Genomic DNA, 103302 nt, shown 5'->3' on the forward strand with positions numbered 1-103302 from the left:
CCTCGGGCCGCCGTCGCCGTCGCGGTTGTCGGAGCCGGTGTCAGTCGCCGCCCAGCCCCCGCTGCGGTTCTCGGTGGCCGCGCTCACTCCTCGATCCCCGCCGCGGTTCTCGGAGCCCGCACCGGTCGCCCCGGGCCCCCCGCCGCGGTGGTCCGAGCCCGCGCTGTTCGCCCCCCAGCCCCCGCCGCCGTTCTCGATGCTCGGTGCCGTGGCCTGGCCAGGTACCGCAGGCGGCTCGCCGTGCCGGTGCTCCTGAGCGCCCGTGCCGCTGCCGGACGCGTCCCAGCCGGCGGAGTCGTAGGCGTGATGCGCGGAGCCGGAGGCACCCGCGGCGCCGACGGCCGGTCCGGGCTGCACGCGCGCGTGTCCGGCCGTCCCGGAACCGGCACCAGGCAGGGCAGGCCCCCCGGCCGCCGCACCCGCCGACGCGGGCCGCAGCCCCTCGGCGCCACCCGCACTCGCCGACGGCGCTTGCGCCCCACGAGGGCCACCCGACGAGGCGGTCGAAGGCCGGGCGCCCCCCGGCACATCCGCGCCCTCACCCGCACGTTCATCCCCGCCCTCGCCCCCGAGGGCGACCCGCACGCACCCCTCCCCGTCGGCCACCGTCCGGACCCGTGCCCCGGGCCCCCCGGACGGAGTCACCCGCAGCGCGGACTCCCCGATCCTCAGCAGCGCCCCCGCGGGGAACCGCACCGGCCGGTCGGTCACGCGCGTCCCGTCGAGGGCCGTTCCGTTCGTGGAGTCCAGGTCGGCCACCGAGACACGGCCGTCGGCGGCGACCGTGACCGCGCAGTGCAGACGGGAGACGTCGGGGTCGTCCAGCGGGACGTCGGCGTCGGCGGAGCGGCCGACGGTGATGCGGCCGCCGTGCAGCAGATGGACCCCGCCCGCGTCCGGACCGGCGACCACGTGCAGCTGGGTCGGCGCGTCGTCCAGCTCCGGGTGGGGTTCGGGCGCCGCCGGGCCGCCCAGGGACAGCACGGCACCGTCGACCAGCGGGGGCTCGCCGAGGATGCGGCGGCGGGGATCGAGGCGTTCGGTGCCGGCGTACAGGACCACCGAGGAGCCGGAGGCGTCACGGCCGGTGCCGCCGTCGCCGGTGACCGCCCCGGCCAGTGCCGACGCGACCGCGGCCAGGTCCGTGCCCGTGGGTGCCGTGACCAGCACGTCGCGGCTCGCGGCGCGGCCCCGCTGCGGGGAGGGGCCCAGCGGGTCTACGACGGTCAGCCGGATCTGCATCGGCGTCAGCGGTCCCTTCTGCGCGGGTCTGCGCGGGCGCGGACTTCCCCCCACCCCACACGAGCACGTCGGCCAGTACTGGGAGGCATCCTCGCACCTGCCACCGACACCGCGCCCGGTACCCGGTGACAAGTGATCTTGATTGGTCGGCTCTGCCCCCAAAAGTGCCTGACCAGTGGCACGCCGGTGATCAGTTGAGATCGGTCACGTCCAACCCCTGGCAACCGGGAGACCAGAGGGAGCGTCTTTCCTTCGAACATGCTCGGGAACGCATACGTAGTGCTCTGAAGCGCGGCACTACAGTGGGTCGGAACACCGGAATGCAGGCAAGCAAGCATCAGCAAGCAGCAGGGAGCGCGTGACGTGCGGCCAGTCGGCAGCAAGTACCTGCTCGAGGAGCCGCTGGGGCGCGGCGCCACGGGCACTGTCTGGCGTGCCCGCCAGCGCGAGACCGCGGGCGCCGAGGCGGCCGTGCCCGGCCAGCCCGGCGAGATGGTCGCGATCAAGGTCCTCAAGGAAGAGCTGGCGAGCGACCCGGACATCGTGATGCGCTTCCTGCGCGAGCGCTCCGTCCTGCTCCGCCTCACCCACCCGAACATCGTCCGGGTCCGTGACCTGGTCGTCGAGGGCGATCTGCTGGCGCTGGTGATGGACCTCGTCGACGGTCCCGACCTGCACCGCTACCTGCGCGAGAACGGCCCCTTCACCCCGGTCGCGGCCGCGCTGATGACGGCCCAGATCGCCGACGCGCTCGCCGTGAGCCACGCCGACGGCGTGGTCCACCGCGACCTGAAGCCCGCCAACGTGCTGCTCCGGCAGTACGACGGCCAGATGCACCCGATGCTGACCGACTTCGGCATCGCCCGCCTCGCCGACTCCCCGGGCCTGACCCGCACCCACGAGTTCGTCGGCACGCCCGCGTACGTCGCGCCCGAGTCCGCCGAGGGCCGCCCGCAGACCTCCGCGGTCGACATCTACGGCGCCGGCATCCTGCTGTACGAGCTGGTCACCGGCCGCCCGCCGTTCTCCGGCGGCAGCGCCCTGGAGGTCCTGCACCAGCACCTGAGCGCCGAGCCGCGCCGCCCCTCCACCGTCCCGGACCCGCTGTGGACGATCATAGAGCGCTGCCTGCGCAAGTCCCCGGAAGAGCGTCCGAGCGCCGAGAACCTCGCGCGCGGGCTGCGGGTCGTCGCCGACGGCATCGGGGTGCACGCGAACGCCGCCCAGATCGCCGCCGCCGAGGGTGTCGGCGCCCTGCTCGCTCCCGACCCGGCCCCGACCGCGGTCCCGGGCGTGGCCGGTGCCGCCGACCCCACCCAGGTGCTGCCGACCAACGCGCCGCCCGGCGCGTACGACCCGAACGCCGCGACCAGCTTCCTGCCGCACACCGGCGGTCCGGCCGGCGCCGCCGACCCCACCGCCGTCCTGCCCAACACCGGCGCGGCGGACCCGACTGCCGTCCTGCCGCCGGTGGCCCAGGGCGGCCCCGGGCAGCCCGGCCGCCAGGAGCAGCAGCCCGAGCAGCCGCACCCCTGGCAGACCCAGCTGCGCGCCGCCCGTGACCGCAACGAGCAGACGCAGATCCAGTACCTGGACCCGGACGAGGACCCGCTGCGCCGCCGGCCCCAGCGGCAGGTGGCCCGGCCCCAGCAGCAGCCGCGCCAGGCCCCGCAGGGCCGCCCGCAGCAGCCGCAGCCGCGCGGTCGGCAGCAGGCGCCCGGGTACGGCTACCCGCAGCAGCAGCCTCAGCAGTACGCCCCGCAGCAGCAGCCGCAGCGGTACGCGCCGCCCGCCCCGGAGCCGCAGCGGCCCGCGCGCGAGCCGCGCCCGCCCCGGCAGCGCAGTGCCAACCCGACGAAGATCCCTGGGCTCGGCTGCCTCAAGGGCTGCCTGTTCACGATCGTCATCCTGGTCGTGGCCGGCTGGCTGATCTGGGAGCTGACCCCGCTGCACACCTGGGTCGGACAGGGCAGGGGCTACTGGGACCAGCTGACCGACTGGGCCGGAAAAGCGGGCCACTGGATCAAAAAGCTGGGCGGTTCCTCCGGCAACGGGAACTGAGCGGGCGAAGCAGCGGAAACCGAGCGCTGGTTTAGGGATTTGTCGACATCTGGCGGGTGATTTCCGTCTCCGCGGTGAAGGTTGGCTCGTCCGACGCGTAGTTTTAACGACAACACGCGTCTGTAGGAGCAGCCTTGGTACGGAATATCGGCAGCCGGTACACCGCGAACCAGATCCTGGGGCGGGGCAGCGCCGGCACGGTGTGGCTGGGTGAGGGGCCGGAGGGCCCCGTCGCCGTTAAGCTGCTGCGTGAGGACCTCGCCTCCGACCAGGAGCTCGTCGGACGCTTCGTCCAGGAGCGCACCGCGCTGCTCGGCCTGGAGCACCCGCGCATCGTCTCCGTGCGCGACCTGGTGGTCGACGGCGACGACCTGGCCCTGGTCATGGACCTGGTCCGGGGCACCGACCTGCGCACCCGGCTGGAACGTGAGCGGCGGCTCGCCCCCGAGGCGGCCGTGGCGATCGTCGCCGACGTCGCCGACGCGCTGGCGGCGGCCCACGCGGCCGGTGTCGTCCACCGGGACGTCAAGCCCGAGAACGTCCTGCTGGACATGCAGGGTCCGCTCGGCCCCGGCGGAGCGCACCCCGCGCTGCTCACCGACTTCGGCGTCGCCAAGCTGATCGACTCGCCCAAGCGGACCCGGGCCACGAAGATCATCGGGACGCCCGACTACCTGGCGCCGGAGATCGTCGAGGGCTTGCCCCCGCGCGCGGCCGTGGACATCTACGCGCTGGCCACGGTCCTGTACGAGCTGCTGGCCGGCTTCACCCCCTTCGGCGGCGGACACCCCGGTGCGGTCCTGCGCCGGCACGTCACCGAGACCGTCGTACCGCTGCCCGGCATCCCCGAGGAGCTGTGGCAGCTGATCGTGCAGTGCCTGGCCAAGGCGCCCGCCTCCCGGCTGCGTGCCTCGGAGCTGGCGGCGCGGCTGCGCGAGCAGCTGCCGACGCTGGCCGGGATGCCACCGCTGGACGTGGACGAGCCGGACCTCCCCGAGGAGGCCGCGGACGAGCCGGTGCCGTCGGCTCCGCCCGGTGGGGAGCCGGAACGGCGGCGCGGAGCGGTGTCCCTGGTCCCCGGGGCCAAACCGGACTCCAACCGGGACACCCACACCTCGATGCGGGTGCCGGGGCCGGACGAGCTGGCGGGCGGCGCCCACGGGACGGCGCGCGCGCCGCGGGCACCCGGCGCGCCCCGGCCGGGCTCGGCCCGGCACCGGGTGGCTGTCCGGCGGCGCCGGATCACGCTGGGCGTGGCCGGGGTGGCCGTGGCGGCGGTCGTGGGCGTCGGCGCCTGGTGGATCTCCTCCGGCGGCGACGACCAGCCGGCCCAGGACACCCACAGCACATCGGCCCCCTGAGCCCCGGCCCGCCGGCCCCCTGAGCCCAAGGGGGTGTCCCCGGTCCGGCGTTCGAGGACGTGGCCCCTCTCAGGGCCGGAGCGGGGGTCCCGGGGCGGCGGCCCCCGGTGGGGCCCGCCCCGGCGCCGGGTGCTCGGTCGGCTGCGCGCACCCTGCTCTCGGCGCCCGGCGGAGCCGTTACGCTGGAGGCGTGGCAGTCGTCGATGTATCCGAAGAGCTGAAGTCCCTCTCCTCGACCATGGAGTCGATCGAGGCCGTCCTGGACCTCGACAAGATGAGGGCAGACGTCGCCGTGCTCGAGGAGCAGGCGGCCGCGCCGTCCCTGTGGGACAACCCGGACGAGGCGCAGAAGATCACCAGCAAGCTCTCCCACCTCCAGGCCGAGGTCAGGAAGGCGGAAGCGCTGCGCGGGCGGATCGACGATCTCTCGGTCCTCTTCGAGATGGCCGAGGAGGAGGACGACCCGGACACCCGCGCCGAGGCCGAGTCCGAGCTGACCCTTGTGCGCAAGGCGCTGGACGAGATGGAGGTCCGGACGCTGCTGAGCGGTGAGTACGACGCCCGTGAGGCGCTCGTCAACATCCGCGCCGAGGCCGGTGGCGTCGACGCCGCCGACTTCGCCGAGAAGCTGCAGCGCATGTACCTGCGCTGGGCCGAGCAGCGTGGCTACAAGACCGAGGTCTACGAGACGTCGTACGCGGAGGAGGCGGGCATCAAGTCCACCACCTTCGCCGTCCAGGCCCCCTACGCCTACGGCACCCTCTCCGTCGAGCAGGGCACGCACCGCCTGGTGCGCATCTCGCCCTACGACAACCAGGGGCGCCGCCAGACGTCCTTCGCCGGTGTCGAGGTGCTGCCCGTCGTCGAGCAGTCCGACCACGTCGAGATCGACGAGAGCGAGCTGCGGATCGACGTCTACCGGTCCTCCGGGCCCGGCGGCCAGGGCGTCAACACGACCGACTCCGCCGTCCGCATCACCCACCTGCCCACCGGCATCGTGGTCTCCTGCCAGAACGAGCGGTCGCAGATCCAGAACAAGGCCACCGCGATGAACGTCCTGCAGGCCAAGCTGCTGGAGCGGCGCCGGCAGGAGGAACAGGCCAAGATGGACGCCCTCAAGGGCGACGGCGGCAACTCCTGGGGCAACCAGATGCGTTCGTACGTGCTGCACCCGTACCAGATGGTCAAGGACCTGCGCACCGACCACGAGGTGGGCAACCCGGAGGCCGTTTTCAACGGCGAGATCGACGGGTTCCTGGAGGCCGGTATTCGCTGGCGCAAGCAGCAGGCGAAGTAACTTTGTCGACATGACAACTGCCGCCCGGGAGGCGGCAGTTGTCGTTTGTCTGGGTTTTACATCACACTCACAGGCTTCAACTCCCCGCAAATGTCCTTCCATCGGACAATGCGCCCGCAACGGCCTTGACGTTGCTTTGAAAAATCGCGAGGGTAAAGGGCGGCATGCGTACTCAAGGGGCGCATGTGAACCGGGGGATCGAGTTGACGCGCGGATTTCGTCACCCAGCTGCCTCCGTCGATCACGGCAAGCCCCACGCTCCGCCTCATTGACGAACAGCTACTGGGGGTAGCAACCATATGACGAAGAAGACGCGGATCCGGGTCGCGCGGATAGCCGCCGGCGCCGTGATCGCGGCCGGTGCGTCGCTGACCGCAGCCGGTGCGGCCTCTGCCCTGGACCTCGATGTCCAGGCGGGTCCGATCAGCATCGGCGTGACCACGGACGGTGGCGACACCGAGGGCACCACTGGCGGTACGGAGGGCACCGACGGCGGCGCCTCTGTCGGCGTGACCGAGGGCGGCATCGGCGGCAGTGTCATCGGTGGCACGAGCACCGACGGCGGTACCGGCAACGACGGTGGTACCGGCACCGCTGGCACCACTGGCACCGACGGCGGTACCGGCACCGCTGGCACCACTGGCACCACTGGCACCACCGGCACCGACGGCGGTACCGGCACCACTGGGACCACCGGCACCGACGGCGGTACCGGCACCACTGGCACCACTGGCACCGACGGCGGTACCGGCACCACTGGGACCACCGGCACCGACGGCGGTACCGGCACCGATGGTGGTACCGGCACCACCGGCACCGACGGCGGTACCGGCACCAACGGTGGCTCCGGCTCCAATGGCGGCTCCACCTCCACCGGTGGCTCCAGCACCTCGGGCGGCTCCAGCTCCACCGGCGGCTCGGGCAGCACCGGTGGCTCGGGCAGCACCGGTGGCTCCGGCGACGGCGGCTCCACCACCGGGGGCAACCACACCACCCCCGACGGTGGCAACAACAACACCTCCCAGGAGGAGGGCACCTCGGCCCTCACCGACACCGGCTCCGACACCACGCCCCAGGGCGGTGACAAGCAGCTCGCCGAGACCGGTGCCGGTCAGACCGCGTTCCTGCTCATCGGTGCCGCGACGATGATCGCCGGTGGTATCGGCTTCCGTGTCCTGCCGCGCCTGGCCGGCGGCCGGGGCGGCGCGGCCGCCTGACCGTAGCCGTACGGTCACGCGCTGCGCGCGCGCCACAGACGTAAGGGCCCGGAGCTTGGCGCTCCGGGCCCTTCGCCGCTTCCGGGCTCGCTGCCTGCCTACGCGGTCTGGTGCGCCAGCAGCGCCACCGCGGCGATCAGCACCGCCAGCAGCGCGATCAGCGCCATCGGGTTCAGGCCTCCGAAGAAGCCCTCCTGCTGCAACCGCTCGCGGTTGGCACGGCACACCGGGCACCGGCCCTCGCTCACGGGCGCCGCGCAGTTCGCGCACACCAACCGGTCGTACGTCATGCGCTCGCCCTCCTCGCACCCGCCATCACTCGTACAACGCTCACGGGAACGGGAACGTTCCCCCTCCACTGTGCCAGGTTCCCGCGGAGCGTGCGCGGGGCCCCGGAAGAGTGGGGCGAGAACAGAGGCCGGTACAAAAACGTACAAGTCTTGCCCAACTGCAACCTGCGACTGCACTTGCACACCGGGTTCGCGTATGGTCACGCTCATCTACCCCCGGCGACCCGTGGTGCACCCGTGATCCGATTCGACAACGTCTCCAAGGTCTACCCCAAGCAGACCCGCCCCGCCCTGAGGGATGTATCCCTGGAGGTGGAGAAGGGCGAGTTCGTCTTTCTCGTGGGGTCCTCCGGCTCCGGAAAGTCCACCTTCCTGCGGCTCGTCCTCCGCGAGGAGCGGTGCAGCCACGGTCAGGTGCATGTGCTGGGCAAGGACCTCGCGCGTCTCTCCAACTGGAAGGTGCCGCAGATGCGCCGCCAGCTGGGGACGGTCTTCCAGGACTTCCGGCTCCTGCCGAACAAGACGGTCGCGGAGAACGTGGCCTTCGCCCAGGAGGTCATCGGCAAGTCCCGCGGCGAGATCCGCAAGTCCGTGCCGCAGGTGCTCGACCTGGTCGGGCTCGGCGGCAAGGAGGACCGTATGCCGGGCGAGTTGTCCGGTGGCGAGCAGCAGCGCGTGGCCATCGCGCGGGCCTTCGTCAACCGGCCCAAGCTGCTGATCGCCGACGAGCCCACCGGCAACCTCGACCCGCAGACCTCCGTCGGCATCATGAAGCTGCTCGACCGCATCAACCGGACGGGCACCACCGTCATCATGGCGACGCACGACCAGAACATCGTGGACCAGATGCGCAAGCGCGTCATCGAGCTGGAGAAGGGCCGCCTCGTCCGCGACCAGGCCCGCGGCGTCTACGGCTACCAGCACTGAAGCAAGTTCACGACCGAAAGGCTTGACCAGACGCCATGCGCGCCCAGTTCGTCCTGTCGGAGATCGGTGTCGGTCTCCGCCGCAATCTGACGATGACCTTCGCCGTCATCGTCTCCGTAGCCCTGTCGCTGGCGCTCTTCGGCGGCTCACTGCTGATGAGTGATCAGGTCAGCACCATGAAGGGTTACTGGTACGACAAGGTCAACGTCTCGATCTTCCTGTGCAACAAGCACGACGCCGATTCGGACGTCAACTGCGCCAAGGGCGCGGTCACCGAGGACCAGAAGAAGCAGATCCTCGCCGACCTGAAGAAGATGCCGGTCGTCGAGAGGGTCACCTACGAGTCCCAGGACCAGGCTTACAAGCACTACAAGGAGCAGTTCGGCAACTCCCCGCTGGCCGGCTCGCTCACGCCGGACCAGATGCAGGAGTCGTACCGGATCAAGCTCGAGGACCCGCAGAAGTACCAGGTGATCGCGTCCGCGTTCAACGGTCGGGACGGCGTGCAGTCGGTGCAGGACCAGAAGGGCATCCTGGACAACCTCTTCCAGTTGCTCGGCCTGATGAACCGGGCGGCGCTCGGCGTGATGGCGCTGATGCTGCTCGTGGCGCTGCTGCTGATCGTCAACACCGTGCGCGTCTCGGCGTTCAGCCGACGGCGTGAGACCGGGATCATGCGCCTGGTCGGTGCCTCGGGCTTCTACATCCAGGCGCCGTTCATCGCCGAGGCGGCCGTGGCCGGTCTCATCGGCGGCAGCCTCGCCTGCGTGTTCCTCGTGATCGGCCGGTACTTCACGATCGACCACGGCATGGCCCTGTCCAACAAGCTCACGCTGATCAACTTCGTTGGCTGGGACGCGGTGTTGACCAAGCTGCCGCTGATCCTCGCCACGAGCGTGCTGATGCCCGCGTTGGCGGCGTTCTTCGCGTTGCGCAAGTACCTCAAGGTGTGACGCATGCCAAGGGGGCCGTACGAGCAACCGGCCGTACGGCCCTTCGCGTTGTCCTAGACTCACCGCCATGTCAGGCCGTGACCTGTTCCGCCAGCCCCGTCGCATCCGCCGCGGGGCTGCCCTGACATTGGTCTTCGCCGGCGTGCTGGTCGCCGGCGCCGCCACCGGATCCTTCCCGGAGTCCGGGCACCCCGCGCGGAAGGCCGTCGCCGGTCCGGTGGGCATGGGCACCCGGCACGAGGCCGTGCAGCGGGCCGCCGCCGAGGCGATGGCCGACGGCAAGTCCCCGATGGAGGCCGCCGAGCGTGCCGTCAGCCGCAGCGGGGACCGGTGGGGCGCCGTCTACTCCGAGGGCGAGTACGAGGAGTTCCAGGAGGCCCTCGACGGCCGGTACACCGGCGTCGGCCTGTCGGCACGGCGTGAGCGGGACGGCCGGATCGAGGTGACGCGGGTGCAGTCCGGTTCGCCCGCGGCCGCCGCCGGGATCCGCAAGGGCGACCGGCTGCGCAGCGTCGACGGCCGCAAGGTCGACGGCCGGCCGGTCACCGAGGTGGTCTCCTCGCTGCGCGGCGACGCCGAGGACGCCCCGGCCGGTACGACGGTCACCCTCGGCCTGCAGCGCGGCACACGCGCGTGGACCGAGCGGCTGCACCGCGCCCGGCTGTCCACCGACTCCGTGACCGTCCGCAGGATGCCCGGCGGGGTCACCGTCATCAAGATCGCCGCGTTCACCAAGGGCTCCGCCGACGCCGTCCGCTCGGCCCTGCGCGAGGCCCCGGACGATGCCGGGATCGTCCTCGACCTGCGGGGCAACTCCGGCGGCCTGGTCACCGAGGCCGTGGACACCGCCTCCGCCTTCCTCGACGGCGGCCTGGTCGCCACCTACGACGTCGACGGCGCCCAGCGCGCCCTGCACGCCGACTCCCGCGGTGACACCGCCCGGCCCCTGGTCGCCCTCGTCGACGGCGGCACGATGAGCGCGGCCGAGCTGCTCACCGGCGCCCTGCAGGACCGGGGGCGCGCGGTGGTGATCGGCTCCCGCACCTTCGGCAAGGGCTCCATCCAGATGCCGACGAAACTCCCCGACGGCTCGGTGGCCGAGCTGACCGTCGGCCACTACCGCACCCCTTCCGGGCACGCGGTCGACGGCCGGGGCATCACCCCCGACCTGGATGCGGGGGCCGGGGCCCTGCAGCGCGCCGAGACGGTCCTCACGGGGCTCGGCGACCCCTCGTAGGTCCCCGTTAATGCGCTTCCCCCGCACCCCCACCGTGGTGCGAAAATGGTCGGCACTATGAGCAAGGGAATGTACGTACCGAAGGAGTCCCAGCCCAAGCAGGGCGGAGGGGCCGCGAAGACGGCCAAGGACGGCAAGCGCAAGATCGTCGCGCAGAACAAGAAGGCTCGGCACGACTACGCGATCATCGACACCTACGAGGCCGGCCTGGTGCTCACCGGTACCGAGGTGAAGTCGCTGCGCCAGGGACGCGCCTCGCTGACCGACGGCTTCGTCCAGATCGACGGGAACGAGGCGTGGCTGCACAACGCCCACATCCCCGAGTACAGCCAGGGCACCTGGACCAACCACTCCGTGCGCCGCAAGCGCAAGCTGCTCCTGCACCGCGAGGAGATCGACAAGCTGGAGTCCAAGTCCCAGGAGACGGGTCACACGATCGTGCCCCTCGCCCTGTACTTCAAGGACGGCCGGGCGAAGGCCGAGATCGCCCTGGCCCGCGGCAAGAAGGAGTACGACAAGCGGCAGACCCTGCGGGAGAAGCAGGACCGGCGGGAGTCGGACCGCGCGATCGCGGCGGTCAAGCGCAAACAGCGGGGCGGCTGACCGGCCCGCCGGGAATAGGCTGGCACTGTCGCGTGTTGGTCACGTACGATGGCACTGCACTCCACAGCGGGTGCGCGCGCCCTCCACGGAGGGTGTTGAAAAATCAACATGGGGATGATCGGTTTCGACAGCGGCTGTCGAAGCAGGGGAAGCGTGTCGAGGAAGCGGCAATGATCTCGTAAACCATATGTCGCAAAAAATAATCGCCAACACCAAGCGCGATTCCTCCTCGTTCGCCCTCGCTGCCTAATTAGCAGCTAAGCGAACTCTCACAGGAGTGTCAGCCCGGGGCTGTTCCCGACCCGGATCCTGGCATCAGCTAGGGAACTAAACCTTGATCCCGGTCACGGGGTGAAGAGGGAAACCAAACAGTGACTGGGCCCGTCGGCGACTTGTTCGCGTGATCGCCGGGGCCGAGAAAATCACAGCGAACTGCACACGGAGAAGCCCTGATTCCGCACCGTTGGACGCGGGTTCGATTCCCGCCATCTCCACGATCGGGAGGCTCCCGAGCATCCCAACCCATGTGGGCGTAGGCCCCGTCGCTTCGAGCGGCGGGGCCTTCGTCATGCGAAACCCCGGCCGCTCTCGGCATGCTCATGGCATGATCCCGCGTGCAGGCGTCATCCGGGGGGACGCCGGCGGCCGGCACCGTCCGAGCGCACCCGCCCCGTCCGCCCGCGGAGGACACACCTGTGATGTTCCTGCTCCGGCTCCTGCCACCCCTGCCCCGCGAGATCAGCCTCGCCGTCGTCGGGCTGTGTGCGGGACTGTTCCTGGCCGTCATGGGCGGCTTGCACGGGTACGGCGAGCTCACCGGGGTCGCCGGGACCGTCCGGGTCGCGCACTGCGACCGCGCCTCCGGCGGTTGGGACGACCTGTGGCAGGACGGCTGGGCGTGCAGCGGCTCGTTCGAGGCCGAGGACCACACCGTCAGCATCGGCAGCATCGCGATCGACGGCATCTTCGACGACCTGCCCGACGCCACCCTGGCCGCCCGCGTCGACGGCCCAGCCGCTCACACCGCCCTCCAGGACACCTCCGGAGACTGGAAGTGGCCCACCCTCACGGGCGTCGTCATCCTCGCCTTCACCGCCTGGCGGATCCGCACCGTCCGCCACCTGCTGATCCTGCGCAGAACCGTCGCGCGGATCGCCGCGATGCCGGCCTGATCCTCCAGGAGGCCGGTGTCTCCCCGCACGGCGGGCGGTGACGGAGAGAGCGGGTGGCTCGGGTCAGGCGGCCGGCCGGGACCGGCGTACGCAGCTCGTGGCCGCGCTGATCAGCAGGGCGAGGCAGGCCGCCGCGGCCGGGACCGTGAAGGCGGCTCCGGGGGAGAGGTGCTCGGCCGCCCAGCCGCCCGTCGCCGACCCGCAGGCGATGCCGGTGAGCAGCCCGGTCACCACCAGACTCATGCCCTCGTTGAGCCGGTCGGCCGGGGTACGCCGCTGTACCAGGGTCATCGCCGTCACCATGGTCGGCGCGGTCGCCATGCCCGCCACCAGCAGCGTCCCCGCCAGCACCGGAAGGGAGCCGGTGAGCGTGGCGGACAGCCAGGGCAGCGTCATCAGCGCGGCCATCGCCGCCAGGCACCGGGTCAGGCCGAGGCCGGCCGGCTTCAGCGCCCCGTACATCAGCCCCGCCGCGCACGAGCCCGCCGCCTGGAGCGCGAGCACGACACCGGCCGCCGCCCGGTGCCCCTGCGCGTCGGCGTAGGCGATCGTGACGACCTCCATCGAGCCGAACACCGCGCCGGTGGCCGTGAAGCAGGCCAGCAGCGGTGGGACGCCCGGGCTGCGCAGCGGTGACGGCGCCTTCGAACGGGCCTGGACCGGCGGCTCGGTCGCCCGCTGCGCGGTGAACAGCAGCATGCCCGACAGCAGCAGCACCGCCCCGGCGAGGGTGCCCGCCTCCGGGAAGAACGTGCCGGTCAGGAAGGAGGCGAGGACCGGCCCGAGCATGAAGCACAGCTCGTCGGCGGCCTGCTCGAAGGAGTTCGCGGCGTGCAGCGCGCCCGGGTCGTCGCGCAGCAGATGCGCCCAGCGGGCGCGGGACAGACCGCCGATGTTGGGGGTCGCCGCGGTGGCCGCGTAGGCGGCGAACAGGGTCCAGTCGGGGGCGTCGTAGCGCACGCACAGCAGCAGGGCGAGACTGCCGAGCACGGAGGCGAGCGTGGCCGGTACGGCGACCCGGGCCTGCCCGTGCCGGTCGACGAGCCGGGCGATCCACGGCCCGGCCAGCGCGGTCGCGGCGAGACCGGCCGCGGTGACCGCGCCGGCCAGGGCGTACGAGCCCCGGGAACCGGCGATCATCACGACGGCGCTCACGCTGAACATCCCCATCGGCACACGGGCGAGGAGGTTGCCGGTGGTGAAGGCGCGGACGCCGGGGAGGCGGAACAGGCGGCGGTACCCGGTCCCGCGCGGTGCTGCGGCCGGTATGCGCCGGTCTTCGGTGGTCTGGTGCGGCATGACTCCACGATCGCCCGGAGTGGATCACGGGGTCCAACACCTTCTCGGGGCCGATTGACGCGCCTGTGTTGTAAGTTCGCCGCCATGCCCGCTCCCGCTCACATGGACCCCCGCCTGCTGCGCGCCTTCGTCGCCGTCGCCGAGGAACTCCACTTCACCCGGGCCGCCGCCCGCCTGTACGTCGCCCAGCAGGCGCTCAGCCGGGACGTACGGCGGCTGGAACGGGAGCTGGGCGTGGAGCTGTTCGTGCGGACCACCAGGCAGGTGACGCCGACCGCCGACGGTGAGCGCCTGCTGCCACACGCCCGGCGGGTCCTGGCCGCCCAGGACGATCTGCTCGCCGCGTTCGGGCAGGCCCGTCGGCTGCTCGTGGACCTCAACACGCCGGGTCTGGTCACCGGCCGCCGGGTGCTGCACCGGGCCCGGGAACTCGCTCCCGGCTGCGAGCTGATGGCCCGCTACGAGAGCGGCCTCACCGGAGCCGCCGCCGAGCTGCTGGCCGGCCGGCTGGACGCCTCCTTCGGCCGTTTCGCCGGCCTGGACCCGGCGCTGCGGTCCGGCCTGGATCACCAGCCGGTGCGCTGGGAGCCGATGGCCGTCATCCTGCCGGAGGACCACCACCTGGCCGCCCTGCCGGCGGTGCCGCTGGCCGCGCTGGCCGGGGAGGAGGTGTACGCCGGTGCCGGGAACCCGCGCACCCGGGAGTGGACCGACCTGGCACATCGCCTGTTCGAAGAGCATGGCATCCGGCTGGCCTCACCCGTTCCGATGGCCGTCGGGGACGAGGAGTTCGAGCGGGTCATGGCCAAGACCCGCAATCCGGTGCTGGCCGTCGTGGACTTTCCGGCCATGCCCCGCACGGTAAGGCGGCCCCTCGTCGAGCCCGTCCCGCTCTCACCCGTCTCCCTGGTCTGGCGGAAGGGACTGGTCCATCCGGGATTGGACGCGCTGCGCGGGGCGGCGACCGAGGTCGCACGGGCCCACATGTGGCTGCGACGGCCCGCCGATGGATGGATTTCAGCCATCGATGATCGTGTGATGAGTGTGCATAAGTGACACGTGGCGCGCACCACTCCTCCGCGTGCGCTACATTCATGGCCCGGGCACGGTGTGGTAATGGGGCGCTCGGGCCGGGTGGGGGCCTGGTTCGGTCGACGGGTGCCCGGAGTCGTCAGCGCACCCGGAACAATCCCGTGGGGGGATGTGCGCGCGTGAAAGAGTGGCGAGAAGACGCCCAACCGCAGGAGCCCGAAGTCGCATCCGCGATGCGGGACCTGCCGGTGGCCGGAGCCGGCACCCGGGCCTTCCCGGGGACCCTGCCCCCGGTGGCCGAAACCGAGCAGACCCTCGCGCTGTTCGCCCTCTCGGCCGGCCGGGACGCCGGCGGTGCGAACGGCTTCCCCAAGCCCGCCGGCGCCGTCCGCGATCCCGGGGGCGAGCCCACGCGGAGCGCGCCCCGCTCCGCGCAAGGCGGCCCCCGCACCACCGCCGGGACGGCCGCCGACCCCACCCACGACCCGCACGAGGTGACGGTGCAGCTCGACGCCGTCCAGCTCGGTGACGTCCGGCTGACCCCGGTCGCCGGCGCCGCGCGCGGCACCGACGTCGACGGACCGGTCTTCGTCGACGAGTCGGGCCGCCGCAGCCGCCGTTTCCGCCGCCTCGGCCTGTTCGTCGCCGTCGCCTGCGCCGCCTACGCCGTGGTCATCGTCGCCACCCTGATGTCCGGCAGCTCCGACGCGCCGTGGCTGCCGGTGCCGGGCCAGAACGAGGAGAAGCCCGCCAGCCAGCTCGACACCTCGCCGCTGCCCAGGGCCTCCCACGCCGAGACTTCCCCGGGAACCGGCGCGGCGACCGGTCCGGCCGCGCCCCCCACGAAGAGCGCCACCGCCGGACCGGGTGCCGAAACGTCCCGCCGGGCCGGCACCTCCGGGCCGGCGGCCGCTGCCTCCGCCGAGACCGGCACCGTGAGCGTCACGGAGAACTCCCCCTCCGCGTCGGCCCCTTCCGCCGGCGCCTCCCGGGCACCGTCCACGCCCGGGGGCCCCGCCTCCTCCGTTGCCTCGCCGCCGGCGTCGCGCGGCAAGGGCACCCCCGCCGGACGGCACCGGTTCCCGCACCCCAAGATCACTCTCTGACCAGGGGAAACACCCTCTGATGGCAAGACGTTCCCGTCGCCGTACCCCACCACCCGCCCGGCGCCCCCGGCTCCCGCTGCGCTATCTGCTCCCGACCCTGGTCCTGTGCGCGACCCTGGCGATGCTCATGCTGCGCGGATACGTGCACAGTGAGATCCTCGCCGACCACCGCGTGCGGCCCGCGGCGGCGAGCGACAAGGTGCCTCGGAAGATCCTCGAAGGCGGCCCGGTCATCGACACCCGGGGCGGGCGAACGGACAGCCTGTCGGTGCCCGGCCACCGCATTGTCCTCACCTTCGACGACGGCCCCGACCCGAACTGGACCCCGCAGGTCCTCGACATCCTGAGGAAGCACCACGCGCACGCGGTCTTCTTCGTCACCGGCACGATGACCTCGCGCTACCCGGACCTCGTCCGGCGCATCGTGGACGAGGGCCACGAGGTCGGCCTGCACACCTTCAACCACCCCGACCTCTCGTACCACTCCGAGAAGCGCATCGACTGGGAGCTCTCCCAGAACCAGCTGACGCTCGCCGGAGCGGCCGGCATCCGCAGTTCGCTGTTCCGGCCGCCGTACTCCTCCTCCGCCGATGCCATGGACAACGCGTCCTGGCCGGTCACCGAGTACATAGGCAGCCGCGGTTATCTCACGGTCGTCAACGACACCGACAGCGAGGACTGGCGCAAGCCGGGCGTCGACGCGATCATCCGCAACGCCACCCCCAAGGGCGGCAGGGGCGCGGTCGTCCTCATGCACGACTCGGGCGGCGACCGCCACCAGACGGTCCAGGCCCTGGACCGGTACCTGCCCCGACTGCAGCAGCGGGGTTATGAGTTCCAGACGCTCACCGAGGCACTGCACGCCCCGAGCGCGGACACCCCGGTCACCGGCCTCGGCCTGTGGAAGGGGAAGGCCTGGATCTTCCTGGTACGGGCGTCGGACCACATCACCGACGCCCTCGTCGTGGGCCTCGCGGTCATCGGGTTCCTGGTGTTCGGGCGGTTCGGCCTGATGCTCCTGCTGTCCGGCGTACATGCTCGCCGGATCCGGCACCGTGGTTTCCGCTGGGGCGATCACCCGGTGACCGAACCCGTGTCGGTGCTGGTCCCGGCGTACAACGAGGCCAAGTGCATCGAGAACACGGTCCGTTCGCTGACACGGAGCGAGCACCCCGTCGAGGTCCTCGTCATCGACGACGGCTCCACGGACGGCACGGCACGGATCGTGGAAGGCCTGGGGCTGCCCGGCGTCCGCGTGATCCGTCAGCTCAACGCGGGCAAACCGGCCGCCCTCAACCGTGGTCTGGCCAACGCCCGGCACGACCTGATCGTCATGATGGACGGCGACACGGTCTTCGAGCCGGCCACCGTCCGCGAACTCGTCCAGCCCTTCGCCGACCCGCGGGTCGGGGCCGTCGCCGGCAACGCCAAGGTCGGGAACAAGGACACGCTCATCGGCGCCTGGCAGCACATCGAATACGTGATGGGCTTCAACCTCGACCGCCGCATGTACGACGTCCTGCGCTGCATGCCGACGATCCCCGGTGCCGTCGGCGCCTTCCGCCGCTCGGCCCTGGAACGCGTCGGCGGCATGAGCGACGACACCCTCGCCGAGGACACCGACATCACGATGGCGCTGCACCGGGACGGCTGGCGCGTGGTGTACGCCGAGAACGCGCGCGCCTGGACCGAGGCGCCCGAGTCCGTCCAGCAGCTGTGGTCCCAGCGCTACCGCTGGTCGTACGGCACCATGCAGGCGATCTGGAAGCACCGCCGCGCCCTGTTCGAGCGCGGCCCCTCCGGGCGGTTCGGCCGGGTGGGGCTGCCCCTGGTGGCGCTCTTCATGGTCCTCGCCCCGCTCCTGGCCCCGCTGATCGACATCTTCCTCGTCTACGGGCTGGTGTTCGGCCCGACCCAGAAGACGATCGGGGCCTGGACCGCCGTCCTCGGGATCCAGGCGGTGTGCGCGGCCTACGCGTTCCGGCTGGACCGCGAGCCGCTGACCCCGCTGATCTCGCTGCCCCTGCAACAGATCCTCTACCGCCAGCTCATGTACGTCGTGCTGCTCCAGTCCTGGATCACGGCGCTCACCGGCGGCCGCCTGCGCTGGCAGAAGCTGCGCCGCAAGGGCGGCGTGGCCGCACCCCCGGCACCGCCCGTCCAGAGCCGGCCCGTCATGGGCGGGCGGCCGACCGGATGACCACCTCGCCCTTCGAGCCCCGCCCGGCGCGGGACGGGCAGCCGGCCGCGTCCTTCGCGCGCCGGCCGGCACCGACGACGACCACCCAGGAAGCCCAGCACGTGACCGTTCCCACCCTGCCGTCCGGCACCGGCGAGCCCACTTCTCCTCCGCGGCCGGAGCAGCAGCGACGCACGCCCGTGCGCGACCGGTACTTCGACTTCCTGCGCGCGGTGGCCCTCTTCCGCGTCGTCTTCTACCACCTGATGGGCTGGGCCTGGCTGCCCGTCGTGTTCCCCTCCATGGGCGTGATGTTCGCCCTCGCGGGCAACCTCATGGCTCGCTCGCTCAAGCGCCCGCCGCTGCAGGTCGTCCGCAGCCGGCTGCGCCGCCTGCTCCCCCCGCTGTGGCTGCTCGGCGCCCTCGGCGTGACGGGCATGGTGCTGCAGGGCTGGGGTCCGCACGACGACGGCCACCCCGGCTGGTGGTGGCTCCACCTCGGCTTCTGGATCCTGCCGCTGAGCGATCCGCCGTACGCCGAGGGCCTCAAGGGCATCCACGGCATCCTCGGCGAGGACTGGGGATCCGAACTGGCCGGTCCGCTCTGGTACATCCGCGCCTACCTCTGGTACGTCCTGCTCTCCCCGTTCCTGCTCAAGGCCCTGCGGGCGCTGCCGTGGGCGACCATCCTGTCGCCGATCGCCCTCGCCGCGGCCTTCGAGTTCGGCTACCTCACCCTGCCCGGGGAGCGCATCCCGTCCGCCCTGACGGACTTCAGCACCTTCGGCGCCTGCTGGATCCTGGGCATGGCACACCAGGAGGGCGTGCTGCGGCGCGTCCCCCGCTACGTCGTCCCCTCGGTGGCCCCGATCGTCGCCGCCTTCGGTCTGTGGTACGCCCTCAGCCACGGCTTCAAGGAGGGGCACGATCTGGACGACATCCCGTTCGCCCAGTCCCTGTGGTCCTTCGCCACCGTGCTGCTGCTCCTGCACATCAGCCCGTCCTGGACCGACTGGCCCCGCCGGCTGCGCCCCTTCGACCGGCTGATCACCCTGCTCAACTCCCGGGCGGTGACGATCTACCTCTGGCACAACCTGTGCATCCTCGTCGCCGCCACGCTGTGGGACCAGCTGTGGCAGTTCGACGTGATGTACCTGCACTTCTCCTGGCTGCTGGAGAGCCCCTGGCCGGTCCTGGCCATCACCTGGCTGTTCATCTGCGGCTGCGTCGTCTGGTTCGGCTGGGTCGAGGACCTGGCCGCGAAGCGGAAGCCGAGGCTGTGGCCCGACGGGGCGCGGGAGAAGCGGGCACGCGCCACGTCAGGAGCGCAGCGGGCCTGACGCCGCCGCTCGATCGACGCACCCCCCACCGCGGCGACCTCTCACCCCGCCCCCTCCCGAGGTGAGAGCGAAGTTCCTTCCCGGTCACCCAGTGCCACAGGCAGGAAACGCGCCCTCCCTACCTTCGGGTTCAGCCACTCACCGGAGTACGAGCCCCGAGGCACCGTGGAGGCGTCATGACAGCCCCGAGCACAGCCCCCGCCGCGAGCAGGGGAGGCCGCTGGATCGAGCAGTGGGATCCGGAGGACGAGGTCTTCTGGAACGAGAAGGGCGAGAAGATCGCCCGGCGGAACCTTTTCTTCTCCGTCCTCTCCGAGCACATCGGGTTCTCGATCTGGACCATGTGGTCCGTACTGGTGCTCTTCATGGGCCCGGAGTACGGCCTGACTCCCGCCGACAAGTTCCTGCTGACGTCGGTGGTCACCCTGGTCGGCGCCGTCGTCCGGGTCCCGTACACCTTCGCCGTGGCGATCTTCGGTGGCCGGAACTGGACCGTCATCTCGGCCGGCCTCCTCCTCATCCCCACCATCGCGGCGTTCACCGTGCTGAAGCCGGGGACCTCCTTCTCCACCTTCCTGCTCATCGGCCTGCTGGCCGGCATCGGCGGCGGCAACTTCGCCTCCTCCATGACCAACATCAACGCCTTCTTCCCGCTGCGGAAGAAGGGGTGGGCGCTCGGGCTCAACGCCGGTGGCGGCAACATCGGCGTGCCGGTCATCCAGCTGATCGCCCTCGCGATCATCGGGGCGAGCGGCGGGCCGCGCGTGCTGCTCGGCATCTACATCCCGCTGATCGTCGTCGCCGCCGCCCTCGCCGCGCTGTTCATGGACAACCTGGCCTGCGTCAAGAACGACACCGGGGCGGCGAAGGACGCCGCCAAGGACGTCCACACCTGGATCATGGCCTTCCTCTACATCGGCACGTTCGGCTCGTTCATCGGCTACAGCTTCGCCTTCGGGCAGGTCCTGACGAACCAGTTCGGGCGGACGCCGCTGCAGTCCGCGTACCTCACCTTCATCGGGCCGCTGCTCGGCTCCCTCATCCGGCCCGTGGGCGGATGGCTCGCCGACCGGTACGGCGGAGCCCGTATCACCCTGTGGAACTACGTCGGCATGGCCGCCGCCACCGCCGTCCTCGTCGTCGCCAGCATGCAGAAGTCGCTGCCGCTGTTCGTGTCCGTCTTCGTGGTGCTGTTCGTGCTGAGCGGGCTCGGCAACGGCTCGACGTACAAGATGATCCCCGGCATCTTCCAGGCGAAGGCCTTCGCCAAGGGGCTGGCGGGCGAAGAGGCCGTCCGCTACGGCCGACGGCTGTCCGGCGCCTCCATGGGGCTCATCGGGGCCGTCGGCGCGCTCGGCGGCGTAGGCATCAACCTCGCCTTCCGGCAGTCCTTCCTGTCCTACGGCTCCGGCACCGGCGCTTTTGTCGCCTTCCTCGCCTTCTACGGCGCCTGTTTCGCCGTCACCTGGGCCGTATACCTTCGCCGCCCCGCCCGGCAGGCCCAAGCCGAGGCCGCGGCCGACACAAACTCGCAGCTCAGCTACGCCGAAGTGTGACGTAACACTGGTGACATGAAGCCGAACCGAGCCTGTCATGCGCCGTTGACAGGCTCGATCGGTATGCGGGCCAGCTAGGAGAACCATGGACGACGAACTGCAGCACACCGAACACGGACCTCTCGCCGGTTTCACCGTGGGCGTCACCGCCGCGCGCCGCGCCGACGAGCTGGGCGCGCTGCTCCAGCGGCGCGGTGCGGTCGTGCTGCACGCGCCGGCCCTGCGGATCGTGCCGCTCGCCGACGACGGTGAACTGCTCGCCGCCACCAAGGAGCTGATCGATCAGCCACCGGATGTCGTCGTGGCCACCACCGCCATCGGGTTCCGGGGCTGGGTGGAGGCCGCGGACGGGTGGGGGCTCGGTGAGCAGCTGCTCGGGCGGCTCGGGGACGTCGAGCTGCTGGCGCGCGGCCCCAAGGTCAAGGGGGCCGTCCGGGCCGCCGGGCTGACCGAGGAGTGGTCGCCGTCCAGCGAGTCCATGGCAGAGGTGCTCGACCGGCTGCTGGAGGAGGGCGTCGACGGGCGCCGGGTCGCCGTACAACTGCACGGGGAGCCGCTGCCGGGGTTCGTGGAGGCGCTCCGGGCCGGGGGAGCGGAGGTGGTGCCGGTGCCCGTGTACCGGTGGATGCCGCCGGAGGACATCAGCCCCCTCGACCGGCTGCTGGACGCGGCCGTCTCCCGGGGCGTCGACGCCCTCACCTTCACCAGCGCTCCCGCCGCGGCCTCCCTGCTCAGCCGGGCGGAGGGGCGGGGGCTGCTCGGCGAGCTGCTGACGGCCCTCGGTCACGACGTGCTGCCCGCGTGCGTCGGACCCGCCACCGCGCTGCCCCTTCAGGTACGCGGGGTGGACACCGTGCAGCCGGAGCGGTACCGGCTCGGACCGCTCGTGCAGCTGCTCTGCCAGGAACTGCCCGGCCGGGCGCGCTCGTTGCCGGTCTCCGGCTACCGGGTCGAGATCCGGGGGCACGCGGTCCTGGTGGACGGCGAGCTGAAGCCGGTGCCACCGGCGGGGATGTCGCTGCTGCGGGCGCTGGCACGGCGCCCGGGCTGGGTGGTGGCCCGGGCCGAGCTGCTGCGGGCGCTGCCGGGGGCCGGCCGCGACGAACACGCGGTGGAGACGGCGATGGCCCGCCTGCGTACGGCTCTCGGGGTCCCGAAGCTGATCCAGACGGTGGTCAAGCGGGGGTACCGGCTGGCGCTGGACCCGGCGGCGGACGCGAAGTACTCGGACGTGTGAGCACGGCTCAGGTCCGCGCCCGGGTCAGCGCCCGCGTCAGGAAGCCCACGCCCACCGTCGCGGCCACGGCCCGTACGACGTTCCACGCCACCCACGGCCCCTCGAAGCGCTCCCGCAGGACGGACGGGTCGCCCTGCGCCGCGAGGGCGTTGTTCAGGGGGATGTTGAACGCCACCGTGACGAAGAGGACGACGACGTACGCCGCGAGGGCCGCCCACACCCACCGGCGGCACGGCGTGCGCCGCAACTGCCACGCCGCCAGCCCCGTCAGCACCGGCGCCCCCATGAAAGCCAGGAAGAACACCGGGTTCTGGATGACCGTGTTGATGTTCCGCATGACCTCGACGTACGTCCGGTCGTCGCTGCGCGCCAGGGCCGGCATCACGGCACACGCGAAGATGTAGAAGACCCCGGCGCTCAGGCCCATGGTGATCGTGGCCGCGCCCAGGACGAGACCCCTGCTCCGTGTTTCCGTCATGCTTCCAGCCAACCGGTACGGGCCCGCCCCGGACATGGCCGAGGCGCGCGCCCGCATGCGCCTGCGTCCAGGGCGCGGAACAGCACCCGGTACGGGGGGTTCCGGCCGTCGCCGCGGGCGGGCACTGTGAAGAGGAGCGACGCAACGGTTCCCCTCTTCCGCGGTCCCCCGCACGTCTCCTGCACGGTTCCTGCCTAGGCGGTGACAGGCACATGGCACTGGGTACGGCCACGCCCCCGTACGAGCCGCGGTTCGACGCCGGGCGGCTCTGTCTGGATCTCCTCGCCACCACGCATCCGGCCGAACGGCTCGCCGCCGTGGGACCGTTGTGCGCCTGGATCACCGGCGCCGGGCTCGTACCGCCCGGCACGCCGCTGGCCCACGCCGATGCCTCCTGGCTCGTGGGGTTCCGGGAACTGCGGGGACACATCGGGCAGTTGGTCCGTGCTCCGCACCCGGTGGACACGCGGGCGTACGGGCGCGCGCTCGCCCGCGTCAACGAGACCGCCCGTGCCGCGCCGCCCGCCCCGCGCGCCGTGCGCGGCGAGGACGGCACGCTGGCGCGGGAGTTGGCCGGGCCGCCGGAGTGCGCGGCGCTGCTCGCCGCCCTCGCCCGGGACGCCGTGGAACTGCTCACCGACCCGGTGGCGCGGGCGGCCGTGCGGGAGTGCGAGGGGGACAACTGCCCGCTCGTGTATCTGGACACGTCCCGCGGGCGGCGCCGGCGCTGGTGCTCCAGCGAGGTCTGCGGCAACCGTGAGCGGGTCGCCCGGCACCGGCGCCGGGCGGCGCTCGCGCGGGCCTGAGTGTCCGGTACGGGCGTTCTGCCGGATTGCGTCCGCGTAACGAAACGAGTGATTTCCATAACACCGGGTTTGCGGGCCGGCGCGCCCGGGCAATCCGGCCGATCCCGGCGGCGTGTCGGAAATGTGAAGATCACCTGGTGGGAATGTGCGCGCATGTCCCGCTCGTCACGTCACTTCCGAGAAAACTGTCACCTCCGTTTGAACATCACGCGGCTCCGTTCCGTACGGGTGGGCGAGCGACCGACTGGGGGAACCCCCGGACACCGGAGGTGGGCGTGCGCAAGGATGCGGCCGTGGCCAATGAACGTGGATCGAGGGCCCGACATCGCATGTCCTCACAGCCCTCGGAACCTGATGAGGAGCTGATGCGTGCCCTCTACCGCGAGCACGCCGGACCTCTCCTTGCGTATGTCCTCAGGCTGGTCGCCGGTGATCGGCAGCGCGCCGAGGACGTTGTACAGGAAACGCTCATCCGTGCCTGGAAGAACGCCGGTCAGCTCAATCGGGCGACCGGATCGGTACGCCCCTGGCTGGTGACGGTCGCGCGCCGCATCGTCATCGACGGCCACCGCAGCCGGCAGGCCCGGCCGCAGGAGGTTGATCCGTCGCCGCTGGAGGTCATCCCCGCGGAGGACGAGATCGACAAGGCGCTGTGGCTGATGACGCTGTCGGACGCGCTCGACGACCTGACCCCGGCCCACCGGGAGGTGCTCGTGGAGACGTACTTCAAGGGGCGTACGGTCAACGAGGCGGCCGAGACGCTGGGCATTCCGAGTGGCACGGTCCGCTCCCGGGTGTTCTACGCCCTGCGATCGATGAAGCTGGCGCTGGAGGAGCGGGGGGTGACGGCGTGATGAGCGGGTACGGGGGAATGCAAGGGTTCGGCACGGGTGGTCCGGGTATGTCTGGACCCATGAGCCCAGGTCAGGGATCTTCGGTGCCGAGCGAGCACGAGACCGTCGGCGCCTACGCCCTCGGGATTCTCGACGACGCCGAGGCAACCGCTTTCGAGGCCCACCTCGCCGGCTGCGAGTGGTGCGCCCAGCAACTGGACGAGCTGGCCGGGATGGAACCGATGCTGGCCGCGCTCGCGGATCTGCCCGGCTCCGGCAGCACCCCCGCGATCGGCGAGTCGCTGTCGGCCAGGCCCAGCCCGCGGCTGGTGGAGAAGCTGGTCGACGAGGTCGCCGAGCACCGCGCCCAGAAGCGCCGGCGCGGCTTCTACATGATCGCGGCGGCGGCCGCGCTGATCATCGCGGGCCCGCTGGCCGCGGTGGCGGTGAACAGCGGCTCGGACGACGGCAAGCAGGTCACCGCGTCCCCGGCCCAGTCCACCTTCCAGACCATGTCCGACAAGGCGACGGCCACGGACCCCTCCACGCACGTCAGTGCCACCGTCGGCATGGCGCGGAAGGACTGGGGCACCCAGGCGGTCCTGGAGCTGAAGAACGTCAAGGGCCCGCTCAAGTGCTCCCTGGTCCTGGTCGCCAAGAACGGCCAGCGGGTGACGATGTCGTCCTGGTCCGTTCCGAACTGGGGTTACGGCATTCCGGAGGGGAAGACACCGGAGTCGAAGACGCCGCTGTACATCGGCGGGGCCGCGGCCTTCCAGCCGAACGAGATCGACCACTTCGAGGTCGTGACCTTCGAGGGAAAGAAGCTGGTCCAGGTGGACGCGTAGCGTCGTAGCTTTGCCGGGTCCCCTTCGCGTACGGTTGACGGCTGCCCAGCACGTCAGAAGGGGGCCCGGTGGCCGCTCAGGTTCAGCAGTCCGCGGTCGGCTCGGTACAGGACGCACCCGACTCCGTCCGTGACCGAGAGATCAGCACCGAACAGGAACACCTGGACCGGGTGTACCAGCGGCTGGAGGAGAAGATCCACGAGGCCGAGTTCCTGATGCACGACGCGGCCAAGCGCGGTCAGGTGGGCACCCCCGGCGCGCTGGCCGAGCGGGACGCACAGGTCTTCCGGGCCGGCATCCACCTCAACCGGCTCAACAACGAGTTCGAGGACTTCCTCTTCGGCCGCATCGACCTGCTGCTCGGCAAGGACGGCAAGAAGGGCCCCGACGGCGCGTACACGGCGGTGGAGCCGGCCGAGGGCGCGGTACGGGAGGACGACACCGCCGACATCGCCGAGACCCTCCACATCGGCCGCATCGGCGTCCTCGACCAGGACTACTCCCCCCTGGTCATCGACTGGCGCGCGCCCGCCGCCGCGCCCTTCTACCGGGCCACGCCCGTCGACCCCGGGCGGGTCGTACGGCGCCGGGTCATCCGCTCCAAGGGCCGCCGGGTCCTCGGCGTCGAGGACGACCTGATGCGCCCCGAGCTGACCGCCCGGCTCGACGGCCGCGAGCTGGCCGTGATCGGCGACGGCGCCCTCATGGCCGCCCTCGGCCAGGCCCGCAGCCACACCATGCGGGACATCGTCTCCTCCATCCAGGCCGAGCAGGACCTGGTCATCCGTGCCCCCGCCGCCTCCGTCACCTATGTGGAGGGCGGTCCGGGGACGGGCAAGACCGCCGTCGCCCTGCACCGCGCGGCCTACCTGCTCTACCAGGACCGCAGACGCTACGCGGGCGGCATCCTGATCGTCTCCCCGACCCCGCTGCTGGTCGCCTACACCGAGGGCGTGCTGCCTTCGCTCGGCGAGGAGGGCCAGGTCGCGATCCGCGCGATCGGCTCCCTGGTCGACGGCGCGGAGGCCACCGTGTACGACTCCCCGTCCGTGGCCCGCGCCAAGGGCTCGTACCGGATGCTGAAGGTGCTGCGCAAGGCCGCCCGGGGTGCCCTGGAACTGGGCCCGGGTGGCGGTGCCCCGGTCGGCCGGCCCGGGCCGGACGACGACTTCGGCGACGACACCGTGCCGCGGACCGGGACCGGAGCGCCGACCCGGCTCCGCGTGGTCGCCTTCGGGCGCCGCCTCGAACTGGAGGCCGACGAGCTGGAACGTGTCCGCCATACGGCCCTCGGCGGCACCGCGCCGGTCAACCTGCTCCGCCCGCGCGCCCGCAAGCTGCTCCTGGACGCCCTGTGGGCCAAGTCCGGCGCCGGCGCCCGGCACACCGACCCGGAGCTGGCCGCCGAGCTGCGCTCCTCCTTCGACGAGGACATCACGAGCGAGGACGCCTTCATCACGTTCCTCGACACCTGGTGGCCCGAGCTGACCCCGAAGGCGGTGCTCGCCGCCATGGCCGACGACAAGCGGCTCGGCCGCTGGGCCCGCCGGATCCTCAACCCCGGCGAGGTCCGCAAAGTCGCCCGCTCCCTCAAGCGGGACGGTTGTTCCGTACACGACATCGCCATGCTCGACGAGCTGCAGTCGATCCTCGGCGCCCCGGCCCGCCCGAAGAAGCGGCGCGAGCTCGACCCGCTGGACCACCTCACCGGTCTGGAGGAACTGATGCCGGTGCGCGAGGAGACCCAGCGGGAGCGGGCCGAGCGCCTCGCGCAGGAGCGCACCGAGTACGCGCACGTCATCGTGGACGAGGCGCAGGACCTCACCCCGATGCAGTGGCGCATGGTCGGCCGCCGCGGCCGGCACGCCACCTGGACGGTCGTCGGCGACCCGGCCCAGTCCTCGTGGTCCGACCCGGACGAGGCGGCCGAGGCCCGCGACGAGGCCCTCGGCACCCGCCCCCGGCGCCGCTTCCAGCTCACCGTGAACTACCGCAACCCGGCCGAGATCGCCGAGCTGGCCGCCAAGGTCCTCGCGCTCGCCATGCCCGGCTCCGAGGCGCCCGCGGCCGTCCGGTCCACCGGGGTCGAGCCGCGCTTCACGGTCGTGGGCCCGTCGTTGGCGGACACCGTGCGCGCCGAGGCCGAACGGCTGCTGGACCTGGTCGACGGCACGGTCGGCGTGGTCGTCGCGATGAACCGGCGCCCGGAGGCCCGCCGCTGGCTGGCCGGGCTCGGCGACCGGGTCGTCGCGCTCGGCAGCCTGGAGGCCAAGGGCCTGGAGTACGACGCCACGGTCGTCGTCTCACCCGCGGAGATCGCGGACGAGTCCCCGGCCGGCCTGCGCGTGCTGTACGTGGCGCTGACCCGGGCGACCCAGCAGCTCACGGTGGTCTCCGGGGAGCGGGACGAGCCGGACCCGGCCGGGGTCCCGGACCTGCTCAGGGACTGACTTCCGGCGAACATCCCGGACGGGAATGGCTGTACGGCATCCGTTTGTTAGCCTTGGTGTGGCACCGGCCCGATCCAAGCCCCCGGGCCCAACCTTCGTCCCTCAGAGGGACCACTTGCCGCGAGGCGAGCATGGCGGGTCGGTGTCATCAACGTATGAGAGGCCCACGTCACCCAGTGGCGTGGGCCTCTTTCTTTGTCTGATCGTTTCTCGTATGGTGGAAGTCAATTTCCGAAATCGCGGGCCTCTGCGCGGTCGCTGTGAACAAAACGTCCGCAACCCAGGGCGACTACCACGTACTGAGCGGTAGGTGCGACGATCGGACGGCACAACTCGCGACACGGTGAAAGCAGAGGAAGTCGGCCATGGCAACGGCGCCCAGCGTCTCCTACTCGATGACCATCCGGCTGGAGGTGCCCGCGAGCGGAACCGCCGTCTCGCAGCTCACCACCGCCGTGGAGTCCTCCGGAGGCTCGGTGACCGGCCTCGACGTCACCGCGTCCGGCCACGAGAAGCTCCGTATCGACGTCACCATCGCGGCCACCTCCACGGCCCACGCCGAGGAGATCGTCGAGAAGCTGCGCGGCATCGAGGGCGTCACGCTGGGCAAGGTCTCCGACCGTACGTTCCTCATGCACCTCGGCGGCAAGATCGAGATGGCGTCGAAGCACCCCATCCGCAACCGTGACGACCTCTCCATGGTCTACACGCCGGGTGTGGCCCGCGTCTGCATGGCCATCGCCGAGAACCCCGAGGACGCCCGCCGCCTCACCATCAAGCGCAACTCCGTTGCGGTCGTGACGGACGGCTCCGCGGTGCTCGGCCTCGGCAACATCGGCCCCAAGGCCGCGCTGCCCGTCATGGAGGGCAAGGCGGCCCTCTTCAAGCGCTTCGCGGGCATCGACGCCTGGCCCCTGTGCCTGGACACCCAGGACACCGACGCGATCGTCGAGATCGTCAAGGCCATCGCCCCCGGCTTCGCCGGCATCAACCTCGAGGACATCTCCGCGCCCCGCTGCTTCGAGATCGAGGCCCGGCTGCGCGAGGCCCTCGACATCCCCGTCTTCCACGACGACCAGCACGGCACCGCGATCGTCGTCCTCGCCGCCCTGACCAACGCCCTGCGCGTCACGGACAAGGCCATCGAGAACATCCGGGTCGTCATGTCCGGCGCCGGCGCCGCCGGTACGGCCATCCTGAAGCTGCTGCTCGCCGCCGGCGTGAAGAACGCCGTGGTCGCCGACATCCACGGTGTGGTCCACGCGGGCCGTGCGGACCTGGTGGACGCCACGGCCGACTCGCCGCTGCGCTGGATCGCCGACAACACCAACCCCGAGGGCCTGACCGGCACCCTGAAGGAGGCCGTGCGCGGCGCCGACGTCTTCATCGGCGTCTCCGCGCCCAACGTCCTCGACGGCGACGACGTGGCCGCGATGGCCGACGGCGCCATCGTGTTCGCGCTCGCGAATCCCGACCCCGAGGTGGACCCCGCGATCGCCCGTCAGACGGCGGCGGTCGTGGCCACCGGCCGCTCGGACTTCCCGAACCAGATCAACAACGTGCTGGTCTTCCCGGGTGTCTTCCGCGGCCTGCTGGACGCCCAGTCCCGTACCGTCAACACCGAGATGATGCTCGCCGCCGCGAAGGCCCTCGCCGCCGTGGTGACCGAGGACGAGCTGAACCCGAACTACATCGTCCCGAGCGTCTTCAACGACAAGGTCGCGGGCGCCGTGGCCGGCGCGGTCCGCGAGGCCGCGAAGGCGGCCGGGGCGACCGCCTGACGACGTCGTGTCGTATCGTGCCGGGGCTGTGAGGATCACCACGGCGGCCCCAGCACCGGCGCGTCGTGGAACGACCTGATGCCGGGCGCGCTCTAGGGTGACGGCCGAGCAGGCGCTTTTCGTGTGACTCCCCAGGGTGTTCTCACGACTCCCAGGGGTGCTGGATTGGCTTTCCCGCCGCAGGTAGGGGCAGGATGCTCCCCCAGGGACTTCGTCCAGGGGGCACCCCAGGGGCGCGAGCGCATCGGCATCGCAGTGCCTCGGGCGGCTTCGCCGCGTGGCACACCCCAACGGCAAGAAAAACACGGGAGTAACAACATGAACCGCAGTGAGCTGGTGGCCGCGCTGGCCGACCGCGCCGAGGTGACCCGCAAGGACGCCGACGCCGTGCTGGCCGCGTTCGCCGAGACCGTCGGCGAGATCGTTGCCAAGGGCGACGAGAAGGTCACCATCCCCGGCTTCCTGACCTTCGAGCGCACCCACCGTGCCGCTCGTACCGCGCGCAACCCGCAGACCGGCGAGCCCATCAACATCCCCGCCGGCTACAGCGTGAAGGTCACCGCTGGCAGCAAGCTCAAGGAAGCCGCCAAGGGCAAGTGATCTTGCCGTTCGTACGCCACAAGACGGCGTACGAGGCGTTGTGACGCACGATGACGCCAAAGGGGCGGCCCTCCATCACCGGAGGGCCGCCCCTTCGTCGTACGGCCGCAGTACGGCCTGCGGGGACCGCTGGGGCAGGCCCCTAGCCGAGCGCCTTGCCCGGCAGCTCGACCTTGGCGCCCAGCTCGACCAGCTTCTCCATGAAGTTCTCGTAGCCGCGGTTGATGAGTTCGATGCCGTGGACACGTGAGGTGCCCTCGGCGGCGAGGGCCGCGATCAGGTACGAGAAGCCGCCGCGCAGGTCGGGGATGACCAGGTCGGAGCCCTGGAGCCGGGTCGGGCCCGAGACGACCGCGGAGTGCAGGAAGTTGCGCTGGCCGAAGCGGCAGTCGGAGCCGCCCAGGCACTCGCGGTAGAGCTGGATGTGCGCGCCCATCTGGTTCAGGGCCGAGGTGAAGCCCAGGCGGGACTCGTACACCGTCTCGTGGATGATGGACAGGCCCGTGGCCTGGGTCAGGGCCACCACCAGCGGCTGCTGCCAGTCGGTCTGGAAGCCGGGGTGCACGTCCGTCTCCAGCGCGATCGACTTCAGGCGGCCGCCCGGGTGCCAGAAGCGGATGCCCTCGTCGTCGATCTCGAAGGCACCGCCCACCTTCCGGTAGGTGTTCAGGAACGTCATCATCGAGCGCTGCTGGGCACCGCGGACGTAGATGTTGCCGCTGGTCGCCAGCGCGGCGGAGGCCCAGGACGCGGCCTCCAGGCGGTCCGGGAGGGCCGCGTGGGTGTAGCCGCCGAGGCTGTCCACACCGGTGATGCGGATCGTGCGGTCGGTGTCCATCGCGATGATCGCGCCCATCTTCTGCAGCACGCAGATGAGGTCCTCGATCTCCGGCTCGACGGCCGCGTTGGACAGCTCCGTGACGCCCTCGGCGAGCACGGCCGTCAGCAGCACCTGCTCGGTCGCCCCGACGGACGGGTAGGGCAGCCGGATCTTCGTACCGCGCAGCCGCTGCGGAGCCTCCAGGTACTGCCCGTCCGCGCGCTTCTCGATGGTCGCGCCGAACTGGCGCAGCACGTCGAAGTGGAAGTCGATGGGCCGGCCGCCGATGTCACAGCCGCCGAGGCCCGGGATGAACGCGTGGCCGAGACGGTGCAGCAGCGGACCGCAGAAGAGGATCGGGATACGGCTGGAGCCCGCGTGGGCATCGATGTCAGCCACGTTGGCGCTCTCGACGTGCGTCGGGTCGAGCACCAGCTCGCCGGGCTCCTCGCCCGGACGGACCGTCACCCCGTGCAGCTGCAGCAGGCCGCGCACGACCCGCACGTCACGGATGTCGGGAACGTTGCGCAGCCGGCTCGGCGCGCTGCCCAGCAGGGCGGCGACCATGGCCTTCGGTACGAGGTTCTTCGCACCGCGGACACGGATCTCGCCCTCCAGCGGGGTTCCGCCGTGGACAAGCAGGACATCGTCGTTGACGGTCATGTATCTCGCGTTCCGATGAGTTGGGCTGGGGCCGGCCGATCACTGTGCGCAGGGGCCGGGATGACAGGGTAATCGCCCATCACCCCCCGCCCATAAGCCCGAGGACCGCCCAGCCGCGTCATAGCTGTGTCACAACACGAACCGTCCTCTGCCGGGCACATGCGGTCACCGATCGGGGCGTGCGCCGGGCTCGCTCACCCGCCCCCCTGAGCTGGGTCCCCCCGATTGGCTCCCCACACCGGGGGAAGATGCGGGATCATGTCTGGCATGACCGAGGTGTCCTCGCTCACAGGGCGGCTGCTCGTGGCCACGCCCGCCCTGGCGGACCCGAACTTCGACCGTGCGGTGGTGCTCCTTCTCGACCACGACGAGGAGGGCTCTCTCGGCGTCGTCCTCAACCGGCCCACCCCCGTGGACGTGGGCGACATCCTGGAGGGCTGGGCCGATCTCGCCGGCGAGCCCGGTGTGGTCTTCCAGGGCGGGCCGGTCTCCCTGGATTCCGCGCTCGGCGTGGCGGTCATCCCGGGCGGGGCGAACGGCGACCACGCCCCCCTCGGCTGGCGGCGGGTGCACGGCGCGATCGGCCTGGTGGACCTGGAGACCCCGCCGGAACTGCTCGCCTCGGCCCTGGGCAGCCTGCGGATCTTCGCCGGTTACGCCGGCTGGGGCCCGGGCCAGCTGGAGGACGAGCTGGCCGAAGGTGCCTGGTACGTGGTCGAGTCCGAACCGGGCGACGTCTCCTCACCGGCCCCGGAGAGACTCTGGCGCGAGGTGCTGCGGCGCCAGCGCAACGACCTGGCGATGGTGGCCACGTACCCGGACGACCCTTCGCTCAACTGATGCCTGTGAGCTTCAGTACCCTGGGCGGTATGAGCACTCTTGAGCCCGAGCGCGGGACTGGTACGGGGACCCTCGTAGAGCCGACGCCACAGGTGTCCCACGGCGACGGCGACCACGAGCGCTTCGCCCACTACGTCCAGAAGGACAAGATCATGGCGAGCGCCCTCGACGGCACCCCCGTCGTGGCGCTGTGCGGCAAGGTCTGGGTGCCGGGCCGCGACCCGAAGAAGTACCCCGTGTGCCCCATGTGCAAGGAGATCTACGAGTCCATGGGCAGCGGCGGCGGCGACGACAAGGGCGGCGACAAGTAGCGGTCTCCCCGCCGGCCTGAGTTTTCCCCGAGGGCCCCCGGGACGCGCGTGCGGTACGCGCGTCCCGGGGGCTTTCGCGTTTTCCGGTCACAGAGTGGTGGAGACCTCTTGTCGGCATGTTCATGTAGTCCCTAGCCTCCTTCTGTTGTGCAGAGCGAAACAGTCATTGCACATGCTGCAACGAACTGCCTCACGCTCCAACTCCCTGGAGGAACGCTCCATGAAGCTGTCCGCCCCGCTCGCTGCGCTGCTCACCCTCGTCGTGGCCACCGCCTGCGCCCCTCGGTCCGCCTCCAACTCCGCCTCCGACCAGGACGACAAGAGCGGCACCCTGCGGGTGTGGCTCTTCCAGGAGGTCGGCAACGAGCCGAAGAAGAAGGTCGTCGACACGGTCGTCACCGCCTTCGAGAAGGCCCACAAGGACACCGAGGTCGACGTCGAGTACATCCCCGTCGAGACCCGCGCCCAGCGCGTCAAGGCCGCCTTCAACGACCCGGGGTCCGCGCCGGACGTCATCGAGTACGGCAACACCGACACCGCCGGCTACGTCCACGACGGGGGACTCCTCGACATCACCCAGGAGTTCGGCACCTGGGGCGAGGCCGAGGACACCGACCCGACCGCCCGTCAGTCCGTCACCGTCGACGGCAAGGTCTACGGCGCCCCCCTCTACGTCGGCGTCCGCGCCCTGTACTACCGCACCGACATCTTCGGGGACCTCGGCCTCGAACCGCCGAGGTCCCTGGCCGAGCTGGCCGGCACGGCCCGTACCGTCCGCGCCGCGAGACCCGATCTGTACGGCCTGGTCGTCGGCGGCGCCTACACGTACGGCGCGATGCCCTTCATCTGGGCGAACGGCGGCGACCTGGCGACCGGCAAAGGCGGCTCGTACGCCTCCGCGATCGACAGCGCGGCCGCCCGCAAGGGCATCAAGGCCTACACGTCACTCTTCACCGACGCCAACTGCCCCGCCGCCAAATGCGCCGGCATGGGCGGCAACGACACGGTGACCGCGTTCGCGGCGGGCAAGGCGGGCATGGCCATCGGCGGTGACTTCAGCCACGCGGCCGTGGAGGCCGGGAAGGTCAAGGGCAAGTACGCGGTCGTACCGCTGCCGGGAGCGGCCCCCGGTTCGATCGCCCCGGCCTTCGCGGGCGGTAACAACATCGGCGTGCTGAAGAGCACCACGCACCGCACGCTCGCCGTGGACCTGATGGAGCGGCTCGCCTCGAAGAAGACGCAGTCCGCCCTGTTCGACGCGATGGGTTTCCTGCCGACGTTCCCCGACGTGCGCGAGCGGGCGGCGGCCCGGCAGCCGTTCGTGAAGCCCTTCGTGCGGACGCTGGCGGCCGGTACGAGATTCGTGCCCGCCTCGCCCGCGTGGTCGCGGATCGACTCCTCGCTCGTGCTGCCGACGATGTTCCAGGAGGTCATCAGCGGCAAGAAGAACGTGGAGGCGGCCGCGAAGGACGCGGCGGCGAAGATGAACGACGCGTTCGGCTCCGCCGGATGAGGGCGGTGGCCGCGCCCACCGACCCGGGCGGTGCGGATCGCCGGCGGGTGCGGGCCCGCCGGGACTCGCCGCGCCCGCGCGGTGGAGCCGCGCATGTCACGACCCCGCGCCCCTCGCGGCATCGTGGTGTGCCTTGGCTGTATCTCGCTCCGGCTCTCGTGGTCATCGGCGGCCTGCTTCTCTACCCCGTCTGCCAGCTCGGCCTGATCTCCCTGTTCCGGTACACCCAGGCGCAGGTCAGCGGTGGGGAGCCGGCCACCTTCCGGGGGTTCGGCAACTACGCGGACCTGTTCTCCGACGGGCGGTTCCGGCAGGTGCTGCCGGCCACCGTGCTGTTCGCGGCGGCCTGTGTCCTGTCCACGCTCGCCGTCGGCTGCGCGCTCGCCGTGCTGCTCACGCGCGTGCGTGCCGTACCGCGGCTGGCCCTGATGCTGGCCGCGCTCGGCGCCTGGGCGACCCCGGCGGTCACCGGATCCACGGTGTGGCTGTTCCTGTTCGACCCGGATTTCGGGCCGGTCAACCGGCTGCTCGGGCTGGGGGACCACTCGTGGACGTACGGCCGGTACAGCGCGTTCCTGCTCGTCCTGCTCGAAGTGGTCTGGTGCTCCTTCCCGTTCGTGATGGTGACGGTCTACGCCGGCATCCGCGCCGTACCGGCCGAGGTGCTGGAGGCCGCCGCGCTGGACGGCGCCTCGCAGTGGCGGATCTGGCGCTCGGTGCTCTCGCCGATGCTCCGGCCGATCCTCGCCGTCGTCACCATCCAGTCGGTCATCTGGGACTTCAAGGTGTTCACTCAGATCTACGTCATGACGAACGGCGGCGGAATCGCCGGCCAGAACCTGGTGCTGAACGTGTACGCCTACCAGGAGGCGTTCGCGTCCTCCCAGTACGGCCTCGGCTCGGCGATCGGCGTGGTGACGCTGCTGATCCTGCTGGCCGTGACCCTGGTGTACCTGCGGCTGCTGCGGCGGCGGGGGGAGGAACTGTGAGGCGGCCGTGGCGGCTGTGCGCGGAAGGGGCGGCGCTGCTGATCGCCGTCGTCGTGGCCTTCCCGCTGTACTGGATGGTGCTGAGCGCCTTCAAACCGGCCGGCGAGATCGAGTCCGACCGGCCCCGGCCGTGGACGCTGTCACCGTCCCTGGACGCCTTCCGGCGGGTCTTCGGGCAACAGGAATTCGGCCGGTACTTCGCCAACAGCCTTGTGGTGGCGGGCAGTGTGGTGATCGCCTCGGGACTGATCGCGTTTCTCGCGGCGACCGCCGTCACCCGATTCCGTTTCCGGTTCCGTACCACCCTGCTGATCATGTTCCTGGTGGCCCAGATGGTGCCCGTGGAAGCCCTCACGATCCCGCTGTTCTTCCTCATGCGGGACTTCGGCCGGCTGAACACGCTCGGCTCGCTGATCCTGCCCCACATCGCCTTCTCCCTGCCCTTCGCGATCTGGATGCTGCGGGGGTTCGTGAAAGCGGTCCCGGAGACCCTGGAGGAGGCCGCGTACCTCGACGGGGCGAGCCGTGGGCGATTCCTCTGGCAGATCCTTTTCCCGCTCGTCCTGCCCGGCCTGGTGGCCACGAGCGTGTTTTCCTTCATCTCGGCCTGGAACGACTTCCTGTTCGCCAAGTCCTTCATCATCAGCGACACCTCGCGGTCGACCCTGCCGATGGCCCTGCTGGTGTTCTACAAGCCGGACGAGCCCGACTGGGGCGGGGTCATGGCCGCGTCCACGGTGATGACGGTTCCGGTGCTGGTCTTCTTCGTACTCGTACAGCGACGCCTGGTCTCGGGACTGGGCGGAGCGGTCAAGGATTGAGCATGATGGATGAGATTCCGTACGAGCTGTTCGACGGGTTCGACGTGGGGCTGGTCCCGGCGCCCAGCCGCTTCTCGGCCGCGCTGCCCGGCGGCGGCCAGGGGTACTTCATCGACGCCGAGACGCAGATCGAGGCGACCGCCGGCACCGAGCGGGTCGCGCGGTGGCTGCGGACGACCGTGGGCGCGGCGACCGGATACCCGCTGCCGCCGCACACCGACGACGGGAACCGCATTCTGCTGCGGATCACCCCGAACCTGGCCGGCGAACTCGGCGGTCCGGAGGCGTACCGCCTGTCCGCCGACGGTCATGTGCTCGCCATCGACGGGGCGAGCGAGGCGGGGCTGTTCTGGGGCGCCCAGACCTTCCGGCAGCTGCTGGGCCCCGACGCCTTCCGCCGGGCGCCCGTCACCGACCGGGAGGAGTGGAGGTTTCCGGCGGTCACCATCCACGACGCCCCGCGTTTCGGCTGGCGCGGCCTCCTTCTCGACGTCGCCCGGCACTTCATGCCCAAGGAAGGTGTGCTGCGCTACCTGGACCTGATGGCGGCGCACAAACTCAACGTCTTCCACTTCCATCTGACGGACGACCAGGGCTGGCGGATCGAGATCAAGCGCTATCCGAAGCTGACCGAGACCGCCTCCTGGCGGGCGCGGACGAAATTCGGTCACCGGGCCTCGCCGCTGTGGGAGGAGAAGCCGCACGGGGGTTACTACACCCAGGACGACATCCGGGAGATCGTCGCCTACGCCGCCGAGCGGCATATCACCGTCGTCCCCGAAATCGACGTACCGGGCCACTCGCAGGCGGCCATCGCCGCATACCCGGAACTCGGCAACACCGACGTCATCGACACCACCGCCCTCTCCGTCTGGGACACCTGGGGGATCTCCTCCAACGTACTGGCCCCCACCGACACCACCCTGCGCTTCTACGAGGGAGTGTTCGAGGAGGTTCTGGAGCTGTTCCCCGCACAGTTCGTCCATGTCGGCGGCGATGAATGCCGCAAGGAGCAGTGGACGGAGTCGGTGGCCGCCAAGACCCGCATCACGGAACTCGGGCTGGCCGGCGAGGACGAGCTTCAGTCCTGGTTCATCGGGCACTTCGACGCGTGGCTCGCCGCGCGCGGGCGCCGCCTCATCGGCTGGGACGAGATCCTGGAGGGCGGCCTCGCGAAGAACGCGGCGGTGTCCTCCTGGCGTGGCTACGGAGGCGGTGTCGCGGCCGCCCGGGCCGGTCACGACGTGGTCATGTGCCCCGAGCAGTACGTGTACCTGGACCACCGTCAGGCTCCGGGCGAGGACGAGCCGGTGCCGATCGGGTTCGTGCGCACCCTGGAGGACGTCTACCGGTTCGAACCCGTACCGCCGGGCCTCACCGAGGAGGAGGCCGGGCACGTCCTGGGCACCCAGGCGAACGTCTGGACCGAGGTGATGGAGGACAGCGCGCGCGTCGACTACCAGACCTTTCCCCGGCTCGCGGCCTTCGCCGAGGTGGCCTGGAGCCGGTTGCCCGCCCCGGCGGAACGGGACTTCGCGGACTTCGAGCGCCGCATGGCCGCCCACTACGGGCGACTTGACGCCCTCGGCGTCGCCTACCGGCCGCCCACCGGACCCCGGCCGTGGCAGAAGCGTCCCGGCGTGCTCGGCCGTCCGATCGAGGGGCCACCCCCGAACAAGTAATGGAAAATGACCTCAAGGGTCACCGAAGAGTGGCAATCGCCATGCACCGGTGATGCCGTGCGAAAACGGACCATCCCCCTGGTGAGGTGGGCGAATGCCTCCTAGCGGACCCCCGCGTTCGGGCCTCACGAGAATGTGCCAGAGTTGCCACGTCCGCCCTGTGAGCACGTACCGTACGGCCACACAGGTGGGACCAGGTGGGGCAGCGGGAAGGGGCAGCCGGTTTGACCACGCACGCACCGCAGGCGGCGCAGGCCGTCACGCTGCCCACGACGCTGGACGAGGCCGTGGCGGCCCTCACCGCCATGCCGGCCGCGGTCCCGGTCGCGGGCGGCACCGACCTGATGGCCGCCGTCAACTCCGGCCAGCTCAGGCCCGCCGCACTGGTGGGCCTGGGACGGATCAGCGAGATCCGTGGCTGGCAGTACCAGGACGGCCACGCGCTGCTCGGCGCGGGCCTCACCCACGCGCGCATGGGCCGCCCCGACTTCGCGGCCCTCATCCCGGCGCTCGCCGCCGCCTCGCGCGCGGCGGGCCCGCCGCACATCCGCAACGCCGGCACCCTGGGCGGCAACATCGCCTCGGCGGCCCCCACCGGGGACGCGCTGCCGGTGCTGGCCGCCCTGGAGGCGACACTGATCATCGCGGGCCCGGGCGGAGCCCGCCGGGAGATCCCGGTGTCGCACCTCCTGGCCGGTGTGGAGATGCTGCACGGCGGTGAACTCATCGGCTACGTGCGCGTGCCGCTGCTGCACGCCCCACAGGTCTTCCTGAAGGCGACCGGACGCACCGGCCCGGGCCGCGCGCTGGCCTCCGTGGCCCTCGTGCTCGACCCCGCCCGGCGCGGGGTGCGCTGCGCCGTCGGCGCCATAGCGCCGATGCCGCTGCGGCCGCTGGAGGCCGAGGAGTGGGTCGCGCGGCTCATCGACTGGGACAACGAGCGCGCGCTCGTCCCGGAGGCCCTGAACGCCTTCGGCGAGTACGTCGCCGCGGCCTGCATCCCCGATCCGGCACCCGAGCCCGACGGCTCGGTGGCCCCGCTTCCGCCCGCCGTACTGCACCTGCGGCGCACCGTCGCCGCGCTGGCCCGACGAGCACTGGGGAGGGCGCTGTCGTGACCGACGACCAGCACGGAGAGGGCACGCCCCAGGGTGGCGGGCGCTGGAACCCGCTGCCCGAGGGTGACTACGACGACGGCGCCACCGCCTTCGTCAAGCTCCCCGAGGGCGGCATCGACGCCCTGCTGTCCGGCGACAGCCCGCTCGCCGCACCCGGTCACGGCTATGTGCCGCCGCGGATAACGGCCGCCCCCGGGACCGGCGACCCCACCGCCACCGGCACCTGGACGACGCCCGCCGCCGGCGCCCAGTGGCCCGACCCGAACGCCACGGGCCCCGCGCAGGCCACGGGCGCCGACGACCGGTTCACCTATCAGTCGGGCGCCACCCAGCACTGGACCTTCGAGGAGCCCGCGGCCCCGGCCGCCCCCGGGTACGACGTCACCGGGCAGTGGTCGATCCCCGTCGCCGGCGGTGACCTTCCGGACGAATCGGGCGAGTTCACCACGTCCTCGCTGGTCGAGCAGTGGGGTGGCACCCCGCCGGCCACCCTGCCCGGCGGCGCGCCCGCGCCCTGGGCGACGGACGGCTCGGGCACCTCCTGGGGACAGCCCGCCGACCCGCAGACCCCGGCCCGGCCGGACGCGCCCCTGCCCGGCCACACCGGCGCCCACCCGGCGGACCCCGCGCCGACGCCCACGCCGGACGGGTACGTCCCGCAAGAGCCGTACGGACACGGCCCGGCCGGTCACACGGAGAACGGCCACGCGCGGCACGGTCATGTCGAGCGCGTTCCTTTCGAACACGGTGACGTCGAGCACGGTGACGTCGAGCGCGGTCACGTGGACGCCGGGCATCCGGGGATCGGCGGCACCGGGATGGGCCCTGGGGACACCGGGGACCCCGGCCACCAGGGCACGGGACGCACGGAACCCGGCCATCCTGACCCCGGCGACCAGGGCACCGGTCACACGGACACCCGTGGGCAGGACCCCGGCTACTCGGCCACCGGTCACATCGAGGCCGACGCGGGCGACGCACCCGACGCGGCAGCCGCGCAGGCGGCGCCCGCCGGGCACAGCGCGCCCGCGCCCCAGCGGATCGACTCCGGCACGTCCCCCGAGGCGGACGCCGACGGCCCCGCCGAGGCCCCTGAGCGCCCCGCTGACGGCCCGTCGGGCCACGAGGAGCCGACGGATCCGGCGGACACGCGACGGGCCGCCACAACGGCGGACACGGCCGCCATGGGAACACCGCCCGGCCCGGAGGCCACGCCCGCATCCGGCACCCCGGCACCCGGCACCGCTCCGGTGACCACCGCCGACCCGGCCGCTCCGGCGCACGCCCCCGAGGCCGCCGTACCGGAACACGCCGCCGACGCTGCCGTGCCGACCGCGGCGGGCGACGCACCGGAAGATGCCACCGAGGGCGCCGCCGAGGACCCGGCCGCCGCGCCGCTTCCACCGCACGACGACCACCCCCTCGCCTCCTACGTCCTGCGGGTCAACGGCGCCGACCGTCCCGTCACCGACGCCTGGGTCGGCGAGTCCCTGCTGTACGTCCTGCGCGAACGGCTCGGCCTCGCGGGCGCCAAGGACGGCTGCTCGCAAGGCGAGTGCGGAGCCTGCAACGTGCAGGTCGACGGGCGTCTGGTGGCCTCCTGCCTGGTCCCGGCGGTCACCGCGGCCGGCAGCGAGGTACGCACGGTCGAGGGCCTGGCCGCCGACGGACAGCCGTCCGACGTACAGCGCGCGCTCGCCCGGTGCGGTGCCGTGCAGTGCGGTTTCTGCGTGCCCGGCATGGCGATGACCCTGCACGACCTGCTGGAGGGCAACCCGGCGCCGACCGAGCTGGAGACCCGGCAGGCCCTGTGCGGCAACCTGTGCCGCTGCTCCGGCTACCGGGGCGTCCTGGAGGCCGTCAAGGAGGTCGTCGCCGAACGCGAGGCCGCGCACGCCGGCCCCGGGACGGACGCGGACGAGGCCCGTATCCCGCACCAGGCGGGCCCCGGCTCCGGCGGCGTCAACCCGTCGGCGTTCGAGGCACCGGGCGCGTTCGCCGTCCCCCGGACCGCCGCCCCCGGGGGCCCCGGGAACCCGCGGGGCCCCTACGGTGAGCCGCAGGACCCGTACGGCGACGCCCCGGATGCCTACGGTGACGCCCCGGAGGCCTACGGCGACGCGCCGGACCCGTACGGCATCCCGGGACCGCACGACCAGCACTACGGCCAGGACGGAGGCCAGGCGTGAGCAACGAAGCCGGCACCGCGACCACCGCCGCGGAACCCGCCCCCGAGGCCGAGCCGTTGCCGCACGGCCTCGGCGCCTCCCTGCCGCACGCCGACGCCCGCGCCAAGACCGAGGGAACCTTCCCGTACGCGGCCGACCTGTGGGCCGAGGGCCTGCTGTGGGCGGCCGTGCTGCGCTCCCCGCACGCGCACGCGCGCATCGTCTCCATCGACACCACCCACGCGCGCGAGATGCCCGGCGTACGGGCCGTCGTCACCCACGAGGACGTCCCCGGCACCCCCCGCCACGGCCGGGGCGTCCCCGACCGCCCGGTGTTCGCCTCCGAGGTCGTGCGCCACCACGGCGAGCCCATCGCGGCCGTCGCCGCCGACCATCCGGACACCGCGCGGATGGCCGCCGCGGCCGTCATCGTCGAGTACGAGGTACTGGACCCGGTCACCGATCCCGAGCAGGCCTTCGAGGCCGAGGCGTTGCACCCCGACGGCAACCTGATCCGGCACATCCCGCTGCGCCACGGCGACCCGGACGCGGCCGGCGAGATCGTCGTCGAGGGCCTGTACCGCATCGGCCGCCAGGACCCGGCCCCCATCGGCGCCGAGGCCGGTCTCGCCGTGCCCCGCCCCGACGGCGGCGTGGAGCTGTACCTGGCCTCCACCGACCCGCACACCGACCGCAACACGGCCGCCGCCTGCTACGGTCTGTCCCCCGATCAGGTGAAGATCGTGGTCACCGGGGTGCCCGGCGCCACCGCCGACCGCGAGGACCAGGGCTTCCAGCTGCCGCTCGGCCTGCTCGCGCTCAGGACCGGGTGCCCGGTGAAGCTCACGGCCACCCGCGAGGAGTCCTTCCTCGGTCACGCCCACCGCCACCCCACGCTGCTCAGGTACCGGCACCACGCCGACGCCGAGGGCAGACTGGTCAAGGTCGAGGCGCAGATCCTGCTCGACGCTGGCGCGTACGCCGACACCTCCGGAGAGGCCCTGGCCGCCGCCGTCTCCTTCGCGTGTGGCCCCTACGTCGTCCCGAACGCCTTCATCGAGGGCTGGGCCGTCCGCACCAACAACCCGCCCTCCGGCCACGTGCGCGGCGAGGGCGCCATGCAGGTGTGCGCCGCCTACGAGGCCCAGATGGACAAGCTGGCGAAGAAGCTCGGCCTGGACCCCGCCGAACTGCGCCTGCGCAACGTCCTCGCGACCGGTGACGTCCTGCCGATCGGCCAGACCGTGACCTGCCCGGCGCCGGTCGCCGAACTCCTCCAGGCCGTACGGGACTTCCCGCTTCCCACGCTGCCCAAGGACACGCCCGAGGAGGAGTGGCTGCTGCCCGGCGGCCCCGAGGGCGCCGGTGAACCGGGCGCGGTGCGCCGGGGGGTCGGCTACGGCCTGGGCATGGTGCACATGCTCGGCGCGGAGGGCGCCGACGAGGTGTCCACGGCGACCGTCAAGGTCCACGACGGCGTCGCGACCGTGCTGTGCGCGGCCGTGGAGACCGGCCAGGGTTTCACCACCCTCGCCCGGCAGATCGTTCAGGAGACCCTCGGCGTCGACGAAGTCCACGTGGCCCCGGTCGACACCGACCAGCCCCCGGCGGGCGGGGGCTGCCGCGGCCGCCACACCTGGGTGTCGGGCGGCGCGGTGGAGCGCGCGGCGAAGATGGTCCGCGCGCAACTCCTGCAGCCACTGGCCCACAAGTTCGGCATGTCCACCGAACTCCTTCAGATCACCGACGGCAAGATCACCTCCTACGACGGTGTGCTGTCGACGACCGTCACCGAGGCGCTGGACGGCAAGGAGCTGTGGGCCACCGCCCAGTGCCGCCCGCACCCCACCGAGCCCCTGGACGCCGCGGGCCAGGGCGACGCCTTCGTCGGTCTCGCCTTCTGCGCGATCCGCGCGGTGGTGGACGTCGACATCGAACTGGGCGCGGTCCGGGTGGTGGAGTTGGCGGTCGCCCAGGACGTGGGACGGATCCTCAACCCGGCACAGCTGACGGCCCGGATCGAGGCGGGTGTGACGCAAGGCGTCGGCATCGCCCTCACGGAGAACCTGCGCGCCCCGCGCGGCCTGATCCGCCACCCCGACCTGACCGGATACGCCCTCCCGACCGCCCTCGACGCGCCGGACATCCGGATCGTCAGACTGGTGGAGGAACGGGACGTGGTGGCGCCCTTCGGTGCCAAGTCGGTCAGCGCGGTCCCGGTGGTCACGGCACCCGCGGCGATCGCCTCCGCCGTCCGCGCGGCCACCGGCCGCCCGGTCAACCGTCTCCCGATCCGCCCGCAGGCGGCGGTGGTGACGGCCCAGTGAGCACACCGCCCGGCCACCCGCGCTACGAACCCCCGCCCGGTGTCGGCAAGTTGTTCCTCTGGATCCTGCTGTTCCTGGTGGCGGCCCTGGCCGTCGTGCTGGGCGGCGTCTACTTCACCTGAGGCACGGAGCCGATGCAGGCGATCCTCGCGGGCGCGGAACGGGCCCGTGTCGCCTGACGTCCTTCCTGGTGAGGGCCGTTGTCAGTGGGGCGGCGTAGTGTGCTGAGCAGTGGGGGGACCCACCCGAGGGCGGCGCACGACGGCGTCCTCACCCAGGGCACGCACGGGGGAAGGTTCGCGGGGGAGCGATGAGCACGACCGACGCCGGGATCACGGCGATCACGTTGACCGAGGCGGAGCTGGACCGCTACGTCACGCACGCCCCGACACGCGGCCTGCTCACGGGCCCGGGACTGCCCGCCCGCACCGACGTGCTGACCTTCTCGCCGCTGCGCACGCACGGGTTGCGCACGCTCGCCGACACCGCGGGCGGCCCCTTCCACATGGCGGAGGAACTGCGCGGCCGCCTGGTGATAGGCGAACTCCTCAACCCGGCGGGCATGGACCGCGAGTCGATCCTGCTCGACGGCGCCACGGGCGAGATCACCACGGCCTACCTGTTCGAGCCGTCCGACCCGCGCCCCTTCGCGCCCTCCCTGGACACGCTCCTGCGGTTCGCCGCGGTCACCGAGGAACTGGCGGGCCTGCGCGGCCGTTTCGCGTCCCTGGCCGGCCAGTACGGCCCCACGACGGTGGCCGAGGCCTCCCGCCGCCTCCTCGCACTCTTCGAGGAGGGCACGGACGGCCAGCTCCCGCCGTACTGGAAGGCGGCCGCGCTGATCCGCCCGCTCGCCCTCGTCGCGGGCCCCGGCACGGCGTCCGGCCTCACCCTGGACGTCCCCGCCCGCGTCCTGGACCAGGAGTTCGGGCACGGCCGGGTGACCCGCTTCGAGGAGGTCGACTTCCCGGCCACGCTCACCCACGAGCCGACCCGCCGCTTCCTGCGCGAGACGGGGTTGCCGGAAGAGGCGGTCCTCTTCCACGCCGACACGGACGTGCCCCTGCCGACGCTGCGCGAGTACGTCACCGAGGAACGCTCCGCCGACTACCCTCTGTCCGGCCTCCCGGCCCACTGCGACCACCTGATCCGCCTCGGCGCTCTGGTCGAGGACAGCAGCCTGGTGATCGACGGCAGAACGGGCGCGGTCCTGACCTTCAGCGAACCCGAGGCGACGCTCTACCCCCTCAACACCGACGTCTCCACCCTCGCCTTCACGCTCTGGCTGCTGCACCACGAGCGCACCATCGACGAGCACCTGGGCCACGAACTCACGACGGCCGCCTACGACCAGCTGGCCGCGGCCATGCTCCACACCCTGACCACCCTCGACCCCACGGCCACCCTGCCCGACACGACCTGGCACTACTGGACGGAACTCTTCCAGGACGAGGCGGGCGGGGTGCTCTAGCCGGGACGCTCAGCACCTCCGCCACCGTGACCTCGCCAGGTCAAGGACCACCTCGGAGCGGGATGAGATCACTGGAGGCCGTGGCGGGAATCGAACCCGCGTAACTCGCTTTGCAGGCGAGTCCCTGAACCACTCGGGCACACGGCCGTGTACCACTTCGCGTCCACAGTCGCCGCCCGGGGGAGTCGTTGTGGCCGTGGAACGACCGTAGGGGCGGGTGCCAGGGGGGTTCAAGAGCGCCTTCGGGGCTGCAACGCGACTGCCATACGGCGTTCACGAAAAGGGGTGTACGACCAAGGTCGGAGGGACGGTGGGGCTCCGGACAGGGGTCAACGTCGGTTGCGGACCTTACGCTGGCGACCATGAGTGCCCTCGAATCCCGTGACGCCGCTGTCGTGGACCAAGCCGCCGAACAGGCCGGCGGTGTGCTGAGCCGTCCGTACCGGGCGCTCAGCGTCGGGATCGTGTCCGTCGTGCTGCTGATCGCCTTCGAGGCGACCGCCGTCGGGACCGCCATGCCGGTCGCCGCCCGGGAACTGGACGGCGTGGCGTTGTACGCCTTCGCCTTCTCCGGGTATTTCACCACCAGCCTCTTCGGGATGGTCCTCGCCGGGCAGTGGTCCGACCGGCGCGGCCCCCTCGGTGCGCTGACCACGGGGATCGGCGCCTTCGCCGCGGGGCTGGTTGTCGCCGGCACCGCGCAGACGATGTGGGTGTTCATCCTCGGGCGGGCCGTGCAGGGCCTCGGCGGCGGGCTGGTCATCGTCGCCCTGTACGTCGTCGTCGGCCGCGCCTACCCGGAACGGCTGCGGCCCGCGATCATGGCGGCCTTCGCGGCCGGCTGGGTCGTGCCCTCCATCGTCGGCCCCCTCGCCGCCGGCGCCGTCACCGAGCACGTCGGCTGGCGCTGGGTCTTCCTCGGCATCCCGGCCCTCGTCGTGTTCCCGCTCGCGCTCGCCCTGCCGCAGATACGGCGGCGGGCGTCCGGGCCGGTCGACGCGGAGACGGGCACCGCGTCCTTCGACCGCCGGCGCATCCGGCTCGCCCTCGGCATCTCCCTCGGCGCCGGACTCCTCCAGTACGCCGCCCAGGACCTGCGGCCCCTCGCCCTGCTCCCCGGTCTGGCCGGTGCCGCCCTGCTGGTGCCCGCCGTCCTCGGGCTCCTCCCGCGCGGCACCTACCGCGCGGCCCGTGGACTGCCCTCCGTCGTGCTGCTGCGCGGGCTGTCCGCCGGTTCCTTCATCTCCGCCGAGTCCTTCGTACCGCTGATGCTGGTCACCCAGCGCGGTCTGTCGCCGACGCTCGCCGGGTTCTCGCTGGCGGCGGGCGGCGCCACCTGGGCGCTGGGCTCCTGGGTGCAGTCCCGGCCGCGCGTGACGCCGTACCGGGAGCGGCTGATGACCGTCGGAATGGTGCTGGTCGCCGCCGCGATCGTGACCGCGCCGAGCGTGCTGCTGCACTCCGTGCCCGTCTGGATCGTCGCCGTCGCCTGGGGCTTCGGCTGCTTCGGCATGGGCCTGGTGATCTCCTCCACCAGCGTGCTCCTGCTCCGGCTGTCCGCCCCGGGGGAGGCCGGCACCAACTCCGCCGCGCTCCAGATCTCCGACGCCCTCTCCAACGTCGTCCTGCTGGCGGCGACCGGGGCGGCCTTCGCGGCCCTGGGCGGCGGCAGCATGACGGACACCACGGTCACGACAGCCGACGGCACCCATCCCGCCGCCTTCGCGGCCGTCTTCCTGCCGATGGCCGGGGTGGCCCTGGTCGGCGCGTGGGTGACGCGGCGGCTGCGGGAGCCGGAGGCGTAGCGAGGGTCGTCAGGGGCGGGGACCGCGGTGATTGTGACGTGGGTCCCACCCGCGGGTGGCCCGGCCTCGTCCGGGCGTTGACGGGAGGGCGGCGCCGGTAGGGTGGCCCGGTTGTCATACGTAGCCGCCCGACCCTGATCCACGGAGACCGTGACTACCGCTCGCCCGTCACCCGCCGCCACCCTCAACGGAGGGCCCTCCGGGCCGACTCCCATGTCTGCTTCCTCCGCTCACTCCCACCATCTCTCGCCCGCCTTCCCGGGCCGCGCCCCCTGGGGTACCGCCAGCAAGCTGCGCGCCTGGCAGCAGGGGGCGATGGAGAGGTACATCCAGGAGCAGCCGCGTGACTTCCTCGCCGTCGCCACGCCCGGCGCCGGCAAGACGACCTTCGCGCTGACGCTCGCCTCCTGGCTGCTGCACCACCATGTCGTGCAGCAGGTGACCGTGGTCGCGCCGACCGAGCACCTGAAGAAGCAGTGGGCGGAGGCGGCCGCGCGGATAGGGATCAAGCTCGACCCCGAATACAGCGCGGGGCCGCTCGGCAAGGACTACGACGGGGTCGCGGTCACGTACGCCGGTGTGGGTGTACGCCCGATGCTGCACCGGAACCGGGTGGAGCAGCGCAAGACCCTCGTGATCCTGGACGAGATCCACCACGCCGGTGACTCCAAGTCCTGGGGTGAGGCGTGCCTGGAGGCGTTCGAGCCCGCCACGCGACGGCTCGCGCTGACCGGTACGCCGTTCCGGTCCGACACCAACCCCATCCCCTTCGTGACGTACGAGGAGGGGACGGACGGGATCCGGCGGTCCGCGGCCGACTACACGTACGGGTACGGGTCCGCCTTGTCGGACGGCGTCGTGCGGCCCGTCATCTTCCTCTCCTACAGCGGCAACATGCGCTGGCGTACGAAGGCCGGCGACGAGGTCGCCGCCCGGCTCGGCGAGCCGATGACCAAGGACGCGATCAGCCAGGCCTGGCGCACCGCGCTCGACCCGCGCGGCGACTGGATGCCGAGCGTGCTGCGCGCCGCCGACCAGCGGCTGACCGAGGTCAGGAAGGCCATCCCGGACGCGGGCGCCCTCGTCATCGCCTCCGACCAGGAGTCCGCGCGCGCCTACGCCAAGCTGATCCGTGAGATCACGGGCACCAGGGCGACCCTGGTGCTGTCCGACGACGCCGGTGCCTCGAAGCGGATCGACGAGTTCAGCGACAGCGACGATCGGTGGATGGTCGCCGTGCGGATGGTGTCCGAGGGTGTCGACGTGCCGCGGCTCGCGGTGGGGGTCTACGCGACGACCATCTCGACTCCGCTGTTCTTCGCTCAGGCCGTCGGACGTTTCGTACGGTCCCGGCGGCGCGGGGAGACCGCGTCCGTGTTCCTGCCGACCGTGCCCGACCTGCTGACCTTCGCCAATGAGATGGAGAAGGAGCGGGACCACGCCCTGGACAAGCCGAAGAAGGAGGGCGAGGAGGACCCGTACGCCGAATCCGAGAAGGAGATGGAGGAGGCGAACCAGCAGCAGGACGAGGACACCGGCGAACAGGACATGCTGCCCTTCGAGGCGCTGGAGTCCGACGCCGTCTTCGACCGGGTGCTGTACGACGGGGCCGAGTTCGGCATGCAGGCCCACCCGGGGAGCGAGGAGGAGCAGGACTACCTGGGGATTCCGGGGCTGCTGGAGCCGGAGCAGGTGCAGTTGCTGCTGCAGAAGCGGCAGGCTCGGCAGATCGCGCACAGCCGGAAGAAGCCGGACAGTGAGGCCGACCTGCTGGAGCTGCCGGCCGAACGGCGGCCCGTCGTCTCGCACAAGGAGATGATGGAGCTGCGCAAGCAGCTCAACACCATGGTCAGCGCGTATGTGCACCAGAGTGGCAAGCCGCACGGCGTCATCCACACCGAGCTGCGGCGGGTGTGCGGGGGGCCGCCGAGTGCGGAGGCCACGGCGGGGCAGCTGCGGCAGCGAATCGCCAAGGTGCAGGAGTGGGCTACGCGGATGCGATGACGCTCCGCTGGTTCGGGGGTTCTTTTCCCGACCGACGACCGACCGCCCGCCCACCCGTCTCGGTCAGCTGACAGCGCACCGTCACGAGGCTCCGCCCCGGCCCCCGGGCCGGCCCCGGCGGCGGGGAAAGTTCGGAGATGCGGGAGGCGCGTATCCGGACGAATGCAGTCAGGCCGGATCCGGCCTTGCCCGGATTGTGGACGAAGACTTCCGCTCAGCGAACCGGCTTCGCTACTGTCCCGCTACGCACACGCCCCGTGGCAGCGCCGCCGCGGAGCGCAGCCGTGAAAGCGACTCGGCCCGCAGCCGCCGGGCCGTCCTGCCGATCGGCGGCCTCTGAAGCGCGTCGCCGACGGGACTCGGTGACGCATTCGCCGCTCAGGGGTCGCCGGCCTCACCACCAAAGGAGTGGGCGTCGTGACCGCGGAGACCTCTCAGACGCTCGACCGGGGACTGCGCGTCCTCAAGCTGCTGGCCGACACGGACCACGGGCTGACCGTCACGGAGTTGTCCACCAAACTGGGTGTGAACCGTACCGTGGTGTACCGGTTGCTCGCCACGCTCGAGCAGCATGCGCTCGTACGGCGTGATCTGGGCGGCCGTGCCCGGGTCGGACTCGGGGTGCTGCGGCTCGGCCGCCAGGTGCATCCGCTGGTACGGGAGGCCGCGCTGCCCGCGCTGCGGTCGCTGGCCGAGGACATAGGGGCGACGGCGCATCTGACGCTGGTGGACGGGACCGAGGCGCTGGCCGTCGCGGTGGTCGAGCCGACGTGGACGGACTATCACGTGGCGTACCGGGCCGGATTCCGGCATCCCCTGGACCGGGGGGCGGCCGGCCGGGCGATCCTCTCCGCGCGGCAGTCACCGACCGTCGATCCCGGGTACACCCTCACGCATGGGGAGCTGGAGGCTGGGGCCAGTGGGGCCGCGGCGCCGTTGATCGGTGTGACCGGGGTGGAGGGCAGCGTGGGTGTGGTGATGCTGGCGGACGCCGTGCCGGAGCGGGTGGGCCCGCGGGTGATGGAGGCGGCGCGAGAGGTCGCGGAAGCGTTGCGCTGACGCGGGTCGGCGGGGCGGGGGCGTTTCCGGTGGCGGTGGCTGCGAGCGGGTGCCTGCTTCGTGCGAGGACGGCGAGGGGCGCGCCGGTCAGCCGGTGTTGTCGTGCGGGGGTGGAACCCGCCGGGGTGTTTCCGTCGGCGGCGTTCATACGCGGGCGTGTGTTTCGCTCCGGGTCGGGGACGGCGGCGGGCGCGTCGGTGAGCTGTTGCTCGTCGTGCGGGGGTGGGCCCCCGCCGGGGGGTTTCCGTCGGCGGCAACCACGAGCGCTACGTGCTCCGCTCGGGGCCGGGGACCGTGAGGGGCGCCCCGGGCGAGCCTTGCCCGGCGTGGGTGGCGTGGAGCGCGCCGCTCGTGGGGTGAGGGTCCGGAAGGTGGCGGGTTAGATTGACCCCGTGCTCTCACGTCTCACACGTCCCCAGGCCGTAGTGGTCTGCGCCCTGCCCGTCGGGGCCCTCATCGCCACGGCGGCCTTCGCGCCGCTGCCGTTCTCGGTGGCGCAGCCCGGGATGACGGCGAACGTGCTCGGGGACAACAAGGGCACCCCGGTGATCACCGTCTCCGGCGCGGCGACCCGGAGGACCAGCGGGCAGCTGCGGATGACCACGATCGAGGCGACCGGGCCGGACACCCGGGTGTCCCTCGGTGACGTGCTCGGCAACTGGTTCCGCACCGACCGGGCCGTCATGCCGCGCGACTCGGTCTACCCGAGCGGTGACAGCGTCAAGGAGATCGAGAAGCACAACGCGGCGCAGATGCGGCAGTCCCAGGACGCGGCGACCCAGGCGGCGCTGAAGTACCTGAACCTGAGCGCCGACAAGGTCAAGGTCACGCTGAAGCTCGCCGACGTGGGCGGGCCCAGTGCGGGGCTGCTGTTCACCCTGGGGGTCATCGACAAGCTGAACGGCGACGGCAGCGGCGGCGACCTCACGGGGGGCCGCACCGTCGCCGGTACGGGCACCATCGACGCCGACGGCAAGGTCGGCGCGGTCGGCGGGGTGGCGCTGAAGACGCAGGCCGCCCGGCGGGACGGGGCCAGTGTCTTCCTGGTGCCGAAGGCGGAGTGCGCCGATGCCAGGTCGGAGCTGCCGAAGGGGCTGCGACTGGTCCCGGTCACCACGCTCAAGAGCGCGGTCGACTCCCTGGTCGCGCTGGAGAAGGGCAAGGGCCCGGTCCCGAGCTGCTAGGGCCTCTATCCCTTCGGCTCACTCGTCGTCGGCCGCCTGTTCCACCAGCGGGATGATCCGCAGCGGAACGGGGTTCTCCATGACGATCGCCGTGGAGGCGCGGACGATGCCGTCAAATCCGACAACCCGGTCGATCACCCGCTGGAGATCGGCGTTCGAACGGGCCACCAGGCGGCACAGCATGTCCCCACTGCCGGTCGTGGTCAGCAGCTCCAGCACTTCGGGCACGGTCGTCAAGTAGGCCCGGACATCGGCCCCTTGGCCCTGCCGGATCTGGAGCGTGGCGAACGCCGTGACCGGGTAGCCGAGGGCGGCCGGATCCACCTGCGGGCCGAATCCGCGGATGACCCCGTTCGACTGAAGCCGGTCCAGGCGCGCCTGGACGGTCCCGCGCGCCACCCCCAGCCGCCGGGACATCTCCAGCACGCCGATGCGCGGCTCCCGGGCCAGCAGCACGATGATCCGCCCATCCAGCCGGTCGATCGCCATCCGGGCCCTCCCAAGGTGGTCATCCTGTACAGAAAGTCAGCCGACGCGGCCATACCGCTGAACAGATTGCCCAGCGGATACGCCAACTATTGCGCACCTTGCAGAGCGGGGTCACCCTTCCGCTATGACGCAGACCACACACCACACTCCCGACACCGCACGGCAGGCCGATCCCTTCCCGGTCAAGGGAATGGACGCGGTCGTCTTCGCCGTGGGCAACGCCAAGCAGGCGGCGCACTACTACTCCACCGCCTTCGGCATGAAGCTGGTCGCGTACTGCGGACCGGAGAACGGCAGCCGCGAGACCGCCAGCTACGTGCTGGAGAACGGCTCCGCCCGTTTCGTGTTCACCTCGGTGATCAAGCCGGCCGGCACCTGGGGCCACTTCCTCGCCCAGCACGTGGCCGAGCACGGCGACGGCGTCGTCGACCTGGCCATCGAGGTCCCGGACGCCCGTGCCGCGTACGCGTACGCCATCGAGCACGGCGCCCGCTCGGTCGCCGAGCCGTACGAGGTGAAGGACGAGCACGGCACCGTCGTCCTCGCCGCGATCGCCACCTACGGCGAGACCCGCCACACCCTGGTCGACCGCAGCGGTTACGACGGCCCCTACCTGCCCGGTTACGTGGCGGCGAAGCCGATGGTCGAACCGCCAGCCCACCGCACCTTCCAGGCCGTCGACCACTGCGTCGGCAACGTCGAACTCGGCCGCATGAACGAGTGGGTCACGTTCTACAACAAGGTCATGGGCTTCACGAACATGAAGGAGTTCGTGGGCGACGACATCGCCACCGAGTACAGCGCGCTGATGTCGAAGGTCGTCGCGGACGGCACCCTGAAGGTGAAGTTCCCGATCAACGAGCCGGCGATCGCCAAGAAGAAGTCCCAGATCGACGAGTACCTGGAGTTCTACGGCGGCGCGGGCGTCCAGCACATCGCGCTGAACACCAACGACATCGTGCGGACCGTCCGCACCATGCGCGCGGCCGGCGTCGAGTTCCTCGACACCCCCGACTCGTACTACGACACCCTCGGCGAGTGGGTGGGCGACACCCGCGTCCCCGTGGAGACCCTGCGCGAGCTGAAGATCCTCGCGGACCGCGACGAGGACGGCTACCTGCTGCAGATCTTCACCAAGCCCGTCCAGGACCGGCCGACCGTCTTCTTCGAACTCATCGAACGGCACGGTTCCATGGGCTTCGGCAAGGGCAACTTCAAGGCGCTGTTCGAGGCGATCGAACGCGAGCAGGCCAAGCGGGGCAACCTGTAGCCGACGTGTCCCCCGCCGGGCCCCGCTAAGGGGCCTCGGCGGGGAGCGGTTCGTCCGGTACGTCGCCCAGGGCGGCCAGGGCCTGACGCGCTTCGGGGACCCGGAGCGGCGAGAAGTACGGATTGATCCGCAGCGCCTCCTGCAGATGCCGCCGTGCGGGCGCCTGCAGCTCCAGCTCCGCCTCGATCATGCCCCGGTGGAACGCGTAGAGCGCACTGCGCACCCCGCCCCCCTTCGCCTTGTCCGTGGCGATGGAGGCGTAGGTCAGCGCCTCCTTGTCGTCACCCGCCCGGTGCAGCGCCCAGCCGAGCGCGTCGGCCACCTCGGTCCCCGGCTGGCGCTGCCACTCGGCCTCCAGCCGTTCCACGGCGTCCCACGCGTCCCCGTGGTCCGCCTCGAACTGCCCGATGAGCAGCTCCTCGTCGACGCCGCCCGCCACCGCCTGCCGCACCCGCGTCTTCAACCGGTCGTACTGCGCGGCGGCGGACCCGCTCTGCCCCAGCGACTCGTACAACTCGCCCAACTCCAGGATGTCCTGCGCGCTCGGCTGCCGGGCGAGTGCCGCCCGGTACGCGGCCACCGCCTCCGCCGAGCGGCCCAGCGCGGCCAGTGTCCGCCCCCGCCCGGCCAGTGCCGCCCGCTGGCCGGGTTCGAGGCGGGCGGCCGCCTCGAAGTGGTGCAGCGCGTCGTCGAGGTCGCCGCGCTCCCAGGCCAGCTGCCCGAGCCCGGTCAGATAGGCGGCCTGCTCGGCGGGCGTGCGGGCGGCGGCCGCCGCGTCGGTCAGCTGGGCCACCGCGTCCTCCCGCCAGCCCCGGTCCCGGTACACGGCCGAGGCCCGCGCCATCACGGCGGGACGCTCGGCCGCGCCGGTGCGCAGCCCCAGCAGCTTGTCCAGGGTCTCCCCGGCCGCCTTGTAGTCGCCGAGCCCGTTGTAGGCGTCGATCAGCGGCGGATACGCCGTCCACCGTTTGGGCGCCGGCTTCAGCGCCTGCTCGGCGTACCGTTTCGCCGCCGGGAAGTCGCGCCGCGCGAGCGCCAGCGCCGCCAGGCCGTCCAGAGCCTCGGTGTTGCGCGTGCCGCGCACCCGCAGCGAGGTCCGCAGCGCCTGTTCCGCCTTCGGGTAGCTCGCCGGATCGGCAGTCCTGCGCCCCCGCTCGACGTACGCGGACCCCAGCACCGCCCACGCCCGGGCGTCCTGCGGCTGCGCCCGTACCCGCTGCTCCTGCTGCCCGATGAGCGCCGTCAGCCGGGGCAGCGCGGCCGGCACTCCGAAGGTCACCGCCGTCAGCGCCTGGGACCGGGGTCCGGGGGCGGGCGGCCCGGCCACCCTGTGCTGCCGCTCCTGCGGCAGCAGCATCAGCACCCCGCCCGCGACGACACCGCCCGCCAGCGCGGTGACCAGCAGCCGGCGCAGCCACCTGAGGCGGCGGCGCGGCCTCGGCGGCTCGGCGATCAGGGACGTACCCGGCACGCTCAGTCGGTTGTCCATGGCGCTCACTGTGCGTCAATATGACGAGCGCGCCCGGATGGCCCCAGGACGGCGCGTGCGGGGTTCACACCGATGGCCGTGAGTGCCACCCTGTGATCATGAGCCGCATCGAAGCGCCCCGTGACGAAGACATCGCGGCGACCGGCAGCCTCACCGGCCGGCTCCTGGCCGGACTGCCGCCCGAGGCCGTCCTGACCGACCCCGACGTCACCGCCTCGTACGCCAACGACATGGCGAGTTTCTGCCCCGCCGGCGCCCCGGCCGTGGTCGTGCTGCCGCGCACGGTGGAAGAGGTGCAGCACGTCATGCGCACCGCCACCGAGCTGCGGGTGCCGGTCGTCCCGCAGGGCGCGCGCACCGGCCTGTCCGGCGGTGCCAACGCCACCGAGGGCTGCGTCGTGCTGTCCCTCACCAAGATGGACCGCATCCTGGAGATCAGCCCCGTCGACCGGATCGCCGTGGTCGAACCCGGCGTGGTCAACGCGGTTCTCTCGCGCGCGGTCGAGGAACACGGCCTGTACTACCCGCCGGACCCCTCCAGCTGGGAGATGTGCACGATCGGCGGCAACATCGGTACCGCCTCGGGCGGTCTGTGCTGCGTCAAGTACGGCGTGACCGCCGAGTACGTTCTCGGCCTCGACGTCGTCCTCGCCGACGGCCGCCTGATGTCCACCGGCCGCCGTACGGCGAAGGGCGTGGCGGGCTACGACCTCACCCGCCTGTTCGTCGGCTCCGAGGGCTCGCTCGGCATCGTCGTCCGGGCGGTCCTGGCCCTCAAGCCCAAGCCGCCCCGGCAGCTGGTGCTGGCCGCCGAGTTCGGCTCCGCCACCGCCGCCTGCGACGCCGTGTGCCGGATCATGGAGGGCGGTCACGTCCCGTCCCTCCTCGAACTGATGGACCGCACGACCGTCAAGGCCGTCAACGACCTCGCCCACATGGGGCTGCCGGAGACCACCGAGGCGCTGCTGCTCGCCGCCTTCGACACCCCGGACCCGGCCGCCGACCTCGCCGCCGTCGGCGCCCTGTGCGAGGCGGCCGGCGCCACCCAGGTCGTCCCCGCCGAGAACGCCGCCGAGTCCGAGATGCTGCTGCAGGCCAGGCGGCTCTCGCTGACGGCGCTGGAGGCCGCCAAGGGCACGACGATGATCGACGACGTGTGCGTGCCCCGGTCCCGGCTCGGCGCGATGCTCGACGGGATCGAGCGGATCGCCGGGAAGTACGACCTGACCATCGGCGTGTGCGCCCACGCCGGGGACGGCAACACGCACCCCACCGTCTGCTTCGACGCACAGGACCCCGACGAGTCCCGGCGGGCCCGGGAGTCCTTCGACGAGATCATGGCCCTCGGCCTGGAGCTGGGCGGCACCATCACCGGCGAACACGGGGTCGGGGTCCTGAAGAAGGAGTGGCTGGCCCGTGAGATCGGCCCGGTCGGGGTGGAGATGCAGCGAGCCGTGAAACAGGTCTTCGACCCGCTGGGCATCCTCAACCCCGGCAAGCTGTTCTGACCCGGTCGACGGTCCAGTCGACGGGGTGCTCGGAGTTGATGTGGAAAGGTGATGTGGCGCTCCACCACGGTGAGCTGCATGACCTGCGTTTCCTCTCCTCGTCCGGTGCTGCCGGAGCCGCCAGGCGGGGGCCCGCGGCAGGGGAGAGGCGGCGGGGGCCGGGCCATTACGCGGGTCCGGGGAGGCTTTTTCCCGGACCTGGGAGAGCCGGGTGCGGCGTTGCCCGGAAAGGGGTGGGTCCGGCGGGACTGGCGGTGGGGGATGCCCGCGTCTGATAGATGTGGAGGCTCCCATCCCACCCCCGAGCAGATACGGGACGACGGACATGAGCGCCCCAACCCCGGCCCCAGGTGACGACAGGCCCCGCGAGGGCTACTACCCGGACCCGTCCATCCCCGGCTACGTCCGGTACTGGAACGGCGCCTCCTGGGTGCCCGGCACCAGCCGGCCGGCGCCGAAGGACGGCGAGCCGCTCACTCCGCCCCCCGGCGTCCGCCCGGCGGCCACGGCCGTGGAGGAGACGGGCCCCCACTTCTTCGACGAGGACCCGCAGCCGCCCTCGGCTGCCGCGGGCCGGCCCGGTGCGGGACCCTCCGGCCCCGGCGGCGCCGCGTGGGGTGCCGCCGGGCCCGCCCGGGCGGGCCAGGCCGCCCACGGCGACGGGCACGCGGGGCCTTCCGGCCCCGGCGGCACCGCCTGGCGTGCCGATCCGAGGATCCCGGCGGAGGCCCCGGCCCAGCCGGCCGGCCACGCCGCCCGCACCGACGGCGCAGCCCCGGTCCCGCCGGCGGAGGACGACGCCCCCGACCCCAGTGGCACCTTCATCTTCCGCCGCCCGGTCCCGGGGCCCGCGGCCGTCCAGGACGACGGCACGATGACGTTCCGCCCGGTACAGGGGCAGGGCCGCCCGGGCGGCCGGCAGGGCACGCCCGCCCAGGGCGCCGGGGCCACCGGCCCGGGCACGGGGGCCGCGGCAGCGGGCTTCGGCGGTCAGACGTCCGGCTCCGGGCCCGGCGGCGGCTTCGGGCCCCCCGGCTCCGGCCAGGGCGCGCAGGGCGCGGGTGCCGGCGGGCAGGCCCCCGGCTCGGAAGCGGCGGCCGGCGGGTCCGGCGCGGCCGGCGGTTCCGGTGCGGTCGGTATGTCCGGCTTCGGTACGCAGGGGCCGGTCGGCGCTCCCACACCGTCGTCGCCCGCTTCCGTTTCCGCCGGCTCTTCCGCAGGCGCCCCTTCGGCCCCGGCCGCCGGCCCCGGCTTCGGCGCCGGAAAGGCTGCGGCGGCCAACGCCGCGGCACAGGCACCGCAGGCGGCTCAGCCCGCATCGGCACCGCAGTCGGTACAGGTGGCACACCTCGCACAGGCACCGCGGCCGGCTCAGCACGCACAGGCCCCCCATGGCTTCCCGGGGCCCGGCGGTGCCCAGCAGTCGCCGGCCGCCCCCGCCGCCGCGGCGCCCTCGGTCCCGCAGCAGGGCGGGCCCCAGCAGGCCGGCGCCGGCACACCGCTGACCGCCGGTTCCGGTGGCGGGCAGGCCTCCTGGGCGCAGCAGGTGCACCAGCTGGCCGGCGGCGGCGACGAGCAGCCCGTGGCACCGTGGAAGCCGCCGGTGGAGGACGTGTTCCAGGCGGCCGCGCGCCGCCAGGCCGCGGCCCGGCCCGCCGGACTCGGCAAGCGGCTCGCCGCCCGGCTGATCGACAGCCTGGTCATGGGCTCCGTGACGGCCGCCGCGGCCGTCCCCCTCGGCATGCGGGCCGCCGACCACATCCAGCAGAAGATCGACGAGGCCCGGCTGTCCGGCCGTACCGTCACCGTCTGGCTGCTCGACGGCACGACCGGCACCAGCCTCGGCATCGTCCTCGCCGTGCTGCTCCTCTTCGGTGTGCTCTACGACGTGCTGCCCACCGCCAAGTGGGGCCGCACCCTCGGCAAGAAGCTGTGCGGGATCGAGGTGCGGGACATCGAGGCGCACGAGCCCCCGGCCTTCGGAGCCGCCCTGCGCCGCTGGCTGGTCTACAGCGTGCCCGGGCTGCTCGGCATCGGGATCGTGGGTGTGCTGTGGGGCCTGTTCGACCGGCCCTGGCGCCAGTGCTGGCACGACAAGGCGGCCCACACGTTCGTCGCGGACTGACCGCGGCGGCCGCGTACTCCGTACGGCCGCCCGCCGGATGCGGAGCCGGGGGGTTCGGGTTCCACTCGGGCCATGAGCAGCGAACCGCCCCCCGGCTCCGGAGAGCAGCCCCCCGAGGACGACCCGTTCAGGAAGCGGCCCCCGTCGGACCAGGGGTCGGGCTCGCCGTACGACGCCCCGTACGGCGGTCGGCAGCCCCCGCCACCCGGCGGCGGCGGGCAACCGCCTCCCCAAGGCGGCGGCCCCCACGGCGGCAGCCCGTACGACGACGGACCCTACGGAGCCGGTGCCGGGGGCTACCCCGCCGACCCCCTGGCCGGCATGCCCCCGCTCGCCGACAGCGGTAAGCGGACGCTCGCGCGGATCATCGACATGATCCTCGTCGGTATCGTCGTCTGGCTGCTCACCTGGGCGTTCGGCGTGCGCGAGTACGACGTCGACGGCGACCACATCGAGGTCGGCAGGTCGGTCGCCCAGTCCCTCATCGCGGCCGTGCTCTATGTCGCCTACGACACCTTCATGATCAGCAGGTCCGGGCAGACCCTCGGCAAGAAGTGGCTCGGCATGCGGGTGGCCCAACTGGACGACGGCGCCACACCCTCCGGGCAGACCTCGCTGATCCGCGCCCTGGTGCTGTGGGTGCCGTTCGCCTTCTGCTGCGCCTGTGTCTGGACGGCGATCTGCGGCGGCTGGAGCTTCTTCGACAAGCCGTACAAACAGGGCCTGCACGACAAAGCGGCCAAGACCGTGGTGGTCAGCACCCGCTGAGCCGAAGAGTTATGGGCACGCATACAACAGCGGTGGGTCCGTGACCGTACGGGCCCGCCGCTTTGGGCGTACCCGTCACAGGCTCGTGGGGACGCGTTCCTCGTCCACCGCGGCCTCGGCGGGCGCCTCGACGGTGCGGGGTGCGGGAACCGTCATGGCCACCAGGAGCCCCAGCCCGAGTGCCGCCAGGGCGATGACGGTGATCCCGACGCCCGAACTCGCCTGCGACAGCAGCAGCATGGCGAGCGTCGAGAGAATCACGGTGCAGGAACCGTAGGCGAGCTGTGCGGCAGTCGGACGAGGCATGGCAATCGTGTCCTCGGAAGTCTTCGGGGTGCGGGGGGTGCCATTCGACTCTCTTCGCGTGCATGCCCGAGTCGAACGCCCGGTAAGCCTGACCTAACCCACGGTACCGGTGCATGGGGGGCGCACGGAGTCATGGGTCCGGCAAGCGGGCCGGCTCCTGCGCCCGTCGAGCGGACGTACACCGCTCCCGGACCGGCCCCCGGATGTTCGCAAAGCGAACCGCCGCTCCGCATAGTGCACTTGTCCTGCTCAAGTCAAGGTCTGTCTTTTCTTCTAAACCTCTAGTCAAATGTCGTCACTTGATTACACGCGTTGAACGTGCGCGCACGGATTCCTCCATGACTCGGGACCCCCTGTCCGTGTGCGCGGCGCGGGGGAGGAACTCAAGTGACCAGCAGATCCTGGACGTTCAGAGCGGCCGCCGTCGGAGTGACGCTCGCGGCGGCCTCCGCCACCTTCGCCACCTACGCGGTGGCGGAGGCGAGCAGCACCCCCCGGTCCGCTGCCGCCAACCGGCACGACCCGGCCCCGGTGAAGCAGCAGAAGCACGACCTCGACGGTCCGCTGAGCAAGACTCAGGACGCTCAGCGCCAGGAGGCCCTGAAGCAGCTCATAGCGGGCAAGGCCACCGCGCAGGAGCGCAACGGCTCGAAGGTCGTCAAGCTCAAGAGCCGCAAGGGCCGGAGCAAGTACGTCGAGCTGAGCCGCGAGAAGACCGACAAGATCTTCACCATCCTGGTGGAGTTCGGGAACCAGACGGATCCCAAGTACGGGGGCACCGCCGGCCCGCTGCACAACAAGATCGCCGCGCCGGACCGCAAGAAGGACAACTCGACGGCCTGGCAGAAGGACTACAACAAGAAGCACTACCAGGACCTCTACTTCGGCACCGGCAAGAAGACCGAGTCGCTGAAGAAGTACTACGAGAAGCAGTCCTCGGGCCGCTACTCGGTCGCCGGTGAGGTCACCGACTGGGTCAAGGTCCCCTACAACGAGGCCCGTTACGGCAACAACGCCTGCGGCCAGACCAACTGCCCGAGCGTGTGGAACGTCGTCAGCGACGGCCTGAGCGCCTGGGTCGCCCAGCAGAAGGCGGCCGGCCGCACCGACGCCGACATCAAGAAGGACCTCGCCAAGTACGACCAGTGGGACCGTTACGACTACGACGGCGACGGCAACTTCAACGAGCCCGACGGCTACGTCGACCACTTCCAGATCGTGCACGCCGGTGAGGACGAGTCCGCGGGCGGCGGCGCCGAGGGCAAGGACGCGATCTGGGCCCACCGCTGGTACGCCTTCGGCACCGACGCCGGTGCCACCGGCCCCGACAGCAACAAGCTCGGCGGCGCGCAGGTCGGCAACACCGGCATCTGGGTCGGCGACTACACCATCCAGCCGGAGAACGGCGGCCTCGGCGTCTTCGCCCACGAGTACGGCCACGACCTCGGTCTGCCGGACGAGTACGACACCGCCGGCGGCGACAACTCCACCGGTTTCTGGACCCTGATGTCCTCCGGTTCCTGGCTGGGCACCGGCAAGGAGTCCATCGGTGACCTGCCGGGCGACATGAACGCCTGGGACAAGCTCCAGCTGGGCTGGCTGAACTACGACACCGCCAAGGCCGGCAAGCAGTCCACGCACAGGCTGGGCGTGGCTGAGTACAACACCTGGGACAAGCAGGCCCTCGTGGTCAACCTGCCGGACAAGGCGGTCACCACCACGATCACCCAGCCGGCCGAGGGGTCGACCCAGTGGTGGAGCGGCAGCGGCAACGACCTCAAGAACACGCTGACCCGTTCCGTGGACCTGACCGGCAAGTCCTCGGCGAGCCTCGGCCTGGACGGCTGGTGGGCCACCGAGGAGGGCTTCGACTACGTCTACACCGAGGTGTCGACCGACGGCGGCGCCAACTGGACCGCCCTGGACGGCACGGCGGACGGCCAGGCCCTCCCGCGTGACGCCAGCGGCAAGCCGGCGCTGAGCGGCTTCTCGCAGACGCACAAGAAGCTGTCGTTCCCCCTCGACGCCTACGCGGGCAAGAAGATTGACCTGCGCTTCCGCTACGCCACCGACGGCGGTGTCGCGGAGAACGGCTTCACGGCCGACCAGATCACCGTGACCGCCGACGGCACCCCGCTCTTCTCGGACAACGCCGAGACCGCGGACGCCGGTTGGACCGCGGCCGGCTTCTCCCGCATCGGCGCGTCCTTCACCAAGGACTACAAGCAGTACTACATCGCCGAGAACCGGCAGTACGTGTCCTACGACAAGACCCTCAAGGTCGGCCCGTACAACTTCGGCTTCGCGTCGCGCCCGGACTGGGTGGAGCACTACCCGTACCAGAACGGCCTGCTGATCTGGAAGTGGGACACCTCCCAGGCGGACGACAACACGAACGCCACCAACGGCCACCCGGGCACCGGTCTGATCCTGCCGATCGACTCGCACCCGAAGGCGATGAAGTGGGCGGACGGCACGCTGCTGCGCAACCGCATCCAGGCCTACGACTCCCCGTTCAGCCTCTACGGCACGGACGGCATCACCCTGCACAAGGCCGACGTCGCGCTGAAGATCAAGGCGTCCAAGGGCGTCTCGACGTTCAACGACCACGCCGGCACCTACTACGACCCGTCGAACCCCACCGGGGGCGTCAAGGTCACTGACACCAACACCAAGATCACGATCGTCAAGGAGGCCAAGGACGGCTCGACGATCTCGCTCAAGGTCGGTCCCGCGGTGAAGTAGTTCGCATCACCGCAGGTCACAGACGTATCGGCGGCAACCCCTTGGCGGGTTGCCGCCGATCGTGTTTAGGTGCGTCCTGTGAACCGCTTATTGACACCGACCGGAACGGGGATGTGACCGCATGGCCGCAGGAGGCTTCTGCAAGCTACCGAACGGCACGGTGGTGGTGGCGCTGAACCTGCCGAGCCCCAGCCCCGCCGGGGGCCCCGGCGCGGTGCGGGTCCTGGTGCACGCCCACAACCGCGCCCGAGCCCTGACCAGGCTGCGCAACCTGGGCCTGCGCGCGATCTACCTGCGGGGCAACGCCGCGCCTCCGACACCCGACGAGGTCACGGCGGTGCTGCACCACCCTGATGGCCTGATATGGCGCACCGCCCCCGACAACGGTGTCATCGTCAACGAGCTGTGGCGTCCGATCCGGGCGCTTCTGCGCACGCCGGCGGTGGCGCGGTGAACCGGCCGGACCAGTGCCGCGACGGGCAACATCCGCCCCGTCGCGCAACCGTTGCCTGCCGCGGCACTAGCCGCTGACCACCGGCTTGCCCGTCAGCTCCACGCCCGCCCTGCGCAGCTCCTCCAGCGCCCGCTCCGTCGTCTCCGGGGCGACACCCGCGGTCAGGTCCAGGAGCACCTGGGTGCGGAAACCCGCACGGACCGCGTCCAGGGCCGTGGCCCGTACGCAGTGGTCCGTGGCGATGCCGACCACGTCGACCTCGTCGATGTGGCGGGCGCGGAGCCAGTCGGCCAGGGGGACGTCGTTCTCGTCGCTGCCCTCGAAGCCGCTGTAGGCCGCCGCGTAGGCCCCCTTGTCGAACACCGCGTCGACGGCGCCGGAGGCGACGGCCGGGGCGAAGTTCGGGTGGAAGCCCACGCCCTCCGTGCCCGCGACACAGTGCGCGGGCCAGGAGCGGACGTAGTCGGGGTTGTCCGCGAAGTGGCCGCCCGGCGCGATGTGGTGGTCGCGGGTGGCCACCACATGCCGGTATCCGGTGCCCGCCGCCTGGCCGATCAGCTCGGTGACGGCGGCGGCCACATCGGCACCACCGGCCACGGCGAGGCTGCCCCCCTCGCAGAAGTCGTTCTGCACGTCTACGACGATCAAGGCGCGGCGCATGGTGGGTGTCCTTCGACTGAGAGTGAAGTAACTGAGCCTAGAGACTTCCGGCCCCGGGCGGGAGGGGGCGTTCGAGGGGGCGGACGGCGTTCCCGCTCTAGCTACCCGAGCGCCCGTGGACGTACTCCGTCGGAATGACGGGTTCCCCTCGGGACAGCTGGGTCGCGGACATGGGCAGGCTTTCGCGGGCGGCGATGTGGCGGTCCCGCGGCACGTCCAGCGGCTCCCGGGCGACCACCCCGCCCTCCTTGACCAGCTGCACCAGCAGCTGCCGGTCGGCCAGCTCGGCCGGGACCGGACCGGTGCCGACGACCTCGGCCGCCACGATCCCCTCCTCGTCCAGCCGGCGAGCCGCCCACTTGCGGCCCCCGATGGAGGTCTTGCCGCCGGTGGACTTCTTCGCGACCGGCACCAGCGGCGCCTTGGGGTCGGTGGTCTCGGCGCGGGCGACCAGCTTGTAGACCATGGAGGCGGTGGGATGCCCGGAGCCGGTCACCAGCTGGGTGCCGACGCCGTACGCGTCCACGGGCGCGGCGGCCAGCGAGGCGATGGCGTACTCGTCCAGGTCCGAGGTCACGACGATCTTGGTGTTCGTCGCGCCCAGCTCGTCCAGCTGATGGCGGACGCGGTGGGCCACCAGCAGCAGGTCGCCGGAGTCGATGCGGACCGCACCCAGCTCGGGTCCGGCCACCTCCACCGCCGTACGGACGGCTTCGGTGACGTCGTAGGTGTCGACGAGGAGAGTCGTGCCCCGGCCGAGGGTGTCCACCTGGGCCTGGAAGGCGTCCCGCTCGCGGTCGTGGAGCAGGGTGAAGGCGTGGGCGGAGGTGCCGACGGTCGGAATGCCGTAGCGGAAGCCGGCCGCCAGGTCGGAGGTGGTGGCGAAGCCGCCGATGTACGCGGCCCGGGAGGCGGCCACGGCGGCCAGCTCGTGGGTGCGGCGCGCGCCCATCTCGATCAGCGGGCGGCCACTGGCGGCGGAGGCCATGCGGGAGGCGGCGGACGCGATCGCGGAGTCGTGGTTGAGGATGGACAGGATCACGGTCTCCAGCAGCACGCACTCGGCGAAGGTGCCCTCGACCCGCATGATCGGCGAGCCCGGGAAGTACACCTCGCCCTCGGGGTAACCCCACACGTCGCCGCTGAAGCGGTAGTCGGCGAGCCATTCCAGGGTCCGCTCGTCGACGATCTTCCGCTCGCGCAGGAAGGCGAGGACGCCCGCGTCGAAGCGGAAGTTCTCCACCGCGTCCAGGACGCGTCCGGTGCCGGCCACCACGCCGTAGCGGCGCCCGTCCGGCAGCCGCCGGGTGAAGACCTCGAACACACTCCGCCGTTCGGCCGTACCGGCCTTCAGGGCGGCCTGCAACATGGTCAGCTCGTACTGGTCCGTGAAGAGCGCCGTCGAGGGAACGTCCACCGGCAGCCCAAGGTCCGCTGTGTTCATGGCGATAGATGCTACCCCCATTTCGTCAGTGTGACGATTTTTCCTCGCCGTGGCAGCATGGGCTGTGTGACGTCACCCGCGCCCGTAGAGATCGAACGCACCGAGTCGGCGGAGGAGGTCTTCGCCGTACCCGAGCCCGACGTCCCCTGGGTCACCATCGTCCACAACGACCCGGTCAACCTCATGAGTTATGTGACGTACGTCTTCCAGACGTACTTCGGCTACCCCAAGGACAAGGCCACCAAGCTCATGCTCGACGTCCACCACAAGGGCCGGGCGGTCGTCTCCAGCGGCACACGCGAGGAGATGGAACGCGATGTGCAGGCGATGCACGGCTACGGTCTGTGGGCCACCCTGCAGCAGGACCGGAAGTAGCGAACCCACTTAGATGCCCGGACTTTTCGAACCGCTCCCCGGCGGCGGCGCGGCCGTCGCGCTCGACGACGTCGAGATCTCCATCATCCGGTCGCTGGCCGTGCAGCTCCTGGAGCTCGTCGGTCCCGGCCCCGGTGCCGACGCCTCCGGCGATCCGCTCGCGGAGCTGTTCGCCGAGGGCCCGAGCGAGCCGCCCGCCGATCCTGTCCTGCGCCGGCTCTTCCCGGACGCCTACAGCGACCCGGAGAAGGCGCCGGACTCGCCGGCCGAGGCCGAGGAGCGGCGGGCGCACTCCTCGGAGTTCCGCCGCTACACCGAGAACGACCTCAGGGCCGGAAAGCGGGAGAGCGCGCTCGCGGTGATCCGCACCCTGGACGCGCTCGCCCCGGTGGACGAGGGCGGGGCGGTGCTCAAGCTGTCCCCCGAGGAGTCGCGCAAGTGGCTCGGTGCCCTCAACGACCTGCGGCTCGCGATCGGGGCCCGGCTGGAGATCACCGACGAGGACGACACGGATCTGCTCTACCGGCTCCCGGACGAGGACCCGCGCAAGCCGATGGTGATGGCCTATCTGTGGCTGGGCGGCCTCCAGGAGACCCTCGTCACCACACTTATGCCCTGAAGGTGACGATTTTGTGTTCGCTCAGCGGACGCTCAAATCCGGATAACGATCCCGTCACCGTTGCGGCCTGTTTTGACGCATTCGAGCGCTCTTTGTCCACTTTTACCTGTGCGATGCGTCACAGCGCGCCTCTGTGATCAGTATTGCGGCCGTGATAAATCTTCACGACCGCCCGGCCAACACCACCCATGTTCGGCCGGGTGCGCCACCGAGCCGGCGACCGTCGGCCAGGCACGGGCGGGCTTGCGAAAGCCGCCCAGCTCCATCAATCCGGGGGGATCGAAACCCGATCCGAGGCCGACGAAAGGCCCGGTTCGGCATGGAGAAAGGCGCACCACACATGACCTCAGCGCAGGTCGACCAGCATCGCGACGGCAACGAGGCCGTGCGGGCCGAGGACAGCGAGGGCGGCGAGGGGTATCAGCGCGGGCTCGGAGCCCGGCAGATCCAGATGATCGCCATCGGCGGTGCCATCGGCACCGGCCTGTTCCTCGGTGCGGGCAAGGGCATTTCCAAGGCCGGTCCCAGCCTGATCCTGGCGTACGCCATCGCGGGCCTCGTGATCTTCTTCATCATGCGGGCGCTCGGCGAACTGCTGATGTACCGCCCGGTGTCGGGTTCGTTCTCGGAGTACGCGCGCGAGTTCATCGGCCCGTTCGCGGGATTCGTGACCGGATGGACGTACTGGCTGTTCTGGGTGGTCACGGGCATCACCGAGGTCACCGCCGCGGCCGCCTACATGACGTACTGGTTCGACATCCCGCAATGGGTCTCGGCGCTGATCTTCACGGTCGTGCTCTACGGCGCCAACCTGATCTCCGTGAAGCTCTTCGGTGAGCTGGAGTTCTGGTTCTCCATGGTCAAGGTCACCGCGATCATCGGCATGATCCTGATCTGCGCCGGCATCCTGACGATCGGTTTCTCCGACGCCGGCGACACCGCCTCCGTGAGCCACCTGTGGAGCGACGGCGGCTTCTTCCCGCACGGCGTCGGCAGCACGCTGATGACCCTGCAGATGGTGATGTTCGCCTTCCTCGCCGTCGAGCTGGTCGGTGTGACCGCGGGCGAGTCCAAGGACCCCAAGACCGTGCTGCCCAAGGCGATCAACACCGTGCCGTGGCGCATCGCCGTCTTCTACGTCGGCGCGCTGATCATGATCCTGTCGGTCGTGCCGTGGACCCAGTTCCACCCGGGCGTGAGCCCCTTCGTGGCCGCGTTCCAGAAGATGGGCCTGGCCGCGGGCGCCGGCATCGTCAACTTCGTCGTCCTCACGGCCGCGCTGTCCTCCTGCAACTCCGGCATGTACTCCACCGGCCGCATGCTGCGCGACCTCGCGCTCAACAGCCAGGGCCCGAAGTTCTTCACCCAGCTGACCCGCAGCGGTACCCCGCTCGCCGGCACGACGTTCTCCGCCGCGCTGATGCTGGTCGGCGTCTGGATCAACTACCAGTGGCCGGGCAAGGCGTTCGACTACGTGGTGTCCTTCGCGACCATCTCCGGCATGTGGGCCTGGATCGTCATCCTGGTCTGCCAGATCCGCTACCGGGCGAAGGCCGACCGGGGCGAGCTGCCGCGCAGCGAGTTCCGGGCGCCGGGTGCGCCGTACACCAGCGTGTTCGCGCTCTTGTTCATCCTCATGGTGATCGTGATGATGGGCATCGACAAGGACGCCCGCGTCTCGCTGTACTGCGCCCCGCTGTGGGGCGCGATCCTCGCCGTCGCCTACTGGGTGCTCAAGCGCCGCAACCCCGAGGCCGCGGCCTTCCGCAAGCGCTGACCCCCGGAAAAGGACGTCCGGCCGCCGGAAGCACTCGTGGTTCTCCCGTCGGCCGCCGCTCAGGACGTCCGCCATGTGGGCCGTCCCGTACCACAGCTCGGTACGGGACGGCCCCTTTGCTTATCCTGACCCCCATGCTGACCATCACCCAGGCCCTGTACGACCAGATCGTCGCCCACGCGCGCGAGGACCACCCCGACGAGGCGTGCGGCGTGGTCGCCGGCCCGGAGGGGGCCGGCCGCCCCGAGCGCTTCATCCCGATGCTCAACGCGGCCCGGTCGCCCACCTTCTACGAGTTCGACTCGCAGGACCTGCTCAAGCTCTACCGGGAGATGGACGACCGCGACGAGGAGCCGGTGGTCATCTACCACTCCCACACCGCGACCGAGGCCTATCCCTCCCGGACCGACATCGGCTACGCCAACGAGCCCGGCGCCCACTACGTCCTGGTCTCCACCGCGGACACCGACGGCCTCGGTGACTTCCAGTTCCGCTCCTACCGAATCCTGGACGGGGAGGTCACGGAGGAGGAGGTCAAGGTCGTGGAGGCGTACTGATCTCAAGGCTTGGTCGAAATCCGTCCGTCATGTGGGATCACACTCCGGGACCCGGTCCGGGAATCGATACGATGAGCCCATGGTTCTCAACGACGTGAGCGAGAAGGCGCCGGGCATCCTGCTCGTGGCGCGGCTGCACGTCGATCTGTGCAGGCTGAACAGCGCCATCTGTTGACGTTCCCCGCCGCCGTACGGCCGCTGCCCGCGGCGCTCCCCCAGTGCCCGAAGCCCGGGGGGACCCAGGCACGCACACCGAATCGACGAACCCTTCCGACAGGAGCCCGCAACCATGGCCATCGAGGTCCGCATCCCCACCATCCTTCGCACCTACACCGACGGCCAGAAGGCGGTCGATGGCGCCGGGGACACCCTCGCCGAGCTGTTCGCCGACCTCGAGACCCGGCACGCGGGCATCCAGGCCCGCATCGTGGACGGCGACCAGCTGCGCCGCTTCGTCAACGTCTACCTGAACGACGAGGACGTCCGCTTCCTGGACGGCATCAACACCAAGCTGTCCGACGGCGACAGCGTGACCATCCTGCCGGCCGTCGCCGGCGGCATGGCCTGATCGGCCGCTGAGCAGCGATGCGCTACGACTCCCCGCTGGCCGCGGTGGGCAACACCCCTCTGGTGCGCCTGCCGCGGCTGTCGCCGTCCGCCGACGTCCGGATCTGGGCGAAGCTGGAGGACCGCAACCCCACCGGCTCGGTCAAGGACCGTCCCGCCCTGCACATGATCGAGCAGGCGGAGAAGGACGGCCGGCTCACCCCGGGCTGCACGATCCTGGAGCCCACCTCCGGCAACACCGGCATCTCCCTCGCCATGGCGGCCAAGCTCAAGGGCTACCGCATCGTGTGCGTGATGCCGGAGAACACCTCGCAGGAGCGCCGGGACCTGCTCGGCATGTGGGGCGCCGAGATCATCTCCTCCCCGGCCGCGGGCGGCTCCAACACCGCCGTGCGGGTGGCCAAGGAGCTGTCCGCCGAGCATCCCGACTGGGTGATGCTGTACCAGTACGGCAACCCGGACAACGCGGGCGCCCACTACGCCACGACCGGCCCGGAGATCCTCGCCGACCTGCCCTCCATCACCCACTTCGTCGCGGGCCTCGGCACGACCGGCACGCTCATGGGCGTCGGCCGCTACCTGCGCGAGCACCGGCCGGACATCCGGATCGTCGCCGCCGAACCGCGCTACGACGACCTGGTCTACGGCCTGCGCAACCTCGACGAGGGCTTCGTCCCCGAGCTGTACGACGCCTCCGTCCTCACCACCCGTTTCTCCGTCGGCTCGGCCGACGCGGTCACCCGCACCCGTGAACTCCTCCAGCAGGAGGGCATCTTCGCGGGCGTCTCCACCGGCGCCGCCCTGCACGCGGCGATCGGCGTCGGCAGGAAGGCGGTCAAGGCGGGGGAGAGCGCCGACATCGTCTTCATCGTGGCCGACGGCGGCTGGAAGTACCTGTCCACCGGCGTCTACACGGCGGCCACCACCGAGGAGGCCATCGAGACGCTGCAGGGACAGCTCTGGGCATAGCCCGGACCGAGCACGTACCGGCCCCCTCCTCTGAGGGGGCCGATCCCATGAGGCGAGCGTCTGCTTCTCCTTCCACCTGCGAAGGTGTGGATCCGTTCACACCGGTGGTACGTCACATCTGCACCAGGCGGCCGGTCGGCCGGCCACGTCAGACGGACGGCAGAAAGGCGGACCCCATGCGCCGTACGACCCTCACCGCACTCGCGGCCACGACGCTGCTCCTCGCGGGCTGCGGCTCCCAAGGCGGCGGGGACACCGGCAGCAACGGCAAGGTGTCACCGGCCCCCGCCACCCGCTCGCCGAACCCGACCGCCGGTGCGTGCGAGACCCGGCTGGAGCTGACGGCCGCCGACAACGGCCGTACCCTCTGCGTGACCGAGGGCGGCGAGGTCCGGCTCACCCTGGACGGCACCAGGGCCCGCCCGTGGAAGCCGGTCACCGCGAGCGGCGCCGGGCTGAAGGCCACCAACGCGGGCTTCGTCATCCTGCCGGGCGACGCCACGGCCGCCTACCAGGCGGTGGCCGCCGGAACCGTGAAGCTGGTCTCCTCCCGCCCCCTGTGCGCCGAGCCCACCGCTCCCGGGCAGGTCTCCTGCAAGGGCGTCCAGGAGTGGACGGTCACCGTACGGGTCCGTTGACCACGGGTCTGATACGGGTCCGTCAACCGGCGAGGTGCCGTACCTGGTCCCACAGGACCGGGTCGACCACGCCCACCCGGCGCCGGAAGGCGCCCACCGGGACCTGGCGCAGCTCGTCGGTCTGCAGGAAGCTGGGGCGGCCGCCGGCGTCGCCGACCGCGCCGGGCGGCAGCGGGATGACCCCGGCGCGTTCGTCGTGGTACTTGCTGGTGATCTTCGCGACCGTGGCCCGGTCGCCGCGCACGGCGAGCACCAGACAGGGCCGGTCCTTCACCTCGGGCCGGTCCTCGTAGGGGACGTTCGCCCACCAGATGTCCCCCGGGGCCGGCCGCGCGGCGTGCGCGGCCCGCGTGCCCGCGCGGCCCGGCGGCCGCAGCCGCCGCCCGCCGGGCCGGCGGCCGCGCCCCCAGCCGTCGACGAGCGTGGCGACCAGCGCGAGCAGTACCACCGCCGCGAGCGCCAGCCACCAGGACGTGTCCATACGACGACGTTACCGGCGCGCGCTCCACCTCGCGCGCCCTCGGTCCCGTGATTTCCCGGCTTCGCTCGAACAGGCGGCGCCGTCACCCCTGGTACGTCCCGGTTCCAGCCGAACCGGTGACAGCACAGGTGAGTTCGCCCACAACGGCCCCTGGCGGAGGAGCGACCCGCGCTTTCGCGCCTTACGCTCGACGCACCGCACGACCCCTGTCAGCCCGCATCCTTCAGGCTCCTGTTCCCGCCCACCGGTTTCCCGCCAACGGAGGTTTCTGCTTCATGAAGCTCACCGTCGTCGGCTGCTCGGGGTCGTTCCCGTCCGCGGAATCGGCCTGCTCGAGCTACCTCGTCGAGGCCGACGGCTTCCGGCTGCTTCTCGACATGGGCAACGGCGCCCTCGGCGAGCTGCAGCGCCACTGCGGTCTCTACGACCTCGACGCGATCTTCCTCAGCCATCTGCACGCCGATCACTGCATCGACATGTGCGCGTACTTCGTCGCGCGTTATTACCGGCACGACGGCGGCCGCTGCGATCCGATCCCCGTCTACGGACCCGAGGGCACGGAGCACCGGCTGACCACCGCGTACGCGGACACCCCCTCGGCCTCTTCCATGAGCGAGGTCTTCGACTTCCACACGGTGAAGCCGTCGACGTTCGAGCTCGGCCCGTTCACGGTGCACACCGAGCGGGTCCGCCACCCCGTGGAGGCGTACGGCATCCGGATCGAGCACGGCGGGAAGTCCCTCACCTACTCCGGCGACACGGGCGTCACCGAGACGCTGGACGAGCTGGCCCGGGACACCGACCTGTTCCTGTGCGAGGCCGCCTTCACGCACGGCAAGGAGAGCATCCCCGACCTGCACCTCAACGGCCGTGAGGCGGGCGAGACGGCGGCCCGCGCGGGTGTCCGCCGCCTGGTCCTCACCCACATCCCGCCGTGGACCGACCCGCAGGTCAACGCCCGTGACGCCCGCGAGGTGTTCACCGGACCGGTGGAACTGGCGGCGCCGCGACAGACCTACGAGCTCTGAGGCCTTCGGCCCGGCCCGAGGTGCCGCGCACGCGAAGGGCCCCGGAACCTCCTCGGTTCCGGGGCCCTTCGAAGCGTCCGGGGCCGGACTACTTCGCCTCGGCCTTCCGCAGTTCCGCGAGTTCCTCGTCGGACTCGCGGCCCGGCGTGGGCAGATCGAACCTGGTGATCGCGAAGCGGAAGATCACGTAGTAGACGGCCGCGAAGCACAGGCCGACCAGGACCAGGCCCCACGGGTTCGACGCGATGCCCAGGTTCAGCCCGAAGTCGACCGCGCCCGCCGAGAACCCGAAGCCGTCCTTCATGCCCAGCGCCCAGGTCAGCGCCAGCGAGACACCGGTGAGGACCGCGTGGATGGCGTACAGGACCGGCGCGATGAACATGAAGGTGAACTCGATGGGCTCGGTGACGCCGGTGACGAAGGACGTCAGGGCCAGCGAGAACATCATGCCGCCGACGACCTTGCGGCGCTCGGGCCGGGCGCAGTGCACGATGGCCAGACAGGCGGCCGGCAGGGCGAACATCATGATCGGGAAGAAGCCGGTCATGAACTGGCCCGCGTGCGGGTCACCGGCCAGGAAGCGCCCGATGTCACCGCTCTTGCCGTGGTATTCGCCCGCCTGGAACCACGGGAACGAGTTCAGCAGGTGGTGCATGCCGATCGGGATCAGCGCACGGTTGGCGACACCGAAGATGCCCGCGCCCACCGCGCCCGACTTGACCAGCCACTCGCCGAAGTTGTGCAGGCCGGTGCCGAGGACCGGCCAGATGTAGCCGAAGACGATGCCTATGAGGAGGCCGGCGAAGGCCGACAGGATCGGGACGAGACGACGGCCGCCGAAGAAGCCCGCCCAGTCGGGCAGCTTGGTGCGGTAGAAGCGCTGGTAGAGCAGGGCCACCACGAGGCCCATCACCACACCGCCGAGGACCTTGGCGTCCACCGGGGCGTTCTGCATGACGACCTTGCCGTCGACGGCGGTCGCCACCTTCGGCAGGTTCTTGTCGGTGAACGTGGCGAGGACGTTCTTGAAGACCAGGTAGCCGGTGACCGCCGCGAGGGCCGTCGAGCCGTCCGACTTCTTCGCGAAACCGATCGCGATGCCCACGGCGAACAGCAGCGCCATGTTGTCGAGGATCGCGTTGCCGCCGGCCGCCATGAAGGACGCGATCTTCGTCAGGAACGCCGGGAAGGAGGGACGTCCCAGCATGTCGGTGTTGCCGAGGCGCACCAGGAGGGCGGCGGCGGGCAGCACGGCCACCGGCAGCATCAGGCTGCGGCCGATACGCTGCAGCACAGCCATCGCGCCGGCGCCCTTCTTCTTCTGGTCGGCCGCGGGAGCGGCGCTGGCCGTGGTCACAACTTCCTCCATTGGGCAAGGCGCCGCCCGGGGAACCATGGAAGGGGACGGCAGCGTCTCTGGTCTACACCACTCAGTGGTGTAGACCTGTTGTAGCACGATGAAGGCCGTATGAGGAACTGCCAGATCCGCTACCGCGGCACTACGCGCCGTGCCTGCCGAAGGGCCGCTGCGCAGGCACGGCGAAGGCCCCCGGACCGGCGGTCCGAGGGCCCGACTCCCTTGCCGTGTCAGGTCTTTGTGACGTCCTCGACGTCCTCCGCCGGCTCCCGCCCCGGTGTCCTCAGGTCGAACCTGGTGATCGCGAACCGGAAGACCGCGTAGTACACGGCCGCGAAGCACAGGCCGATCGGGATCATCGCCCACGGTTTCGTCGCCAGGTTCCAGTTGATGACGTAGTCGATCAGGCCGGCCGAGAAGCTGAAGCCGTCATGCACCCCGAGCGCCCAGGTCACCGCCATCGACACACCGGTGAACACCGCGTGGAAGGCGTACAGCCCGGGTGCGATGAACAGGAACGAGTACTCCAGCGGCTCGGTGATGCCGGTCACGAACGAGGTCAGTGCCACCGAGAGCATCAGGCCGCCGATCTCCTTGCGGCGCTCCGGCCGCGCGCAGTGCGTGATCGCCAGTGCGGCGGCCGGAAGCGCGAACATCATGATCGGGAAGAAACCCGAGGTGAACTGACCGGCGTTCGGGTCGCCCGCGAGGAACATGTTGATGTCGCCGTGCACGGGCTTGCCGCCCGGTGGTGTGTAGGTGCCGAACTGGAACCAGATGGGCACGTTCAGGAACTGGTGCAGGCCGATGACGAGCAGCGCCCGGTTGGCGACGCCGAAGATGCCGGCACCCCAGGAGCCCGCGTCCCGCAGCCAGTGGCTGAAGCTCTCCAGGGCGGCGCCGATCGGCGGCCAGATCCACAGACAGACGGCGGCGAAGACGATGGCGACGAACGCCATGATGATGGGGACGAGCCGGCGCCCGTTGAAGAAGCCCAGCCAGTCCACCAGTCTCGTGCGGTGGAAGCGGACCCAGAGGAAGGCCGCCAGCAGGCCCATGACGATGCCGCCGAACACCCCGGGATTCTGGAAGGTGAACGGTGTCACCGCGCCGACACCCGCGCCGACGCTGATCTGGCAGCCGATGTCCGGGACCGTCTTCGAGCCGCCCGGGCACTGCTGGGGGAACTGGTGCAGGACGCCGTAGTAGACGAGGAACCCGGCCACCGCCGCGAGCGCCGTGGAGCCGTCCGCCTTCTTCGCCATGCCGATCGCGACGCCCACGCAGAACAGCAGGGGCAGACCGAGGGACCCGTCGAGCAGCGCGCCCCCCGCGCCCTTCATCACCTTCGAGACGTCGGTCCAGCCCAGGCCCTCGTCCCCGAAGACGTCCGGCTGTCCCAGCCGGTTCAGAATGCCCGCGGCCGGGAGCACCGCGATGGGCAGCTGGAGGCTGCGGCCCATCTTCTGCAGGCCCTGGAACCACCGGTTCCAGCGCTCCCGGGCCGGACTGGCCGGGTGCTCGGTGCTCCCTGCGCTCTCGGCGCTCATGGGCGTCCTCCGGCGACTCGACTCGGACGCGGTTTGGCGACCGTCCGCACGGTGGTGTAGACCAGTTGGCGGACGGTTCCGCTGTCGTGATCGTCATCATCCGGCACGTCCGGCATGACCGCTCGCGAACGTGGGCCAACTGTGGGTTACTGCGACAAAGCGGTTTCGGATCAGGGAGAAGCAACATGGCCAGCAAGGCTGAGAAGATCGTCGCCGGGCTCGGCGGCATCGACAACATCGAGGAGATCGAGGGCTGCATCACCCGGCTGCGCACCGAGGTCTCCGACCCCTCGCTGGTCGACGACGCCGCCCTGAAGGCCGCCGGCGCCCACGGCGTCGTCAAGATGGGAACCGCCATCCAGGTCGTCATCGGCACCGACGCGGACCCGATCGCCGCGGAGATCGAAGACATGATGTGAACCGGTCCGGCCACCTTGCCGTGGCCGTCGTGGTTCACCTGTAAGGGGCTCTTCCCCCCACGGGAGGAGCCCCTTCCATCACTCCGGATAGGCTCGTCGCCATGTCTCGCATCGACGGCCGTACCCCCGAACAGCTCCGCCCGGTCACCATCGAACGCGGATGGAGCAAGCACGCCGAGGGCTCCGTCCTCGTCTCCTTCGGCGACACCAAGGTCTTCTGCACCGCCTCCGTCACCGAAGGCGTCCCGCGCTGGCGCAAGGGCAGCGGAGAGGGCTGGGTCACCGCGGAGTACGCCATGCTGCCCCGCGCCACCAACACCCGCGGCGACCGCGAGTCCGTCAGGGGCAAGATCGGCGGCCGCACCCACGAGATCTCCCGGCTCATCGGCCGCTCCCTGCGCGCCGTCATCGACTACAAGGCGCTCGGCGAGAACACCATCGTCCTCGACTGCGACGTCCTCCAGGCCGACGGCGGCACCCGCACCGCGGCGATCACCGGCGCCTATGTGGCGCTGGCCGACGCCGTCGCCTGGGCCCAGGGCAGGAAGCTGATCAAAGCCGGCCGGCAGCCGCTGACCGGAACCGTCAGCGCCGTCTCGGTCGGCATCGTCGGCAAAGTGCCCCTGCTCGACCTGTGCTACGAGGAGGACGTGCGCGCCGAGACCGACATGAACGTCGTCTGCACCGGCGACGGCCGCTTCGTCGAGGTCCAGGGCACCGCCGAGGCCGAGCCCTTCGCCCGCGAGGAGCTGAACGCCCTGCTCGACCTCGCCGTCACCGGCTGCACCGAGCTGGCCGCCTTCCAGCGCGCGGCCCTGGAAGCCACGCTCGGGAAGTAAAGGGACCTCCAAGACACCCGGTCCACGCGGGCAACCCGCACCCCCCTCCCCGGCGTCCTAGGGATACGGGCGCGCGGCCCATCGCCGTGCGCCCTGCCAGCCGTACCAGGGGAGGGACCCACCATCATGGCCGCCAGCCGACGCCGCGGCGTCACCACCATCGCCGCCGCCGTGGCCGCCGTCGCACTCACCGCCGGCCTCACCACCGGCTGCGACGCCGTGAACAAGGCCCTGGACTGCGTCCAGACCGCCGACTCCATCGCCGACAGCGTCACCGACCTCCAGCAGGCCGTGGAGAACGCCGCGAACGACCCGGCCCAGGCCGACGCATCCCTGGACGCCATCGAGAAGAACCTCGGGAAGATCGGCGACAAGACCGACGACACCGACGTCAACAAGGCGGTCGACGACCTGCGCAAGGCCGTCGACAACGTCCGGACGGCGATCAGGAACGGCGACGAGACCCCGGATGTCGGCCCGGTCACGGACGCGGCCGGCGAACTGACCAAGGTCTGCACGTCGTAGAGGACGCTTGCGCGGCGGCCGGGAACAGTCAGTACTCCGCGTCCCGCCGCCGCCCGCGCCCCTCGCGGCGCGCCCGGTGCAGCTCGTGCCGGGACTCCCTGCGCTCCAGCCGCTCCTGGCCGCGCTGCTCCCTCAACCGCTGCCGCTCGGCCCGGGTGACCTTGCGCTCCACGCCGACCCCGGCCCAGAACGCGAACCCGCCGATGACCACCCGGGGGGCGCCCGGCTCGGGCGGGCCGTCGTCCCGCGGATGCTCGAAGGCGCCCATCACACCGATGCCGCGCACGACGACCTCGACTCCCGGCGGTACGACGACCTGGACCCCGCCCATGATCGCCACACAGTTGATCTCGACCTCACGGTCCGCGAAGTCCGCCTCCCGCAGGTCGATCTCGCCGCCGCCCATGAAGGCGAAGCAGTTGAACCGCTTCGGCACCGTCCAGCGGCCCTTGCGTTCGAACCCCGACAGGATCGCGACCCCACCGGTCGAGGAGCCTTCACCCCCGACGATCCGGCCCGCCCAACCGCCGCTCCCCGCCGGTGCCTTGGCGAAGGAGACGGAAGTGGCCGCCGCCGCGGCACCGGCCGCCGGCAGATCGCGGGTGAGCGGCGTCAGCTCGCCGTACGTACGCGCCTTGTACGCCGCCTCCAGCCGCTCCTCGAACTCCTCCATGTCGAGCCGGCCCTCGGCCAGAGCGTCCCGCAGGACCTCGGCCACCCGTTCACGGTCGGCGTCGGACGCCCGGAGATCCGGGACTGCGTCGTCGGTCATGACAGCAGCCTACGAGACGGCCTTCTCCGCGTACATCTTGGCGATGACGGCCTCGATGTCCGGCTCCCGCACCGACAGGTCCACCAGGGGATAGTGGGCCGCCAGATGCGCGACCAGCGGCGCCGCGGACTGCCCGGCGGGGAACGCCAGCCACTGCCGCGGCCCCTCCACCCGCACCACCCGCGCCGACGGCACCTCCACCGGAGCCAACTCCCGCTCCAGATCCACCACCAGCGTCCGTTCGCTCTCCCCGGCCTCGTGCAGCCCCGCGAGCGGACCGTCGTACATCAGCCGCCCGTGGTCGATCACCATCACCCGCGAACACAACTGCTCGATGTCCTGCAGATCGTGCGTGGTCAACAGCACGGTCGTACCGCGCTCGTCGTTCAACTCCCGCAGGAAGCCCCGCACCTTGGCCTTCGACACGACGTCCAGACCGATCGTCGGCTCGTCCAGGTACAGCACCTCCGGATCGTGCAGCAGCGCCGCCGCGATGTCCCCGCGCATCCGCTGTCCCAACGACAGCTGCCGCACCGGAACGTCCAACAGGTCGCCCAGCCCCAGCAGTTCCACCAGACGGTCCAGGTTCTCCCGGTAACGTACGTCCGGGATGCGGTACATGCGGTGCGCCAGCCGGTACGAGTCGATCAGCGGCAGGTCCCACCACAGAGTCGTCCGCTGCCCGAACACCACCCCGATCCGGTGCGCCAGCCGCCTCCGCTCCCGGGACGGGTCGATGCCCGCGACCCGCAGCAGCCCCGCGCTCGGCGTCAGGATCCCGGTCAGCATCTTGATCGTCGTCGACTTCCCGGCACCGTTCGGCCCGATGTAGCCGACCATCTCACCGCGCGCCACGGTGAAGGAGAGCGAGTCCACCGCCCGCACCTCACGCCGCTCCCGCTTGAGGAACCCCGCCTTCCTGCGCACCTCGAAGACCTTCTCGACGTTCTCCAGCGCGATGAAGCCGTCGCCGGTCCCGATGAACTCACCGTCCGTCACTGCTAGCTCCCTGTGCTCCGATACGAACGAAGTCCCGCCCGCCAGGCCAGCCCCGCCAGCGCACAGCACCCCACCGCCACCAACGGGGACGCGAACGCCGTCCACTGCGGCAGCTCCAGCGGATACGGCCGCCCCAGCACATAGGTGGCGGGCAGCCAGTTGACGAAGGCCAGCGGCAGCACGAAGGTCACCCCGCGCACCAGCTCCTTCGCGAACACCGACGGTGGATACTGCAACAGCGTCGTACCGCCGTAGGTGAAGGCGTTCTGCACCTCCGAGGCGTCCTGCGCCAGGAACTGGAAGGCCGCCCCGGCCACGAAGACCGCGCAGAAGATCCCGCCTCCGCTCACCACCATCACCGGCATCAGCAGCAGCTTCAGCGGCGTCCAGTCGACGTCGAGCCGGGTCACCGCCCAGCCCAGCACGAGCGCGCCCTGCGTCACCCGGCCCAGCCGCCGGAGCGCGAACCGGTCGGCCGCCACCTGCGCCAGCACCGGCGCCGGACGCACCAGCAGGGTGTCCAGCGTCCCGTCGCGCACCCGGCGCCCCAGCCGCTCCATCGACCCGATCACCAGGTCGGCCAGCCCGAACGAGGTGCCGGACAGGCCGTACAGGAAGGCCACCTCCGGCAGCGACCAGCCGCCGAGGGCGTCCACCCGGGAGAACATCAGCATGATCGCGACGAAGTCGAAGAACGTCGCCGCGAAGTTCCCGAACGTGGTCATCACGAACGAGGCGCGATAGGCCATCGTGGACCGGATCCACATCCCGGCGATCATCCGGTACGCGCGCACGCCCTCCGCCAGCCGCCCGGGCTCACCCACCCTGGACCACCACCCGCCGCGTCGCCGCCGACTGCAACAGCCGCCCGGCGCCCAGCAGCACCACCGCCCACGCCCCCTGGAACAGATACGTGCCGAGCGGATCCGCGTGTCCCAGCAGGATCTCCGCCGGCGCCTGCAGCAGCGAGGACCACGGCAGGGCCCGTACGACCTCTCCGAGCACCCCCGGGAAGACGTTCAGCGGAAGCAGCATGCCCGAGCAGAAATACCCGGCGAGCCATGAGATCTGCGACACACCCGTGCCGTCCAGCAACCAGAACGCGCTGAGCGCCAGCAGGAACCGGATCCCGAACCCGACGAGCATCGCCAGCAGCACGGAGACGAAGAAGGCGACCCAGGTGCCGGCGTCGGTCGGCAGATACACCGGAAAGCACAGGGCGCCGAAGACGAAGGGCACCAGCCCCCGCCCCAGCAGCTGGAAGAACGCCCGCCCCATGTCCGCCGCCAGCCACCACAGCTGCAGGTCGGCGGGCCGGTACAGGTCGATCGCCACGTCCCCCGTACGGATGCGTTCCATCAGCTCGCCCTCGACGCCCCCACCACCGATCGCGAGCGTCGACAGGAACGCCTGCCCCAGCCACACGTAGGTCACGACCTGCGGCTGATCCCAGCCGCCCAGGTGGGGCTTCTCGTCCCACAGCGCGCGATAGGTGTACACGAGAATCAGCCCGAACACCGTGTTGGTGAACACCCCTGCCGCAGTGGCGGCCCGATACGTCGCGTACCGTCTGAATCCCCCTATCGCGACGGCCGCGTACAACCGTCCCGCGCCCACGCCAGTCGACCTCCTCGGACCGCTCGACACCGAAGCGCAGGAGCCTAGTCCGGAGGCCCGGCGGCCGGCCACGCATTATCCGTGCCGGAAGCGTGCCGGAATCCGGGAACGGAATGCCAGGTGCGAGAGTCTTCAATCAGGGGGCGCAGAAGGCGTACGAGGCGTACGGGAACGTACGACGCGAAACAGGAGTCCGTGCACGACATGAGCGACGAGCCGCAGCCGCAGCAGCCGAACGAAGGCGTGGCACCGGAAAAGCCGCTGCCGGCTCAAGGGCCCGGGACCCCGGGGGGCCGCGCGGAGACGGCCGCCGAGGGGGGCGAGGGAACGGGGAAGGCCGAGGGGGGCGAGCCGCAGGCACGGCCCCGGGGCGCCGGCGACGCGAACACCCGCGCGGGTGACACCGGGGCCACCCGGCCGGACGACCGCCCGCAGTCCTGGAACCGCCCGGCCCAGGACCGGACGACGTCCATCGCCCGAGCACGCCAGGCTGCCCAGGAGGCCCGCACGGACCACACCGCCACGACGGTTTCCGGCGCGGGCCGGGGTGCGGACGGGGCTTCGGCCGGTCCCGCACCTTCGGGCAAGGCGTCGGGCGGGGACGCACCGTCGGGCAAGACTTCGGGCAGGCCCGCGTCCTCGGGCAAGGCCTCGGGTGGAGACGCGGCTTCGGGCAGGCCGGCGGCTCCGGGCAAGGCCTCGGACGGGGGCGGGGTTTCGGGCAAGGCCTCGGGCACGGGGGCCGTTGCCCGTGGCGCTTCGGGTGGGGGCGCAGCTTCCGGCGGGGCTTCGGCCACCGGTAGGGCTGCCACGGGCGGCGGGCGCCCGGCGTCCGGCGCAGACGCGGCCTCCGGTGGTGCTTCGGCTTCCGGCGGGGCCAAGGGCGCCCAGGGTCGTGGCGGTGCCGCCGAGCGCCCCGGCGTGGACGAGTCGCGGGTCACGGGCGCCTCGGCCGCCTCCGGGAAGCCCCAGTCGGCCGAGAGCACCCAGGTGCTTCGGCGCATCACGCCGCCGCGGGGGACTTCGGAGGCCCAGGCGTCCTCGTCGGCCTCCGCGCAGTCGGCGCAGTCCGGTGCGCCCGGTCGGCCCCAGCCCGGCAAGGCGGGCGGCCCGGACCAGGGTGCCGGTGAGAAGGGCGCGCCCGAGACCACGCAGGTTCTCCGGCGCGTCAGCGCGCCCCGCGCAGGTGAGCCGGGCGGTCCCGGCAAGGGGGCCACGTCCTCCCCGGCGGCGGGGCCGAACCCCACCGGCCGTACGCCCCGGACGACCGTTCCCCGTCCGGGTGGCCCGAACCGCGCTGCCCAGGCGGCCGGAGCCGCGGGAGCCGCCGCCGGAGCGAGCGGGGCCGCCCGTGCCGCCGGTGCTGTCGGTGCCGGGTCCGTCGCTGCCCAGGCCGCCTCCGCGGGGGCCGTGGGCGCGGTCGGTGCGGGAGGCCGTACCGGGGCCGGGCGCAAGGGAGACCGTGGGGACCAGCAGGTCTCCGGGGCGAACACCCGGCAGGACACCACCGCACTCGCCTCCGCCTCGGACGGTTCGGCCCCCGCGGGCGGCGGGAAGGGCAGGAAGCCCAAGCGGCCCAAGCGCACCGGCTGGCGGCGGCTCCTCCCCACCTGGCGCATGCTGCTCGGCACCTTCGTGATCGGGATACTCCTGATCATCGGCCTGTTCTTCCTCGGCTACTCGATGGTCAAGATCCCGTCGGCCAACGCCCTCGCGATGAAGCAGAGCAACGTCTACCTCTACGCCGACGGCTCCCAGCTGGCCCGCGACGGCATCATCAACCGCGAGAGCGTGGGCCTCGCCCAGATCTCCAAGGACGCCCAGCACGCCGTTCTGGCCGCCGAGGACCGCGACTTCTACACCGAGTCGGCCGTCGACCCCAAGGCCATGCTCCGCGCCGGCTGGAACACCGCGACCGGCAAGGGCAAGCAGTCCGGCTCCACGATCACCCAGCAGTACGTGAAGAACTACTACCTGGCCCAGGAGCAGACGGTCACCCGCAAGGCCAAGGAGTTCTTCATCTCGATCAAGCTGGACCGGCAGAAGTCCAAGGACGAGATCCTCGAGGGCTACCTCAACACCAGCTTCTTCGGCCGCAACGCCTACGGCATCCAGGCCGCCGCCCAGGCCTACTACGGCAAGGACGCCACCGACCTCGACCCGGCCCGCGCCGCCTACCTCGCCGCGCTCGTCAACGCGCCCAGCGAGTACGACGTCGTCGCCCACCCGGAGAACAAGAAGGCGGCCGTCGCCCGCTGGAACTACGTCCTGGACGGCATGGTCACCAAGGGCTGGCTCAGCGAGTCCAAGCGCGCCGGCCTGAAGTTCCCCATGCCGAAGGAGCAGACGGTCTCCACCGGCCTGTCCGGCCAGCGCGGCTACCTCGTAGAGGCGGTCAAGCACTACCTGACCACCAACAACATCATCGACGCCGACCAGCTCGCGGCGGGCGGCTACCGCATCACGACCACCATCCAGAAGAACAGGCAGGACGCCTTCGTCAAGGCGGTCGACGACCAGCTGATCTCCAAGCTGGACAAGAAGAACCGCAAGGCCGACAACTACGTCCGGGCCGGCGGCGCCTCCATCGACCCCAGGACGGGCAAGGTCGTCGCGATGTACGGCGGCATCGACTACGTGAAGCAGTACACCAACGGCGCGACCCGTGGTGACTTCCAGGTCGGCTCCACGTTCAAGCCGTTCGTGTTCACGTCGGCGGTGGAGAACGGCTCGACCACCCAGGACGGCCGGACGATCACCCCGAACACCGTCTACGACGGCACCAACCAGCGGCCCGTCCAGGGCTGGAGCGGCACGCCCTACGCCCCGGAGAACGAGGACCAGAAGTCGTACGGCGAGATCACCGTGCGCAAGGCCACCGACCTGTCGGTGAACGCGGTGTACGCCCAGATGGCCGCCGACGTCGGGCCCGACAAGGTCAAGCAGACCGCGGTCGACCTCGGCATCCCCTCCGACACCCCGGACCTCTACCCGTCCCCGTCCATGGCCCTCGGCACCGCGAACGCCAGCGTCCTCGACATGACGGAGGCGTACGCGACGCTCGCCAACCACGGCAAGCACGGCACGTACACGATGATCGAGAAGGTCATCAAGGACGGCGTCGACGTCAGGCTGCCCCACGAGCCGGTCAAGCAGGCCGTCAGCCGGGAGGCCGCCGACACCACCACGTCCGTGCTGCGGAGCGTCGTCGACCAGGGCACCGCCACGGCCGCGCAGGCCGCGGGCCGGCCGGCGGCCGGCAAGACCGGTACCGCCGAGAGCGACACCGCCGCCTGGTTCGCCGGCTACACCCCCGACCTGGCCACGGTGATCTCCGTCATGGGCCAGGACCCGGTGACGGCCAAGCACAAGCCGCTGTACTGGACCCTCGGCCAGCCCCGTATGAACGGCGGTGGTCCGCCCACCCAGATCTGGGCCCAGTACACGCGCGCGGCGCTGGACGGCAAGCCGGTCGCCGACTTCGACCTGCAGCTCCAGCAGGGCGCCGACCAGATCCAGGAGCCCCCGGCCACCGGCACGGCCAAGCCCGGCACGGGCGGCCAGGACAACGGCGGCACCACCGACGGCGGGCAGAACGGCGGCGGGGCGACCGCCACTCCGACGAACGGCGGCACCCCGACCGACGGCGGGACCACGACGGACGGCGGGACCACCACGGGCGGCGGGACCACCACCGACGGCGGCCCGACGACCGGCGGCGGGACCACCACGGGCGACGGCACCACGACCGGTGGGGACACCGCCACCGGAGGCGGGGGCCCGGACGGCGGTACGACCGGCGGGGGCACCGCCACCGGAGGCGGGGGCCCGGACGGCGGAGGCGCCGACGGCGGCGGCACCGACACCGGCACCACCCAGGGCGCCGGCGGTCCCCAGTAGCCGGCCGGCGGCGGTGAGACGTCAGTGACCGCTGGTCGCCTTCAGCCCCACCACGGCGACCAGCAGCAGACACACGAAGAACACCCGGGCGGCGGTGACCGGCTCACCCAGCACCACCATGCCGAGCACCGCCGCACCGGCCGCCCCGATGCCCACCCAGACGCCGTAGGCGGTACCGATGGGCAGGGACCTCGCGGCGTACGAGAGCAGCACCATGCTCGCGACGATGCCGGCACCGGTGAACAGACTCGGGACCAGCCGGGTGAAACCCTCGCTGTACTTCATCCCGATCGACCAGCCGACTTCCAGCAGACCGGCGACGACGAGCAGAACCCAGGCCATGACAGACACCTCCGGGACTTCCTGGCGGACGGGGGTGCGTCGTCTTTGCCTTCGGCCCGGTACGGCGCGTCTCGTCGGGCTCCTTCCGAACATAGCAAAGCAACGCGGAAGAGGGCCGGTGACGATGGTCACCGGCCCTCTTCGGCATCGATACAGAGGTTGGATCAGAGATACAGCCCCGTGGAGTCCTCCGACCCCTCGAAGCGGTCGGCCGCGACGGCGTGCAGATCACGCTCCCGCATGAGCACGTACGCCACGCCCCGCACCTCGACCTCGGCCCGGTCCTCCGGGTCGAACAGGACGCGGTCGCCCGGCTCCACGGTCCGTACGTTCTGGCCGACCGCGACGACCCCGGCCCACGCCAACCGCCGCCCGACCGCCGCGGTGGCGGGAATCAGGATGCCCCCACCCGACCGCCGCTCACCCTCACCGGTCTCCTGCTTGACCAGAACGCGGTCGTGCAGCATCCGGATGGGGAGCTTGTCGTGCTGGGGGGTGCTGTGCTCGTTTCTCTTGGCGCTCACACCCTTGAACCTACCTGTCTTCACCGCGTCTGTACGTGCCCGGGTGGCCGCCCGGCTCAGTCCTTGCGCCGCCGGGACCCGAACGCGACCAGACCCACGACCCCGACGACGACGAGCGCGACCGGCACCACCCGCTCCAGCCGGGGTGCCCCCTCGTCGTCCACGAACCGCGCCCGCAGCTCGGTCACCGCCCGATTGACCTGCACATACGCCCGCCCGACGGTGTGATCGATGTTCGCGACCACCTTGGCCTTCGCGTCCCCGACGATGGTCTTGGGATGCACGCGCACCCCGATCTCGTCGAGCGTCTCGGCCAGCACTTCGCGGCGGCGCCTGATGTCCGCCTCGATCTGCGCCGGGGTTCTGGTGTCCGACGTGTCCGCCACCGTACGGCCTCCGAAGTCTCCTGATGCTGTTCCGAACAGTCTGTCAGCTCATCGCCGCGCCGCACCGCAAGGCCCCCCGGTTACGCTGGCCCGATGAGCGAGCGACTCCAGCCGGGTGACGTGGCCCCCGCCTTCACCCTCCCCGACGCCGACGGCAACGAGGTCTCCCTGTCGGACCACAAGGGCCGCAGGACCATCGTCTACTTCTACCCCGCCGCCCTCACTCCGGGCTGCACCAAGCAGGCCTGCGACTTCACGGACAACCTGGAGGTCCTCGCCGGTGCCGGCTACGACGTCATCGGCATCTCCCCGGACAAGCCGGAGAAGCTCGCCAAGTTCCGCGAGAAGGAGTCCCTGAAGGTCAGGCTGCTCGCCGACCCGGACAAGAAGGTCCTCGAGTCCTACGGCGCCTTCGGCGAGAAGAAGCTCTACGGCAAGACGGTCGTCGGCGTCATCCGCTCCACGGTCGTCGTGGACGAGGAGGGCAAGGTCGAACGCGCCCTGTACAACGTGAAGGCCACCGGCCATGTAGCCAAGATCATCAAGGATCTGGGCATCTGAGTCCGCTGCCCGGCCGCTAGCATGGCCGGGCAGCACCAGGCGGCCGTGGTGGAATTGGCAGTCACGCTGGGTTTAGGTCCCAGTGGGGTAACTCCCGTGAGGGTTCGAGTCCCTCCGGCCGCACCGCAGTTCAGCTGCCGGCGTTCAGCCGAGCAGCTCCCGGACCACCGGCACCAGCGCCCGGAACGCCTTCCCCCGGTGGCTGATCGCGTTCTTCTCCCCGGGGCTCAGCTCGGCGCAGGTCCGGCTCTCGCCCTCCGGCTGGAGGATCGGGTCGTAGCCGAAGCCGTTCGTGCCGACGGGCGCATGCCGCAGGACGCCCCGCAGCTGTCCCTCCACCACCCGTTCCGTGCCGTCCGGCAGGGCCAGCGCCGCCGCGCAGGCGAAGTGGGCGCCCCGGTGTTCCTCCGCGATGTCGGAGAGCTGGGCGAGGAGCAGGTCCAGGTTGGCCTTGTCGTCGCCGTGGCGGCCGGCCCAGCGGGCGGAGAAGATGCCCGGGGCGCCGTTCAGGACGTCGACGCAGAGACCGGAGTCGTCGGCGACGGCGGGCAGGCCCGTCGCCTGGGCGAGGGCGTGTGCCTTGAGCAGCGCGTTCTCGGCGAACGTGACGCCGGTTTCCTTGACGTCGGGGACGTCGGGGTAGGCGTCGGCACCGATCAGCTCGTGCGGCAGGCCTGCTGCGGCGAGGATCGCCCTGAGTTCGGTGATCTTTCCGGCGTTGCGGGTGGCGAGGATCAAGCGGGTCATGCCCGCCAGTATTCCTCGCCCCCGCGCTACAGCTCCGCCTGGCCCGCGCCCGCGAGGGTGGTCAGGTCGAAGACACCGGCCATCCTGGCGTAGCCCAGGTCGCTGGGGTGCAGGTGGTCGCCGGAGTCGTACGCGGGGCGCAGGCGGCGGGGGTCGTACGGGTCGCGCAGGGCCTTGTCGAAGTCGACGACCGCGTCGTACACACGACCGGCCCGGATCTGCGCGTTGACCCGCTGCCGCACCGCCTCGCGGGCCGGGGTGCAGCCGCGGTGGCCCTCGAAGGGCATCAGGGTGGCGCCGACGACCTTCAGGCCGCGCGCGTGGGCCTGGCGGACGAGGGTGCGCAGACCGTCGGAGATGCGGCCCGGGTCGGCGAGCCCGGGGTTGCGCAGGATGTCGTTGATGCCGAGGTCGATGACGACGACCTTGACGTTGGTGCGGGAGAGCGCGTCGCGGCCGAAGCGGCCGAGGCCGCTCTGGTTCTCGGCGGGCCGTCCGAGGCCGTCGGCGAGGACCTGGTTGCCGCTGATGCCCTCGTTCACGACGCTGTAGCGGGGCAGCCGCTGCCCGCCGACGAGGGCGGTGCGCAGCCGCCCGGCGAGGATGTCCGGCCAGCGGTGGTTGGCGCCGACGCTGGAGGTGACGCCGTCGGTGAGGGAGTCGCCGAAGGCGACGACGGTGCCGTAGGCCTCGTTGCTGAGGACGTCCAGGGCCGTCAGATAGCGCCAGTACAGGGTCTGTTGGGCGTACGGCGTGCCGGTGGAGTCCTCGGTGCGGTCGCCGGTGGCGACGTAGGAGACCTGCCGGGCGCGCGGGTGGTAGGTGACCGGGCCGGACGGGGTGGGGGAGTAGGTGGTGACCAGCACGTCACTGTCGCGCGGGACGACCACGCGTACGGCGTCGCTGACGACCTGTCCGCCGGCGGGGATGACGACACCGGTGCCGCCGTCGAAGGTGAGACGCCGCATCGTGGTCGCGTCGGCGGCGGCCGTGCCGTCGCCCGCCGAGAGGGCGAGGGAGGCGTGCGTGATGGTCAGCGGTGACTGGCCGTAGAGATTGGACAGCGTGATCCGGGCACTCGTACCGCCGGTGCCCGCGTGGACGACGTTGCGGACGGAGCGGCCCGCCATGCCGGCGGCCTCGGTGCCCGGCTCGCCGCCGACGGGCGCGGTGGACCAGGAACCGACCCAGGTGCCGGTGGAGGCGGGAGCGGCGGCGGAGTCGTGGTGGGGACGGTTGTCGGCGAGGGTGCCGGGGGTGCCGTCGTCGGCCGCCACGGTGACGTATATGACGGCGGACAGTGCGATGACGAGTGCGACGAGCGCGCCCAGTACTGCATAACCATGACGCTTGGTCACGCTGTTGTTGTTCTCCTCGGGAGATGGGAGCCCGAGGCTCCGATCCGATGAGTCCATGATGCGTCATGGACTGGAGAGGTCTGACAGGGCCCTGCCCAAAACCCCCTTCCAGTCAGACGCCGGGAACTCCTGTTTCGTTCCGGGAGTCGGTCAGGAAGGGACAATTGTGTGCGGGATCACCGAACGGGTGGAGCTGATGGAACCTACCGAGACGGGAACACCGGGAACGGGAGCACGGGGGAGGGGAGTACCGGGTACGACTGGCCCGGGTACTGCTGCCGCGGCGCGCGTGGCGTCGTACCGGACCATGACGGCCTTCACCCCGGCCGACGAGGAGCGCCGGCGCGGGGTGCGGCGCATGAAGCTCACGGCGACCGGGATGCTGCTGTTCGTGGCGGTGGTCTACGTCCTGGCCGAGCTGGCCTCGCACGAGGGCGCCGGGGCGTGGGCGCGCTATGTGGCCGCGGCCGCCGAGGCAGGCATGGTGGGCGCGCTGGCGGACTGGTTCGCGGTCACTGCCCTGTTCCGGCACCCGCTGGGGCTGCCCATCCCGCACACCGCGATCATCCCCACCAAGAAGGACCAGCTGGGCGTCTCGCTGGGCGAGTTCGTCGGCGAGAACTTCCTGTCCCAGGACGTCGTACGGCAGCGGCTGCGCGCGGTCGGCATCGGCAGCCGGCTGGGTGCCTGGCTGGCGGAGCCGGAGCACGCGGACCGGGTGACGGCCGAGCTGGCGACCGCGCTGCGGGGCGCGCTGACGGTGCTGCGGGACTCGGATGTGCAGGCGGTCGTCGGCGAGGCGATCACGCGGCGCGCGGACGCGCAGGAGATCGCTCCGGGCATCGGCAAGATGCTGGAGAAGGTCGTCGCGGACGGCGGGCACAAACGGGTGGTGGATCTGGTGGTGGCCCGCGCGCACGACTGGCTGGTGCTGCACCGGGACGACGTGATGGTCGCCGTGGAGGGGGGCGCGCCCGGCTGGACCCCGCGGTTCGTCGACAAGAAGGTCGGCGAGCGGGTCTACAAGGAGCTGCTGCGGTTCGTCACCGAGATGCGGGACATGCCCTCCCATCCGGCGCGCGGGGCGCTGGACCGGTTCCTCACGGACTTCGCCTCCGACCTGCAGTCCGACACGGACACGCGGGCGCGGGTGGAGCGGCTCAAGGGCGAGGTGCTGGGCCGGGGCGAGGTGCAGGACCTGATCGCCTCCGCGTGGACGGCCGTACGGTCCATGATCGTGGCGGCCGCGGACGACGAGCACAGCGAGCTGCGGCAACGGGTGCGGGCCGCGCTGCTGTCCCTGGGCGCGCGGATGGCGACCGAGCCGAAGGTGCAGGACAAGGTCGACAGCTGGGTGGAGGGCGCGGCGGTGCACGTCGTGACGACCTACCGCAAGGAGATCACCTCGCTGATCACCGACACGGTGGCGGGCTGGGACGCCGAGCACACGACGCGCAAGATCGAGGCCCACATCGGCCGCGACCTGCAGTTCATCCGGATCAACGGCACGGTGGTCGGGTCACTGGCGGGGCTGGTGATCTATGCGGTCTCGCGGGTGGTGAGTGGGTGAGGGGGTGGCGCGTGAGCCACGCGAGCGGCGTGAGTCACGTGAGCCGTGGAGTCCTGTCACCCCTGACCCGGCTGCACGGTGGGCCTGAAACCGCAGGACACGGGCACCCGTCTTGCCGTCCCCTCGCCCATGAGGGGACGTCCTTCGACGAGGAGGGAGCCCATGACCACAGCCGAGGCACCGTCTCCGGAGACCGGCCGGACCATCACCACGCGTATCCCCGCCCGGCTCGACCGCCTGCCCTGGTCCCGCTGGCACTGGACGATCGTCATCGGCCTGGGGACCGTGTGGATCCTCGACGGCCTGGAAGTCACGGTCGTCGGCAACATCGCGAGCCGGCTGGCCGAGCCCGGCAGCGGTCTGTCGATCACCTCCGGGCAGGTCACCGGTGTCGCGGCCGCGCTGTATGTGGCCGGCGCCTGCTTCGGCGCCCTGTTCTGGGGCCGCCTGACGGACCGCTTCGGCCGCAAGAAGCTCTTCATGATCACCCTGGCGGTGTACCTGGCGGCGACCGCGCTGACGGCCGTGTCCTGGGAAGCCTGGTGGTTCTTCCTGTTCCGCTTCCTGACCGGCTTCGGCATCGGCGGCGAGTACGCGGCGATCAACTCCGCGATCGACGAGCTGATCCCGGCGAACTACCGCGGCCGGGTGGACCTGATCATCAACGGCAGTTTCTGGCTGGGCGCGGTCGGCGGTTCGCTGCTGTCGATCGTCGCGCTCGACACCGACCTGCTCGCGAAGAACGTCGGCTGGCGGCTGACCTTCGCTCTGGGCACCGTCCTCGCCCTGGTCATCCTGCTCGTACGACGGCACGTCCCCGAAAGCCCACGCTGGTTGCTGATCCACGGCCGGGACCGGGAGGCGGAGGAGATCGTCTCCGGCATCGAGCGGCAGATCGAGGCGGAGAAGGGCGAACCGCTCCCCGAGCCGCAGGGCGAGCTGGAGATCCACCAGCGCAAGAGCGTGAGTTTCCTGGAGATCGCCCGAACGGTCTTCGGCCAGTACCGCAAGCGCGCCGTGCTCGGCTTCTCCCTCTTCATCGGCCAGGCGTTCCTGTACAACGCGATCACCTTCGGCTTCGGCGCGATCCTGACCAAGTTCTTCGACGTGCCGTCCGGCCACACCGGCTATTACTTCGCGGTGATCGCGGTCGGCAACTTCTGCGGTCCGCTGCTGCTCGGCAAGCTGTTCGACACGGTCGGCCGCCGGGTCATGATCTCGTCGACGTACCTGCTCTCCGGCCTGTTGCTGTTCGGCACGGCCTGGCTGTTCGACCGGGGTTCGCTCAGCGCGGGCACGCTCACCGCCTGCTGGTGCGCGGTGCTGTTCTTCGCCTCCGCGGGTGCTTCCAGCGCCTATCTGACGGTGTCGGAGATCTTCCCGATGGAGACGCGGGCGATGTCCATCGCCTTCTTCTACGCCCTCGGTACCGCGGCCGGCGGCATCAGCGGCCCGCTGCTGTTCGCCCACCTCACGGACACCGGGAAGGTCGGTGACACGGTCCTCGCCTTCTCGATCGGCGCGGCTCTGATGTGCGTCGCCGGCCTGGTCGCGGCGGTCCTCGCGGTACCGGCGGAGCGCCGTTCCCTGGAGGACATCGCCCGCCCGCTGACGGCGGCGGCGAGCCGGGCCAAGGCGGCCACGAAGAGCGCCCGTCCGTCCCGCCGGACGCCGGGCGGGGGCGCGAGCGTGGGCACGGGCACGAGCGCGGGCACAGGCGCCCAGGGGAACACCCAGGGGCCGCCGCCGGCATCGAGCAGGCCGTAACCGCCGGGCGCCTGCGGAAGTAGGCGGTAACCGTCAGGCGCCTGTCGGACCACCTCGTGGTCGCCGGGCGCCTGACGGAGCGGCCGTGACCGTCAGGCGCCTGTCGGAGCAGGTCGAAAGCGCCGGGCGCCGGTCGGAGCGGCCGTGCTTGTGTGGTGCCTGCCGGAGCGGCCGTGCTTGTGTGGTGCCTGCCGGAGCGGCCGGCGACCCCGTCAGGCGCCTGTCGTGGAGCCCGGCCGGACGATCATCAGGATCGTCACGGTGGCCCACAGCAGGTTGAACAACCCGGTGAACATCGCGAGCCGCGCGGTCTGCCGGACCGTACCGCCGCCCTCCACGAACGCGGTCTGGACCGGCAGCACCAGCGCCCCGAGGACGAGGGCGGCGAGGGCCGTCAGCGCGATGGACACGATCAGCCAGGCGCTGCCTAGCACGCCCATCCGGCTCGCGGTGGCGAAGCCGAAGACCGGGACGACGACGCCGACGACGGCGTACACCCGGCAGATCCGGTAGAGCAGCCGGAGGGTGCCGGTGGCACCGGCATCGTCGGGGGCGGTGAGGGCGCGGCGCGCGGTGGGCGGGAACATGCTCGCGGCGACGGTGACGGGTCCGACGGTGACGATCGCGGCGAGGACGTGGACGGCGAGGAGGAACTTGGTCACGGCGGTGACGGTAGGCGGGCGGGGGTTCTCGCAGAAGTGGCGGGAGTGCCAGGGGCCGACGGATTCTCGCCAGGCGTTCTTCAGTGGCTGTGAGCTGCTGCTCCCCTGAGGGGTGCCGTCGGCGGTGATCCGTCGCAGGCCTACGATCCCGCCATGCACACCGTGGCCGTACTGGCGCTGGACGGGGTCATCCCGTTCGATCTGTCCGCCCCCATCGACACCTTCGGCTGGGCGCGGTTGCCCGACGGCCGGGTGCCGTACCGGGTGCGGGTGTGCTCGGTGCGCGAGGAGGTGAGCGCGGGCGCCTTCACGGTGCGGGCGCCCTACGGCCTCGACACGCTCGCCGAGGCCGACACGATCATCCTGCCGGGGGTCGCGGAACCGTCACGGGCGCTGCCGCCCGGCGTCGCGGAAGCCCTCTGCGCGGCGGCGGCGAACGGTACGCGCATCGCCTCCATCTGCGTCGGCGCGTTCCTCTTCGCGGCGACGGGCCTGCTGGACGGCCTGCGCGCGGCGACCCACTGGATCGCGGCCCCGGACCTGGCCGAGCGCCACCCGGAGGTGACCGTCGACCCGAACGTCCTGTACGTCGACAACAGCCAGTTCCTCACCTCGGCGGGCGCGGCCGCGGCACTGGACATGTGCCTGCACATGATCCGCAGGGACTTCGGCTCGGCGGTCGCCACGCACGCGGCCCGGATGTCGGTGATGCCGCTCGAACGGGAGGGCGGACAGGCGCAGTTCATCGTCCACGACCTGCCCCCGGCCTCCGCCGGAGCGACCCTGGAGCCCGTGCTGGCCTGGCTGGAGGACCACTGCAACCGTGATCTGACGCTGGACGAGATCGCGGCGCGGGCCGGCATGAGCACCCGCACCCTCAACCGCCGCTTCCGCGAGCAGACCGGCACGACACCGCTGCAGTGGCTGCACCGGGCGCGGGTACGGCGGGCCCAGTACCTGCTGGAGACGACGCCGTACCCGGTGGAGCGGATCGCCGCACAGGCCGGTTTCGGCTCCCCGACGGCTTTCCGGGAACGCTTCCGCCGGGTGGCCGGAACGAGTCCGCAGGCCTATCGGAGGGCGTTCCGGGCGGGGGAGACGGTGGGGTCGTAGAGTCCGGGACCCGGGAGTCCGGAGCCTGGAGTCCGAGATCCGGGAGTCCGGACCTTGGAGTCCGAGACCAGGGGCCCGAGATCCAGGGGCCCGAGATCCAGGCGCCCGAGATCGAGGCGCCCGGGATCCGGGTCACTGGGCTCCCGGGCAACCGGGCTCCCGGCGCCTGGATCCGGGCGTCCGGGGTCCCGCGGTCGTCCGGTTGTGCCGGCTGCTGTGCCGGCTGCTGTGCCGGCTGCTCAGGCCTTGCGGTCGGCGACGGCCCAGGAGGCGAGGGCGACGGCGCCGGCGACGCCGAGGACGGACGGCCAGGCGCCGACCTTCTTCGCCAGCGGGTGCGACCCGGCGAACGCGGCGACGTACGCGGCGGTCAGCGCGCCCGCGGCCTTCCCGCCCGCCTGCTTGCGCCACTGCTGCGCCGCGGCGGTGCCCGCGACGGCCAGAACGGCCCCGCCGAGCTGCCGCTTCCTCGTCCAGCGGGCGACGCCGTAACCGCCGACGAGCCCACCGGCGGCGACGACCGCGCTGGGAACCTTGGCCATGAGTGCCTCCTCGTAATCCCCGTGTCTGCTGTCTGCCCCGAGGTCCGAATCGAGGCTAACTCGCAGGTCGGGCCGTCACCCGAACCTGAGTCGAGGCTTGTCAAGTTTCTACCGGCGAGCTATATAAGAAGTCGTAGGGCATCGCACCCAGTCCCAGAAGAGAGGAGTGACCCGTGATGCTCATGCGCACGGACCCGTTCCGCGACTTCGACCGCCTCGCGCAGCAGGTCTTCGGCAACACCGCCCGCACGTCCGCCATGCCGATGGACGCCTACCGCGCCGGCGACGACTTCCTGGTCCACTTCGACCTGCCCGGCATCGACCCCGAGACGATCGAGCTGGACGTCGAGCGCAACGTCCTCAACGTCCGAGCCGAGCGCCGCAACCCCGCCCCCGAAGGTGCGGAGATGCTGCTCGCCGAACGGCCCACGGGCACCTTCACCCGCCAGCTGTTCCTCGGCGAGACCCTCGACACGGACCGCATCGACGCCTCGTACGAGGCCGGCGTCCTGACCCTGCGCATCCCGGTGGCCGAACAGGCGAAGCCACGCCGTATCCAGATCAGCGGCGGCCAGGGCGAGCGCAAGCAGCTCAGCGGCTGACCGGCCGCCCCGCGACCGCTGATCCCAGCCACGCGTCCCGGGCCCGAGCGGGACCGGGACGCGCCGCTGCGCACGCACCGGGAGTCCCGCCGCCCCGCGACGAGCATCGTGACCCACGACGAGACCTACGCGTCACGACGCTCGCGTCACGGCGGGGTTCAGTCCCACCGCGACCAGAACCCACCCCACAGGCCGCAGCACACCACATGCCGCACATTGGCCGAACTCCCGCTCATACCCGCTGCATTACGGGGTACCGGGCTTCCGGTGTCCCGACGTGTCCGGAGGAGGAGCCAGCACGATGACCGTGACGACCCCGCAGCCGAGAACGACCATCCCCGCCCCGTCCCCGTCCCTGCGCCCCGCCGCCCCTGACATGGCCGAGGACGTCGGCTGGCTGGAGCTGACGGACGCGGTACGCGAGGCGGGGCAGTACGCGACGAGGGCGGAGGCGGAGCGCGTCACCCGCATCGTTCTCTCGGCTCTGGGCGGCCATGTGACCGGCGAGGAACGGGTATCCCTCGCCCAGGCCCTCCCCCGGGAGGCGGGCCGCGTGATCGCGTCCCAGATTCCGGCAACCCACCGCGTGACCGCTCGCGAGTTCGTCGAGTCGGTGGCGACCCGCATCGAGGGCTCGACCCCCGCGACGGCCCGCTGGGACGTCAGCTCGGTGCTCGGCGTCCTGGCGGACAGGATCGGCGACCCCCTGACCAACCGCCTCCTCGCCCAACTCCCCCCGGGCTACGCCCTCCTGTTCGGCCGAGCGGACCTGGCGGCGACGGCCTGACCCCGAACCCATGGCACCGGGCGCCGCACACCCCCTGGCGGCGCCCGCCCGCGCTGTCGGACCGGGGCTGCGCGTCAACCAGCCGGGCACCACCCCACCTGCCCCCGGCGATGCCGCATCTCGGCACACGGTCAGCTCGCGCTCATTCCCCGCTCGGGCCAGCTGCCCCTCTCCTCATACAGTGAGTTGATCTTCCGCGAGGCCTGGAGGAACAGGTGGTCGACGGCACCGTCGAGCGGCTTCGAGGAGCGGGTCACCGTGTCCATGCACAGCCGGCGGTCCATCTCGGCCGGATCCGGACCGAAGGAGTAGCAAACACCTCCCGGCCGTTCGGGGTCCCTCTCGAAGTAGACAAGCGCGGCCACAACCACACACCCCCGAGATCAAACTCGCTCAAGCGCCCGATGAGGCCCCGCGGGAAGCTCGACCCGGATCGCATCACCGGGCCGCACAACACCTCCCACCAGGACCACACTCATGATCCCGCTCTTGTAGGTGACCTGGCCGTCCTCCGCGCGCCCCACGACCTGCTTCAGCAGCCCCTGCTGGAAGTCGTCGATCTGCGCGCAGGGATTCCGCCGTCCGGTCACCTCGACGACGGCCTCGTCCCCGATCCGCAGCAGCGCTCCCGTGGGCAGCCCGTGCAGATCGATCCCGCGGGTGGTGATGTTCTCGCCAAGCTCCCCGGGCCCCACCCGGAACCCGGCACCCACGACCTCGTCGAACAACTCCTCATGAATGAGGTGCACCTGCCGGAGATTCGGCTGAGTCGGATCCTGCTTGACCCGAGACCGATGCTTGACGGTCACCCCGGCATGCACGTCCCCCTCCACCCCGAGCCCGGCGAGCAAGGTGATGCTCTCCCGGTTGGGCTTGGTGAAGGAGTACTCCCCATTACTACTGACCGCCGTGACCGTCCCACCCATGCCTGCCCCCAACTCCCGTCGTCCCGCCCAAGATCTCCCCGACCCTAACGCCCACCCCACACCGGACGTAAGGCCCGCCGATCTGGCCGGTGAGGAGGACACGTGCGTAGCCGTACGCCCAGCCGGAAGGTGCGAGAAGGACCTTGCCATCTGGCGGAGCCGCAGTGAGCGTTTTCCAATCTCACGCCGATACGTGGTGCAGCACGAGGACGGCCTTCGCTGCATATCGGTGTGGCGTATCGACCGCGGCCCCCCGACGCCGGCCAGCTTCAGTAGTACCGCCCGGACCGCGCCCGTGGTCACCGGCACGTATGTTGACGCAGACGGCTCGGTTAGCGGCCTGGAAGTCGACCGGGACACCGCTGGTGAGATCGGTAAGGGTATCGCTACCGGCGTTGGCATAGGCGTGGTGGTACTCGGCGTCGCCGGCTCAGCCGTTGCCACTCCGTAAGACCGTCGGCACCACACCGTAATATCAACACTCCATGGCACCCCAGGGGCCGCTCGCCGACGCCTCCTGAGCCCTCGAAAAGGGAGTAGTACACATGGGGTACTGATCTCATTCATCTCCGGAACGGCCAGCCCTACGCCCAGCCCCGGTCGGATTCGGTATCGGAACCACGACCGTCTACCGGTACGTCACCGAGACCGTCGAACTCCTGGCCGCACTCGCGCCCACGCTCGCCGAGGCAGTCCGAGCAGCATCCATGACGACGACGTACGGATCACGTCTGATCCGATGCCCAAAGTCCGCCAGACGTGAGACAGTTCAGGCCAACGACGGCGAGGGGGCTGCGAAGGATGTCGACCTGGAACGGATTCGGCACCACGTATCGGGGCTTCAGCTACCCGAATCGTGACGGCAGTCACCACGCCACCCAGTGGGCCGTGCTGCTCTTTCTGCCGGTGATCCCCTTGCGTCGGCATCGCCTGACCGTCGGCGACTCGTCCTACACGCAGTTCGGAAACGGCAGTACCTCGGTCACCCACTACGCGGTGCACGAGGAGACGCCGCTCGTCGGTGGAGAGATACTGCGCACCTATCTGACCTGGTGGGTCATTGGCCCGCTGATCGTTTTCGGGCCCCCCGCACTGGTGCTGTGGCTCGTCGGCGACGGCATCGGATTTATGACCTATTTCCTCCTCCTGGCCGGCTGCGTCACCTGGTGCATCTGGGTGGGCGCGGCTATGGAGAAGCGCAACCGCAGGGAGCGCGCGCTGCCTCCGGGGTAGCCGCCCCAGGGAGTCGTGGGAGGTACCCCCCACTGGATGCCGGTGTGCAGGACGTACAAGATCGCGCACAGCACATCCCGGTCCGGCAACGGCTTGCATCCGGGATGGCGAATGCGCCGCTCACGCTGTGGCAGCAACGGTTCCAGACGTCCCACAACTCATTCGACACGATCCACGGCGATCCCCACGCCTGACCGAACGTTCACCTCCCTCCCCAGGCACGGCCATCACGGTCGATCCATCTCTTTGTGTTAGCCGTTGTAAGGGCAGGGGGCAGGGGGCAGGGGGCAGGGGGCAGGACCTCAGTGTTGGACTGGTGTCGGGGCTGAGTTACTTACTCGCCCCCGTGGCAGTCTCCATATCCCCGCCCAGCACCACACCAGCACCCCGCACCCCTCTGCGGCGGCCAAGCCACAGCCCGCCCCCGCGCCGCCAGGATCGTCGCGTATTGGGGGAGGAGAGTCGCGTCCTCCGGGGAGGAGCTTTCCGATGCCGCGAACGCCTCGTACGACGGGACCGTGCCCGTGACGATGCCCAGGTTCGGGGTGCCGGACGTGGAGAGCTCGCGGAGAGAGGACTCTATGGTCGCGAGGTGTTCCTCGTGGGAGGGGTACTCCGCGGCGAGGGTGGGGTACGTCGACAGCAGTTCCCGCAGTTCGGGTGCCGGCCAGTGCAGGATCGCCACGGGGAAGGGGCGGGACAGGGCCTCGCGGTAGGCGCCGAGTTCCGCGCGGAGGCGGGTGATCTCCGCCTCGAGTTCCGCCGGGTTCTCCGAGCCCAGGGACCACACGCGTTTCGGGTCGTGGAGTTCGTCCAGGGAGACCGGCGCCGCGGAACCGTGGAGGGTGTCCGCCAGGGTGTCCCAGTCGTCGTGCGGAAGGCCCTGCATGCGGCGGACGCGGTGGCGGCCGTAGAGGAGGGGGCGGGTGCCGGCGGGGGGTTCCGTCTCGCTCGTCAGCAGGAGACGCGCGCCCTCCGTGAACGTCTCCGCCGCCGCCTCCAGCTCGTCGTGGGACTCCAGGGCCTCGGCCACGATCACCCAGGGCGCCGGGTCCCGCGGGGCGGCCGCGCGGATGCCCTCGATGATCGCCCTCGCCTCGGCCTCGTGGCCGTACTCCCACAGGTTCGACGCCTTCAGGGCGCGGATCAGGGGAGGGTTGTCCAGTCTCTCGGCGGACGACAGCAGGCGGTCGTAGAGCGCGGTGGCCGCGGGGCGGTCGCCGGACAGTTCCAGGTGGGCCGCTGCGCGCAGGAGCAGGGCCTCGGCGTCCTCGGGATACAGTCCGGCGGTCCGCTCCAGGCGTGCCGCTTCGGCGGTGTGGTCGACGTTCTCGGCAGGCGTGTCGGGGCGCATGGGGGACACCGTACTGCCGAGCACCGACAGGAGGGAGTAAGGGCCGGCCATCGGCTCTCCGTCGAGATCGCCTACGGTGTCACGCCCTCCACCTGCAGCGTCTGGACCGACTTCGCCGCGAAGGGGACAGACAGGGATTTTCCGGAGAGGTACGTGTCCGTGTGGGGGGTGTAGCGGTCCGAGCCGCCTGTCGTGACCGTGTTCCAGCGGGGGACCAGGCCGCCCGGGCCGCCGGTCGCGGAGGAGAAGCGGGAGAGGTCGAAGGTCAGGGTCTGGGGAGAGGCGGACGTGTTCGCGGCCACCAGCACCAGGCGTTTCGCCGTTCGGTCCAGTGCTGCCGCCGCATAGCTCACCCCCGTGTCCAGGATCGTCATGCCGGGACGGATGTGCCGGGTGAATTGTGCCAGTACGTAGTACTTGGTCTGGACTGCTCCCGGCTGGAGGGTGGCGGGGTCGTACGCGATCGCCGCCCAGCCCGCGCTCGGGTCCATCACCTGCCAGTAGACCCATGCCGTGGGGTGCAACCAGCGGAAGTCGTAGAGCAGGTTGCCTGCCAACGTCAGGCCTGTGGCGTCGCCGTCGCCGGTCTCCGAGTTCCACAGGGCCTTGCCGGACGTCGTCACCACGTCCGTGTAGAGGAGGTCGCGACGCCCGCCGGCGCCCTGGTAGCCGTGGACGTTGACCCGGTCGACGCAGCCCTTCGTCGTCGAGGAGAAGGAGTTCCACGTCGTGCGGGCCAGGTCGTAACCCGTTTCGTCCGAGGCCGAGATCCTGGTGCCGGTCAGGTCGCGCTTGTCCAACTCGCCGCGCAGGTAGGGGAGTACGGCTGACTGGACGCTCGCGTCGACGTGGCAGCCCTCCTGGGTGCCCGTCGCCGTCCACCAGGCCGAGGAAGGTTCGTTGAAGGCCTCCACCGTCGCGAAGTTCACGCCCCAGTTCTGTTTCGCGTACAGGGCGACCGAGGCGAGGTGGGAGGCGTGCTGACGGTAGTTCCAGGACTGGAGGTTGTTGCCGCCGTCGGCCGCGCCGGACGGGTTGTGGTTCGCACACATCCACCACATGGGGGAGTTGGCGAACAGTTCCGTGGTCGCGCCGCGTCGGGTCGCCTTCACGAGCATCGCGCGCTGGGTAGCGTCCGCCGTCCATTTCCAGGACGCGGAGGCCGGGTCCTCGTTCGCCCAGTCCTGCCAGTAGCCCTCGATCTGCTTGTACGCGGGGACGTTGGGGGACGCGGCCATCGACTCGCCGTTCACGCTGTTCCAGCTGCACGCGCCCAGGTTGTAGCGGGCGATGTTCAGGCCCAGGCCGGGCAGCTGTGTCCCGGTGTATGCCGTCGTCCTCGTGGGGAAGAAGATGTCGGCGAAGTCGTCCCGCCCGCCGAAGACGTTCGCCCACCAGGCCAGGGATGTGCCCCAGCCCTCCCAGGTTCCGTAAGCGGTCGACGGATTGACCGTTATCGTCGCGTCGGCCCGGGCCGTGCCCGTGGCCAGGGCGCTGCCGAGAAGGCCACCGCCCGCGGCGGCGAGCAGGGTTCTGCGTCGGATCATGGCTTCTCTGCCTCTCCGTGCGGCTTCGGCACCGCGTCCCCGGAGCGGTGCCGGCTCGTCCCCCCGGCATGTCGACAGCAGGAAGCATCGAGGGTGGCGGGTGGGATTGTCGAGAGTTGCGACAGCCCTTTCTAAAACCGGTTGAGGAAGCGGGGCGCGGACTCGGATCCCTTGCGGCTCTGGCCAGTTGGGGGCGATGCGCCTATCTTGCGTGCGGCTCCGGTGGAGGTGGGTGCGGATGCGGGCGTCGGCGGGCGTGCGGGTCGTCGGGCACAGCGATCGCCGTAGGCGTGCGCGGCGACGGCGCGCGTTGTGGAGCGGGGGCGAGCTGCTCGTCACCGTGGGTGTGCTGCTCATGCTGCTGGTCGTGCACCAGCTGTGGTGGACCAACCGGGAGGCGCGGCGCGGGGCCGAGCGGAAGGTGGAGGCGCTGGAGCGGGAGTGGGGGAACGGCCGCGCCGACGGCGGCACCGGCGCGGATACTGTCACCGGCGCGGATACCGGCGCCGGCTCGCGTACGACCCACGCTCCCGCGGGCACCCCGAAGGTGCCGGCGCCGCAGCGGTCGTACACCCCTGTCGTGCAGCCCCGGCGATCCCAGGCGTATGCCGTGCTCACCATCCCCCGACTGCGCCTCCGCGTTCCCGTCGCCGAGGGCGTGAGCAAGGCCGGCGTCCTCAACAAGGGGTACGTGGGGCATTACCGCGGCACCCAACAGCCGGGGCAGGCCGGGAACTTCGCCCTCGCCGGGCACCGGAACACGCACGGCGAGCCCTTCCGGTACCTGCCCCGGCTGCGGCCCGGGGACGACATCGAGGTGGAGACGCGGTCGTCGACGTACACGTACGACGTCGACAAGGTGCTGCCGCGGACCTCGGCGACGGACTCGGGGGTCCTCCGGCGCGTCCCGCGCTCCCTCGTCCGGGCCGGCCACGGGTACGACGAGCCGGGCTACTACATCACCCTGACCACCTGCACCCCCGAATTCACCTCGCGCTACCGGATGGTGGTGTGGGGGAAGCTCGTTTCCATGCGGCCTAGGTGACGTGCGTGCGGTTACTTGCCCAAGGTCGCGCCCTGTACCCCGGGCGCGTGCCCACCGTGCGCCATTACCGGGTGTCTCATCCTCTTGTGCAGTCATGAGGATGGTTGTGGGCACCCGCAGGGCCTGTGCCAGTCGGCGCGCAGTCTCCAGGCGTGTGTCAGCCCGCTCCCCTTGCTCCAGTTTCCGGATCAAGGAGAGCGACACGCCGGACTCGCTCGCCAGCTGACGCTGCGTCATGGCGCGCCGCTTACGCACTTCCTGGAGCCGCTTGCCAATGTCGGCACTCATGACCGATGCCCAGCGGGCCGTGCTGGAGGGCTGGGTGCGTCGCCGCACGACGGCTCAGGCGCTGGCCCAGCGGTCGCGGATCGTGCTGAAGTGCGCCGACGGGCACTCGATCATGGAGGTGTCACGTCGGCTGCGGGTCACTCCGGACACGGTCCGCACCTGGCGGCGGCGCTTTCTCGAACGTGGGCTGGACGGCCTGTCCGACGAGCCGCGGCCCGGTGTCCCGCGGAAGATCACAGACGCGGACGTCGAGCGGGTCATCGTCAAGACGCTCGAGGAGAAACCGAAGAACGCCACCCACTGGTCGACGAGGTCGATGGCGGCGGCCACGGGCATGTCCCAGTCCGCCATCTCCCGGATCTGGCGGGCATTCGCGCTGGCGCCGCACCGCTCGCAGACGTTCAAGCTCTCCACGGACCCGCTGTTCATCGACAAGGTCCGGGACGTGGTGGGCCTCTATCTCGACCCGCCGGAGAAGGCGCTGGTCCTCTGCGTGGACGAGAAGTCACAGATCCAGGCCCTGGACCGGTCCCAGCCCGTGTTGCCGATGGTGCCCGGCGTGCCCGAGCGCCGCAGCCACGACTACGTCCGGGCCGGCACCACCACCCTGTTCGCGGCGCTGGAGGTCGCCACGGGGAAGGTGATCGGTTCTCTCCACCGGCGCCACCGGGCGGTGGAGTTCAAGAAGTTCCTCGCCAAGCTCGACAAGGAAGTCCCCGCCGACCTCGACGTGCATCTGATCCTGGACAACTACGTCACCCACAAGACGCCCACGATCAAGCAGTGGCTGCTGGCACACCCGCGCTTCCACCTGCACTTCACACCGACGAGTTCGTCCTGGCTGAACCTGGTGGAACGTTGGTTCGCCGAACTCACGCAGAAGAAACTCAAGCGTGGCGTCCACCGCTCCGTCCAGGCCCTGGAACGCGACATCCGCAGCTGGCTCACCGACTGGAACGAACACCCCCGCCCCTACGTCTGGACGAAGACCGCCGACGAGATCCTCGACAAAGTCGCCGCCTCATCACGATCTACAGCTGGAGTACTAACGAACTCGGCGCCCCTACTTACTGTGACCGTTTCTGGACCTGCGAAAGAATGCTTTCGCGCGTTTCCCGCGAGCCAATGATTACAATAAGATTTCCAGCATGCCTGCGAGGCTCATTGGTGGAGACACTGCCCCGCCGCTCAGTAGTAGATCCGCGATCTGGAGAGGAATAGTCAATCACCATTGCCGACCTGCTGCAGGCCAGTGAGGCCCATAGTCCCGATCCGCTCGCACCAGCCGCCGAGGCGAAACTGTAGGGGCCGGCAGGATAGCTTGCACTCCCTTCCGATGCATTTTTCAACCGGGCCGAAGTAATATGGATCGGCGATCGGTTAGGGTTTTGCGCGTCAACCACTCGAAGCCCGCATGAATCGCCCTGAATGTACGCAACCAGACGGTAGGAACCCTGCCGAATTTCACCTACCACTTTAGGAGGGTGAGACTCAGGAGGGAATTCATTCGCCGCAATAATGCTCTCTTCACTCGAGTCGATCGACTTGAGCTGAGTCAAAGGTGTGAATTGGTCGACGGAGGGCCCATCCGCAATACCCTTTCCTCCTCCCGTACAACCGATACACGAGATCGAAAGGGTGACCCCTAGGAGTAGGCTCCGCAGTATCCGCACTAATCAGCCACCCTTTCACATCTCATGATCCTCAGCGCCCTCGGCGCCGGGGGCGCTGCCCTAAACGGTTAGCTAGCCCAGCCACTGGTTAAAGCATACGCCGACTGGCTTATACACGTCCACCGCATAGATCCCAGGGGACGGCATACCGCGTTCGACGACGACCCGGTAATGATGCAAGAGAGTGTATGCCTCGACGGTGCCAAACTTGTTTTTGGGAACCTCGTAACGGGTCTCGTTTGTGACCCTGTAGGTTTTCGTCACACTAAATCCGACAGAGGTAGAAATAACCCCATAACTGACCCCGGCCTCGCCACTGAGAACTACCGATCTTTCCTTATTAATGGAAAGCACTAGAGTGGTTTTTCCGTGGCCGCTCGTCTTCCCAATCACTTCGGTGCTACATGACTCACCTAGATCAGTCCTCTTCACACCCTGCGACTGATCTGGAGCCGAAGGGAGTGATTGTTCATCATCGGCGTTTCGCTTGATCGTCAACTGGGCGCCGGGCTTGAGAAGGTTTTCAGGTATCTTCGTCCCCGGCTCGAAGAATCGATTCACGGGACTATCATCACTCGCCCCACTCTGAGCCAGAGCTGGCGTCGCCGAATCAATCGCGAGTACTGCCCCCATGGCGACTGCACCGACGAGCGCGCCAACCCTTGTTATACGTTTCATTACTCCCCCAGAGGGTCGTGATCCTGATCTGTCGACACACCTTGGTCATGGATGCGACTTTTGCCTGCAACTAACCGACATCACATGAGACCGTAAATGCGGAGTTCCTTAACATAAATCTCCGACATTCGGCAAGCTACCTCGCCATTAAGCCAGAGTTTTAAGTACCGGTGCACAGAGGGGAATTTAGCAAGCGCCCAAAGTGCGCGTCAATGAAATTGAGATGAAGTTGAGAATGGAATGATTTATTCCGTAAGTAATTCCCGGTTCACGGATTTGAGTTTACGGATTCGGCCAAAAGGGGCTGTGCCGTTCTGGCCAAGCCATGCACCGACACCCCCTCCGTGACGGCCAGCCCAGAGCCCGGCAACGCTCCCGGCCTCGGTGATCCGACCCGTGCGGACTGTCGCCACCACTTCTCCCACAGGCCATCACACCGCCGCCATCCCGGCCTCGGCTGCATCCCGGCGGGCAGTGCATGCACTCGGAGGACGGCCGGTCGCCACAACTAGGTGTAGGCGGCCGGCGATCAATCGGACTTCACCGGGCGGGTCCGGGCGCTTCAAGCCGCCTAATACTCCAGCTGTAGATCGTGATCTTTATGTCTGGGATGCGGCTTGTCGCTGGTAATGGCTGGTGCGGGATCGCTGCTGATGTCGGCGTCGCCAGT

92 protein-coding genes, 2 tRNA genes, 1 other RNA gene, 4 pseudogenes and 1 riboswitch are annotated in these 103302 nt (G+C 70.9%); of the genes and pseudogenes, 67 read left to right on the forward strand and 32 right to left on the reverse strand.

The features are described 5' to 3' along the window. Positions 1-1242, reverse strand: a 1242-nt coding sequence (locus AC07C1_RS28545; protein ID WP_478943558.1) for an FHA domain-containing protein, incomplete at its 3' end; no start/stop codon positions are given. A 363-nt stretch (positions 1243-1605) separates the two neighbouring features. Between AC07C1_RS28545 and AC07C1_RS28550 the strand changes: the two genes are divergently transcribed. From AC07C1_RS28550 to AC07C1_RS28565, 4 genes are all read left to right on the forward strand, one after another. After that, the gene (locus AC07C1_RS28550; protein ID WP_478943560.1) at positions 1606-3303 is read left to right on the forward strand and encodes a serine/threonine-protein kinase; all 1698 of its coding nucleotides are present in this window, start codon (positions 1606-1608) and stop codon (positions 3301-3303) included. A gap of 134 nt (positions 3304-3437) precedes the next feature. After that, positions 3438-4664 carry a serine/threonine-protein kinase gene (locus tag AC07C1_RS28555; protein WP_478943562.1) on the forward strand — a complete coding sequence of 409 codons (1227 nt, stop codon included), beginning with the start codon at positions 3438-3440 and terminating at the stop codon, positions 4662-4664. Positions 4665-4854: 190 nt separating this feature from the next. Then, entirely contained in the window at positions 4855-5961 is a 1107-nt protein-coding gene (gene prfB / locus AC07C1_RS28560; RefSeq protein WP_478943564.1) for a peptide chain release factor 2, read from the forward strand. Between the two features lie 299 nt (positions 5962-6260). Beyond that, the gene (locus tag AC07C1_RS28565; protein ID WP_478943566.1) at positions 6261-7178 is read left to right on the forward strand and encodes a hypothetical protein; all 918 of its coding nucleotides are present in this window, start codon (positions 6261-6263) and stop codon (positions 7176-7178) included. A gap of 98 nt (positions 7179-7276) precedes the next feature. Here AC07C1_RS28565 and AC07C1_RS28570 read toward each other — a convergent pair whose 3' ends face one another. Then, a complete protein-coding gene (locus AC07C1_RS28570) occupies positions 7277-7468 on the reverse strand; it encodes a hypothetical protein (RefSeq protein WP_356941222.1) in 192 nt (63 codons plus the stop codon). 237 nt (positions 7469-7705) lie between these two features. On the opposite strand from AC07C1_RS28570, the gene ftsE reads away from it, so the two are divergent. The 6 genes from ftsE to AC07C1_RS28600 all read left to right on the forward strand — a co-directional run bounded on the left by ftsE (position 7706) and on the right by AC07C1_RS28600 (position 12360). Further along, positions 7706-8395 carry a cell division ATP-binding protein FtsE gene (gene ftsE, locus AC07C1_RS28575; protein ID WP_031159396.1) on the forward strand — a complete coding sequence of 230 codons (690 nt, stop codon included), beginning with the start codon at positions 7706-7708 and terminating at the stop codon, positions 8393-8395. A 35-nt stretch (positions 8396-8430) separates the two neighbouring features. Next, positions 8431-9348, forward strand: coding sequence for a permease-like cell division protein FtsX (gene ftsX / locus AC07C1_RS28580; protein ID WP_478943569.1), 918 nt, complete (start codon positions 8431-8433; stop codon positions 9346-9348). A gap of 67 nt (positions 9349-9415) precedes the next feature. Further along, complete coding sequence (locus AC07C1_RS28585; RefSeq protein ID WP_478943571.1) at positions 9416-10585, forward strand: S41 family peptidase; 1170 nt, start codon at positions 9416-9418, stop codon at positions 10583-10585. Between the two features lie 57 nt (positions 10586-10642). Next, on the forward strand, positions 10643-11188 hold the full coding sequence (smpB, locus tag AC07C1_RS28590; RefSeq protein ID WP_478943573.1) for an SsrA-binding protein SmpB: 546 nt from the start codon (positions 10643-10645) through the stop codon (positions 11186-11188). Positions 11189-11298: 110 nt separating this feature from the next. Continuing rightward, positions 11299-11685: a transfer-messenger RNA gene (gene ssrA, locus AC07C1_RS28595) on the forward strand. A 198-nt stretch (positions 11686-11883) separates the two neighbouring features. Continuing rightward, the gene (locus AC07C1_RS28600) at positions 11884-12360 is read left to right on the forward strand and encodes a hypothetical protein (protein WP_478943575.1); all 477 of its coding nucleotides are present in this window, start codon (positions 11884-11886) and stop codon (positions 12358-12360) included. Between the two features lie 63 nt (positions 12361-12423). Here the strand turns inward: AC07C1_RS28600 and AC07C1_RS28605 are convergent, their stop codons facing one another. Then, positions 12424-13659 (reverse strand): MFS transporter, encoded by a 1236-nt coding sequence (locus AC07C1_RS28605; protein ID WP_478943576.1) that lies wholly within the window; start codon positions 13657-13659, stop codon positions 12424-12426. A gap of 84 nt (positions 13660-13743) precedes the next feature. Between AC07C1_RS28605 and AC07C1_RS28610 the strand changes: the two genes are divergently transcribed. From AC07C1_RS28610 to AC07C1_RS28635, 6 genes are all read left to right on the forward strand, one after another. Continuing rightward, a complete protein-coding gene (locus tag AC07C1_RS28610; RefSeq protein ID WP_478943578.1) occupies positions 13744-14715 on the forward strand; it encodes a LysR family transcriptional regulator in 972 nt (323 codons plus the stop codon). Positions 14716-14870: 155 nt separating this feature from the next. Beyond that, a complete protein-coding gene (locus AC07C1_RS28615; protein WP_478943580.1) occupies positions 14871-15797 on the forward strand; it encodes a hypothetical protein in 927 nt (308 codons plus the stop codon). A 19-nt stretch (positions 15798-15816) separates the two neighbouring features. Further along, the gene (locus AC07C1_RS28620; protein ID WP_478943582.1) at positions 15817-17997 is read left to right on the forward strand and encodes a bifunctional polysaccharide deacetylase/glycosyltransferase family 2 protein; all 2181 of its coding nucleotides are present in this window, start codon (positions 15817-15819) and stop codon (positions 17995-17997) included. Further along, entirely contained in the window at positions 17994-19316 is a 1323-nt protein-coding gene (locus tag AC07C1_RS28625; protein ID WP_478943584.1) for an acyltransferase family protein, read from the forward strand. The genes AC07C1_RS28620 and AC07C1_RS28625 overlap by 4 nt, the downstream gene beginning before the upstream one ends. A 176-nt stretch (positions 19317-19492) precedes the next feature. Next, positions 19493-20872, forward strand: coding sequence for a nitrate/nitrite transporter (locus AC07C1_RS28630; RefSeq protein WP_478943586.1), 1380 nt, complete (start codon positions 19493-19495; stop codon positions 20870-20872). Between the two features lie 85 nt (positions 20873-20957). Then, the gene (locus AC07C1_RS28635; protein ID WP_478943588.1) at positions 20958-22109 is read left to right on the forward strand and encodes a uroporphyrinogen-III synthase; all 1152 of its coding nucleotides are present in this window, start codon (positions 20958-20960) and stop codon (positions 22107-22109) included. A 7-nt stretch (positions 22110-22116) separates the two neighbouring features. Here the strand turns inward: AC07C1_RS28635 and AC07C1_RS28640 are convergent, their stop codons facing one another. Then, on the reverse strand, positions 22117-22587 hold the full coding sequence (locus AC07C1_RS28640; protein ID WP_478943590.1) for an anthrone oxygenase family protein: 471 nt from the start codon (positions 22585-22587) through the stop codon (positions 22117-22119). Between the two features lie 212 nt (positions 22588-22799). Between AC07C1_RS28640 and AC07C1_RS28645 the strand changes: the two genes are divergently transcribed. The 6 genes from AC07C1_RS28645 to AC07C1_RS28670 all read left to right on the forward strand — a co-directional run bounded on the left by AC07C1_RS28645 (position 22800) and on the right by AC07C1_RS28670 (position 29905). Beyond that, positions 22800-23393 (forward strand): CGNR zinc finger domain-containing protein, encoded by a 594-nt coding sequence (locus AC07C1_RS28645; protein ID WP_478943592.1) that lies wholly within the window; start codon positions 22800-22802, stop codon positions 23391-23393. A gap of 269 nt (positions 23394-23662) precedes the next feature. Then, a complete protein-coding gene (locus tag AC07C1_RS28650; RefSeq protein WP_030167252.1) occupies positions 23663-24247 on the forward strand; it encodes a sigma-70 family RNA polymerase sigma factor in 585 nt (194 codons plus the stop codon). A gap of 47 nt (positions 24248-24294) precedes the next feature. After that, complete coding sequence (locus tag AC07C1_RS28655) at positions 24295-25074, forward strand: anti-sigma factor family protein (protein WP_478943594.1); 780 nt, start codon at positions 24295-24297, stop codon at positions 25072-25074. Between the two features lie 68 nt (positions 25075-25142). Further along, positions 25143-27524, forward strand: coding sequence for a HelD family protein (locus tag AC07C1_RS28660; RefSeq protein ID WP_478943596.1), 2382 nt, complete (start codon positions 25143-25145; stop codon positions 27522-27524). A 365-nt stretch (positions 27525-27889) separates the two neighbouring features. After that, positions 27890-29305, forward strand: coding sequence for an NAD-dependent malic enzyme (locus AC07C1_RS28665; RefSeq protein WP_478943598.1), 1416 nt, complete (start codon positions 27890-27892; stop codon positions 29303-29305). A 318-nt stretch (positions 29306-29623) separates the two neighbouring features. Next, positions 29624-29905, forward strand: a complete 282-nt coding sequence (locus tag AC07C1_RS28670) for an HU family DNA-binding protein (RefSeq protein ID WP_023550134.1) — start codon at positions 29624-29626, stop codon at positions 29903-29905. 142 nt (positions 29906-30047) lie between these two features. Here the strand turns inward: AC07C1_RS28670 and murA are convergent, their stop codons facing one another. Continuing rightward, positions 30048-31388 (reverse strand): UDP-N-acetylglucosamine 1-carboxyvinyltransferase, encoded by a 1341-nt coding sequence (murA, locus tag AC07C1_RS28675; RefSeq protein ID WP_478943601.1) that lies wholly within the window; start codon positions 31386-31388, stop codon positions 30048-30050. A gap of 267 nt (positions 31389-31655) precedes the next feature. Between murA and AC07C1_RS28680 the strand changes: the two genes are divergently transcribed. The 11 genes from AC07C1_RS28680 to AC07C1_RS28730 all read left to right on the forward strand — a co-directional run bounded on the left by AC07C1_RS28680 (position 31656) and on the right by AC07C1_RS28730 (position 44628). Then, positions 31656-32228 carry a YqgE/AlgH family protein gene (locus tag AC07C1_RS28680; RefSeq protein WP_478943603.1) on the forward strand — a complete coding sequence of 191 codons (573 nt, stop codon included), beginning with the start codon at positions 31656-31658 and terminating at the stop codon, positions 32226-32228. Positions 32229-32257: 29 nt separating this feature from the next. Then, positions 32258-32539: a DUF3039 domain-containing protein gene (locus AC07C1_RS28685; protein WP_468890108.1), complete on the forward strand. Its 282-nt coding sequence runs from the start codon at positions 32258-32260 to the stop codon at positions 32537-32539. Between the two features lie 220 nt (positions 32540-32759). Continuing rightward, entirely contained in the window at positions 32760-34052 is a 1293-nt protein-coding gene (locus AC07C1_RS28690) for an extracellular solute-binding protein (RefSeq protein ID WP_478943701.1), read from the forward strand. Then, positions 34049-35041 (forward strand): carbohydrate ABC transporter permease, encoded by a 993-nt coding sequence (locus AC07C1_RS28695; RefSeq protein WP_478943605.1) that lies wholly within the window; start codon positions 34049-34051, stop codon positions 35039-35041. The genes AC07C1_RS28690 and AC07C1_RS28695 overlap by 4 nt, the downstream gene beginning before the upstream one ends. Then, positions 35038-35862 carry a carbohydrate ABC transporter permease gene (locus AC07C1_RS28700; RefSeq protein WP_478943607.1) on the forward strand — a complete coding sequence of 275 codons (825 nt, stop codon included), beginning with the start codon at positions 35038-35040 and terminating at the stop codon, positions 35860-35862. The genes AC07C1_RS28695 and AC07C1_RS28700 overlap by 4 nt, the downstream gene beginning before the upstream one ends. Positions 35863-35864: 2 nt before the next feature. Then, entirely contained in the window at positions 35865-37544 is a 1680-nt protein-coding gene (locus AC07C1_RS28705; protein ID WP_478943609.1) for a beta-N-acetylhexosaminidase, read from the forward strand. Between the two features lie 224 nt (positions 37545-37768). Further along, complete coding sequence (locus tag AC07C1_RS28710) at positions 37769-38662, forward strand: FAD binding domain-containing protein (RefSeq protein WP_478943611.1); 894 nt, start codon at positions 37769-37771, stop codon at positions 38660-38662. Then, a complete protein-coding gene (locus AC07C1_RS28715; protein WP_478943613.1) occupies positions 38659-40851 on the forward strand; it encodes a (2Fe-2S)-binding protein in 2193 nt (730 codons plus the stop codon). Before AC07C1_RS28710 ends, AC07C1_RS28715 begins: the two co-directional genes overlap by 4 nt. Further along, the gene (locus AC07C1_RS28720) at positions 40848-43157 is read left to right on the forward strand and encodes a xanthine dehydrogenase family protein molybdopterin-binding subunit (RefSeq protein ID WP_478943614.1); all 2310 of its coding nucleotides are present in this window, start codon (positions 40848-40850) and stop codon (positions 43155-43157) included. Before AC07C1_RS28715 ends, AC07C1_RS28720 begins: the two co-directional genes overlap by 4 nt. Continuing rightward, entirely contained in the window at positions 43154-43279 is a 126-nt protein-coding gene (locus AC07C1_RS28725) for a hypothetical protein (protein ID WP_478943616.1), read from the forward strand. Before AC07C1_RS28720 ends, AC07C1_RS28725 begins: the two co-directional genes overlap by 4 nt. A 188-nt stretch (positions 43280-43467) precedes the next feature. Beyond that, positions 43468-44628, forward strand: a complete 1161-nt coding sequence (locus AC07C1_RS28730) for an SUKH-4 family immunity protein (RefSeq protein ID WP_478943618.1) — start codon at positions 43468-43470, stop codon at positions 44626-44628. 72 nt (positions 44629-44700) lie between these two features. On the opposite strand, the gene AC07C1_RS28735 is transcribed toward AC07C1_RS28730, so the two are convergent. Beyond that, a tRNA-Cys gene (locus AC07C1_RS28735) sits at positions 44701-44775 on the reverse strand. Positions 44776-44990: 215 nt separating this feature from the next. Between AC07C1_RS28735 and AC07C1_RS28740 the strand changes: the two genes are divergently transcribed. The 4 genes from AC07C1_RS28740 (at position 44991) to AC07C1_RS28755 (ending at position 50680) form a co-directional block, all read left to right on the forward strand. After that, a complete protein-coding gene (locus AC07C1_RS28740) occupies positions 44991-46433 on the forward strand; it encodes an MFS transporter (protein ID WP_478943620.1) in 1443 nt (480 codons plus the stop codon). A gap of 213 nt (positions 46434-46646) precedes the next feature. Continuing rightward, positions 46647-48437, forward strand: a complete 1791-nt coding sequence (locus AC07C1_RS28745) for a DEAD/DEAH box helicase (protein WP_478943622.1) — start codon at positions 46647-46649, stop codon at positions 48435-48437. A gap of 417 nt (positions 48438-48854) precedes the next feature. Continuing rightward, complete coding sequence (locus AC07C1_RS28750) at positions 48855-49496, forward strand: IclR family transcriptional regulator (protein ID WP_478943624.1); 642 nt, start codon at positions 48855-48857, stop codon at positions 49494-49496. 392 nt (positions 49497-49888) lie between these two features. Next, positions 49889-50680 (forward strand): S16 family serine protease, encoded by a 792-nt coding sequence (locus AC07C1_RS28755; RefSeq protein WP_478943625.1) that lies wholly within the window; start codon positions 49889-49891, stop codon positions 50678-50680. An 18-nt stretch (positions 50681-50698) separates the two neighbouring features. Here the strand turns inward: AC07C1_RS28755 and AC07C1_RS28760 are convergent, their stop codons facing one another. After that, positions 50699-51169 (reverse strand): Lrp/AsnC family transcriptional regulator, encoded by a 471-nt coding sequence (locus tag AC07C1_RS28760; RefSeq protein WP_478943626.1) that lies wholly within the window; start codon positions 51167-51169, stop codon positions 50699-50701. 124 nt (positions 51170-51293) lie between these two features. On the opposite strand from AC07C1_RS28760, the gene hppD reads away from it, so the two are divergent. Then, the gene (hppD, locus tag AC07C1_RS28765; protein ID WP_478943627.1) at positions 51294-52439 is read left to right on the forward strand and encodes a 4-hydroxyphenylpyruvate dioxygenase; all 1146 of its coding nucleotides are present in this window, start codon (positions 51294-51296) and stop codon (positions 52437-52439) included. 25 nt (positions 52440-52464) lie between these two features. Here the strand turns inward: hppD and AC07C1_RS28770 are convergent, their stop codons facing one another. Next, positions 52465-53928 (reverse strand): tetratricopeptide repeat protein, encoded by a 1464-nt coding sequence (locus AC07C1_RS28770; RefSeq protein WP_478943628.1) that lies wholly within the window; start codon positions 53926-53928, stop codon positions 52465-52467. Positions 53929-54020: 92 nt separating this feature from the next. Here AC07C1_RS28770 and AC07C1_RS28775 point away from each other — a divergent pair, with 92 nt between their 5' ends. From AC07C1_RS28775 to AC07C1_RS28785, 3 genes are all read left to right on the forward strand, one after another. Beyond that, the gene (locus tag AC07C1_RS28775) at positions 54021-55436 is read left to right on the forward strand and encodes an FAD-binding oxidoreductase (protein ID WP_478943629.1); all 1416 of its coding nucleotides are present in this window, start codon (positions 54021-54023) and stop codon (positions 55434-55436) included. Between the two features lie 325 nt (positions 55437-55761). Further along, positions 55762-57561, forward strand: coding sequence for an RDD family protein (locus tag AC07C1_RS28780; protein WP_478943630.1), 1800 nt, complete (start codon positions 55762-55764; stop codon positions 57559-57561). A 72-nt stretch (positions 57562-57633) separates the two neighbouring features. Beyond that, positions 57634-58329 carry an RDD family protein gene (locus tag AC07C1_RS28785; protein ID WP_478943631.1) on the forward strand — a complete coding sequence of 232 codons (696 nt, stop codon included), beginning with the start codon at positions 57634-57636 and terminating at the stop codon, positions 58327-58329. Positions 58330-58404: 75 nt separating this feature from the next. Here AC07C1_RS28785 and AC07C1_RS28790 read toward each other — a convergent pair whose 3' ends face one another. Beyond that, positions 58405-58635 carry a hypothetical protein gene (locus tag AC07C1_RS28790; RefSeq protein WP_478943632.1) on the reverse strand — a complete coding sequence of 77 codons (231 nt, stop codon included), beginning with the start codon at positions 58633-58635 and terminating at the stop codon, positions 58405-58407. A gap of 387 nt (positions 58636-59022) precedes the next feature. On the opposite strand from AC07C1_RS28790, the gene AC07C1_RS28795 reads away from it, so the two are divergent. Both AC07C1_RS28795 and AC07C1_RS28800 read left to right on the forward strand, forming a co-directional pair. After that, entirely contained in the window at positions 59023-61380 is a 2358-nt protein-coding gene (locus AC07C1_RS28795; protein ID WP_478943633.1) for an immune inhibitor A domain-containing protein, read from the forward strand. Positions 61381-61501: 121 nt separating this feature from the next. Continuing rightward, complete coding sequence (locus AC07C1_RS28800) at positions 61502-61834, forward strand: hypothetical protein (RefSeq protein WP_478943634.1); 333 nt, start codon at positions 61502-61504, stop codon at positions 61832-61834. A 66-nt stretch (positions 61835-61900) separates the two neighbouring features. On the opposite strand, the gene AC07C1_RS28805 is transcribed toward AC07C1_RS28800, so the two are convergent. Then, positions 61901-62494 (reverse strand): isochorismatase family protein, encoded by a 594-nt coding sequence (locus tag AC07C1_RS28805; RefSeq protein WP_478943636.1) that lies wholly within the window; start codon positions 62492-62494, stop codon positions 61901-61903. Between the two features lie 97 nt (positions 62495-62591). After that, positions 62592-63938, reverse strand: a complete 1347-nt coding sequence (locus tag AC07C1_RS28810) for a nicotinate phosphoribosyltransferase (protein ID WP_478943638.1) — start codon at positions 63936-63938, stop codon at positions 62592-62594. 57 nt (positions 63939-63995) lie between these two features. On the opposite strand from AC07C1_RS28810, the gene clpS reads away from it, so the two are divergent. From clpS to AC07C1_RS28850, 8 genes are all read left to right on the forward strand, one after another. Beyond that, a complete protein-coding gene (clpS, locus tag AC07C1_RS28815; protein ID WP_093720801.1) occupies positions 63996-64313 on the forward strand; it encodes an ATP-dependent Clp protease adapter ClpS in 318 nt (105 codons plus the stop codon). Positions 64314-64326: 13 nt separating this feature from the next. Then, entirely contained in the window at positions 64327-64932 is a 606-nt protein-coding gene (locus AC07C1_RS28820) for a DUF2017 domain-containing protein (protein WP_478943640.1), read from the forward strand. A 340-nt stretch (positions 64933-65272) separates the two neighbouring features. Further along, positions 65273-66709, forward strand: a complete 1437-nt coding sequence (locus AC07C1_RS28825; protein ID WP_478943641.1) for an amino acid permease — start codon at positions 65273-65275, stop codon at positions 66707-66709. A gap of 134 nt (positions 66710-66843) precedes the next feature. Further along, entirely contained in the window at positions 66844-67266 is a 423-nt protein-coding gene (locus tag AC07C1_RS28830) for a M67 family metallopeptidase (RefSeq protein WP_478943643.1), read from the forward strand. 79 nt (positions 67267-67345) lie between these two features. Then, positions 67346-67441: a putative leader peptide gene (locus AC07C1_RS28835; protein WP_356021866.1), complete on the forward strand. Its 96-nt coding sequence runs from the start codon at positions 67346-67348 to the stop codon at positions 67439-67441. A 114-nt stretch (positions 67442-67555) separates the two neighbouring features. Next, a complete protein-coding gene (locus AC07C1_RS28840; protein ID WP_478943645.1) occupies positions 67556-67834 on the forward strand; it encodes a MoaD/ThiS family protein in 279 nt (92 codons plus the stop codon). Positions 67835-67851: 17 nt separating this feature from the next. Beyond that, positions 67852-68802 carry a PLP-dependent cysteine synthase family protein gene (locus tag AC07C1_RS28845; protein WP_478943646.1) on the forward strand — a complete coding sequence of 317 codons (951 nt, stop codon included), beginning with the start codon at positions 67852-67854 and terminating at the stop codon, positions 68800-68802. A gap of 176 nt (positions 68803-68978) precedes the next feature. Further along, complete coding sequence (locus AC07C1_RS28850; RefSeq protein ID WP_478943648.1) at positions 68979-69440, forward strand: hypothetical protein; 462 nt, start codon at positions 68979-68981, stop codon at positions 69438-69440. Between the two features lie 22 nt (positions 69441-69462). On the opposite strand, the gene AC07C1_RS28855 is transcribed toward AC07C1_RS28850, so the two are convergent. Beyond that, entirely contained in the window at positions 69463-69921 is a 459-nt protein-coding gene (locus AC07C1_RS28855; protein WP_478943650.1) for a type II toxin-antitoxin system PemK/MazF family toxin, read from the reverse strand. Positions 69922-70196: 275 nt separating this feature from the next. On the opposite strand from AC07C1_RS28855, the gene AC07C1_RS28860 reads away from it, so the two are divergent. Beyond that, a complete protein-coding gene (locus tag AC07C1_RS28860; protein WP_478943652.1) occupies positions 70197-70949 on the forward strand; it encodes an MBL fold metallo-hydrolase in 753 nt (250 codons plus the stop codon). A gap of 88 nt (positions 70950-71037) precedes the next feature. On the opposite strand, the gene AC07C1_RS28865 is transcribed toward AC07C1_RS28860, so the two are convergent. Then, complete coding sequence (locus tag AC07C1_RS28865) at positions 71038-72306, reverse strand: PTS transporter subunit EIIC (RefSeq protein WP_478943654.1); 1269 nt, start codon at positions 72304-72306, stop codon at positions 71038-71040. Between the two features lie 230 nt (positions 72307-72536). Then, complete coding sequence (locus tag AC07C1_RS28870; RefSeq protein ID WP_478943656.1) at positions 72537-73856, reverse strand: PTS transporter subunit EIIC; 1320 nt, start codon at positions 73854-73856, stop codon at positions 72537-72539. A gap of 185 nt (positions 73857-74041) precedes the next feature. Here AC07C1_RS28870 and AC07C1_RS28875 point away from each other — a divergent pair, with 185 nt between their 5' ends. From AC07C1_RS28875 to AC07C1_RS28885, 3 genes are all read left to right on the forward strand, one after another. Further along, the gene (locus tag AC07C1_RS28875) at positions 74042-74275 is read left to right on the forward strand and encodes a PTS sugar transporter subunit IIB (protein WP_366010034.1); all 234 of its coding nucleotides are present in this window, start codon (positions 74042-74044) and stop codon (positions 74273-74275) included. Between the two features lie 101 nt (positions 74276-74376). Next, positions 74377-75114, forward strand: coding sequence for a ribonuclease PH (gene rph, locus AC07C1_RS28880; RefSeq protein ID WP_478943659.1), 738 nt, complete (start codon positions 74377-74379; stop codon positions 75112-75114). A 126-nt stretch (positions 75115-75240) separates the two neighbouring features. Then, positions 75241-75639 carry a prefoldin domain-containing protein gene (locus AC07C1_RS28885; protein WP_478943660.1) on the forward strand — a complete coding sequence of 133 codons (399 nt, stop codon included), beginning with the start codon at positions 75241-75243 and terminating at the stop codon, positions 75637-75639. Between the two features lie 28 nt (positions 75640-75667). On the opposite strand, the gene AC07C1_RS28890 is transcribed toward AC07C1_RS28885, so the two are convergent. Genes AC07C1_RS28890 through AC07C1_RS28905 form a run of 4 tightly spaced genes read right to left on the reverse strand, consistent with a single transcriptional unit; the run spans position 75668 to position 79027 of the window. After that, positions 75668-76411, reverse strand: a complete 744-nt coding sequence (locus tag AC07C1_RS28890) for a DUF1707 SHOCT-like domain-containing protein (protein ID WP_478943661.1) — start codon at positions 76409-76411, stop codon at positions 75668-75670. 9 nt (positions 76412-76420) lie between these two features. After that, on the reverse strand, positions 76421-77410 hold the full coding sequence (locus tag AC07C1_RS28895; protein WP_478943663.1) for an ABC transporter ATP-binding protein: 990 nt from the start codon (positions 77408-77410) through the stop codon (positions 76421-76423). A 2-nt stretch (positions 77411-77412) separates the two neighbouring features. Beyond that, positions 77413-78189, reverse strand: coding sequence for an ABC transporter permease (locus tag AC07C1_RS28900; protein WP_478943702.1), 777 nt, complete (start codon positions 78187-78189; stop codon positions 77413-77415). 37 nt (positions 78190-78226) lie between these two features. Beyond that, complete coding sequence (locus AC07C1_RS28905; protein WP_478943665.1) at positions 78227-79027, reverse strand: ABC transporter permease; 801 nt, start codon at positions 79025-79027, stop codon at positions 78227-78229. A 990-nt stretch (positions 79028-80017) separates the two neighbouring features. Between AC07C1_RS28905 and AC07C1_RS28910 the strand changes: the two genes are divergently transcribed. Next, positions 80018-82927: a transglycosylase domain-containing protein gene (locus AC07C1_RS28910; RefSeq protein WP_478943703.1), complete on the forward strand. Its 2910-nt coding sequence runs from the start codon at positions 80018-80020 to the stop codon at positions 82925-82927. A gap of 21 nt (positions 82928-82948) precedes the next feature. On the opposite strand, the gene AC07C1_RS28915 is transcribed toward AC07C1_RS28910, so the two are convergent. The 3 genes from AC07C1_RS28915 to AC07C1_RS28925 all read right to left on the reverse strand — a co-directional run bounded on the left by AC07C1_RS28915 (position 82949) and on the right by AC07C1_RS28925 (position 84179). Next, positions 82949-83269: a DMT family transporter gene (locus AC07C1_RS28915; RefSeq protein WP_478943667.1), complete on the reverse strand. Its 321-nt coding sequence runs from the start codon at positions 83267-83269 to the stop codon at positions 82949-82951. A gap of 33 nt (positions 83270-83302) precedes the next feature. Continuing rightward, positions 83303-83370, reverse strand: a riboswitch (guanidine-III (ykkC-III) riboswitch). 63 nt (positions 83371-83433) lie between these two features. After that, entirely contained in the window at positions 83434-83793 is a 360-nt protein-coding gene (locus AC07C1_RS28920; RefSeq protein WP_478943668.1) for a GroES family chaperonin, read from the reverse strand. 56 nt (positions 83794-83849) lie between these two features. Beyond that, on the reverse strand, positions 83850-84179 hold the full coding sequence (locus AC07C1_RS28925) for a DUF3618 domain-containing protein (RefSeq protein WP_478943669.1): 330 nt from the start codon (positions 84177-84179) through the stop codon (positions 83850-83852). Between the two features lie 93 nt (positions 84180-84272). Between AC07C1_RS28925 and bcp the strand changes: the two genes are divergently transcribed. Together bcp and AC07C1_RS28935 are read left to right on the forward strand one after the other, a co-directional pair. Continuing rightward, the gene (bcp, locus tag AC07C1_RS28930) at positions 84273-84740 is read left to right on the forward strand and encodes a thioredoxin-dependent thiol peroxidase (RefSeq protein WP_478943671.1); all 468 of its coding nucleotides are present in this window, start codon (positions 84273-84275) and stop codon (positions 84738-84740) included. Positions 84741-84779: 39 nt separating this feature from the next. Continuing rightward, positions 84780-84863: transfer RNA gene (locus tag AC07C1_RS28935), tRNA-Leu, on the forward strand. 21 nt (positions 84864-84884) lie between these two features. On the opposite strand, the gene rdgB is transcribed toward AC07C1_RS28935, so the two are convergent. Both rdgB and AC07C1_RS28945 read right to left on the reverse strand, forming a co-directional pair. Beyond that, entirely contained in the window at positions 84885-85487 is a 603-nt protein-coding gene (gene rdgB, locus AC07C1_RS28940; RefSeq protein ID WP_478943672.1) for an RdgB/HAM1 family non-canonical purine NTP pyrophosphatase, read from the reverse strand. A 26-nt stretch (positions 85488-85513) separates the two neighbouring features. Beyond that, the gene (locus AC07C1_RS28945; protein WP_478943674.1) at positions 85514-86845 is read right to left on the reverse strand and encodes an SGNH/GDSL hydrolase family protein; all 1332 of its coding nucleotides are present in this window, start codon (positions 86843-86845) and stop codon (positions 85514-85516) included. Positions 86846-87041: 196 nt separating this feature from the next. On the opposite strand from AC07C1_RS28945, the gene AC07C1_RS28950 reads away from it, so the two are divergent. Both AC07C1_RS28950 and AC07C1_RS28955 read left to right on the forward strand, forming a co-directional pair. Further along, a complete protein-coding gene (locus AC07C1_RS28950; protein ID WP_478943675.1) occupies positions 87042-88415 on the forward strand; it encodes a DUF445 domain-containing protein in 1374 nt (457 codons plus the stop codon). Between the two features lie 162 nt (positions 88416-88577). After that, positions 88578-90182 (forward strand): MFS transporter, encoded by a 1605-nt coding sequence (locus AC07C1_RS28955; RefSeq protein WP_478943677.1) that lies wholly within the window; start codon positions 88578-88580, stop codon positions 90180-90182. Between the two features lie 212 nt (positions 90183-90394). Here the strand turns inward: AC07C1_RS28955 and AC07C1_RS28960 are convergent, their stop codons facing one another. After that, positions 90395-90844 (reverse strand): hypothetical protein, encoded by a 450-nt coding sequence (locus tag AC07C1_RS28960; RefSeq protein WP_478943678.1) that lies wholly within the window; start codon positions 90842-90844, stop codon positions 90395-90397. Between the two features lie 153 nt (positions 90845-90997). On the opposite strand from AC07C1_RS28960, the gene AC07C1_RS28965 reads away from it, so the two are divergent. After that, on the forward strand, positions 90998-91957 hold the full coding sequence (locus AC07C1_RS28965; RefSeq protein ID WP_478943680.1) for a GlxA family transcriptional regulator: 960 nt from the start codon (positions 90998-91000) through the stop codon (positions 91955-91957). Positions 91958-92196: 239 nt separating this feature from the next. Here AC07C1_RS28965 and AC07C1_RS28970 read toward each other — a convergent pair whose 3' ends face one another. Further along, on the reverse strand, positions 92197-92499 hold the full coding sequence (locus AC07C1_RS28970) for a hypothetical protein (RefSeq protein ID WP_478943682.1): 303 nt from the start codon (positions 92497-92499) through the stop codon (positions 92197-92199). A 176-nt stretch (positions 92500-92675) separates the two neighbouring features. On the opposite strand from AC07C1_RS28970, the gene AC07C1_RS28975 reads away from it, so the two are divergent. Both AC07C1_RS28975 and AC07C1_RS28980 read left to right on the forward strand, forming a co-directional pair. Then, positions 92676-93101, forward strand: coding sequence for an Hsp20/alpha crystallin family protein (locus tag AC07C1_RS28975; protein ID WP_478943684.1), 426 nt, complete (start codon positions 92676-92678; stop codon positions 93099-93101). A gap of 301 nt (positions 93102-93402) precedes the next feature. After that, positions 93403-93888 (forward strand): DUF2267 domain-containing protein, encoded by a 486-nt coding sequence (locus tag AC07C1_RS28980; RefSeq protein ID WP_478943685.1) that lies wholly within the window; start codon positions 93403-93405, stop codon positions 93886-93888. A 131-nt stretch (positions 93889-94019) separates the two neighbouring features. Here the strand turns inward: AC07C1_RS28980 and AC07C1_RS28985 are convergent, their stop codons facing one another. Then, positions 94020-94253, reverse strand: a complete 234-nt coding sequence (locus AC07C1_RS28985) for a hypothetical protein (RefSeq protein ID WP_478943687.1) — start codon at positions 94251-94253, stop codon at positions 94020-94022. An 18-nt stretch (positions 94254-94271) separates the two neighbouring features. Then, positions 94272-94814, reverse strand: a complete 543-nt coding sequence (locus AC07C1_RS28990) for an MOSC domain-containing protein (RefSeq protein WP_478943689.1) — start codon at positions 94812-94814, stop codon at positions 94272-94274. 558 nt (positions 94815-95372) lie between these two features. Between AC07C1_RS28990 and AC07C1_RS28995 the strand changes: the two are divergent. Further along, a pseudogene (locus AC07C1_RS28995) lies at positions 95373-95521 on the forward strand (transposase family protein); the annotation flags it as partial. A 94-nt stretch (positions 95522-95615) separates the two neighbouring features. Continuing rightward, entirely contained in the window at positions 95616-96047 is a 432-nt protein-coding gene (locus AC07C1_RS29000) for a hypothetical protein (RefSeq protein ID WP_478943691.1), read from the forward strand. Between the two features lie 17 nt (positions 96048-96064). Here the strand turns inward: AC07C1_RS29000 and AC07C1_RS29005 are convergent. The 3 genes and pseudogenes from AC07C1_RS29005 to AC07C1_RS29015 form a co-directional block, all read right to left on the reverse strand. Continuing rightward, positions 96065-96265 (reverse strand): annotated as a pseudogene (locus tag AC07C1_RS29005) (transposase); the annotation flags it as partial. 116 nt (positions 96266-96381) lie between these two features. After that, on the reverse strand, positions 96382-97401 hold the full coding sequence (locus AC07C1_RS29010) for an SEC-C domain-containing protein (protein WP_478943705.1): 1020 nt from the start codon (positions 97399-97401) through the stop codon (positions 96382-96384). Between the two features lie 71 nt (positions 97402-97472). Then, on the reverse strand, positions 97473-98948 hold the full coding sequence (locus tag AC07C1_RS29015; RefSeq protein WP_478943693.1) for a glycoside hydrolase: 1476 nt from the start codon (positions 98946-98948) through the stop codon (positions 97473-97475). 238 nt (positions 98949-99186) lie between these two features. On the opposite strand from AC07C1_RS29015, the gene AC07C1_RS29020 reads away from it, so the two are divergent. After that, positions 99187-99993 (forward strand): class E sortase, encoded by an 807-nt coding sequence (locus tag AC07C1_RS29020; RefSeq protein ID WP_478943695.1) that lies wholly within the window; start codon positions 99187-99189, stop codon positions 99991-99993. A gap of 150 nt (positions 99994-100143) precedes the next feature. Here AC07C1_RS29020 and AC07C1_RS29025 read toward each other — a convergent pair. Continuing rightward, positions 100144-100281: pseudogene (locus AC07C1_RS29025) on the reverse strand (helix-turn-helix transcriptional regulator); the annotation flags it as partial. Between AC07C1_RS29025 and AC07C1_RS29030 the strand changes: the two are divergent. Next, a pseudogene (locus tag AC07C1_RS29030) lies at positions 100268-101299 on the forward strand (IS630 family transposase); the annotation flags it as partial. The pseudogenes AC07C1_RS29025 and AC07C1_RS29030 sit on opposite strands and share 14 nt — an antisense overlap. Positions 101300-102026: 727 nt before the next feature. Here the strand turns inward: AC07C1_RS29030 and AC07C1_RS29035 are convergent. Next, positions 102027-102515 (reverse strand): hypothetical protein, encoded by a 489-nt coding sequence (locus tag AC07C1_RS29035; RefSeq protein ID WP_478943697.1) that lies wholly within the window; start codon positions 102513-102515, stop codon positions 102027-102029. Between the last annotated feature and the right edge of the window lie 787 nt (positions 102516-103302).

It is taken from the genome of Streptomyces sp. NPDC045022 (genome assembly GCF_056432605.1).

Bases quoted from the DNA above. Each gene is read 5' to 3' on its own strand.
- AC07C1_RS28760 (WP_478943626.1), bottom strand. From the start codon at position 51,169: ATGGCGATCGACCGGCTGGATGGGCGGATCATCGTGCTGCTGGCCCGG.
- AC07C1_RS29020 (WP_478943695.1), top strand. From the start codon at position 99,187: ATGCGGGCGTCGGCGGGCGTGCGGGTCGTCGGGCACAGCGATCGCCGT.
- AC07C1_RS28770 (WP_478943628.1), bottom strand. From the start codon at position 53,928: ATGGACAACCGACTGAGCGTGCCGGGTACGTCCCTGATCGCCGAGCCG.
- AC07C1_RS28850 (WP_478943648.1), top strand. From the start codon at position 68,979: ATGCGCCGTACGACCCTCACCGCACTCGCGGCCACGACGCTGCTCCTC.
- AC07C1_RS28780 (WP_478943630.1), top strand. From the start codon at position 55,762: ATGAGCGCCCCAACCCCGGCCCCAGGTGACGACAGGCCCCGCGAGGGC.
- murA (WP_478943601.1), bottom strand. From the start codon at position 31,388: ATGACCGTCAACGACGATGTCCTGCTTGTCCACGGCGGAACCCCGCTG.
- AC07C1_RS28800 (WP_478943634.1), top strand. From the start codon at position 61,502: ATGGCCGCAGGAGGCTTCTGCAAGCTACCGAACGGCACGGTGGTGGTG.
- AC07C1_RS28740 (WP_478943620.1), top strand. From the start codon at position 44,991: ATGAGTGCCCTCGAATCCCGTGACGCCGCTGTCGTGGACCAAGCCGCC.
- AC07C1_RS28645 (WP_478943592.1), top strand. From the start codon at position 22,800: ATGGCACTGGGTACGGCCACGCCCCCGTACGAGCCGCGGTTCGACGCC.
- AC07C1_RS28610 (WP_478943578.1), top strand. From the start codon at position 13,744: ATGCCCGCTCCCGCTCACATGGACCCCCGCCTGCTGCGCGCCTTCGTC.
- AC07C1_RS28790 (WP_478943632.1), bottom strand. From the start codon at position 58,635: ATGCCTCGTCCGACTGCCGCACAGCTCGCCTACGGTTCCTGCACCGTG.
- AC07C1_RS28690 (WP_478943701.1), top strand. From the start codon at position 32,760: ATGAAGCTGTCCGCCCCGCTCGCTGCGCTGCTCACCCTCGTCGTGGCC.
- AC07C1_RS29010 (WP_478943705.1), bottom strand. From the start codon at position 97,401: ATGCGCCCCGACACGCCTGCCGAGAACGTCGACCACACCGCCGAAGCG.
- AC07C1_RS28875 (WP_366010034.1), top strand. From the start codon at position 74,042: ATGGCCAGCAAGGCTGAGAAGATCGTCGCCGGGCTCGGCGGCATCGAC.
- AC07C1_RS28950 (WP_478943675.1), top strand. From the start codon at position 87,042: ATGGAACCTACCGAGACGGGAACACCGGGAACGGGAGCACGGGGGAGG.
- smpB (WP_478943573.1), top strand. From the start codon at position 10,643: ATGAGCAAGGGAATGTACGTACCGAAGGAGTCCCAGCCCAAGCAGGGC.
- AC07C1_RS28730 (WP_478943618.1), top strand. From the start codon at position 43,468: ATGAGCACGACCGACGCCGGGATCACGGCGATCACGTTGACCGAGGCG.
- AC07C1_RS28640 (WP_478943590.1), bottom strand. From the start codon at position 22,587: ATGACGGAAACACGGAGCAGGGGTCTCGTCCTGGGCGCGGCCACGATC.
- AC07C1_RS28855 (WP_478943650.1), bottom strand. From the start codon at position 69,921: ATGGACACGTCCTGGTGGCTGGCGCTCGCGGCGGTGGTACTGCTCGCG.
- AC07C1_RS28975 (WP_478943684.1), top strand. From the start codon at position 92,676: ATGCTCATGCGCACGGACCCGTTCCGCGACTTCGACCGCCTCGCGCAG.
- AC07C1_RS28955 (WP_478943677.1), top strand. From the start codon at position 88,578: ATGACCACAGCCGAGGCACCGTCTCCGGAGACCGGCCGGACCATCACC.
- hppD (WP_478943627.1), top strand. From the start codon at position 51,294: ATGACGCAGACCACACACCACACTCCCGACACCGCACGGCAGGCCGAT.
- rdgB (WP_478943672.1), bottom strand. From the start codon at position 85,487: ATGACCCGCTTGATCCTCGCCACCCGCAACGCCGGAAAGATCACCGAA.
- AC07C1_RS28900 (WP_478943702.1), bottom strand. From the start codon at position 78,189: ATGATCGCCGGGATGTGGATCCGGTCCACGATGGCCTATCGCGCCTCG.
- AC07C1_RS28745 (WP_478943622.1), top strand. From the start codon at position 46,647: ATGTCTGCTTCCTCCGCTCACTCCCACCATCTCTCGCCCGCCTTCCCG.
- rph (WP_478943659.1), top strand. From the start codon at position 74,377: ATGTCTCGCATCGACGGCCGTACCCCCGAACAGCTCCGCCCGGTCACC.
- AC07C1_RS28885 (WP_478943660.1), top strand. From the start codon at position 75,241: ATGGCCGCCAGCCGACGCCGCGGCGTCACCACCATCGCCGCCGCCGTG.
- AC07C1_RS28990 (WP_478943689.1), bottom strand. From the start codon at position 94,814: ATGGGTGGGACGGTCACGGCGGTCAGTAGTAATGGGGAGTACTCCTTC.
- AC07C1_RS28860 (WP_478943652.1), top strand. From the start codon at position 70,197: ATGAAGCTCACCGTCGTCGGCTGCTCGGGGTCGTTCCCGTCCGCGGAA.
- AC07C1_RS28685 (WP_468890108.1), top strand. From the start codon at position 32,258: ATGAGCACTCTTGAGCCCGAGCGCGGGACTGGTACGGGGACCCTCGTA.
- ftsX (WP_478943569.1), top strand. From the start codon at position 8,431: ATGCGCGCCCAGTTCGTCCTGTCGGAGATCGGTGTCGGTCTCCGCCGC.
- AC07C1_RS28785 (WP_478943631.1), top strand. From the start codon at position 57,634: ATGAGCAGCGAACCGCCCCCCGGCTCCGGAGAGCAGCCCCCCGAGGAC.
- AC07C1_RS29000 (WP_478943691.1), top strand. From the start codon at position 95,616: ATGTCGACCTGGAACGGATTCGGCACCACGTATCGGGGCTTCAGCTAC.
- AC07C1_RS28680 (WP_478943603.1), top strand. From the start codon at position 31,656: ATGACCGAGGTGTCCTCGCTCACAGGGCGGCTGCTCGTGGCCACGCCC.
- AC07C1_RS28630 (WP_478943586.1), top strand. From the start codon at position 19,493: ATGACAGCCCCGAGCACAGCCCCCGCCGCGAGCAGGGGAGGCCGCTGG.
- AC07C1_RS28965 (WP_478943680.1), top strand. From the start codon at position 90,998: ATGCACACCGTGGCCGTACTGGCGCTGGACGGGGTCATCCCGTTCGAT.
- AC07C1_RS28980 (WP_478943685.1), top strand. From the start codon at position 93,403: ATGACCGTGACGACCCCGCAGCCGAGAACGACCATCCCCGCCCCGTCC.
- AC07C1_RS29015 (WP_478943693.1), bottom strand. From the start codon at position 98,948: ATGATCCGACGCAGAACCCTGCTCGCCGCCGCGGGCGGTGGCCTTCTC.
- AC07C1_RS28620 (WP_478943582.1), top strand. From the start codon at position 15,817: ATGGCAAGACGTTCCCGTCGCCGTACCCCACCACCCGCCCGGCGCCCC.
- AC07C1_RS28870 (WP_478943656.1), bottom strand. From the start codon at position 73,856: ATGAGCGCCGAGAGCGCAGGGAGCACCGAGCACCCGGCCAGTCCGGCC.
- AC07C1_RS28655 (WP_478943594.1), top strand. From the start codon at position 24,295: ATGTCTGGACCCATGAGCCCAGGTCAGGGATCTTCGGTGCCGAGCGAG.
- AC07C1_RS28635 (WP_478943588.1), top strand. From the start codon at position 20,958: ATGGACGACGAACTGCAGCACACCGAACACGGACCTCTCGCCGGTTTC.
- AC07C1_RS28565 (WP_478943566.1), top strand. From the start codon at position 6,261: ATGACGAAGAAGACGCGGATCCGGGTCGCGCGGATAGCCGCCGGCGCC.
- AC07C1_RS28695 (WP_478943605.1), top strand. From the start codon at position 34,049: ATGAGGGCGGTGGCCGCGCCCACCGACCCGGGCGGTGCGGATCGCCGG.
- AC07C1_RS28970 (WP_478943682.1), bottom strand. From the start codon at position 92,499: ATGGCCAAGGTTCCCAGCGCGGTCGTCGCCGCCGGTGGGCTCGTCGGC.
- AC07C1_RS28605 (WP_478943576.1), bottom strand. From the start codon at position 13,659: ATGCCGCACCAGACCACCGAAGACCGGCGCATACCGGCCGCAGCACCG.
- AC07C1_RS28625 (WP_478943584.1), top strand. From the start codon at position 17,994: ATGACCACCTCGCCCTTCGAGCCCCGCCCGGCGCGGGACGGGCAGCCG.
- AC07C1_RS28585 (WP_478943571.1), top strand. From the start codon at position 9,416: ATGTCAGGCCGTGACCTGTTCCGCCAGCCCCGTCGCATCCGCCGCGGG.
- AC07C1_RS28845 (WP_478943646.1), top strand. From the start codon at position 67,852: ATGCGCTACGACTCCCCGCTGGCCGCGGTGGGCAACACCCCTCTGGTG.
- AC07C1_RS28825 (WP_478943641.1), top strand. From the start codon at position 65,273: ATGACCTCAGCGCAGGTCGACCAGCATCGCGACGGCAACGAGGCCGTG.
- AC07C1_RS28705 (WP_478943609.1), top strand. From the start codon at position 35,865: ATGATGGATGAGATTCCGTACGAGCTGTTCGACGGGTTCGACGTGGGG.
- AC07C1_RS28665 (WP_478943598.1), top strand. From the start codon at position 27,890: ATGGCAACGGCGCCCAGCGTCTCCTACTCGATGACCATCCGGCTGGAG.
- AC07C1_RS28835 (WP_356021866.1), top strand. From the start codon at position 67,346: ATGGTTCTCAACGACGTGAGCGAGAAGGCGCCGGGCATCCTGCTCGTG.
- AC07C1_RS28805 (WP_478943636.1), bottom strand. From the start codon at position 62,494: ATGCGCCGCGCCTTGATCGTCGTAGACGTGCAGAACGACTTCTGCGAG.
- clpS (WP_093720801.1), top strand. From the start codon at position 63,996: ATGGGCTGTGTGACGTCACCCGCGCCCGTAGAGATCGAACGCACCGAG.
- AC07C1_RS28915 (WP_478943667.1), bottom strand. From the start codon at position 83,269: ATGGCCTGGGTTCTGCTCGTCGTCGCCGGTCTGCTGGAAGTCGGCTGG.
- AC07C1_RS28820 (WP_478943640.1), top strand. From the start codon at position 64,327: ATGCCCGGACTTTTCGAACCGCTCCCCGGCGGCGGCGCGGCCGTCGCG.
- bcp (WP_478943671.1), top strand. From the start codon at position 84,273: ATGAGCGAGCGACTCCAGCCGGGTGACGTGGCCCCCGCCTTCACCCTC.
- AC07C1_RS28840 (WP_478943645.1), top strand. From the start codon at position 67,556: ATGGCCATCGAGGTCCGCATCCCCACCATCCTTCGCACCTACACCGAC.
- AC07C1_RS28810 (WP_478943638.1), bottom strand. From the start codon at position 63,938: ATGAACACAGCGGACCTTGGGCTGCCGGTGGACGTTCCCTCGACGGCG.
- AC07C1_RS28830 (WP_478943643.1), top strand. From the start codon at position 66,844: ATGCTGACCATCACCCAGGCCCTGTACGACCAGATCGTCGCCCACGCG.
- AC07C1_RS28570 (WP_356941222.1), bottom strand. From the start codon at position 7,468: ATGACGTACGACCGGTTGGTGTGCGCGAACTGCGCGGCGCCCGTGAGC.
- AC07C1_RS28890 (WP_478943661.1), bottom strand. From the start codon at position 76,411: ATGACCGACGACGCAGTCCCGGATCTCCGGGCGTCCGACGCCGACCGT.
- AC07C1_RS28670 (WP_023550134.1), top strand. From the start codon at position 29,624: ATGAACCGCAGTGAGCTGGTGGCCGCGCTGGCCGACCGCGCCGAGGTG.